At 65.2% G+C, this 114,189-nt stretch carries 94 protein-coding genes and 4 pseudogenes (1 of these 98 only partly in view); 44 read left to right on the top strand and 54 right to left on the bottom strand.

The genetic code is table 11. From position 1 onward, the window contains the following. From AC07PQ_RS21140 to AC07PQ_RS21130, 3 genes are all read right to left on the bottom strand, one after another. Positions 1–1,470, bottom strand: partial view of a tetratricopeptide repeat protein gene (locus AC07PQ_RS21140; RefSeq protein WP_493186306.1) — the 5' portion only. It extends 2,121 nt beyond the left edge of the window; 1,470 of the gene's 3,591 nt are visible here — the first part of the coding sequence; its start codon is at positions 1,468–1,470; its stop codon lies beyond the left edge, outside the window. After that, on the bottom strand, positions 1,448–4,258 hold the full coding sequence (locus AC07PQ_RS21135; protein ID WP_493186307.1) for a bifunctional glycoside hydrolase/polysaccharide deacetylase family protein: 2,811 nt from the start codon (positions 4,256–4,258) through the stop codon (positions 1,448–1,450). The genes AC07PQ_RS21140 and AC07PQ_RS21135 overlap by 23 nt, the downstream gene beginning before the upstream one ends. 77 nt (positions 4,259–4,335) lie before the next feature. After that, a complete protein-coding gene (locus AC07PQ_RS21130) occupies positions 4,336–5,268 on the bottom strand; it encodes an NAD-dependent epimerase/dehydratase family protein (protein WP_007925536.1) in 933 nt (310 codons plus the stop codon). A gap of 536 nt (positions 5,269–5,804) precedes the next feature. Between AC07PQ_RS21130 and AC07PQ_RS21125 the strand changes: the two genes are divergently transcribed. Further along, entirely contained in the window at positions 5,805–6,644 is an 840-nt protein-coding gene (locus AC07PQ_RS21125; protein WP_493186376.1) for a 5'-nucleotidase, lipoprotein e(P4) family, read from the top strand. Between the two features lie 116 nt (positions 6,645–6,760). On the opposite strand, the gene AC07PQ_RS21120 is transcribed toward AC07PQ_RS21125, so the two are convergent. Together AC07PQ_RS21120 and AC07PQ_RS21115 are read right to left on the bottom strand one after the other, a co-directional pair. Further along, positions 6,761–8,338: an alkaline phosphatase D family protein gene (locus AC07PQ_RS21120; protein ID WP_493186308.1), complete on the bottom strand. Its 1,578-nt coding sequence runs from the start codon at positions 8,336–8,338 to the stop codon at positions 6,761–6,763. A 35-nt stretch (positions 8,339–8,373) separates the two neighbouring features. Beyond that, positions 8,374–8,505: pseudogene (locus AC07PQ_RS21115) on the bottom strand (GNAT family N-acetyltransferase); the annotation flags it as partial. Between the two features lie 188 nt (positions 8,506–8,693). On the opposite strand from AC07PQ_RS21115, the gene AC07PQ_RS21110 reads away from it, so the two are divergent. Genes AC07PQ_RS21110 through AC07PQ_RS21090 form a run of 5 tightly spaced genes read left to right on the top strand, consistent with a single transcriptional unit; the run spans position 8,694 to position 14,125 of the window. Beyond that, positions 8,694–9,101 (top strand): ExbD/TolR family protein, encoded by a 408-nt coding sequence (locus AC07PQ_RS21110; RefSeq protein ID WP_007925526.1) that lies wholly within the window; start codon positions 8,694–8,696, stop codon positions 9,099–9,101. A 2-nt stretch (positions 9,102–9,103) separates the two neighbouring features. After that, positions 9,104–9,844 carry an energy transducer TonB family protein gene (locus AC07PQ_RS21105; RefSeq protein WP_493186309.1) on the top strand — a complete coding sequence of 247 codons (741 nt, stop codon included), beginning with the start codon at positions 9,104–9,106 and terminating at the stop codon, positions 9,842–9,844. Positions 9,845–9,868: 24 nt separating this feature from the next. After that, positions 9,869–12,148 carry a TonB-dependent receptor gene (locus AC07PQ_RS21100; protein WP_493186310.1) on the top strand — a complete coding sequence of 760 codons (2,280 nt, stop codon included), beginning with the start codon at positions 9,869–9,871 and terminating at the stop codon, positions 12,146–12,148. A 37-nt stretch (positions 12,149–12,185) separates the two neighbouring features. Beyond that, a complete protein-coding gene (locus AC07PQ_RS21095) occupies positions 12,186–12,833 on the top strand; it encodes a MotA/TolQ/ExbB proton channel family protein (RefSeq protein ID WP_493186311.1) in 648 nt (215 codons plus the stop codon). Positions 12,834–12,886: 53 nt separating this feature from the next. Then, positions 12,887–14,125, top strand: coding sequence for a phospholipase D-like domain-containing protein (locus AC07PQ_RS21090; protein ID WP_493186312.1), 1,239 nt, complete (start codon positions 12,887–12,889; stop codon positions 14,123–14,125). Between the two features lie 49 nt (positions 14,126–14,174). Here the strand turns inward: AC07PQ_RS21090 and AC07PQ_RS21085 are convergent, their stop codons facing one another. Continuing rightward, the gene (locus AC07PQ_RS21085; RefSeq protein WP_493186313.1) at positions 14,175–16,133 is read right to left on the bottom strand and encodes a GMC family oxidoreductase; all 1,959 of its coding nucleotides are present in this window, start codon (positions 16,131–16,133) and stop codon (positions 14,175–14,177) included. A gap of 10 nt (positions 16,134–16,143) precedes the next feature. Further along, a complete protein-coding gene (locus AC07PQ_RS21080) occupies positions 16,144–18,651 on the bottom strand; it encodes a hypothetical protein (protein ID WP_007925516.1) in 2,508 nt (835 codons plus the stop codon). Positions 18,652–18,994: 343 nt separating this feature from the next. On the opposite strand from AC07PQ_RS21080, the gene AC07PQ_RS21075 reads away from it, so the two are divergent. The 4 genes from AC07PQ_RS21075 to AC07PQ_RS21060 all read left to right on the top strand — a co-directional run bounded on the left by AC07PQ_RS21075 (position 18,995) and on the right by AC07PQ_RS21060 (position 22,105). Further along, entirely contained in the window at positions 18,995–19,261 is a 267-nt protein-coding gene (locus tag AC07PQ_RS21075) for a hypothetical protein (protein ID WP_493186314.1), read from the top strand. A gap of 68 nt (positions 19,262–19,329) precedes the next feature. Continuing rightward, complete coding sequence (locus AC07PQ_RS21070) at positions 19,330–19,878, top strand: hypothetical protein (RefSeq protein WP_493186315.1); 549 nt, start codon at positions 19,330–19,332, stop codon at positions 19,876–19,878. Continuing rightward, on the top strand, positions 19,869–20,864 hold the full coding sequence (locus tag AC07PQ_RS21065; RefSeq protein ID WP_493186316.1) for a DegT/DnrJ/EryC1/StrS family aminotransferase: 996 nt from the start codon (positions 19,869–19,871) through the stop codon (positions 20,862–20,864). Before AC07PQ_RS21070 ends, AC07PQ_RS21065 begins: the two co-directional genes overlap by 10 nt. Beyond that, positions 20,864–22,105: a hypothetical protein gene (locus AC07PQ_RS21060; protein ID WP_493186317.1), complete on the top strand. Its 1,242-nt coding sequence runs from the start codon at positions 20,864–20,866 to the stop codon at positions 22,103–22,105. The genes AC07PQ_RS21065 and AC07PQ_RS21060 overlap by 1 nt, the downstream gene beginning before the upstream one ends. Before the next feature lie 67 nt (positions 22,106–22,172). On the opposite strand, the gene AC07PQ_RS21055 is transcribed toward AC07PQ_RS21060, so the two are convergent. The 4 genes and pseudogenes from AC07PQ_RS21055 to AC07PQ_RS21040 form a co-directional block, all read right to left on the bottom strand. After that, a complete protein-coding gene (locus AC07PQ_RS21055; RefSeq protein WP_007925505.1) occupies positions 22,173–22,280 on the bottom strand; it encodes an NAD(P)-binding domain-containing protein in 108 nt (35 codons plus the stop codon). 48 nt (positions 22,281–22,328) lie between these two features. Continuing rightward, the gene (locus tag AC07PQ_RS21050) at positions 22,329–22,514 is read right to left on the bottom strand and encodes a hypothetical protein (RefSeq protein WP_493186318.1); all 186 of its coding nucleotides are present in this window, start codon (positions 22,512–22,514) and stop codon (positions 22,329–22,331) included. An 18-nt stretch (positions 22,515–22,532) separates the two neighbouring features. After that, positions 22,533–23,570 (bottom strand): NADPH-dependent curcumin/dihydrocurcumin reductase, encoded by a 1,038-nt coding sequence (gene curA, locus AC07PQ_RS21045; protein WP_493186319.1) that lies wholly within the window; start codon positions 23,568–23,570, stop codon positions 22,533–22,535. Positions 23,571–23,712: 142 nt separating this feature from the next. Continuing rightward, positions 23,713–24,045, bottom strand: a pseudogene (locus AC07PQ_RS21040) (TetR family transcriptional regulator C-terminal domain-containing protein); the annotation flags it as partial. 2 nt (positions 24,046–24,047) lie between these two features. Between AC07PQ_RS21040 and AC07PQ_RS21035 the strand changes: the two are divergent. From AC07PQ_RS21035 to AC07PQ_RS21020, 4 genes and pseudogenes are all read left to right on the top strand, one after another. Next, positions 24,048–24,341: pseudogene (locus AC07PQ_RS21035) on the top strand (TonB-dependent receptor plug domain-containing protein); the annotation flags it as partial. 10 nt (positions 24,342–24,351) lie between these two features. Next, on the top strand, positions 24,352–25,065 hold the full coding sequence (locus AC07PQ_RS21030) for an SGNH/GDSL hydrolase family protein (RefSeq protein WP_493186320.1): 714 nt from the start codon (positions 24,352–24,354) through the stop codon (positions 25,063–25,065). 180 nt (positions 25,066–25,245) lie between these two features. After that, entirely contained in the window at positions 25,246–26,475 is a 1,230-nt protein-coding gene (locus AC07PQ_RS21025) for an MFS transporter (protein WP_493186321.1), read from the top strand. A 297-nt stretch (positions 26,476–26,772) separates the two neighbouring features. Beyond that, the gene (locus AC07PQ_RS21020) at positions 26,773–27,186 is read left to right on the top strand and encodes a CBS domain-containing protein (RefSeq protein WP_007925499.1); all 414 of its coding nucleotides are present in this window, start codon (positions 26,773–26,775) and stop codon (positions 27,184–27,186) included. A 114-nt stretch (positions 27,187–27,300) separates the two neighbouring features. Here AC07PQ_RS21020 and AC07PQ_RS21015 read toward each other — a convergent pair whose 3' ends face one another. Both AC07PQ_RS21015 and AC07PQ_RS21010 read right to left on the bottom strand, forming a co-directional pair. Continuing rightward, the gene (locus AC07PQ_RS21015; RefSeq protein ID WP_492570427.1) at positions 27,301–28,608 is read right to left on the bottom strand and encodes an MFS transporter; all 1,308 of its coding nucleotides are present in this window, start codon (positions 28,606–28,608) and stop codon (positions 27,301–27,303) included. A 45-nt stretch (positions 28,609–28,653) separates the two neighbouring features. Beyond that, positions 28,654–29,427: an SDR family NAD(P)-dependent oxidoreductase gene (locus tag AC07PQ_RS21010; protein ID WP_493186322.1), complete on the bottom strand. Its 774-nt coding sequence runs from the start codon at positions 29,425–29,427 to the stop codon at positions 28,654–28,656. A 149-nt stretch (positions 29,428–29,576) separates the two neighbouring features. On the opposite strand from AC07PQ_RS21010, the gene AC07PQ_RS21005 reads away from it, so the two are divergent. Next, positions 29,577–30,470: a LysR family transcriptional regulator gene (locus AC07PQ_RS21005; protein WP_493186323.1), complete on the top strand. Its 894-nt coding sequence runs from the start codon at positions 29,577–29,579 to the stop codon at positions 30,468–30,470. 108 nt (positions 30,471–30,578) lie between these two features. Continuing rightward, on the top strand, positions 30,579–31,556 hold the full coding sequence (locus tag AC07PQ_RS21000) for an AraC family transcriptional regulator (RefSeq protein ID WP_493186324.1): 978 nt from the start codon (positions 30,579–30,581) through the stop codon (positions 31,554–31,556). Here the strand turns inward: AC07PQ_RS21000 and AC07PQ_RS20995 are convergent. After that, positions 31,553–32,302 (bottom strand): SDR family NAD(P)-dependent oxidoreductase, encoded by a 750-nt coding sequence (locus tag AC07PQ_RS20995; RefSeq protein ID WP_007925493.1) that lies wholly within the window; start codon positions 32,300–32,302, stop codon positions 31,553–31,555. The two genes, AC07PQ_RS21000 and AC07PQ_RS20995, sit on opposite strands and share 4 nt — an antisense overlap. 372 nt (positions 32,303–32,674) lie before the next feature. On the opposite strand from AC07PQ_RS20995, the gene AC07PQ_RS20990 reads away from it, so the two are divergent. Continuing rightward, complete coding sequence (locus AC07PQ_RS20990) at positions 32,675–34,018, top strand: erythromycin esterase family protein (RefSeq protein ID WP_493186325.1); 1,344 nt, start codon at positions 32,675–32,677, stop codon at positions 34,016–34,018. 42 nt (positions 34,019–34,060) lie between these two features. Then, positions 34,061–34,216, top strand: a complete 156-nt coding sequence (locus AC07PQ_RS20985; RefSeq protein ID WP_493186326.1) for a hypothetical protein — start codon at positions 34,061–34,063, stop codon at positions 34,214–34,216. An 83-nt stretch (positions 34,217–34,299) separates the two neighbouring features. Here the strand turns inward: AC07PQ_RS20985 and AC07PQ_RS20980 are convergent, their stop codons facing one another. After that, entirely contained in the window at positions 34,300–35,166 is an 867-nt protein-coding gene (locus AC07PQ_RS20980) for a phytanoyl-CoA dioxygenase family protein (RefSeq protein WP_097136182.1), read from the bottom strand. A gap of 78 nt (positions 35,167–35,244) precedes the next feature. On the opposite strand from AC07PQ_RS20980, the gene AC07PQ_RS20975 reads away from it, so the two are divergent. From AC07PQ_RS20975 to AC07PQ_RS20965, 3 genes are all read left to right on the top strand, one after another. Beyond that, positions 35,245–36,264: a helix-turn-helix domain-containing protein gene (locus tag AC07PQ_RS20975; RefSeq protein ID WP_007925486.1), complete on the top strand. Its 1,020-nt coding sequence runs from the start codon at positions 35,245–35,247 to the stop codon at positions 36,262–36,264. A 177-nt stretch (positions 36,265–36,441) separates the two neighbouring features. Further along, positions 36,442–38,859, top strand: coding sequence for a DUF3772 domain-containing protein (locus AC07PQ_RS20970; protein ID WP_007925483.1), 2,418 nt, complete (start codon positions 36,442–36,444; stop codon positions 38,857–38,859). 169 nt (positions 38,860–39,028) lie between these two features. Continuing rightward, complete coding sequence (locus tag AC07PQ_RS20965; RefSeq protein ID WP_493186327.1) at positions 39,029–40,552, top strand: sensor domain-containing diguanylate cyclase; 1,524 nt, start codon at positions 39,029–39,031, stop codon at positions 40,550–40,552. 64 nt (positions 40,553–40,616) lie between these two features. Here AC07PQ_RS20965 and ptrR read toward each other — a convergent pair whose 3' ends face one another. Further along, positions 40,617–41,480: a putrescine utilization regulator PtrR gene (gene ptrR / locus AC07PQ_RS20960; RefSeq protein ID WP_007925480.1), complete on the bottom strand. Its 864-nt coding sequence runs from the start codon at positions 41,478–41,480 to the stop codon at positions 40,617–40,619. A gap of 101 nt (positions 41,481–41,581) precedes the next feature. Here ptrR and AC07PQ_RS20955 point away from each other — a divergent pair, with 101 nt between their 5' ends. Then, the gene (locus AC07PQ_RS20955) at positions 41,582–42,973 is read left to right on the top strand and encodes an aldehyde dehydrogenase family protein (RefSeq protein ID WP_493186328.1); all 1,392 of its coding nucleotides are present in this window, start codon (positions 41,582–41,584) and stop codon (positions 42,971–42,973) included. 48 nt (positions 42,974–43,021) lie between these two features. Here the strand turns inward: AC07PQ_RS20955 and AC07PQ_RS20950 are convergent, their stop codons facing one another. After that, the gene (locus tag AC07PQ_RS20950; RefSeq protein ID WP_493186329.1) at positions 43,022–43,231 is read right to left on the bottom strand and encodes a hypothetical protein; all 210 of its coding nucleotides are present in this window, start codon (positions 43,229–43,231) and stop codon (positions 43,022–43,024) included. 197 nt (positions 43,232–43,428) lie between these two features. Between AC07PQ_RS20950 and AC07PQ_RS20945 the strand changes: the two genes are divergently transcribed. From AC07PQ_RS20945 to AC07PQ_RS20925, 5 genes are all read left to right on the top strand, one after another. Next, positions 43,429–43,986: an ATP-dependent Clp protease proteolytic subunit gene (locus AC07PQ_RS20945; protein WP_007925475.1), complete on the top strand. Its 558-nt coding sequence runs from the start codon at positions 43,429–43,431 to the stop codon at positions 43,984–43,986. A 251-nt stretch (positions 43,987–44,237) separates the two neighbouring features. Continuing rightward, entirely contained in the window at positions 44,238–44,420 is a 183-nt protein-coding gene (locus tag AC07PQ_RS20940; protein WP_007925473.1) for a hypothetical protein, read from the top strand. 157 nt (positions 44,421–44,577) lie between these two features. Then, a complete protein-coding gene (locus tag AC07PQ_RS20935; protein WP_493186330.1) occupies positions 44,578–45,036 on the top strand; it encodes a metallophosphoesterase family protein in 459 nt (152 codons plus the stop codon). A gap of 232 nt (positions 45,037–45,268) precedes the next feature. Further along, a complete protein-coding gene (locus AC07PQ_RS20930; protein WP_493186331.1) occupies positions 45,269–46,804 on the top strand; it encodes an FAD-dependent oxidoreductase in 1,536 nt (511 codons plus the stop codon). A 202-nt stretch (positions 46,805–47,006) separates the two neighbouring features. Further along, the gene (locus AC07PQ_RS20925) at positions 47,007–47,231 is read left to right on the top strand and encodes a hypothetical protein (protein WP_007925467.1); all 225 of its coding nucleotides are present in this window, start codon (positions 47,007–47,009) and stop codon (positions 47,229–47,231) included. Positions 47,232–47,503: 272 nt separating this feature from the next. Here AC07PQ_RS20925 and ydiJ read toward each other — a convergent pair whose 3' ends face one another. Continuing rightward, the gene (gene ydiJ, locus AC07PQ_RS20920; protein ID WP_493186332.1) at positions 47,504–50,560 is read right to left on the bottom strand and encodes a D-2-hydroxyglutarate dehydrogenase YdiJ; all 3,057 of its coding nucleotides are present in this window, start codon (positions 50,558–50,560) and stop codon (positions 47,504–47,506) included. A 160-nt stretch (positions 50,561–50,720) separates the two neighbouring features. On the opposite strand from ydiJ, the gene AC07PQ_RS20915 reads away from it, so the two are divergent. Then, positions 50,721–51,623 carry a LysR substrate-binding domain-containing protein gene (locus AC07PQ_RS20915; protein WP_087090897.1) on the top strand — a complete coding sequence of 301 codons (903 nt, stop codon included), beginning with the start codon at positions 50,721–50,723 and terminating at the stop codon, positions 51,621–51,623. A gap of 12 nt (positions 51,624–51,635) precedes the next feature. On the opposite strand, the gene AC07PQ_RS20910 is transcribed toward AC07PQ_RS20915, so the two are convergent. Further along, a complete protein-coding gene (locus AC07PQ_RS20910; RefSeq protein WP_493186333.1) occupies positions 51,636–52,397 on the bottom strand; it encodes a phytanoyl-CoA dioxygenase family protein in 762 nt (253 codons plus the stop codon). Positions 52,398–52,402: 5 nt separating this feature from the next. Then, complete coding sequence (locus AC07PQ_RS20905; protein WP_007925461.1) at positions 52,403–52,633, bottom strand: hypothetical protein; 231 nt, start codon at positions 52,631–52,633, stop codon at positions 52,403–52,405. A gap of 362 nt (positions 52,634–52,995) precedes the next feature. On the opposite strand from AC07PQ_RS20905, the gene AC07PQ_RS20900 reads away from it, so the two are divergent. The 3 genes and pseudogenes from AC07PQ_RS20900 to AC07PQ_RS20890 all read left to right on the top strand — a co-directional run bounded on the left by AC07PQ_RS20900 (position 52,996) and on the right by AC07PQ_RS20890 (position 55,272). Next, on the top strand, positions 52,996–54,312 hold the full coding sequence (locus AC07PQ_RS20900; RefSeq protein WP_493186334.1) for an S-type pyocin domain-containing protein: 1,317 nt from the start codon (positions 52,996–52,998) through the stop codon (positions 54,310–54,312). 1 nt (position 54,313) lies between these two features. Beyond that, on the top strand, positions 54,314–54,787 hold the full coding sequence (locus tag AC07PQ_RS20895; RefSeq protein ID WP_102679769.1) for a DUF6392 family protein: 474 nt from the start codon (positions 54,314–54,316) through the stop codon (positions 54,785–54,787). Next, positions 54,788–55,272 (top strand): annotated as a pseudogene (locus tag AC07PQ_RS20890) (DUF6392 family protein). A 112-nt stretch (positions 55,273–55,384) separates the two neighbouring features. On the opposite strand, the gene AC07PQ_RS20885 reads toward AC07PQ_RS20890, so the two are convergent. The 20 genes from AC07PQ_RS20885 to AC07PQ_RS20790 all read right to left on the bottom strand — a co-directional run bounded on the left by AC07PQ_RS20885 (position 55,385) and on the right by AC07PQ_RS20790 (position 81,650). Beyond that, a complete protein-coding gene (locus AC07PQ_RS20885; RefSeq protein WP_102679772.1) occupies positions 55,385–55,825 on the bottom strand; it encodes a CBS domain-containing protein in 441 nt (146 codons plus the stop codon). 94 nt (positions 55,826–55,919) lie between these two features. Continuing rightward, positions 55,920–56,309: a nitrite reductase small subunit NirD gene (nirD, locus tag AC07PQ_RS20880; protein WP_087090888.1), complete on the bottom strand. Its 390-nt coding sequence runs from the start codon at positions 56,307–56,309 to the stop codon at positions 55,920–55,922. After that, positions 56,309–58,870 (bottom strand): nitrite reductase large subunit NirB, encoded by a 2,562-nt coding sequence (nirB, locus tag AC07PQ_RS20875; protein ID WP_493186337.1) that lies wholly within the window; start codon positions 58,868–58,870, stop codon positions 56,309–56,311. Before nirB ends, nirD begins: the two co-directional genes overlap by 1 nt. A gap of 393 nt (positions 58,871–59,263) precedes the next feature. Beyond that, a complete protein-coding gene (locus AC07PQ_RS20870) occupies positions 59,264–59,878 on the bottom strand; it encodes an RraA family protein (RefSeq protein ID WP_493186338.1) in 615 nt (204 codons plus the stop codon). Next, entirely contained in the window at positions 59,875–60,654 is a 780-nt protein-coding gene (locus AC07PQ_RS20865; protein ID WP_493186339.1) for an IucA/IucC family C-terminal-domain containing protein, read from the bottom strand. The genes AC07PQ_RS20870 and AC07PQ_RS20865 overlap by 4 nt, the downstream gene beginning before the upstream one ends. Further along, positions 60,651–61,442, bottom strand: coding sequence for an ABC transporter ATP-binding protein (locus tag AC07PQ_RS20860; RefSeq protein ID WP_493186340.1), 792 nt, complete (start codon positions 61,440–61,442; stop codon positions 60,651–60,653). The genes AC07PQ_RS20865 and AC07PQ_RS20860 overlap by 4 nt, the downstream gene beginning before the upstream one ends. Before the next feature lie 10 nt (positions 61,443–61,452). Beyond that, positions 61,453–62,484, bottom strand: a complete 1,032-nt coding sequence (locus AC07PQ_RS20855; RefSeq protein WP_087090884.1) for a FecCD family ABC transporter permease — start codon at positions 62,482–62,484, stop codon at positions 61,453–61,455. Continuing rightward, a complete protein-coding gene (locus AC07PQ_RS20850; RefSeq protein ID WP_493186341.1) occupies positions 62,477–63,466 on the bottom strand; it encodes a FecCD family ABC transporter permease in 990 nt (329 codons plus the stop codon). Before AC07PQ_RS20850 ends, AC07PQ_RS20855 begins: the two co-directional genes overlap by 8 nt. Further along, positions 63,463–64,353: an ABC transporter substrate-binding protein gene (locus AC07PQ_RS20845; protein WP_274334402.1), complete on the bottom strand. Its 891-nt coding sequence runs from the start codon at positions 64,351–64,353 to the stop codon at positions 63,463–63,465. Before AC07PQ_RS20845 ends, AC07PQ_RS20850 begins: the two co-directional genes overlap by 4 nt. Beyond that, a complete protein-coding gene (locus AC07PQ_RS20840) occupies positions 64,346–66,229 on the bottom strand; it encodes an IucA/IucC family protein (RefSeq protein WP_493186342.1) in 1,884 nt (627 codons plus the stop codon). The genes AC07PQ_RS20845 and AC07PQ_RS20840 overlap by 8 nt, the downstream gene beginning before the upstream one ends. 4 nt (positions 66,230–66,233) lie before the next feature. Next, the gene (locus AC07PQ_RS20835) at positions 66,234–67,007 is read right to left on the bottom strand and encodes an HpcH/HpaI aldolase family protein (RefSeq protein ID WP_007925436.1); all 774 of its coding nucleotides are present in this window, start codon (positions 67,005–67,007) and stop codon (positions 66,234–66,236) included. Further along, a complete protein-coding gene (locus tag AC07PQ_RS20830; protein WP_493186343.1) occupies positions 67,001–68,890 on the bottom strand; it encodes an IucA/IucC family protein in 1,890 nt (629 codons plus the stop codon). Before AC07PQ_RS20830 ends, AC07PQ_RS20835 begins: the two co-directional genes overlap by 7 nt. Before the next feature lie 18 nt (positions 68,891–68,908). Next, complete coding sequence (locus AC07PQ_RS20825; RefSeq protein WP_493186344.1) at positions 68,909–70,324, bottom strand: DHA2 family efflux MFS transporter permease subunit; 1,416 nt, start codon at positions 70,322–70,324, stop codon at positions 68,909–68,911. Further along, the gene (locus AC07PQ_RS20820) at positions 70,321–71,541 is read right to left on the bottom strand and encodes a type III PLP-dependent enzyme (RefSeq protein ID WP_493186345.1); all 1,221 of its coding nucleotides are present in this window, start codon (positions 71,539–71,541) and stop codon (positions 70,321–70,323) included. The genes AC07PQ_RS20825 and AC07PQ_RS20820 overlap by 4 nt, the downstream gene beginning before the upstream one ends. Further along, on the bottom strand, positions 71,534–73,336 hold the full coding sequence (locus tag AC07PQ_RS20815) for an IucA/IucC family protein (RefSeq protein ID WP_007925427.1): 1,803 nt from the start codon (positions 73,334–73,336) through the stop codon (positions 71,534–71,536). The genes AC07PQ_RS20820 and AC07PQ_RS20815 overlap by 8 nt, the downstream gene beginning before the upstream one ends. Positions 73,337–73,571: 235 nt before the next feature. After that, positions 73,572–74,948: a diaminobutyrate--2-oxoglutarate transaminase gene (locus tag AC07PQ_RS20810; RefSeq protein WP_493186346.1), complete on the bottom strand. Its 1,377-nt coding sequence runs from the start codon at positions 74,946–74,948 to the stop codon at positions 73,572–73,574. 360 nt (positions 74,949–75,308) lie between these two features. Continuing rightward, positions 75,309–77,723: a TonB-dependent siderophore receptor gene (locus AC07PQ_RS20805; RefSeq protein WP_493186347.1), complete on the bottom strand. Its 2,415-nt coding sequence runs from the start codon at positions 77,721–77,723 to the stop codon at positions 75,309–75,311. Between the two features lie 69 nt (positions 77,724–77,792). Then, positions 77,793–78,770, bottom strand: a complete 978-nt coding sequence (locus AC07PQ_RS20800) for a FecR domain-containing protein (protein WP_493186348.1) — start codon at positions 78,768–78,770, stop codon at positions 77,793–77,795. Beyond that, positions 78,770–79,279 (bottom strand): sigma-70 family RNA polymerase sigma factor, encoded by a 510-nt coding sequence (locus AC07PQ_RS20795; protein ID WP_007925423.1) that lies wholly within the window; start codon positions 79,277–79,279, stop codon positions 78,770–78,772. The genes AC07PQ_RS20800 and AC07PQ_RS20795 overlap by 1 nt, the downstream gene beginning before the upstream one ends. A gap of 226 nt (positions 79,280–79,505) precedes the next feature. After that, positions 79,506–81,650 carry a phosphocholine-specific phospholipase C gene (locus AC07PQ_RS20790; protein WP_493186349.1) on the bottom strand — a complete coding sequence of 715 codons (2,145 nt, stop codon included), beginning with the start codon at positions 81,648–81,650 and terminating at the stop codon, positions 79,506–79,508. Positions 81,651–81,940: 290 nt separating this feature from the next. Here AC07PQ_RS20790 and AC07PQ_RS20785 point away from each other — a divergent pair, with 290 nt between their 5' ends. Next, complete coding sequence (locus AC07PQ_RS20785) at positions 81,941–84,655, top strand: patatin-like phospholipase domain-containing protein (RefSeq protein ID WP_493186350.1); 2,715 nt, start codon at positions 81,941–81,943, stop codon at positions 84,653–84,655. A 45-nt stretch (positions 84,656–84,700) separates the two neighbouring features. On the opposite strand, the gene AC07PQ_RS20780 is transcribed toward AC07PQ_RS20785, so the two are convergent. After that, positions 84,701–85,606, bottom strand: a complete 906-nt coding sequence (locus AC07PQ_RS20780) for a helix-turn-helix domain-containing protein (protein ID WP_007925420.1) — start codon at positions 85,604–85,606, stop codon at positions 84,701–84,703. Between the two features lie 162 nt (positions 85,607–85,768). Here AC07PQ_RS20780 and AC07PQ_RS20775 point away from each other — a divergent pair, with 162 nt between their 5' ends. From AC07PQ_RS20775 to AC07PQ_RS20760, 4 genes are all read left to right on the top strand, one after another. Beyond that, a complete protein-coding gene (locus AC07PQ_RS20775) occupies positions 85,769–87,127 on the top strand; it encodes a glutamine synthetase family protein (protein WP_053261308.1) in 1,359 nt (452 codons plus the stop codon). A gap of 242 nt (positions 87,128–87,369) precedes the next feature. Beyond that, positions 87,370–88,458 (top strand): polyamine ABC transporter substrate-binding protein, encoded by a 1,089-nt coding sequence (locus AC07PQ_RS20770; RefSeq protein WP_493186351.1) that lies wholly within the window; start codon positions 87,370–87,372, stop codon positions 88,456–88,458. Further along, entirely contained in the window at positions 88,455–89,756 is a 1,302-nt protein-coding gene (locus AC07PQ_RS20765; protein ID WP_493186352.1) for an NAD(P)/FAD-dependent oxidoreductase, read from the top strand. Before AC07PQ_RS20770 ends, AC07PQ_RS20765 begins: the two co-directional genes overlap by 4 nt. 238 nt (positions 89,757–89,994) lie before the next feature. After that, positions 89,995–90,294: a YceK/YidQ family lipoprotein gene (locus tag AC07PQ_RS20760; protein WP_493186353.1), complete on the top strand. Its 300-nt coding sequence runs from the start codon at positions 89,995–89,997 to the stop codon at positions 90,292–90,294. A gap of 79 nt (positions 90,295–90,373) precedes the next feature. Here the strand turns inward: AC07PQ_RS20760 and AC07PQ_RS20755 are convergent, their stop codons facing one another. Continuing rightward, entirely contained in the window at positions 90,374–91,141 is a 768-nt protein-coding gene (locus AC07PQ_RS20755; RefSeq protein ID WP_493186354.1) for an EAL domain-containing protein, read from the bottom strand. A gap of 250 nt (positions 91,142–91,391) precedes the next feature. On the opposite strand from AC07PQ_RS20755, the gene AC07PQ_RS20750 reads away from it, so the two are divergent. Then, positions 91,392–92,396, top strand: coding sequence for an AraC family transcriptional regulator (locus tag AC07PQ_RS20750; RefSeq protein ID WP_493186355.1), 1,005 nt, complete (start codon positions 91,392–91,394; stop codon positions 92,394–92,396). Positions 92,397–92,515: 119 nt separating this feature from the next. On the opposite strand, the gene AC07PQ_RS20745 is transcribed toward AC07PQ_RS20750, so the two are convergent. Further along, positions 92,516–93,040 carry an SgcJ/EcaC family oxidoreductase gene (locus AC07PQ_RS20745; protein WP_493186356.1) on the bottom strand — a complete coding sequence of 175 codons (525 nt, stop codon included), beginning with the start codon at positions 93,038–93,040 and terminating at the stop codon, positions 92,516–92,518. Positions 93,041–93,209: 169 nt separating this feature from the next. On the opposite strand from AC07PQ_RS20745, the gene AC07PQ_RS20740 reads away from it, so the two are divergent. The 4 genes from AC07PQ_RS20740 to AC07PQ_RS20725 are packed head-to-tail and all read left to right on the top strand — an operon-like array spanning position 93,210 to position 97,847. Then, the gene (locus tag AC07PQ_RS20740; protein WP_493186357.1) at positions 93,210–94,394 is read left to right on the top strand and encodes a sensor histidine kinase; all 1,185 of its coding nucleotides are present in this window, start codon (positions 93,210–93,212) and stop codon (positions 94,392–94,394) included. Beyond that, the gene (locus AC07PQ_RS20735; RefSeq protein ID WP_493186358.1) at positions 94,391–95,059 is read left to right on the top strand and encodes a response regulator; all 669 of its coding nucleotides are present in this window, start codon (positions 94,391–94,393) and stop codon (positions 95,057–95,059) included. Before AC07PQ_RS20740 ends, AC07PQ_RS20735 begins: the two co-directional genes overlap by 4 nt. Then, positions 95,056–97,398, top strand: coding sequence for an ATP-binding protein (locus AC07PQ_RS20730; RefSeq protein ID WP_493186359.1), 2,343 nt, complete (start codon positions 95,056–95,058; stop codon positions 97,396–97,398). Before AC07PQ_RS20735 ends, AC07PQ_RS20730 begins: the two co-directional genes overlap by 4 nt. Beyond that, positions 97,395–97,847 (top strand): response regulator, encoded by a 453-nt coding sequence (locus AC07PQ_RS20725; protein WP_009044010.1) that lies wholly within the window; start codon positions 97,395–97,397, stop codon positions 97,845–97,847. Before AC07PQ_RS20730 ends, AC07PQ_RS20725 begins: the two co-directional genes overlap by 4 nt. A 14-nt stretch (positions 97,848–97,861) precedes the next feature. Here the strand turns inward: AC07PQ_RS20725 and AC07PQ_RS20720 are convergent, their stop codons facing one another. The 11 genes from AC07PQ_RS20720 to AC07PQ_RS20670 all read right to left on the bottom strand — a co-directional run bounded on the left by AC07PQ_RS20720 (position 97,862) and on the right by AC07PQ_RS20670 (position 110,110). Beyond that, entirely contained in the window at positions 97,862–99,121 is a 1,260-nt protein-coding gene (locus AC07PQ_RS20720; protein WP_493186360.1) for a T6SS phospholipase effector Tle1-like catalytic domain-containing protein, read from the bottom strand. Between the two features lie 234 nt (positions 99,122–99,355). Continuing rightward, positions 99,356–100,711 (bottom strand): OprD family porin, encoded by a 1,356-nt coding sequence (locus AC07PQ_RS20715; protein WP_493186361.1) that lies wholly within the window; start codon positions 100,709–100,711, stop codon positions 99,356–99,358. Between the two features lie 80 nt (positions 100,712–100,791). Further along, on the bottom strand, positions 100,792–101,997 hold the full coding sequence (locus AC07PQ_RS20710) for an acetyltransferase domain-containing protein (RefSeq protein ID WP_493186362.1): 1,206 nt from the start codon (positions 101,995–101,997) through the stop codon (positions 100,792–100,794). Between the two features lie 670 nt (positions 101,998–102,667). Beyond that, the gene (locus tag AC07PQ_RS20705; RefSeq protein ID WP_493186363.1) at positions 102,668–103,567 is read right to left on the bottom strand and encodes a polysaccharide deacetylase family protein; all 900 of its coding nucleotides are present in this window, start codon (positions 103,565–103,567) and stop codon (positions 102,668–102,670) included. A gap of 157 nt (positions 103,568–103,724) precedes the next feature. Beyond that, a complete protein-coding gene (locus tag AC07PQ_RS20700; protein WP_493186364.1) occupies positions 103,725–104,411 on the bottom strand; it encodes a phosphoribosyltransferase in 687 nt (228 codons plus the stop codon). A 23-nt stretch (positions 104,412–104,434) separates the two neighbouring features. Continuing rightward, entirely contained in the window at positions 104,435–105,325 is an 891-nt protein-coding gene (locus AC07PQ_RS20695) for a universal stress protein (protein WP_007929034.1), read from the bottom strand. Between the two features lie 132 nt (positions 105,326–105,457). Beyond that, a complete protein-coding gene (locus AC07PQ_RS20690) occupies positions 105,458–106,225 on the bottom strand; it encodes an ABC transporter permease (RefSeq protein ID WP_493186365.1) in 768 nt (255 codons plus the stop codon). Next, positions 106,225–107,424, bottom strand: a complete 1,200-nt coding sequence (locus tag AC07PQ_RS20685) for an ABC transporter substrate-binding protein (RefSeq protein ID WP_493186366.1) — start codon at positions 107,422–107,424, stop codon at positions 106,225–106,227. The genes AC07PQ_RS20690 and AC07PQ_RS20685 overlap by 1 nt, the downstream gene beginning before the upstream one ends. Before the next feature lie 180 nt (positions 107,425–107,604). Continuing rightward, on the bottom strand, positions 107,605–108,420 hold the full coding sequence (locus tag AC07PQ_RS20680) for an ABC transporter ATP-binding protein (protein WP_493186367.1): 816 nt from the start codon (positions 108,418–108,420) through the stop codon (positions 107,605–107,607). Further along, positions 108,417–109,487, bottom strand: coding sequence for an acyl-CoA dehydrogenase family protein (locus AC07PQ_RS20675; RefSeq protein ID WP_007929039.1), 1,071 nt, complete (start codon positions 109,485–109,487; stop codon positions 108,417–108,419). The genes AC07PQ_RS20680 and AC07PQ_RS20675 overlap by 4 nt, the downstream gene beginning before the upstream one ends. Positions 109,488–109,549: 62 nt before the next feature. After that, entirely contained in the window at positions 109,550–110,110 is a 561-nt protein-coding gene (locus AC07PQ_RS20670; RefSeq protein WP_087090839.1) for a carboxymuconolactone decarboxylase family protein, read from the bottom strand. 104 nt (positions 110,111–110,214) lie between these two features. Between AC07PQ_RS20670 and AC07PQ_RS20665 the strand changes: the two genes are divergently transcribed. The 3 genes from AC07PQ_RS20665 (at position 110,215) to AC07PQ_RS20655 (ending at position 114,115) form a co-directional block, all read left to right on the top strand. After that, a complete protein-coding gene (locus AC07PQ_RS20665; RefSeq protein ID WP_493186368.1) occupies positions 110,215–111,138 on the top strand; it encodes a cupin domain-containing protein in 924 nt (307 codons plus the stop codon). Between the two features lie 1,946 nt (positions 111,139–113,084). Then, entirely contained in the window at positions 113,085–113,759 is a 675-nt protein-coding gene (locus AC07PQ_RS20660; RefSeq protein ID WP_037035394.1) for a hypothetical protein, read from the top strand. A gap of 11 nt (positions 113,760–113,770) precedes the next feature. Continuing rightward, positions 113,771–114,115: an N-acetylmuramidase domain-containing protein gene (locus AC07PQ_RS20655; protein WP_493186369.1), complete on the top strand. Its 345-nt coding sequence runs from the start codon at positions 113,771–113,773 to the stop codon at positions 114,113–114,115. The last annotated feature ends 74 nt before the right edge of the window (positions 114,116–114,189 follow it).

Raw genomic sequence — 114,189 nt, 5'->3', positions numbered from 1 at the left:
GGACTGCCAGTAGTCGAGGTCGTTGATTTTGTTGCCGTCGACCGCGGTGATCACCTTCCAGGCCGACTGGCTGTCAAACAGCTTGAGGTGGTTGTTGGCCCAGTCCACCCGCTCGGCGCTGGTCAACGGATAACGGCTGGCGAAGTTCTTCCAGACCGCCAGCCGCTGTGGGTACTGCTCGGTATTTTCCAGGTTCTGCAACAGGCGGACCCAGGCCAGGCGGTGCTTCGGGTATTTGGCGACATAGCGGCGCAACCACTTTTCCGCCTGCTCGGGCGTGCCCCGGGATTCTTCGGCGTACACCAGGGCATCGAGTTCGACATTGCTCAGGGCCCGGCTGTCCATGATCCCCGCCAGCAGCGGAATGCCCCGGTCGAAGTCGTAGCTCTGCATCGCCAGGCGCCAGGTGTGCTCGAACTCGGCCGGGTTGTCCCGCAGCTTGCTCAGGCTGATCCAGTAGCCCAGCGCCGAGGCCGAGTCGCCCCGCCATTCGGCGAGATGGGCCATCTGCTCCAGCAGCAACGGATCCTCCGGATGTTGCTCCAGCAGTTGCGAGCCCGCCGCATGAGCGCCCTTGAGGTCACCGAAGGCCAGTCGCTGCCTGAACTCCTTGGCCAGGACTTCCGGGTTGTCGGGCTGCGACTTGCGCCATGCGATGAAAAATGACTCGGCCAGGTCCGGACGCTTGTGCGCTACCGCCACATCGACGCCCCGGTCAAGCAGCGCAGCATCGAATTGCGCATCCGGCTGGGCGGCCAGTTCCCGGGCCAACAGCTCGGCCGCCTGAGCGCCGCGATCCGCCGCTACCAGGGTGTTGAAGGCTTCCTGCAGGAACTGGCGACGCGCTTCTGGCGTCTGGCTGGCATCGAGCAACTGCACATAAAGGTCGGCGGCGCGTCCGGGTTGCTCGCTGGCCTGGTACCACTTCGCCGCCTCGGGCAGCCAATGCTCACGCTGCCCTGGATCGCGACTCGCCAGTTCGGCATAGGCGTCCGCGGCCAGCCCCGGGGCCTGGACACTCAAGGCCAGCGTGGCCAGGCGCTCAAGCTGGGGGGATGGCAGCGTCTTGTAGTCAAAGGCCTTGAAACGTTCGGCCAGGGCCTGCAACGCTGGGCCGTCGGTGCTGTTGGTCAGCGCCAGGGCATCCAGTTGCAGGCGGTAGTAGGACTTCAGCGCGGGATCGGCCTGTGGCCATTCGGCCAGGTGTTTTTCCGCCCTCGGGTAATCGCCCAACTGAATCAGCAGGTCGAGCAGCTGGGTGCGCAATTCGTTGTTTTCCGGATGGGCCGCCAGCAGCACCTCGGCATAGCTGGCGGACACTTCGTCCGGGGGGCCGAGCGTGGGACGGAAGGTATCTTCGTTGCGATAGGTCGCCCACAGCAGCACGCCGACGACCATCGCCACCAGCAGCAATGCCCAGGGGTTGAGCAGCCGTGCGCGTGGTGCCTTAGTTGCAGAAGAGTTGGGCATCACTCACCTGCTTCATGGGAAGTTGGAAATGCCACAGGCCCTGCTCGGACTTGCCGGCATAACGTTGGCCCCGGACCTCGACCCGACAGGCGCCGGCCGAACGCACCGAGAACTCCAGGTTGAATTGGCCGGCAAAAGAGAAGCTCACCTGTCGGTCACTCACATAGCGCCAGTCACGCAAGGGAATATTCGCCAGCTCCAATGCCGGACGCGGGTCACGCTCGGGCCGCAGGGCCAGCAGCGCATGGTCGCCGCTCAAGGCCACATAACGGCCCTGGGGCAGATCGCGGACACCGGCCACGTTCCGCGAACGACCCAGATCCGGCCAGCCCAGCTCCGGGTCCAGGCGCAGGGTACGCAAGCCGTCCATGCCGCGGACCTGCCAGTCGCCATTGGCGGTGCGGGCCAGGCTGGCCTGGTACAGGCCATGGACCCGATCGAGGTAGTCGCTCATCCACAACGACAAGGGCTGCTGGCCGCGCATGAAGCGGTAGATATCGGTCATGGCCTTGATCGACGCCTGCTTGGTGCCCGAATAGAAGTGGTAGTACAGGTGAATCCCGCGCAGGCGCCGTGGGCTGTCGGTCAGCTCGAACGTATCGATGACGTCGCGAAAGCCGTAATACGGGCCTTTCCAGAGGTTGGTGTACATGTTCTCGTTGATCACCGGGGCGTAGTACTGCAAGCCGCCTTCGGTGGGACGCAACAAGGGGTACAGGCCGGTCAGCGACGAATTGGCTTTGGTCAGGATGGTCTGCCCGCCGTTGACGTTTTTCAGCCCGGCGTCGTAGGCCAGCTTGATGGTCTCGGCGCTGGGCAGCGCATCCCCCGGCCAGAAGAGCAACTTCACCGGCTTCTGCGCAGTGGTCAGGCGGCTGTTGATGTAGTCCCGCGATCCGACGATCTCGCGCTTGAAGTCCAGGGTCTTGTAGCCCTGGATGTTCAGGCGCAATCCGTATTCGGCGTGGAAGTCCTCGTCCTGCCTGGCCTTTTCCGGCTGCAGGTAGAACGGGTGGCTGTAGGTGTGGCTGGCAACCTCGACTTTGGGATCGGCAAAGATCTCCTGGGCGAGGGGCTCCAGCTCCCTGGCGAGGAACGGCGACATGCCCTTGGGCCCGACCTCCCCTTCGATGATCGAAACCGAGGTCAGGTACGGGTTGGGACGAATGTAGTCATCCAGCACCTGGCGCCCGGAATAAGGGGTGCCGCGCACTTCGGCATGGGATGGGAAGCCATCCCCGTCGATATGCACCGTGGCGATCCGCCGGCCGTTCTCGGTGGTGGTGTCCGGGCGCGGTTGCGCCGGCAGGCGCAGGGCTTTCTGGATAAAGGCAAAGGGGTCGAGAATCCAGCGGCTGCGCTCGACATTGGTCTCTACCACATAAGGCGCCAGGGCCATGCCCCCCCAGGTGCCGATGGCCACGGGGGCGTACTTGCCGCCCTGCTCATCCCCCAGCAACAGGGCCGGTTGCGGCCCGTCGGGCAGCAGCGTCACACGGGTCAGCTCTCGGGTGCGCGCCACTACCGGCGCCTCGAAGCCACCGATCAGGGCCTTGTCCTGGCTCAGCACTCGCAGTGCGCCGCGAGCCCCTGGCGCCGCGAGGTTCAGCCCCAGGCGCTTGAGCAATGCGCGATCCTCGATCGGCAGGCCGGCCATGATGGCCAGCGGCACCTGTTCGTCCAGACGTTGGCCAATCCAGCCATTAAAGGCACGGCTGTCCTGGGGTGGGCCGCTGGTCATCCACACCACCACCCCGGCGTACAGGCCGGCGAAGCTGTGGGACGGCAAACTGGCATCGGCCGGCAGATAGTCCACCCGATAGCCCAGGTATTCCAGCAGACCGCCAAGCATCCGGTGCCCGGCGTGATCGTAGAGTTCGCCTTCGCGCGGGTCGTAGAGCATGGCGATGCGCCGCGGCTGTACTTCCACGGTGCTCATGCCGATGGCGTTGAGGTCCGGGGTGGTGACCACCGGGATAAAGCCTTCCTGGCTCAATTGGCGAGCCAGCTTGCGCGCTTCTTCGCGACGGTCGGGCGGCAAGTAGTCGATGGCCACCAACGGCATGTTTTTCGCGCGAAGTGGCTTGAGCTCACCTTCAAGCCAGTTGCGGTCGGACTCGGAAACCGGGCGATAACGCTTGGCTGAGGCATCCCAGCCGGCATGGATCGATTCGACGGCCACGGCCGAGGCAACGCCATCGAGCTCGCCCAGCACTTCGAAGCCCCGGTTGAAGAACAGTTTGAGGTTCGGCTGGCGGCTGTGCAGTTCCCGCAGAAACGATGCCAGGGCTTTGCGTTGCGGTTCGCGATGAGCCTCGGGGAGCAATTGAAAGCTGTCGAGCGTATCGAGGAACAGACCGGCATAACCCTGCCCTTGCAACGCCTTGGCACGCTTGAACAGATGTTCGCGCCAGGCCGGCGTCGAAATATCCATGACCTGGCTGTTCCAGGCCTTGTTACGCGTAGTGCTTGCGCTGCGGGTCAGCGACGCTTTGTCCAGGGCGACGCGGTCGCCATCGAACTCACCCACCGACAGGTAAGCGAACGGCTGGCTGCCAAGTTCGCGCAAGGTGGCAACATTGGCGGTGCTCATATGGCCTGGCTCGACCACAACCCATTCGAACTGCGCCAACTCTTGAAGCGGTGGCCGATCGGCGTACCAGAACCCGACACTGGCGGGCGCCGCCGGCGAGGCTTGCACCACCGAGTGGGTCGCACACAACGCCAGCGCGGTAAACAGCCGCCGTACCCCTTTGCAAACACGCCCCCTGCGAAACTTGATGTCCATAAATCACTCTTGAGTAGATCAATCCGCGCGATACCGGACCCGCGAGCCCTCTGCAACCGGGCCCGCAAGGCGTGGCATTAAAGACTGTGGTAAAGCCGTGCCAGGCCTTCAGCCACGGTGGTTGGCGACCCCAGGCCAAAGCGTTCGCGCAAGCGGCGATTGTCGGCCTTGGAATGCCGGATATCGCCCGAGCGGGCAGCGGCATGACTCACGCTTAGCGGTTTGCCACTGATCCGTTCCAGGGCCGTAATCAGGTCATTGAGCGTGGTGACCCCGCCGAGACCGACATTGGTGGCATCAGCCGCGGGCTGGGGGTGTTCCAGGCCCTGGAGCAGGATCTTCACCAGGTCTTCGACATAGACGAAATCGCGGGTTTGCTCGCCATCGCCGAACACCACGATCGGCCGTCCGGTTTTCGCCCGCTCGCTGAAAATGCTGATCACCCCGGAGTACGGCGACAACGGGTCCTGGCGGGGCCCGAAGATATTGAAGAAGCGCAGGATCACTGGCTCCAGTCCATGCTGGCGACGATAGAAATTCAGGTAGTGCTCGCTGGAAAGCTTGTCCGCGGCATAAGGCGTCAGGGGGGACGTGGGCGTGTCTTCATCAATCGGGGTGCCCTCCCCGTTATTGCCGTAAACCGCGGCACTGGAGGCAAAGACCACTCGACGGATGCCCGCGGCGATCATCGCCTCGCATACCCGCAGCGTGCCGATGAAATTACTCCGATGAGTAGCTGCCGGGTGTTCGACCGAGGCGTGGACCGAAGCGACAGCCGCCAAGTGCACCACCGCGCTGCACCCCTGCATGGCTTCAGTGAGGGTCGCGGCATCGGCGACATCGCCGACCACCAGTTTCAAGGCCGCACAGTCCATCGGCAGGTTGCTGACCTTGCCGGTAGAGAGATCGTCCAGAACCCGGACGGCATAGCCTCTTGCCAGCAACGCATCCACTAAGTGGGAACCAATGAAGCCAGCCCCGCCGGTTACCAGTACTCGTTTGGCAGACATAGATCATCCCTAAAAAATATCGCAACCCCCATCGTCTAAAACCGGCACCCCCACGAAAATGAGCCATGGCTGTTGGCCTTATGGCTGATATTTCCGTGGATACCTGCTCTTTAACAAAGGCTGTATCGCCTTTTCCTGGAGGGCTTCAGAAGACTGGCGTCAAAAAAACATCAGTTAAATGACGCAAACAGAAGCGGATACTGGGAGACGAATGCCATCATGTCAATAATCCGTCTAAATTTTAAGATGAGGCTGTGAGCTTAAAAAAAGGTCAGTATATTGACGCGCACATTCCTGGGGCTCTGGGTTCCCCTTGCCCCTGGCAATGGAAAACTCATCTTCAAGGCGACGCGCTCGCCTTGAACCTCCGCATGCGAGACCTGAGTCGGAATCACGCCTCATTGATCTCAAAACACGACACCCGTATTGAGTGGGGCCCCCGACTGCTATAGAACCCCTTGGCGGTATTGGTCAGCGCGGCGCCATCTTTGCCCTGCTGCGTATTTACCCGCTCCGTTTCCATTCAGGTATCGAGTATGAAATCAAAAATAAACCAAGCCTTGATTACCCCTGCGCTCTTCTCGCTTCTGATGTTCCAGTGGACGCCTGTCTTTGCCGAAGAGGCTGCCAGTTCCCCCTCCAATCTCTTGACCGCGGCGGTTGCCTGGAAGCAGACGGCGGCTGAGTTCGAGGCGCTTTATTACCAAGGCTTCAACATCGCCAGGATGCGTCTGGACCAGGCCCTGCAAGCCCGCAAGGACGGCGACCGACCGTTGGCCGTCATCAGCGATGTCGACGATACCGTGCTGGGTAGCAACAGCTACTGGGGCTACATGATCAATTCGGGGAAAGAGTTTTTCGATGACGGCGCCTGGGACCAGTGGGTCGCCGACAATGGCCCGGTCGCCACGCCCGGGGCAGTGGAGTTCTTGAATTACGCCCAATCGAAGGGGGTCGAGGTGTTCTACGTCACCAGCCGCGACCAGGGCGAAAAAACCAAGGAATATGCCCTGGCCAACTTGCGCAAGAACAAGCTGCCGTTTGCCGATGAACAACACCTGACGGTCTATCGCGACAGCTCCAACAAAGAGCCACGGCAAACGGAAATCGCCAAGGACTACGAGGTGGTAGTCATGCTGGGCGACAACCTCAATGACTTCAAACGCAAGTACTACGTCGCAGACGTCAAGCAGCGCAACAGCCTGATGACGGAAGACAAAGAGCTGTTCGGCCGCAAGTTCGTCCTCTTCCCCAACCCTACCGACGGGCACTGGCTCAAGGCGATTTTCGGTGACTCGGAACCCCCGGCCACCCCGGAAAACCGCGCCAGGTTCAAGGCCGCGGCCGAATCGACAGCCTGGCAACCAAAGCAGTAATCCTGGGCCACCTGCCCTGCCCGCGCCGTTCGAAAACCGGCGTTTTTTCGCAACCTTCTGAACGCTGCATATCCACTCAAAATGATTGGCCCTGCCAGCATTTTGAGTGGAACTGACTAGACCGCAATCGCCCCCGCCCGCCCGGACTCCACCACAAAGGACTTGAGGGTCGAGACACTGGCATACGGGTCCCTGGGGTCGGAAATGATCCGTAAGTGGGTCAGCATCTTCCGTTCTTCCAGCTCCACCGCCACATATCCCCGCCAGCGGCTCTCGAAAAACCTTACATGGGGATTGAAGGGCAGGATGGCGTCGAACGACTGGCCGTCGGACGTGACCGAGGTGCCGACGAATTCAGTGGCGACGATCCGCGAGTCAGGGTCATGGGCGCGCGCATGCAGGTCCGTGACCCAGAACGAATGAATGTCGCCGCCCCAGAACACCGGGTTACTGGCTCGCCGGCGTTCGATGGAGGCCAGCACCCGTTCGCGAGTCGCCCTGTAGCCGTCCCAACCGTCGGTCCAGTGCCCCAGCGCCTGGCTCGCCGGGACGTGCTGGAGCAGCGGCGCCACCAGCAGGTCCTGGGCGATCACATTCCATTGCGCCCGGGACCGGGCCAGGCCCTGGTCCAGCCAGGCTTCCTGCTGCCAGCCCAGCATGGTGCGCCCGGGGTCGCGCAAATCCAGGCAACTGTCTTCGGCGATATGCCCCTGATGGCTGCCATTGGGCGCAATGCACGGTTGCTCGGAGCGGTACTGCCGGCCGTCCAATACATGGAATCGGGCCAGTCGCCCATAGTCCAGGTTCCGATAGATGCGCATGTCCGGCCCCCGCGGCAGGCTGGTGGCGCGCAATGGCATATGTTCGTAGAAGGCCTGATAGGCCGCCGCTCGCCGCTTGAGGAACGCGGCTACCGGAGTCCCCGGATCCTGGGACCAGCGATTGGCGTAGTCGTTCTGCACTTCGTGATCGTCCCAGGTCGCCACGCTGGGCGCGCTGGCATGCAGCGCCTGCAAGTCAGGATCGGTCTTGTACTGGGCATAGCGGTTGCGATAGCCCGCCAGGTCCAGCGCCTCGTCACTGCTGTGGGGGCGAATGATCTTGCCGGAGTCGGGCGCATAGGATTTTTCGTAAATGTAATCGCCGAGGAAGAACACCAGGTCAGGTTGCTCCGCGGCCAAGTGGCGGTAGGCACTGAAGTAGCCGCGCTCCCAGTGAGAACAGGAGACAAAGCCCAGCCGCGCCGACGCCATCGCGTGCACAGGCGGAGCCGTGCGCGACTGCCCTGTCGGACTCTGCGCCCCGAGGCTTTCAAACTGGTACCAATAGGGCCGCCCAGCCTCCAGCCCCGCGACCTCGACGTGGACGGAATGGGCGAAACGCAGAGTGGCCATGACTTCGCCTTGTTTCACGATCCGCCTCATCGCCGCGTCACTGGCCACCCGCCAGCGCACCGGCACCGAACGGTTCAAGCCACCACGCCCATCGGCCGCGTTGAACAACGGCGCCAGGCGGGTCCAGATGACAAAGCCATCCGGCAGCGGATCGCCCGAGGCCACGCCCAGGGTGAACGGGTAGTCGATGCCGGCACTACGGGCGAAGGGGCTGAGGATCGAAAAAGCCGTCGCCACCGCCAGGCCCGACAGCACCCGGCGACGGCCCGAATCCACCGGCTTGCGGATATCGTCGCTCATGATGCGGGCTGCCAATCGGCGCGCAACAGTTCGTACGATGGAATCGCTGCGGTGTTGTCAGCGATCCCGGGGCCGTTGGCCAGCTCGAACAGTGTCTCGGCCTGGTGTTTTTGCAGCGCTTTGAGCGCCAGTCGCGGGGTGAGTAACGAAGGAAGTGCAGCGCTCATGTCGGGGGGCTCGCCGGATAAATGCGCAAAAATGCGCCCCCGGCATGTCAATTTCATGACCGTCAAAAAATGACTGATGGTTCTTCTGAAATCCGCGTCCTAGACACCTAAAAGCTTAAATTAAAGTTAACCAATCGGTCATTTTCCGTTGCTAGCGTGGCGCCCCTAATCAATGACGGGGTAACGGAATGAGAACCTGGGACGAACCGAAAAAACGCAAGGCGCACATCGAACTGATCCCGATGATCGACGTGATGATGTTCCTCTTGGTGTTTTTCGTACTCGTGAGCCTGAACGTGATTCCGGCACTGGGCATGAAGACCCAGTTGCCCAGCGCCAGCAGTTCGCAACAGCTCAAGCCGCAGAACAAGTTCATCCTCACCCTGGGCCTGGAAGGCCAGTTGCAGCTCGATGGCAAGGACCTGAGCGTCGAAGCCCTGGTGCCGGCGCTCAAGGCCGCGCAAAAGCCTGACAGCAAGTCGACCATCATCGTCAACAGCGACAAGGGCGTGGAAGTCTCCCGCCTGGTCGAGGTCATGGACACCCTGCGCCTGGGTGGCTTTACCTCGGTCTCCATCGCCACGCGCAAGTCCTGATCATGTACGCCCTGTTTCGTGCGCGTCAGTTGCTGGGCAGTGTCCCGGCCCTGATCGCCCTGGTGCTGATTGCACTGGGTATCCAGTCGCAAACCCTGAAAGTGCAGCCGGTGTATGACGAGTCGGCGGTTGAAATCGCCCTGGTCGAACCAGAACCGGAGGCCGTCCCCGAGCCCGTGGTGGAACAGGAACCACCGCCGCCGGTCATCGAAGACGAAGACGCCGAGCCGGCCCCTCCTCCGCCGCCGGCCAAGTTACAACCACCGCCACAACCGAAACCTGAACCCAAGCCCAAGCCAAAACCGCTGCCCAAGCCAGCGCCCGTGGCCGCCAAGGCAACGCCGACACCCACACCGCCGGCCACCGCCAAACCCGTGCAGCCCGCCGTCGCCCCGACACCGACGCCTGCGCCACCTGCCCCGCCGAAAGTCGACGGCCAGGCCCTGGAAGGCAGCTATCTCAAAGGTTTGCGCAACGAGCTGGACACCTACAAGCAGTACCCCACCGGACGCCAGGCGTCCCTCGAACGCCCCAGTGGCGAGGTGGTGGTCTGGTTGCTGGTGGATCGCCAGGGCCGCGTCCTCGACTCCGGGATCCAGACCCAGGCGTCAAGCATGCTGCTGAACCGGGCCGCCACCAACAGCCTGCGCCGGATCAAGCAGGTCAAGCCGTTCCCCGAGCAAGCCTTCGGTGGGCGCAACGAGCAACGTTTCACCGCCACCTTCAACTACAGCGTGCAGTAAGCACCCAACAGCAGGACGACAGTGATGAAGTTCACCCGGATTCATCTGGCACTCGTTGCCGCGAGCATGGGCCATGGGATCGCCATGGCAGACACCAGCGACAGCGACGTCGGCACCATTGGCGTGCAAGGCAAGGCCACGGCGGGCGGTGGCTACATGGTCCAGGAGGAGAGTGTCAAGGCGCGTTCCACGGTGACCAAGGAGGCGCTGGATAAACAGACCGCCACCGGCAACGCCGTCGACAAACTCAAATACACCCCGGGCCTGAACATCTCCAGCGAAGATGCCACCGGGCTTTCGGGTTTCCGCTTCACCATGCGCGGGCTCAACTCCGACCAGGTGGGGATGTCGGTGGACGGCATGCCGATCAACGACTCCGGCAACTACGCGCTGTACTCCAACCTGCTGGGCGACCCGGAAAACATCGAGCAGATATTCGTCACCCAGGGTTCGGCCGAAGCCGATGGCCCGCACATCGGCTCCAGCGGCGGCAACATCGGCATCGTGACCATCCGCCCGACCAAGGAAACCGGGGCCTTCGTCAAGCAGGTGGCCGGCAGCAACGGCACCTTCAAGACCTTCGCTCGGCTCAATACCGGCGAAGTCAACGGCCTGAGCAACTGGCTTTCGCTGTCCCACACCGAAGGCGAGAAATGGCGCGGCGACGGCGCGGTGCGGGCGGACAAGGTGGAATGGAACAGCTTCTTCGACATGGGCGGCGGCAACACGGCCAACCTGATCCTCAAGTACCACGAGCAGGACAACAACAGTTACAGCCAGTTGACCAAGACCCAGTTCCAGCAGAACGGTCGCAAGTACGACCCCTACCCTTCGACGCCGGCCCTGGGCAGCAACGGCAAGGTCAGCAGCTACTACGCCCTGGCGCAGAACCCGTTCCAGACCTTTACCGCGGTGCTCAACACGCAATTCAAACTGGCCGACAACCTGGCCCTGTCGGTCATCCCGTATTACTACTGGGGTAATGGCAGCGGCGTGGGCGCCTCCAGCTATGCGCTGAACAGCGGTTCGAACCGGGGCGGCGTGTTCGACCTCAGCAACCTGCAGACCGCCGCCCAGTACAACGCCGACGGCTCCTCCACCAGCGGCGTCTATTACCGCCCTTCGCGGACCCAGACCTGGCGTCCGGGCATCACCACCAAGCTGAACTGGGACCTGGGCGACCACAGCCTGCAATTCGGCTACTGGTATGAGCGCGCGCGCCAGAGCCAGACCCAGCCGTTCATTCCGCTCAAGAGCAGCGGCAAGCCGGAGAGTACCTGGCCGGACTCGGATAACGTGGTGGACGCCAATGGCAACAAGGTTCAGGGCCGCGACCGCTTCACCATTACCCCGGCGCAGAAAGTCTGGGCCCAGGACACCTGGTATTTCGCCCCGGACTGGACCCTGGTGGCCGGCCTGGCCTACATGAACGTCAAGCGTGACGGCAGCAACCACGGCAGCCTCACCGAACAGCCGGAAAAGCGTCACCAGACCTATAACAAGTTGCTGCCCAACGTCGGCCTGAAATACCAGATCGACGAGCGCGACCAGGTGTTCTACAGCCTGTCGCGCAACATGCGTATCCCGCAGAACTACGTGCTCTACGACCAGGGTGTCGGCTCCATCGATTCCAAGCCGGAAACCAGCTGGAACCACGAGTTGGGCTGGCGCTACAGCGGCGACGACATGACCCTGGCCGCCACCTTGTTCTACATGCAGTTCAAGGACCGCCAGGTCTCGTCCAGGGACATCAACGGCGACTTCGCCGACATCAACGCCGGCGCCGTCGACAACAGCGGCCTGGAACTGGAATGGAGCGGCCTGCTGCCCCACCACTTCAACTACTACACCTCCTACACCTACACCCGCGCCGAGCAGCAGGACGACCTGACTGTCTACAACGCCGGCAAGGCCATTGTCCTGCCCACCAGCGGCAAGCAGTTCGCCAACGTGCCGAAGAACATGCTGGCGGCCAACGTCGGCTACGACGACGGGCGCTTCTACGGCACCTTCGGCGGCAAATACACCAGCAAGCTGTATGGCGACCTGACCAACGACGAAGCCATTTCCGGGCGCACCGTGTTCAACCTCGGCGCCGGTATCTACCTGCCGGTGGACAAGAAAGTGGTCAAGGACGCGACCCTGCGCCTGAACGTCGACAACCTGTTCGACAAGAAGTACCTGGACGGCGTGTACACCACCAAGACCAACGCCGCGCCCTACGGCGGTTTCCGTGACGGTGACCCGGCCTACATCGTGGGCCTGGAACGGACCGTGACCGTCTCCCTGGAAGCGAATTTCTGATCGTCATCCGCCATATCGAAGAATGAGGTAAAGCATCATGGACATGAACCTGCTTCACGACATCACCTTCTATGTGATGTATGCCGCGGTGGCCATCGCGATCTTCATCGCCATCGAGCGCGGTCTCTACTTCGCCTATGTGCGGCGCCAGGCCAGGGCGTTGATGGAGGCCCTGGGCGGTCACGTGCACAGCGAGCGGGATTTGCCGCAAGGCGCCACCCGCCGCGACAGCCTACCCTTGAGCATGGTCCTGCCGGTGCTGGCGCAAAAGGCTGCCCAGGGTTCGCGCAAGGACCTGGACGACGTGATCGAGAGCCAATACCTCTCGACCCGCGCGCCACTGGCCCGCAGCCTGTGGATCATCGAGACCATCACCACCGCCGCCCCCTTGCTAGGCTTGCTGGGAACCATCCTGGGGATCATCGACACCTTCAAGGCCCTGGCCAGCGCCGGGGTGTCCGACCCGGGCCAGATTTCCGGCGGTATCGGCACGGCGTTGTTCGCCACCGGCCTGGGGATCGCCATCGCCCTGTTCTGCGTGGTATTCCATAATTTTTTCCAGGACAGCCTGGAGCGCATCAACGATCAACTGAAGATGCTGTTGATCCGCGCGGCCACCGGTGCTCGCGTGCAGGATGAGGTGCCGTATCGGGCGCCGAGCCCGTTGCACAGCCGTACCGCGTAATTTCCCAGGGCGGGCGCAGGCCGCGCCCGCCTTTTTTTCGACATGAGACGCCTATGTCCGTATGCATGAAGTTTCCACGAGCGCTGCCCAGCGTTCGGATCGCAGGCCTGGCTGGCTTGCTGATCAGTCCGCTGGCCCAGGCGGACTTTGCCGTTGCGGGGTTCGAATTGGTGCATACGGTGCCGGTGGAGACCGAGCTTGGCACAGCGGATCTGCGGCAACCCGGCCCCGTGTGGATCGAGCTGTTCGATGGCGCGAAAAGCCGGATCGACATCGGCCAGTTTTATGCGGCGGACCATCCCGGGTCGGTGCTGGGCACGGTGATCGAACACCTTGAGGCAGCCGGCAAACGCGGCGTGAAGATTCGCTTCCTGCTGGAAGAAAAGGGCCTGAAGCTGTCAGACCCCGCCACCCTGGAGCGCCTGCGGGCGATTCCCAACCTGACCTTCCGGGTACTGCCCTATGCCCGGGTGAGCGGCGGGATCATCCATGCCAAATACATGGTGGTGGACGGCAAACAGGCGTTCATCGGCAGCCAGAACTTCGACTGGCGCTCGCTGGAACACATCCACGAAACCGGGTTGCGCATCAGCGATGAGGCCACCGTGGCCCAGGTGCAGGCGATCTTCGAACAGGATTGGCAGGCCCAGGCGGCCGTGGCGGCAAACCAGCCGGTGCCCCTGCCCGCCCCCGGCCAGTCGCCGCTACGCCGCGGCAATTACCTGGTGGCCAGCCCGCAACGCTACAACCCGCCCGGCGTGGGCGACTCGCAACAGGAGTTGCCGCGCCTGCTGGCCGAAGCGAAGAACGAAGTGCGGGTGCAACTGCTGGACTATGCGCCGCTGTCCTACGGGCCTGAGCGGACCCGGCCCTATTACGCGGTGATCGACAATGCTGTGCGGGCAGCCGCGGCGCGGGGCGTGTCGATCAAGTTGCTGGTGTCCAACTGGAACACCGACAAGCTGGAACTGCCCTACCTGAAAAGCCTGGCGGTGCTGCCCAATGTCCAGGTCAGGATTGTCACCCTGCCCCAGGCGTCCCAAGGGTTCATTCCCTATGCCCGGGTGATTCACAGCAAGACCATGGAGATCGATGGGCAGGTGGCCTGGGTCGGCACCAGCAACTGGCTCGGTGGCTACCTGGACAATTCGCGCAACCTGGAAGTGGTGATGCACGACAGCGCGATGGCCAGGCGCATTGGTGAGCTGCACGGGCAATTGTGGGATGGGCCTTATGCCAAGCCGCTCGAGGTGATGGCTGAGTATCCGGATCCGCATCCGGGCACGCCGTGAAGGCAAAAAAAGGCCGAGCCTTTCGACGGCTCGGCCTCCTGTCCAGCGTTCAGCGTTTTGACGCAACCATCGCCTCCACCGTGGTCGCTCTGTCCGCACTGGCTGTAGCCTGCCCTGCGCCGCGAACCGCCTGCGCCCGTGCTGCGACAGCATCCTGCAGGATCACCTGCGCCGCCTTCTCCGCCGCCACATAGATCGAGGTGACGATGAAGAAGCCGGGGATTTTCGGGAAGATCGAGGCGTCCACCACCCGCAGGTTGCCCACGCCGCGTACGCGGAAGGCGCTGTCGAGCACGGCCATCGGGTCGTCGTCGGCGCCGATCGGGCAGGTGCAGGAGGCGTGGTGGCCCCAGGCCTGGTTCATGACGAAGGTCCTGAGCTGTTCGTCGGTCTGTACCGCATCGCCGGGCAGTTCTTCGCTGGCGATCAGCCCGGCGTCTTTCAGCGGCTGGGCCAGGTTGCGCACGAACTTGATGCCCTCCACCACCGATTGCAGGTCTTCGCCCTGGGTGTCGCTGCCCTCCTCGAAGTAATGGAAGTTGATCAGCGGGGTGTCGGCCGGGTCTTTCGAACGCAGGGTGACGTAGCCGGCGTTGTTGTTGGTATGGGCCTTGAGTATGGCCCAGGTCAGGTAGTTCAGGTGCTCGACGATCAGCTTCGAGTAACCGGGGAAATAGCCGCGAAACAGCGCCAGCAGGGAGAAGCAGAACAGGTCCGGCAGCGGCCGTTGCTTCAGGGATTTCTTGATGATCGCCAGGACCGCGCCGTTGGTGCTGTAGACCCCGACCTTGCCCTTGGCCCACTCCTCGTACTGCGGATCGCCCTTGGCGTAGCGCGCGCCCTTGAGCACTTCCCAATTCTCGAAGTTCATCCGGTTGACCACCCCGACCTCGTAGCGGTCCTGCAGGTTGCGCCCGACGCCCGGCAATTCGACCCGCACCGGGATGTCCTTGGCTTCCAGGGTTTCGCGCGGGCCTATGCCTGAGAGCATCAGCAGTTGCGGGGTGTTGAAGGCGCCGCCGGCGAGTATCACTTCACGGCTGGCGTGCACCTGGCGCAGTTCACCGGTGGCATTGCGCGGCAAGGTGCAGGCCCGGTACAGCCGCGCGCCCTTGATGTACTCCACGCCATAGGCACGCTGCTGGTCATCGAGCAGCACTCGGGTCACCAGCGCATCCAGCTCGATGTGCAGGTTATCCGGGTGGCGCTTTTGCACATCCAGCAGGCGTTCGCGGGTGCCGTGGCGATGGTGGTGCCGGGTGGTCAGCGGCGGATAGCGCAGGCCGATGGCTTCCTCGCGCACCAGCCGCCAGTCGTTGGGGTCGCCCACGCCCTGTAATTGCCAGCCGATGCGCTTGAGGGTTTCGCCCAGGGTCTTGAATGCCTGCTCGGCGGACTTGACGATCGAGCGCACCAGCGACAGGTCGTCGATCACCGCTTCCGGCACGGCCTTTTCCACGTGCAGCCAGCCCTTGAAGCCGTGGCGCGACGGGTTGATGCCAAACCAGGAGAGAAACCGCTGGAACGGCCGGTGATGGCAGTTCTCCAGGTTCTGGAAGTGCTCGCGCATGGCACTGGCGTTCCACGACGGGTCACCGGTGATCTGCGCGATATGGTCCCAGTCCTGGTTGTGCGGGTAGACGGTGATCATCGCGTTGTGCGCGGTGCAGCCGCCCAGGCAACTGGCCCGCGGGTACAGCACCCCGTCGACGTTCTCGCCCTGGAAGGTCCGGGTGAACTTGGGGTCCTGCGACTGGCGGGCATCGTTGCTGTAGTGGCGGACGAAGAAGTCCCAGCGCATCGCATCGTTCTCGGTGGAGCGCGGGTGGAACGCCGGCACCTGGTACTCCTCCGGCAGCCGCGGGGCGGTGGTGTCTGCCGCCGCCGGGTCGCTGCCCGACTCCAGCACCAGCACCTTGCGGCCCTGTTCGGCCAGGCGGGCGGCGACGGTGCCGCCCCCGGCCCCGGAGCCGACCACGATGTACTCGTAATCCGTTTCGTTGTTCATCGCTGGCCACCTAGAAAGTTTTCAGCAGGGCGATCAAGGCCCGTTTGTCCGCATCACTCAGGGGCGCTTCCTCCTTGAGGAAGCTGGTGCCGAAGTAATGCCCCTTGTCCACCACGAAGTCCGGGCACTTGCTCACCTGCAGCAGCGGCTTGACCAGGCCGGCGAAGACCTTGCGGGCTTCCTCGTCGGAGGCACCAGGCGGCAGTTGCTTGAGGTCGTGCTTGATCTTCAGCAGCAGGTCCAGCACCTGGTCGCGTTTCTCCAGGTCGATGTTGGACAGCAGGCTCACCGGCGTACCTTGCGGGATCGGCCCGAGCTGGATGCCATCCTCGCCGAACAGCCACGGCAGCCAGTGGCTGAACAGGCCTTCGAGCTTTTGCAGGAAGGTCGGCAGATAGCCGCTGCTGACCCGCAGATAGCTGGTCTCACTGGTGACGTCGACGGTGCCCATATGGGTCTTGCCGGAGCGGGTCATGACCTGGAAGTCGCCGGTGCGGTTTTCCGGCCACAGCAGCATCTCGATCGAGCTGTCGAAGGACGCCATGCGGTCCTCCACCCCGCCCTTCCAGTGGAATTGACCCAGGCGGTTGTTCAGCAGCAGCGGCGCGGTGGACCACACACTGACCAGCGAGGCTGGCCGCGTATAACCACGTCCGCCCGCCGGCATCGCGTATTCCCAGGGTTCGCCGGTGTAGGGGTTCTGCACCAGCACCGAGCCTACCGCCGGCAACTGCTTGTACGACTCCGACGAGAAGTTGTCCCAGATATTGCCGCCCAGGGCGTTGGTCGCCAGCGGGCTGCAGGCGTTGGTTTCGGTCAGGGTGACCGGCACCCGCAGCTCGGTGGAGAGGAAGTTGTCGGTCAGGAACTTCTCATCCTTGACGATGGCGCGCATCGCCGTCTTGAACTCCGGCGTCTTGCTCCAGGTCCAGTAATTGTTCCAGCACTTGAGGTAACCGTCGTTCACGCAGCCATGGTCGGGAAAGAAGGTCCAGGCCTTTTCCGGCAGTTTGCTGGAGTGGCAACGGGCGCAGGTGTCGGCGAAGACTTCCTTGCCGCGCTCCAGTACCGCCGCCGGTTCGCTCAGGTGTGCCGCGCCACCGGGGGCGTTCTTCAGGTAGTCCGGGGTCGCCGAGGCCAGGAAGAACAACGCCAGGTCCGGGGTCTGCGCCTCGTTGGCGTTCCAGTAGGAGGAGTTCTTGCGCGCCACGTCGATGCGGAACGGGGTGATCGGCTTGCCGCCGATCAGCGGCCGGAAGTGGGTGGTCCACTCCTCGCTGTACAGGCCGATATTGATGAACACCCGGTTCAAGGCCCCGAGCGCGCCCACCGAGTCGGCGCCGTCCTTGAGCACCCGCGGGGTGAACACCGTGTCAGGCTTTTTGTAGAACTGCGCCAGCGGGCTGTCCGGCGGCACGCCGGGCACCTCGTTGAACTGGCGGTTGTTCAGCCCGCCGCCAGCGAGTTTTTCCTTGCCCAGGTTCGAGGCCAGCTCGATGCGCGCCTTGAGGTTGTAGACCGCGTTCATGGTGCGTGGGTTGTTGATGTAGTCGGTGGAGACGAACGAGGTGTCCAGCGCTCCCGGTTTCGAGGTGTGGAACAACTGGTACGGGAAGCTGCTCGGGTCCTGGTTCCACATGAAGATCCGGTCGACCCAGAAGTACTGCGCGCCGGGGTTGGAGTTGAGGTTGGACCAGGCCGGATGTTCAGGGTCGGCCGGCGGGTTGGTCGGGTTCGGCCCGACATGGCAGAAGCCGCAGGACATGCCGACCCGGTAAGGTTTCACCAGCTTGTTGTCGTTGTAATAGGCCGGGTCTTCGTAATAGCGCTTGGCGTCCCACTTTTTCTGCGCGTGCTCGTCGAAGTCCGGGTTGGGGAACAGCCGCAGGCCGACGATCCCGGTGCCGTAGCCGTAGTAGGAGCCCACCGGCAGGTTCTTGCCTCGGGCGCCGATCTTCACCCCGGGGTATTTGGTTTCGTCCTCGAAAGGGTCGGCGGCGCAGGACGGGTCGCGCTTGTCCAGCCACAGGCCGTAGCGATCGTCACGCGGCCCCTCGCCCTTGACGTAGCAGGGTTCGTTGACCACCCCCAGCACTTGCCAGCGTTTATCGCGGTTGTATTTCAGGCTCGGGTGGTTGGAGACGGTCTTGAGCAGGTCCAGGTTGCCGACGCTGTCACGCGAGAGCTTGTCCCACAGCGCATCGTTGCCGGCGGTCCAGACGATCCAGTTGTTGCGCCCGCGGGCGAAGGCCTGGAGCGCCTGCTGTTCGGTAATACCGGGGATGAAGGGCGACAGTCGCTCGACCAGCAGTTGCGGTTGCCTGGACACGCCGTAGTCCATGTCGGCGAAATAGTCCTCGTCGGCGCCTCTGAGGCTGCCGGCATCGCGGCCGACGCATTTGGCTTCGTCGAGTCGCTCGCCGGGCTTGTTGCCGCAGGGGTTTTTCGTATCGCTGCTACAGGCCTGTAACAGCACCAAAGGAAGGAAAATGCTCAACATCAGCTTCACGGGTGTCATGCGCTGCTCCTTGCATGTGCTGCAGACCGGTCCCTCTGTCCTTGGGGACACCTGTGTCGCGACCGGTTCTTTTTCTGATGGCCGAACAACCGACTGCCTGCGCACCGGGCCGGTTAACCTCGGTGCGCCAGCCGCTTTAAAACGCCCTACAGCCGCCATACTAGGCCATGGCAAGCGGCTCAATACTTCCATTTGGCGATGAAAAGCCAGGGGTAATTGCGATTGGCTATCGGGCGTCACACTCAGCTTTCCGGCTGTCGGAAACGCTACTGGCAACCTGCTGTTTTCCTGCTTTAACTTACTCGTGAGGGACGGATCACCCTCCCTTTCGCGAGGGCTGCACATGGACAGGAAAAAGCCCGCTTCTTCGGTTCTTCACGCCGAACATGCCCGTATCGACTCACGTCAGGCTCTGCCGGGCCTGGCGCGCAAAGGCGTTGGCCTGCTCTACGGCAGCATCGATTTCGCCTTCATCTCGGCCGCGGTCAACGTGCGCCGCATCAGCCCGCCGGCCTTCACCAGGGACTTCAGCCAGGCCATCGATCGCTTGAGCATCGACTCCCTTTGGGTATCCGCAAGCAAGGTTCCGTCGGAACAAGGAGGTGCATGAGGCAGAAACGTACCGCGCACTGTTGATGAAGATGACCGGTTTAAATCAAACATATTGGAGTACACCACATGAACGGACACACCAATCCTTCCTTTGACGAAGCCATGCCATTGGGGGCGTCTGATGCGCAATTCATCAATGACCTGCATGAGCTACTGGAGCGCCACGGCAACCTGGATCGCTTCGGACTCTGCCTGCTGCACGATCACTTCGCGATCGGCGAGGACGAGATCCTCCTCGAATGTAACGACCACGATTCCCGCACCCTGCATCTGGATGTGGTCAAGCGCGGCGCCCTGCCGGAAAGCAAGTTCACCAGCTGGCGCATCGGCGGCCCCCGGGCCGAGGCCCTGACCGCCTGTGCCATGGACAAGTGCAAGGTCGAAGCCCTGACCGCTTGTGCGATGGACAAGTGCAAGGTCGAAGCCCTGACCGCTTGTGCGATGGACAAGTGCAAGGTCGAAGCCCTGACCGCCTGTGCCATGGACAAATGCAAGGTCGAGGCCCTGACCGCCTGTGCCATGGACAAATGCAAGGTCGAGGCCCTGACCGCTTGTGCGATGGACAAATGCAAGGTCGAAGCCTTGACTGCCTGCGCCATGGACAAGTGCAAGTAATCGCGCTTCCCGCCGATGGCCAGTGGCGGGCACGGGAAGTCGATCGGCTGCCGTGCTCGTCCTGGCTCGCGCAGTTCTATGGGCGTCGCTACGGCGCCCTGCTGGGCTCCGGCACGGCGGCGTTGGAAGTGGCGCTGCGTCAATTGGGCGTCGCCGCGGGTTGGCGGGTCGCGGTTCCGGCCGCTACCTGCCATCAGGTGGTGGCGGCCGTGCTCAATGCCGGCGCGGTGCCGGTGATTATCGAAAACGCCGCCGAGCTGCTGCTCAGTCCTGCCGCCCTGGCGCCCCACATCAATGGCCTGGACGCGGTGATCGCGGTCCATCAATACGGCCTGCCCTGCGATATCCCCGCCTTGCGCCACCTGCTGGGGGAGCGCTTGCCGATCATCGAAGACAGCGCCGGCGCTTGGGGTCTGAGCGGCCCCGGAGCTTCGCTGGTGGTCACTTCCATGGGCCATGGCAAACCCCTGGATATCGGCGGTGGCGGCGCACTGTTTGGCGATAGCCCGTTGGATGGCGAGATCGATGTCTGGTCGCCAGGCCAGCGTTCGCGGGCACGGCCGGCGTCGAGCGCTCCCTTGTCGATCCAAGCCTTGCCGGCGCTGATAACCGCCGTCGCCGCGGTCCAGGCGCGCACCCACAGGCTCAGACAACAGGTGCCGGAGCTGCTGGCGCGGTTGCGCGATTACGGCCTGGAACCCTGGGCCGTCGAAGGCACGCTGGCGCCGAGCTGGCAATTCGTGCCGATCCGCATCCGCGAGCGGCCGCTGTTCGAGCGTCTGCGCTACAGCCCCCATGCCGAGGCCCTCGGGGTTTGCGCCCCGGCCCGCGGCGCGCTGCGGGACCTGCCCATGCTCGGGCGCCATGGCGAGGTGGCCCAGGGGCCGGAACCGACCCTGGACCTGCACCACAGCTGGATTCTGCTGGACCCGCTCGCCGCTCTCGACCACCCACGGCGCCTCGCCGCCTGGGCCGGAGGCCACTGATGAAACGTTTCGACTCGCTCGATGAACCGAACCATGACCTGGACCTGCCCTTCGCGGCCGGCCCACGGGTAAGGCAGTTGGCGGACTACGCCGGCAGCGGCCAGGCGCTGGTCGAAGAACAGCTGCTGGGGGTGGCCGGCGCCCGGGTGCTGTTCGCCAGCTACGGGGCGATCCGCGCCGACTTTGGCAGCCTCTGGGCGACGCCACACGGCACCGACGAGCAGGCCGCGATCGACCTCTGGCTGCTGCACAACGCCGCCTTTATCTCCACCAGCCAGGCGGCGGCACGGGGCATCAACACCCCTATCGCCCTCGACGGCCGCCGGGTGGCAGCCTGGCGCCCGCCTCGCTATGGCCGCGCCGCGGTGCTGTGCTCCCCGGAAAGCGCGCAGGTGCTGTTCGACATCAAGGGCATCGGCGTGCCGCCGGACGAAGCCCCGGTGTTGCCCCACTCCAACGGTTTGCTGACCCTGGCCGAAGCGGTGCACGAAGTGCTGATGGAGCATCTGGTATTCGCCGCCATGAGCCACGCCGGCGGCGCGATCACGCCGTTGCCAGCCTATGCCCTGATCGATCTGGGCTTCGACGCCTTGTGGCATGACGGGCGCCCGGCAGAACCGGCGGTGCTGCTGTTGCGCCGGCCCTGCACCCGCCCGCGCTGCCAGTGGCAACGCTACTGGCAAGGCGCCGAACTGGCCGGCGCCCTGATGCAGGCCGAACTGTTGCTGCGCCGTTATGGCCTGACCGCCAGCAGCTGTGGTGCGGTGCGCTTTCAGGTTGGCCGGGAGAATGGCGAACTGCGGGTACGGCGCGACGGCGAAGCGCTGCGGGTCAGTGCCGAGGTCGCCGAGACGCTGCAGCGCTTGCTGGCGGACAACCAGGGCGCGCCGTTGCTGATCGATGGGGTCAATGTGCAACTGGCCGGAACAGCCAGCGTCGAGCCGCTGCAATTGCAGGTGATGGACTTCGGCCGTTATCGGTTTGCCGAGGGTTTCGAGCATCACCTGTACGCCTGGATCGACGCTGACTACCAGAACCTCAACGGGTTGTACCTGGGGCCGGGCGATCCGCGCTACGTCCAGCCCGATCCGCGCGTGAGCCTGGCAAGGACTGCCGAGGGCCCGTGTTTCGTCGAACTGCAACGCCAAGTCAGCGGCTTTCGCCAGGGCGGCGAGCCGGATCGTCTGTGCCAGGCGTTGCGCGCCGCCCTGGAAGAAGCCTGCCGGCCGTTGCGCGGTTAGGCGTCAGTCCTGCCCCGAGCGCCGCAGCGGTACATGAAGTTGCCGGCGATCTTCACCACCGCGGCGCTCAGCTGTCGGCCGAACGGTTCCAGACACTCACCTGGTAACCAGCCTTGAGCAGGTTGCTGGCCATGGCCGCGCCCATGCCGCCCAGCCCGAGAAAACCGATGTTCATCTTCGCACTCCTTATTTCGTCAATAGGGGTTCAACAGGGCTCGCGGGCTCAGAGGGCCGGCGGGCTGTCCACGGCAATCGCGGAAAGCAGGCAGACCTGGCGCTCCAGCACATGCTCGAGCGCCGCGTTGATCATGGTCTGGTAGTGAGGCATCTGCCGGTGGATCTCTATCGCCGCCCGGTCGGCCCAGGTTGATAATCCGGGCTCGGCAAAGGAGGCTGGCCAGTCATCCATGGACGACTGGCCACGGGCTCAGTCGTCGGCGCCGACGCGAATCACCAGCTTGCCGAAGTTTTTCCCCTGCAGCAGGCCGATCAGCGCCTGGGGCGCGCTTTCCAGTTCATCCACCACTTCCTCGCGGTACTTGATGCGCCCTTCGGCGAACCACTGCGACATGTCGCGGTAGAACTCGTCGTAGCGCGAACCGTAGTCGTCGAAAATGATGAAGCCCTGGATCTTGATGCGCTTGCGCAGCACCAGGCTCATCAGCAGCGAAAGACGGTCCTTGCCCTCTGGCAAATCGGTGTCGTTGTAATGGGCGATCACCCCGCACACTGGCACCCGCGCCGAGGTGTTGAGCAGCGGCAGCACCGCATCGAAGACCTTGCCGCCGACGTTCTCGTAATAGATGTCGATGCCCTTGGGGCAGGCCTTGCCCAGTTGCTCGGCGAAGTCCGCGGCCTGGTGATCGACGCAGCTGTCGAAACCCAGTACCTCGACCGCGTAGCGGCATTTCTCCGCGCCGCCGGCCACGCCCACCACATGGCAGCCCTTGAGCTTGCCGATCTGGCCCACGGTCGCGCCCACCGGGCCGGTCGCGGCGGCCACCACCAGGGTTTCCCCGGCCTGGGGCCGGCCGATATCCAGCAGCCCCATGTAGGCGGTGAACCCGGGCATGCCCAGCACACCCAGGGCATAGGAAGGATGCTCCGGCGCCGGGCCAAGCCGGGTCAGGCCCGTGCCGTCGGACAGCCCATAGTCCTGCCAGCCGCTGTAGGCCAGCACCCAGTCGCCCACGGCGTAATCCGGGTGATTGGACACCTCCACCCGGCTCACGGTGGCGCCGACCATCACCTCGCCCAGGCCCACGGGTGGCGCGTAGGAAGGTGCGTCGCTCATGCGGCCACGCATGTAGGGGTCGAGGGACAGGTAGACGCTGCGCAGCAACACCTGCCCGGCACCGGGTCGGGGAACCGGCTGGTATTCGAGGCGGAAGTTGGCTTCGCTTGGTACGCCATGGGGGCGCGAGGCGAGGACGATGCTGCGATTGATCTGGTTCGACTGAGACATATTCAAACTCCTTCACAGGCAGAGACGCGTTTCAAGAAGCATTCGACGGGTCGCCAGGCTCGGCACTTATTAGACCAGTCGTCTAGTTACCAGGCCAAAAATACCCGCTGGTTAGCAGCGGGTATCAAAGGATCTGTTTAATTCAGCTTTCCAGCATCGCCCGGGTAGTGATCATGGCGTCTTCCAGGGGCCGGACATCACGGTGCAGCTTGCACAGCAGGCTCGCCCCCAGCCACAGCGGATAGAGGCCGGTGGCGGTCTGGCGGGCGGCGCTGGCCGGCAGGGAACCGTCGAGGTGGCCCTGCTCGATGCAGGCGGCCAGGCGGTCGATGATCTGCTCGGCGCCGTCGCGCAAGGTGATACGCATCATCTCGGAAAGGTCCGCCACTTCCGCGCTCAGCTTGACCACCAGGCATTTCTGCTCGTCGCCAGGCACGCAGTAGTTGTCCAGCCAGCTCTGCCAATAGCTCATCAAGCCGCGACTTCGACGTCAACCTGCGACTGACCCGCTACGGCACCTACACCGAGGTCAACAGTTCGAGCAACCCGGACCTGGACCGCGAATACTCGGCCAAGTGGATCACCGACCTGGACGTGGCCTATGCCTTCGACAAACAACTGACCGTGGCGGTGGGCGCGCAGAACCTGTTCGACAAGTACCCCGACCCTATCGGCGTCAGCAACTCGTCGTTCGGCGACAACTGGGGCAGCTACTCGCCCTTCGGCTTCACCGGCGGCTACTACTACACTCGTCTGCAATATGCCTTCTGAGTAGCTGCCCATGACTGACGTGTTCGCCAAGGTGGCCCTGGGGCCGCTGTTACTCGCCCAGGGCCTGTACACCCGCTGGGTCACCCCCAGGTTGCCGGAGGCCGAAGGCCCGCGCCAAGGCAGGCACGCCGACGCCAGCGGGCCGGCCCTGCGCCTGTTGATCCTTGGCGACTCCGCGGCGGCGGGCGTGGGCGCCCTTACCCAGGACGAGGCGATTGCCGGCCGGCTGGTGTCTGGCCTCGCCGGCGACTTCCAGCTGTCATGGCAGCTACGGGCACAGTCCGGACTGGACTCGCGACAGTTGTTCCAGCTGTTGGAGGACGGCCCGGCCGAGCCCTTCGATGTGGCCCTGGTGTCCATCGGCGTCAACGACGTCACCAGCCGCATCGCCGCGGCCGAATGGCAGGCGCGGATCTCGCGCCTGATCGCACTCTTGAGCGAGCGCTTCGAGGCCCGGCATATCGTCTTCCTGCCCGTGCCGCCCATGCACCTGTTCCCCGCCCTGCCCCAGCCGCTGCGCTGGTACCTGGGCCTCAGGGCCCGGCGCTTCAACAGCCTGCTGGTCGAACTGCTGGCCGGCCAGGATCGCTGCGCATTGCTGGCGACCCGCTTCCAGCCGGCCGCCAGCCTGATGGCCGGGGACGGCTTCCACCCTTCCCCGGCGCTCTACCAGATCCTCGCGGATGAAGCGGCGCGGGTCATTCGCCAGCGTTGCAGCCGCTAAGCCGCTCCCTCTCTCCCACACACCCGCACCCGCCCTGGACGCCGGCCAACAAACTCCGGGGTTTCGCGCATGGTGCCCGGCGGCGTGCCCGATATCATTTGCTGGCCGGTTCGCAGCAGCCTGCCGGCGCCGAACCGACGCCCTGACGTTCACCTCGATACTCAACGGACCCCATACCTTATGCCCGCATCCACGCTTGCCGGTGGACGGCGTTCGAGCAGCTTTTTGTTTTGCCTGGCGCTGTCCTTGACGGTGCCCCTGATGAACAGCAGTGCTCCGACGCCGCTCTACCCCTTCTACAAAGAGCAGTTCGACCTGAGCGCGCTGGACCTGACGCTGATTTTCGGCGCCTATGGCATCGGTGTGCTGATCGCCCTGGTGGCCATGGCGCGGGTCGCCGGCAGTGTCAGCGACCTGCGCCGCCTGTTCGTCCCCGCCAGCCTGCTGGTGCTGGTCGGTGCCGCGGCCTTTGCCCACGGCACCGCCCTGGGCCCGTTGTGCGCGGCGCGGTTGCTGGCCGGCCTCGGGTCGGGGGTGATGACCGCGGCGGTGAATGTGGCGCTGGTGCGTTTCAACCCGGGGCACAACGACAAGTTGCCGGCCCTGGTGGCGACCCTGGCGATGGTCTCGGGCCTGGCCCTGGGGCCGCTGGTCAGCGGCGCGGCGTTGCAGCTGGACCTGCGTCCCCTGGCAGCGCCCTTCTGGCTGATCGCCGCGCTCGGCCTGGCTTCGGCGGTCGCGACCCTGATCCTCTGGCCATCCCGGGCGGCCAGCGATGCGACAGCACCCACTCAGGAAAACACCCACCCGGCCAGCCTCAGGCAAGCCTTGCGCGGCATCGGCCTGCCCTTTCACCTGTGCGCCTGGAGTGTGTTCTTCAGCTGGTCCTTCGCCGCCTGCGTGTTCGTGATCGGCCCGCAGGTGGCGCAGCAGGTGTTCGGCCTGGAGGACCGCGGAATCTTTGGTTATGTGGTCTCGGCCTATCTGCTGATCGCCGGCATCAGCCAGCTCTGTTGCCAGCGCATGGACGCGCGCCAGGCGCTGCTCAGCGGTTGGCTGTGCCAATGCCTGGCATTGCTGGTCCTGCTCCTGGCCTGCTACAGCCAGGCCCTGTACCTCGCCCTGCCGGGGCTGGCGATCGGTGGCTATGCCTATGGCGCGCTGTTCGTCGGCAATGCCCGCCTGGTCAACCAGCTGGCGCCCCGGCACAGCCACGGCAAATTGATTGCGTATTTCTACGCCACCGTCTACCTGTTCAACGCCACGCCGGTGCCCATGGGCCTGCTGGTGGACGCCTGCGGCATCGTCACCGCCAGCAACCTCGCGCTCGGGTTGTTCCTGGTCATTGGCCTGGCCTTGTTCGCCTTGGCTCGCCGTACGCGTTTTGTCAGAGGCGCCGAGCATGCTTGAGCGGGGCTGGTGAGTGGCGTTCAGAAACCTTTGCCGAAGACGGACAGAACGCACCCCGAAGGCCCTGTCCCTAGCGGCTAACCACTCGTCGTACGCCGCCGAACAAATTTCAACTTTTGAAAAAAACCGGCACTCCCAATTAGTGCCGGCAGAAAGCATCGGACGCCAACAAGAAAGGCGGCCAGCCCGGCGGCGCCCGTGAAGGTCGTAGCTGATCGTTGAGCCTTACCTGCGAGGGCCTGGGCCCTTGCCTTTCATGCCGGGCCACAGCGGCCCGGCCTTTCGAGGAGAAGCATGATGAAGATCTCTGAAGTCATGACCCGTAACGTACAGACCGCACGCCCCGAACAGACGCTGCGGGAAGTCGCCAACATGATGGCCAGCATCGACAGCGGCGCGATCCTGGTGAACAACGAGGACCGGCTGGTCGGCATGATCACCGACCGCGATATCGTCATTCGTGCCGTGGCCAAAGGCCAAAGCTGCGATATGCCGATCAGCAGCGTCATGAGCAATGACATTCGCTATTGCTTCGACGACCAGGAGGTCGACGAAGTGGCCCGCAACATGGCCGATATCCAGCTGCGGCGCCTGCCGGTGGTCAATCGCCAGAAACGCCTGGTGGGCGTGGTGTCCCTGGGCAATATCGTCAAGGCCCACGATAGCCAGGCCAACAGCACGGTGCTGCAGGGCGTGGCCAAGGCCCATTGATAGCCTGGCCCCAGACGGCTGTGGCCGAGCGGCCACGGCCGGTATTTACCCGGTGGGCCGGCGCAATGGCGAGGCAGCCGTCGGCCCCGGGTTCTGTCGTCGCCCGGCGTGATCTCAACGCCGGACCTTCACCACGGCCATCAGCAGCGCCGAAGACAGCACGCCAAGGGTCATGAACACATAGGCCGCCCCGGGATTGCCGGTAAGGCCGATCAGATAGCCGACGATCCACGAACCGACAAAGGCCCCCAGCGCGCCGCAGGCGTTGATCAGGCCGATCGCCCCGCCGAACACATTGGCCGGGAGCACTTCCGGGATCAGCGCGAAAAACGGTCCGTAAGGCGCATAGAGCGCGGCGCCGGCGACGGTCAGCAAGGCGAACGACAGCCAGAAATGGGATGGCCCCAGCAAGTACGAGCAGAAGAACGCCAGCGCGCCCACCCCCAGCAGCGGCCAGACAAACGACTTGCGCCGCCCGGAGCGGTCCGATGCCCAGGACACCGCGAGCATGGCGGCGACGGCGGCGACATAAGGCACCGCGCTCAGCCAGCCGACCGTGACGATGTCCGTGGCGGCCGCCTGCTTGATGATGGTCGGCAGCCACATGATGAAACCGTAGACGCCGATACTCCATAAGGCATGCACCGCACAGAGCTGGATCACCAGCGGGCTGGTGAAGGCCTGGCGATAGTTGCGCACGGCCTTCAGGCCTTTCTGCTCTTCGGCGAGGATGGCGGCCAAGCGGTCTTTTTCCTGCCGGCTGAGCCAGTCGACCTGCTCGGGCTTGTCCCGCGCCAGGCGCCACCAGACAAACGCCCACAGCACCGCCGGCGCGCCTTCGATGACGAACATCTCGCGCCAGCCCCAGGCATGAATCAAGTAGCCCGAGACCACCGACATCCACAGCACCGTGATCGGGTTGCCCAGCACCAGGAAGGTATTGGCCCGCGAGCGCTCCTGGCGGGTGAACCAGTTGCTGATGAAGATCAGCATCGCCGGCATTACCGCGGCTTCGACTATGCCCAGCGACACCCTGATCACCATCAGCATCGGGATATTGGTCACCAGGCCGGTGGCCATCGCACACAGGCCCCACAGGATCAGGCTGCAGAACACCAGCTTGCGCACGCTGTAGCGCTGCGCGTAGATGGCGCCGGGCACCTGGAAGAAGAAGTAGCCGAGGAAGAACAAGGCGCCGATCAGTGACGAGGTGCTCTTGCTGATGCCCAGGTCCTGTTCGATGCCCGCCGCGCTGGCGAAGCCATAGTTGGCCCGGTCCAGATAGGCCAGGCTGTAGGTGATGAAGATCAGCGGAATCAGGTACAGCCAGCGCCTGGGCGCGAAGCCCGTGGCGGTGGTTGGCGCATGCCCGGCCTGGTCGCGGGTGTGCGGCGGCAGTGCCGGTTCGTTGAGATGGCTCATGGGTGTCCCCTGTTTGTTGTTGTTTTTCAGGTATGGGTGCGGGGTTCAAACGACGCTGGTCAATCCTCCGTCGACAAAGATCGTCTGGCCATTGATGAAGTCCGAGGCCGCCGAGGCCAGGAACACCGCCGTGCCGCACAGCTCCTCGACCCGGCCCCAGCGCCCGGCCGGCGTGCGTTTGCACAGCCATTGGGAAAAACCCTGGTCGTCGATCAGCGCCCGGTTCATTTCGGTCGCGAAATAGCCTGGGGCCAGGCCGTTGGCCTGGATGCCATGGCGCGCCCATTCGGCGCACATGCCTTGGGTGAGCATCTTCACCGCGCCCTTGGACGCCGCGTACGGGGCGATGCTCGGCCGGGCCAGCGCGCTCTGCACCGAGCAGATGTTGATGATCTTGCCGCGGCGCCGGCCGATCATGTGCCGCGCCACGGCCTGGGACACATGGAACACCCCGTCCAGGTTGACCCGCATCAGCGCGTGCCAGTCCTCGGCGGCGAACTCCTCCAGCGGTGCGCGCCGCTGGATGCCGGCGTTGTTCACCAGGATGTCGATGGCCCCGACCTGCGTCTCGAAGGTGTCTATGGCCTCGAACAGCCCGGCGCGATCGGTGACGTCGAACACCGCGATCTCCGCGCCGATGCCCTCGTCGCGCAACTGCCGGGCAGCGGCCTGGGCCTTGTCTCTATTACGATCGTTGATCACCACCTTGGCGCCGGCGGCGCCCAGGCCCCGGGCCAGTTCCAGGCCAATACCCTTGCCTGAACCGGTGATCAGGGCCCTTCTCCCATCCAGCTGGAAACAACCGGGATTGAATGACATGCTTTTCTCCGCAAGACGGCCGCTGTTTTTTAAAGGGGCCTTGCGGGCACTTCAACGCAGCTGGCGGGTGCTGTCCAATCGTCATTGGTGATCTGGTAATCAATCCTCGTGATCACTGCCTCGAATCGTTTTCAGCCTGGAGTCGCCCGATGGAAATCAAACACCTGCGCTCGTTCGTGACCCTGGCAGAAGAGCTGCATTTCGGCCGCGCGGCGCAACGGCTGGCCATCGTCCAGCCGGCCTTGAGCATGCAGATCAAGCTGCTGGAGGAGGAATTGGGCGTGCGCCTGTTCGAACGCAACCGCCACGCCGTGGCACTGACCGAGGTCGGGGCGATCTTCCTGCCCGAGGCCCGCGCGACCTTGCATCAGGCGGCTCATGCGATGGATGTGGCCAGGGCTTCGGGCCGTGGGGAAATCGGCCGCGTGCGCCTGGGGTTCGTTTCCTCGGTACTGCCGGAGTTCCTGCCGGCGCTGATTCGCGCCCTGCATCAGCGCTTCCCGCGCATCGAGCTGGAACTCAAGGACATGCCGGGGCCGGACCAGGCCGCGGCGCTGAAAAACGGCCAGCTGGACTTCGGCCTGATGCGCCTGCCGGCGATCATTCCCGGCATCCAGACCCGGGAGGTGTTGCAGGAGCGTTTCATGGTCGCGCTCCCCAGCGATCATCCGCTGGCCTCGTGCGCCACCCTGCAACCGGTGGCGCTGGCGCAACTGCCGGTGTTGATCCTGGCCAGGCGTTACGCCCCGGGCTTTCACGATCAACTGATGCAAGTGCTGAACAGCCATGGCCGGCAACTGGAAGTCGCCGCGGAACTGGGCGAGTTCACCACCATGCTCGCCCTGGTGTCCGCCGGGCTCGGCATTGGCTTGCTGCCCGCCCACGCCGGACGTGCATTACCCGCCAACGTCGTGGTCCGCCCCCTGGAACTGGGGGATTACCGGGCGAGCACCGGCCTGGCCTGGGTGGAACTGGACAATGCCCTGAAAAGCACCGTGTTCGGGGTGATCGGCGACGTGTTCTTTCGGGGCCGCGGGCAATGACTTTCGGCGACAGCCCTGGACCGAGGATTTCCTCCTGGCAGCCCCGTTCCAGGATTATCGGCATGCTAAAGTCGGTTCAATTTTGCCAATCGTCCAAAAAGGTGCCCCATGGATCCGCTTTCCGGTGTCCTTTCGCTGCTGAGAATCCGTAACTACCATTCGGCGGCCTTGAAGCTGGGCGGCGACTGGGCCTTCGACTTTCCCAGCCGGGCCGGCATCAAGTTCACGGCCGTGGTCAAGGGCAGCTGCTGGGTCAAGGTCAGTGGCGAACAAGCGCCGCAGCACCTCCAGCAAGGCGATTGTTTCCTGATGACCCGGGGCCTGCCCTTTACCTTGTCCAGCGATCTGTCTGTGCCGGCCATGGATTCCGCAGGGTTCTTTCAAACCCCGGCCCCGGACGAACTCACCCTCGATTACGGCGGCGACGATGTGCAACTGGTGGGCGGGCGTTTCGACTTCACCGGCATCCCCACCCGGTTCCTGCTCAGTACCCTGCCCTCGCTGGTGCATGTGCAGGGCCACTCGCCGCAGGCGTCGATCCTGCGCTGGGCGCTGGAACGCTTTACCGCCGAACTGCAACAGCAGCGGCCCGGCCGCTCGCTGATGAACGAGCACCTGGCGCACATCATGCTGGTCGAGGTGCTGCGGGCCCACCTCGCGGCCCTGGAACGCAACGGCCTGGACCGCGATGACATGGGCTGGTTTTTCGGCCTGGCGGACCGCAACCTCAGCACCGCTCTGAGCGCCCTGCACGCCGCTCCGGCGCGACGCTGGACAGTCGAGGAACTGGCGCGGCTGGCGGCCATGTCGCGCTCGGCCTTTGCCCTGCGCTTCAAACAGATCGTCGGCGCCGCGCCAATGGAATACCTGACCCACTGGCGCATGCTGCTGGCCGGCGATCGCCTGAGAAACTCCAGCGACTCGGTGGCGACCATCGCGTTTTCCCTGGGCTATGAATCGGAGAGCGCCTTCAGCACCGCGTTCAAGCGGGTCATGTCGCACTCGCCACGCCAGTACCAGCGCGAGCAGTCGGCCGCCGTCGAGGCTGATGTCGAGGCTGATTCCAAGGCTGATTCCAAGGTTTAGTGCAGACCGCCGCCGATCACCAGGATCTCGCCGGTGATCCACCCGGCGTCACTGGACGCGAGGAAGGCCACCGCGGGGGCGATGTCCTCGGGCTTGCCGATCCGCCCCAGGGGGGTGATGGCTTCGATCTTCTGCCGGAAGGCATCCTCGAAAAAGCCGCTGGCATGCACGCCTTCGGTGACCACCAGCCCGGGGTTGACCGAGTTGACCCGGATGTTCTTCGGCCCCAGTTCGTTGGCCAGGGTCCTGGTGATGGCGTCCACCGCGCCTTTGGAGGCGGTGTAGACCGTCGAATGGGCCGGGGTGAACGAAGTGACGCTGGAGCTGATGTTGACGATGCTGCCGCCGTCCGGGTTGAACACGCCGACCGCTTCGCGGGTGCACTGAATCAGGCCCAGGACGTTGAGGTTGAACTGGCGGTGGAACTCCTGTTCATCGATCTCGGCCAGGGGCGCGGTGGAATAGACGCCGGCGTTGTTCACCAGGATATCGAGATGGCCGTGCTCATGGACAATGGCCTTGAACAGCGCCTTCACTTCCAGGGCATTGGCGACATCCGCCTGGATGGCATGGGCGCGACCGCCCGCCTGCAGGACCTCTTCGACCACCCGCTCGGCCTCTTCGCGCCCGCGGCTGTAGTTGACGATCACCGTGGCGCCGTCCCTGGCCAGCTGCTTGGCGATGGCGGCGCCGATACCTTTGGACGAGCCGGTGACCAGGGCGATTTTCTTGTGCAGTCTTTTCATTCTCGTGTGCTTCTCTTGCAGGTTCAGAAACGCTGACCAGGCCTTGAACAACTGGCCTTTGGTCGACGAACCCAGCTTATGAGCGACGCCACGAACGGGTAATAGCCGGTCCTCCAGAATAGCTTCGCCATCGTCCAGAAACGCGGCGACCCTTTGCACCACCGCTTCTTCGATGGCCCGCTCATAAGCTGCAGGGCGTGGCCAAGGCCCATTGATATCCTGGCCACAGCCGGTGTTTACCGGTGGGCTGATGGCATCCAGGCGTTGACTGGCCGACCTTCGGTCCCCAGGCGGGAACACCCTCTCTTCGGCGACGTCTTCTCTGTATCGACCCTGGCAATTCAGATCCTCTGCCTGGAAGGAGGCTGCGCCATGAACCCACGCAAAGGCCGGCAGGAGATCTCCGGGCGTGGCAAGGAGCCCGTCAGTAGGCTCCAGGCGCTGCTGCGCCGCTACGCCGAACCCTTGCCCGCCCTCGAATCCGCGGCTTTCGGCGAGCTGTTCGACCGTTATGCCGACGCCAGGGTGGTGCTGATCGGCGAAGCCAGCCACGGCACCCGCGAGTTCTATCGAACCCGCGCGGCCATCAGCCAACGGCTGATCACCCACCACGGCTTCGGCATCGTCGCCATCGAGGCCGATTGGCCCGACGCCGGGCACATCGACCGGCATGTGCGCGACCTCGGCCCATCCACCGCCGGGCAGCAGGCGTTCAGCCGCTTTCCGAGCTGGATGTGGCGCAACGTCGAGGTGTGCAACTTCATCCGTTGGCTGCACCGCCACAATCGCCCCCTGCCCGCGCAGCAGCGCGTCGAGTTTCGTGGGCTGGATGTCTACAGCCTGCGCAATTCCATCAGCGAAGTACTGGCCTACCTCGATCGCACCAACGCCCGGCTGGCGCATGAAGCCCGTCACCGTTATGGCTGCCTGACGCCCTGGCAGGACGACCCGGCGCTGTATGGCCATTTCGTCGAGCGCGGGCACGAGGCTTCCTGCGAGGAGGCGGTGGTCCAGCAGTTGAACACCTTGTTGAGCGAACGCCTTGCCAGCAACCCTGAAGCGCTGTTCAGCGCCACTCAGAATGCCCGGGTCGTACGCTCTGCCGAACAGTACTACCGGGCCATGTACCGAAGCTCGGCCGCCTCCTGGAACCTGCGCGACAAACACATGTTCGATACCTTGCAAGCCTTGCTCGCGCACCGTGGCGCGGGCGCCAAGGCGGTGGTCTGGGCGCATAACTCGCACATCGGCAACGCAGCGGCGACCGACATGGGCTGGCGCGGCGAATTCAACATCGGCCAGCTGTGCCGCACGGCCTACGGCGACGCTGCGGTGCTGATCGGCATGAGCACCGACCGCGGCCAGGTGGTGGCCGCTGATAACTGGGACGGTGACATGGGGGTCAAGGAGGTGCGGCCTTCCCTTGCGGACAGCTGGGAGCAGCAGTTTCTCCAGGCGGGCATTCCCGCCTCGCTGACCGACTGGCGCGCCCCCGAGCGCGAAGACCTGCGCCAGGCGCTATCCGAGCCGCTGCTGGAGCGGGCGATCGGCGTCATCTACCGGCCCGCGACGGAGCGCCAGAGCCATTATTTCCAGGCGGTGCTGGGCGAGCAGTTCGATGCGCTGGTCTGGCATGAAACGACCGGTGCCGTTACCCCGCTGCCGGTGGCGAGCGGTCTCAGTCATGAAGAAGACACCTTTCCTTTCGGGGTATAGGCCTCCCCCTTGGCGATGAACAACCCCAGCGAGGGCCCCACCATGAACCCTGAATCGCACTATCCGAAAGCATCCACATCGGCCTCCGGGATCGCCCCCGAAGAACGCCCCGGGCAGCCGGACCCTGGCGACGAGGAAGAACAGAGCCGTGGCCTCGATGACGCCGCCACGCCTGGCCCTGCGCAAGGCAACGGGTAGGAGGCCGAGGACATCGCCAGGAAAATCGCCGAGATAGAAAGGAAGGTCGCCGACGGCAACTGAGCCCCTCGGCCTGGCAGCACTCAGCGCCCCTGCGGCTCTTCGAGCATGCGCTTGGGGTGCATGCCATTGACCATGCCCATGAACGGCGCGTGGATCGAGTAACCGAGCATGCGCTGGATGTGTTCGCTGCATTGCCGGGCGACGTGGCGCGGGGTCGACAGGATGAAGTTCTCCTGCTGGCGCGCCCAGGGTTCGCAGTACTGCGCCGTCAGCGCCAGGCGTGGCGCGCCGCTGCGATTGGCGCCGCCGCCGTGCCAGAGGGTGCCGAGGAAAAACACCACCGAGCCCTTGGGCATGACCACCGGCAGCACGGCGGCCTGTTCGGCGGCGGTGGGCAGGCGCCCGTCCCACAGATGGCTGCCGGGAATCACCACGGTGGCGCCGTTGTCGCCGGTGAAGTCGTCCAGGGCCATGATCGTCGCCGCGCCATAGGCCGGCCGCGGGCGGGCCATGGGATAGAAGGCATCGTCGTAATGCAGGTGCTGGGCGCACTCGCCCGGCAGGATATTGATCGCCTGCAGCTGCGACAGCAGGTAATTGGGCGCCAGGAGTCGGTCCAGCAGGCCCAGGATCAGCGGATGCTCCACCAGCCCATCGCAGACCCGCGTTTTCGCAATCACCGCATACAACCGCTGGGTGCGTGCGCCCTCGAACGAGTTGCGCCCGGTCTGGCAGAAACGTCCCAGCAGATCCTCGCGCATGCGACTAACCTGCTGCTCATCGAACAGCCGTTCGAGCACCACGAAGCCGTCGCGTTGCAGGCGGGCCATCAGCTCGTCGAGTTGCGCGGCGGGCACGGCGGGCTGGGTACCGGCGGTCGACCTATAGGTCCTGGCGCATCCGTTGCTCATGTAGTCGTGCCGCTCGGGCAAAGTTGTGGTTGTCATCGACTGGCTCCTGGGAGTGGGTCGCATCAATCTGCAGGACGCCGGAGTGGCCGCCAATGACGCTTTGCCTCAACTGACATGACCCGCCCTTACCCGCACTGGATCGTCGCCCCGACCATTCCCGCGCGTTTTGTGCGCGAGATGCTGGGGCAACTGCGTCTCGACGCCGACGCACGCGCCGCGCTGCTCGAACGCTGCGACTTGCCCAGGGAGGCCCTGCGCGACGGCTATCGCGTGGCGCCGCTCAACTACCGCGCCTTGAGTCGCCTGGCCGTGGGCGTCGGCGCCGACGAAGCCTTGGGTTTCTTCGCCCGCACCGTGCCTCCGGGCAGCTTCGAGCAATTGCTGCGGCTGCTGGTGCACCTGCCGACCCTGGCCGATGCCTTCGAAGAGGCCGCGCGCTTCTACAAGCTGTTCGACGATTCGCCGCCCTGGCGCCTGGAAAAACACGCCAGGATTGCCCGCCTGTTGCTGACGCCGCGCCCTGGGGCGCAAACCGACTCGGTGCTCTGGCCGCATATGCTGCTGTTGGCGCTCTGGCACACCGGCAGCTGGCTCACCGGCGAAACCCTGCCGCTGCGGCGGATCGTCCTGCCCGGGCACCTCGGCGCCTTCACCGCGCAAACGCGCTTTCTGTTCGGCCGCCAACCGGCTTTCGCCACGCAGGCATGGCTGGAGCTGCCGGCGGTAAACCTGCAGGCGCCGCTGATGCGCCGGCCGGCGGAGGCGGCGCGCTTCGCCCGCCACCTGTTGCCGGCGGTGATCGCCCCCGGCCCGCTGGCCAGCTTCGAAGCCCACCTGCGCGCCTTGCTGTGCGCCGCCGAGCCCTTTGCCGGACTGTCGGAACTCGAGGCGGCCAGGGCCCTGGGCATTTCGCGGCAGACCCTGGCCCGCCGCCTGGCGGCGCTCGGCGTGACCTTCCTCGGGGTGCGCGATGAATTGCGCCGGGACCTGGCCTGCACCCTGCTCGCCCGCGGCTCGGTGAGCGTCGCCAAATTGGCCGAACGCCTGGGCTACTCGGAACCCAGCGCCTTCCAGCGCGCCTTCAAACAATGGACCGGGCTGCCACCGGGGGCCTATCGCGGCGGCCGGCGCTGAGCGGCCTGGTTTCCCCTTAAGGATTTTTTCACCGCCCCCGTTCTCGAACACCGCATAAACCGGCATGCTGCGCCACCCTGATCGCCACGGCAGCGGGCCACCCACCGGGGAATTTATGCCGCGATGGCGCGGTCTATGCTCGTCAGGGCTGGTGAACAGCAAAAGAGGACATGACAGATGCGGCGAGTGAGACAGAACCGCTGGGGGATGGGGCTGTTGGCCCTGTTGCTGTGTATTGCGCTGCCGGCCTTCGCGGCCCCGGCGTCCGGGCCGCAGAGTGTTGCCCGCAATCAGCTGCCGCTGCTGGCCGAGGGCGCGGATCTTGAGCAGCTCAACGACCGGCTGGAGCTGATCCGCCAGAGCGTGTCGGCGAGCGGTAACGACGACCTGCTCTCGGACCTGCGCCAGGCCGCGCTGCAAGTGCAGAAGCAGGCCGACAGCCTGATCGCCCTGCGCGCCACCGATATCGAGCGCCTGGACGACCAACTCAAGGTCCTCGGCCCACCGTTGCCCGACGAAGCGCCCAGCCTGACCAGCCAGCGCCAGGTGCTGAGCGTGCAGAAGGACAACCTGCTCGACGAAGAGCGCCAGGCCAACCTGCTCAGCCAGTCCGGCCGCGACCTCGCCGCGCAGATCATCAACCTGCGGCGCAGCCTGTTCAATTCGCAGATCAGCACCCGCTCGGCGAGCCCCCTCAGCCCGGCCTTCTGGTCTACGCTGATCCGCCCGACCGAAGATGACCTCGCACGCCTGAACCGTCTCTCCGATGAAGCCTTGACCGCGTTCGATACGGCGCTGGCCCCTGGCAATCGCGGGCTGTTCATTACCACGCTGGTCATCGTGGCGCTGATCTGGGTGGTCGGCCGGCGCCTGCTGGAACGCCTGGCGATCTGGTCGATGATCCGCTGGCTGCCCGAAGGCCGCCTGCGCCGCAGCGCCCTGGCGCTGACCGTGGGGCTGGCGACCGTCGTCACCATCAATGCCGCCGCCTCGCTGCTGCGCTGGGGGCTGGTCAACAGCGCGACGCTGAGCGCCGATGTGCTCAACTTGATCGGCCAGTGGCTGAGCCTGCTGATTTTCTGCTCCTTCATCGTCGGCCTCGGCCGCGCCATGTTGATGTTGTCGCGGCCGTCCTGGCGCCTGCCGCCGATTCCCGATCAGATCGCCACGGCCCTGGGGCCGTTCCCGCTGATCCTCGCGCTGGCGCTGCTGCTCACCGCCGGCGAGGAGCGGATCAACAGCGTGATCGCCAGCAGCCTGGCCCTGACTGTGGCGGTCAACGGCCTGACGGCGCTGGTCATCGCGCTGATCTTTTTCTTCGCCCTGCTGCGCCATCGCCGTACCCGCCGACGCTTCGAGCTGGAGCGCCCCACCGGCATCGCCGGGCTGCTGCCCTTCATCGTGACGGTCTGGGTGGCGGTGATCCTGCTGTCGCTGCTCAGTGGCTACCTGAGCCTGGCGTACTTCCTCACCGTCAAGCTGCTGTGGATCAGCGTAGTGACCACCAGCGCCTACCTGCTGATCGCCTGCTTCGGCGACCTCTGCGAAACCCTGCTGTCGCCCAAGCAGCCCGGCGGCCTGGCGCTGGCGGCGGCCCTGGGCCTGTCGCCGCGCCACCAGGCCCAGGCCACCACTGTACTGGCGGGCATCGGCCGGACCCTGCTGCTGTTCACCGCGGCGCTGCTGGCGTTCATGCCGTCCGGGTCGAGCCCGGGGGAACTGCTGGAAGGCTTAGCCCAGCTGGATGTCAGCGGCCGGTCCCTGGGCAACCTCAACATCGTGCCCCAGGACCTGCTGCTGGCGGCGGCGTTCCTGGTCGGCGGGATGTTCGCCGTGCGTGTGTTCAAGCGCTGGCTGAGCGAGCGGCTGCTGCCGGAAACCAACATGGACGCCGGCATGCGCGCCTCGCTGGTGACCCTGGTCGGCTATATCGGCTTTGTCCTGCTGGCGATCGTGGTGATGTCGACCCTGCGGATCAACCTGACCAACCTGACCTGGGTGGTCAGCGCCCTGTCGGTGGGTATCGGTTTCGGCCTGCAGGCCATCGTGCAGAACTTCATTTCCGGGTTGATCCTGCTCACCGAGCGGCCGGTGAAGGTCGGCGACTGGGTCAGCCTGGCCGGGGTCGAGGGCGATATCCGGCGGATCAACGTGCGCGCCACGGAAATCCAGATGTCCGACCGCTCCACGGTGATCGTGCCGAACTCGCAGTTCATCTCGCAGAACGTGCGCAACGTAACCATGGACAACGCCCTGGGCGTGGTCGGCATCACCCTGACCCTGCCCCTGGAAACCGATGTGCTGCAGGTGCGCGAGCTGTTGCTGCAGGCCTATGCCGAGCACGAGGCGATTCTCAAGGCGCCGGCGACCTCGGTATCGTTCAAGGACCTGACCAGCAATGGCCTGATCATCAGCGTCAGCGGCTACGTCGGCAGCCCGCGCTCGGTGTCCGGTGCCCGCAGCGACCTGCTGTTCACCATCCTCGGGCGCCTGCGCGAAGTGGGCATCGCCCTGTCGTCGCCGCAGAACCTGATGCTGATCAGCGACAGCCAGGACAAGGCGGCTGGCGAGCCACCGGCCCAGCCTAGCGCATGAACCGGCCCCTGCAGGGCGCACCGCCGGCGAGCGCCCTGTTTTTTATCTTGCGGTGGGAAGCACTGAGCTATCGTGGCTAAGGCCCTGGCAACTTTTTTCAACGAGCCGCAGCTGTCATCAAGGAACCCGATGACAGCCCTGTTTCACTCCCGGCAAGACAAGGAACACCATGGACGGAAAACCCGGCATCAGCCCCGAAGATATTGCCCTGGAGTCGAAACGACTTCCCGCACTGGCGGTCACCATCGCCTTCCTGATGGTGGTCGCGGTGTCGATTCTCAGCATCTATGGCATCCAGGTCATCAACAGCAAGGCCCATGAACTGGCGCAAGCCCGGCTGATCTCCGGTAACCTGGCCCTGTCCATGGCACAACAGGCGACCGATACCTTCGACGAAGCCAACCTGATCCTCGAAGAGTTGATCGAGCGCCTCGACGACCTGTCGCCCCAGGCCCTGGAAAAAACCCAGAAGCTGCTGAAAAAGCGCGTGTTCACCACCGAACAGTTGCACGGCCTGTTCTTCTATGACCGGGAAGGCAACTGGGTGCTCACCTCGTTCGACTACAAGCCGCCAAAGGCGAACAACTCGGACCGCGACTACTTCAAGTTCCACCGCGAGAATGCAACCCTGTCCCCCAGGGTCGGCGCGGCCCTGCGCAGCAAGACCACGGGCGACTGGGTGATCCCGTTCTCGCGCCGGGTCAACGACGCCCAGGGCAACTTCAAGGGCGTGGTGCTGGCGACCATCAAGATGGAGTACTTCGACAAGTTCTTCGATCGTTTCAGCATCGACGACAAGGGCGCGATCTTTCTCGCCCTGCCCCAGGGCACGATCATCGCCAGGCGGCCATTCGACGAGAAGCTCATCGGTGCGTCCCTGGCCCGGGGCGAAATCTTCTCCGTGCACATACCCCGTGCCCCCGCGGACACGGTCATGGTCAAGTCGATCATCGACGGCGTCGACCGCCTGTTCGGCTATCGGGTGCTGTACAAGTACCCGCTGGTGGTGGCGGCGGCCAACTCCCAGGAGTCCATTCTCAGCAGCTGGCGTGCCGATACCTACCAGCTGACCGCAATGATCGCCGTTGTGCTGCTGATCAACCTGCTGGTCGGCATCCTGTTGTTCAAACAGGTGCGCAAGGGCCTGCGGGTGGAAAGCCATTTGAAGAAAGCCCGCTCGGTGCTGGAGACCCTGGTGTTGCAGGACGGCCTGACTGGCCTGGCCAACCGCCGGCACCTGGAGCGCAACCTGGAACTGGAGTGGCTGCGAGCGGCCCGGCAGCGCTCGTCGATCAGCCTGATCATGCTCGATATCGACCACTTCAAGAGCTTCAACGACCGCTATGGCCATGTGGCGGGCGACCATTGCATCTGCGCCGTCAGCCGGGCCATCAGCCAGTGCGTGCGGCGCCCCTCGGACCTGGCGGTGCGCTACGGCGGCGAAGAGTTCGCGGTGCTGCTGCCGGACACCGAGCCTGGCGGCGCCTACGTGCTGGCCGAGAGCATCCGCCTGGCGGTACAGGAACTGGCGATCGAGCATGTCGACAACCCCGGCGGCGTCGTGACCATCAGCCTCGGCGTCTACAGCTGCGTGCCCGCCACGCCCGAGTTCAAGACCCTCTTGATGCAGGCCGACTCGGCGCTGTACATGGCCAAGCACGCGGGGCGCAACCAGACCGTGCCGACCTTGTAAGCGGCTCTAAGCTCTAAGCTCTGAGCGGCAAGCTGCAAGAACTACAAGCTCTAAGCTTGCCGCTTCAGACCCCACGCTCCTCCAGCAGGCGCACGAAGTGGGTCAGGCTGCGCGATACTGTGCCGCGGCGCCAGATCAGCCAGGTCTGCAGGAAACGGAACGGCTGCGCCAGCTGCCAGATGCTCACCGTGCCGCAGCCCGGCATGCTTTCCAGCATGCTGCGCGGCATCAGCGCCAGGCCGGCGCCGGCACTGACGCAAGCCAGCATGCCGTGGTAGGACTCCATTTCGTGGATCTTGCCGGGCACCGCGCCATCCTCGCTGAACCAGCGCTCGAAGTGATGGCGGTACGAGCAGTTGGCGCGAAAGGCGTAGATGCTCTCGCCGTTGACGTCGCGCCCGCGGGTGATGGGCGCATGCCCCAGCGGCGCGATGATGAGCATTTCCTCGTCGAACACCGGCACGCCTTCCAGGCTCGGGTGCAGCACCGGGCCATCGACGAAGGCCGCGGTCAGGCGCCCGGACAGCACGCCATCGATCATGGTCCCGGAGGGGCCGGTGGACAGGTCCAGCTCGACCTTGACGTGCTTCTGGTTATAGGCCGCCAGCAAGGCCGGAATCCGCACCGCCGCCGTGCTCTCCAGGGAACCCAGGGAGAACGGGCCCTGGGGTTCTTCGCCGGCGACCGTCAGCCGCGCTTCCTGCACCAGGTCGAGAATCCGCCGGGCATAGTCGAGGAAACTCCAGCCGGCCGGCGACAGGCGCAGGCGGCTTTTCTCGCGGATAAACAGCTCCACCCCCAAATCCTGCTCCAGCTGCTTGATCCGCGTGGTCAGGTTGGATGGCACCCGATGGATGAGTTGCGCCGCGGCGCTGATGCTGCCCTGCTCGGCCACCGCCTTGAAGATTTCCAGCTGCACCAGGTCCATCTCATTCTCCAAACGTGAAAGATAGGCTCTTTATTATTCAGTTTTCATAAGCCCTGTACCAGCCTAACCTGCGGCCATTCCCCAGCCCACAGGACGCTGCCATGACCCCGGTTTCCAGCCAGACCCACGCCCTTTCGATCAACCCCGCCAACGGCGAGCAGATCGCCCACTACCCCTATGAATCCGCCGAGGCGCTGGACGCCGCCCTCGCCCGCGCCGCCGCGGCCGCCGCCCAGTGGCGCCGCAGCAGCCTGGAACAGCGCTCGGCCCTGTTGCTGGCCCTGGCCAAGGCCCTGCGCGACAACGGCGAAACCCTGGCCCGCAGCATCACCCTGGAAATGGGCAAGCCGATTACCCAGGCCCGCGGCGAGATCGAAAAATGCGCCCAGCTCTGCGAGTGGTACGCCACCGAAGGCCCGGCGATGCTCGCCCCCGAGCCGGCCCCGGTGCCGAGCGGCAAGGCGCGCATCGAGTACCGGCCGCTGGGCCCGATCCTTGCGGTGATGCCGTGGAACTTCCCGATCTGGCAGGTGCTGCGCGGCGCGGTACCGGCGCTGATCGCCGGCAATACCTACGTGCTCAAGCATGCGCCGAACGTCATGGGTAGCGCCTACCTGCTGCTGGAAGCCTTCCAGCGCGCCGGTTTCCCGCAAGGCGTGTTCGAGGTGATCAACGTCACCGCGGACGGCGTCTCCCGGGCGATTGCCGATCCGCGGATCGCCGCCGTGACCCTGACCGGCAGCGTGCGCGCCGGCATCGCCATCGGCGCCCAGGCCGGCGCGGCCCTGAAGAAGTGCGTGCTGGAACTCGGCGGTTCCGACCCCTTTATCGTGCTCAACGACGCCGATCTGGACGCCGCCGTGCAGGCCGCGGTCATCGGCCGCTACCAGAACACTGGGCAAGTCTGCGCCGCCGCCAAGCGCCTGATCGTCGAGCAAGGGGTGGTCGAGGCCTTCACCGAGAAGTTCGTCGCCGCCACTCGCCAGCTGATAGTCGGCGATCCGCTGGCCGACGCCACCTACATCGGTCCCATGGCGCGCTTCGACCTGCGCGACGAACTGGACGCGCAAGTACAGGCCACCTTGAGCGAAGGCGCGACCCTGCTGCTGGGCGGCGCCAAGGCCGAGGGCCCGGGCAATTTCTACCTGCCGACGGTGCTGGCCGGCGTCACCGACCGGATGACCTCGTTCAAGCAGGAACTGTTCGGCCCCGTGGCCTCGATCATCAGTGCCCGGGATGCCCGACACGCCCTGGAACTGGCCAACGACAGCGAATTCGGCCTGGCCTCGACTATTTACACCCGGGATGTCGCCCTGGCCGAACGCCTGACCGCCGAGCTGGAAACCGGCGGCGTGTTCATCAACGGCTATTGCGCCAGCGATCCGCGGGTGACCTTCGGCGGCGTGAAGAAAAGCGGCTTCGGCCGTGAGCTGTCGCACTTCGGCGTCCGCGAGTTCTGCAACGCACAGACGGTATGGCTGGACCGCAACTGATCCCCCACCCCCGATCTCCTGTTCCTTCAGCCACCCGTCGTGTCACGGTCAGCGGCGGTCATCGGACAGTGGCGTCGGTTCGTTCGGTGCCGGCAGATCGGGGATCATTGGCCGCTCCCTGTCATCGTCACGCCGCTTAGCGCGTTCGGCATCGCCGTTGACGTTGGGATCGATCACCGGGTCGTGCCGGCGAGCCGGTTGCAGAGGGTCGGGTTCAGGAGTGCGGGGCTCGCTGGGGTCATGCATCGACTGGGACATGGTGCACCTCACGGCAGGCCCGGTGAATCCGGGCCCTACTCCGTTAGGCACCGGGCCGGGCCAGGGGGTGCAGGGCAATGGATGAGCGGTCGCCCGGCCCTCCTGGCCAGACACCTGCTCAGCGAAACTTTCGCCGCCACCCGGGCTCAATCGTAGAGCCAGGTCACGCACCGTGGCCCGCACCGGGAGGCCGTCCGATGACCGAGCACATCGTGCATTTTCACTGCCAGATCGACCAGGGTACCACCGAACGCTTTCGCGACAGTTGCCTGGAAGCCATCGAACAAGGCGCCACCTCGCTGCTGCTGAATCTTTCCACCACCGGCGGCAGCACCAACTTCGGCTTCACCCTCTACACCTTTCTCAAATCGCTGCCGGTGCCGCTGTGCGCGATCAACGCCGGCAACATCGAGTCCATGGGCATCATCATGTTTCTCGCCGCCAACCGGCGCATCACCGCGCCGCATTCGCGCTTTCTGATCCACCCGATGAACTGGTACTTCAGCCAGAGCTCGGTGGATCATCAGCGCCTGCGCGAATACCTCTCCAGCCTGGACAACGACCTGGCGCGCTACGTGAAAATCTACGAGCTGGAAACCGCCGACGCGGCGACCCAGCTGGACATTTTCAAATGCCTGTCGGCCGAGGAAAAGGTCATCGCCGCCCATGAGTCGCTGGCCTACGGCATCGCCCACGAGGTGCGCCAGGTGGTCTTCGCCGACGACGTCAGGCACTGGAAAGTCTCGGGCGGCTGATCGCGCAGCCCCAAACACATGGCCCACGGCCCGAGCACCCAACCGATGCTCGCCCGCTACGAGCACCATAAAAAGCGCCGCCGAAGCGGACGGGCCATGGGCATGAACGCGCAGGCTGGAACCGGCATGTATACGCACCCTCGCGGCCAGTCCATTCGTCGTCCCGCAAGAAACTTTTTCAAACTTTCGTTTGCGGTTGTGTTTCCCAATCTTGCGAGGTGTCAAATCGCTCACTATCGAGGATTGAAAAAATGGCTACCAGCGGAAAAAACCCACTCATGGGCAACAAGGACACTCAAAAACCCTCCCCGGCCGGCAAGAAATCCGGCGGCCAGGGCTCGGGGGGCAACATCCCCGCCGATCGGCAAAAAGCCCCTGACGCAGGCAAGAAAGGCGGCACCCAAGGCTCTGGCGGCGGTACCCGCAAAGCCTGATCCACAACGCCGGAGTGTCGTCCCTGACGCACTCCGGCTTTTTTTGCCCGGACCGCCCATGCCACCGGCCTGCCCGCGCCGGTTGCCGTCGAGCGCGACCGGCTATGCTTGCACCACGGCGAAACCACGTTAGCCAGCCTTCGATGAAAAGCGACGCATGAAAATAGGCCTGATCTCCGACACCCATGGCTTGCTTCGTCCCGGCGCGCTGGCGGCGCTGCAGGGCTGCGCGCATATCCTGCATGCCGGTGATATCGGCGACCCGCAGATGCTCGCCACCCTCGGACACCTGGCGCCGGTGACCGCGGTATTCGGCAATGTCGATCAGCCCCATGACTGGGCCCGGGCATTGCCCCATCACGTCACCGTGCAGCTCGATGGCGTCGACCTGCTGCTCTGCCATGTCCTGGCCGAGGTGCCGAAGCCTCTGCCGCCGGGCGTGCGGGTGGTGGTCACCGGCCACTCCCACCGACCGCTGCAGTTCTGGCAGGACGATGTGCTCTACATCAACCCGGGCAGCGCCGGGCCAAGGCGCTTCAAGTTGCCGGTCAGCCTCGGCTGCCTGACCATCGAGGCCGGCCAGATCGAAGGCCGGTTGATCGAACTGGCTGTTTAGCGGCCTGGCCCGGGCCCGGGCATGACCGGCTATCGGAGCGCGCCCATCGGCCGGGCTTTGCAGGGTCCACACTTAATCCAGCGATTGGCGGCGTTCATGACGAAAGCCGTGCGAAGCCACTTGGCCGGGCCGCGTTGCGCCCTCGAGCAGAAGATTCCGTACCCGGCCCCGCGCCCCCGAGAAGGTGGCGCGCAAGGATGGCCGAGGGCGCGCAATGCGCAGGAGAAAAGCGATGACCTTTTATGTCGTGGCCCGCCTCGACCAGTTGCCCGAAGACCGCGGCACCCGGGTCCAGGTCGGCGCCGAAGCCGTGCTGCTGATTCGCACCGGCGATCAGGTCCGGGCCTACCAGGCCGATTGCCCCCACGCCGGGGCGCCGCTGGAACAGGGTGCGGTGTATCAGGGGCGGCTGATCTGCCCCTGGCACAAGGGCGCCTTTGCCTGCGACAGCGGGCTGGTCTGCGAGCCGCCTCCGCTGGCGAGCCTCAAGCGCTACAAAGTCGACATCCGCCATGACAACCGGGTCTGGGTTGCCGACCAGCCCATGGCCGAACCCGCCCCTCCACGGCAGGCCGACTCGCGCCGGCTGCTGGTGATCGGCGCCGGCGCTGCCGGGGCCGCGGCCGTGGCGACCCTGCGGGCCAAGGGTTACGCCCGGAACCTGACCTGGATCGACAAGGAGGCGCGACCCGCCTATGACCGCACCGCCTTGAGCAAATACGTGCTGGCCGGCGAAATGCCACCGGCGGAGGTTCCGCCCCTGCTCGAGCCGGAGTTCTATCGCAAGGCCGATCTACAGGTGCTGCAGGCCGAGGTCCTGCGCCTGGACCCACGTCGGCGGCAGATCCTGTTGGCCGACGGCCAGCGCCTGGACTACGACGCCGCGCTCCTGGCCACCGGCGCCGAGCCGCACCTGCCGGCCATCGAAGGCGCCGACCTGCCGGGGGTGTTCATGCTGCGCTCGCGGGAGGATGCCGCGCGCCTGCTGGAACAGGCCCGTCCCGGTAAACGCGTGGCGATCGTCGGCGACAGCTTTATCGGCCTGGAAGCCGCCTCGGCCCTGCGCAAACGCGGGCTGATGGTGCACCTGATCGGTCGCCACCCGGTACCGTTGCAACGCCAGTTGGGCGAACGCATCGGCAGCGCCATACGGGCCCTGCACGAACGGCACGGGGTGATCTACCACGCCGGTTGCGAAGCCCGGGCCCTGGTCGGCGAGGGCCAGGTGCAACAGGTGGTCCTCGACAACGACCAGCGCATCGCCGTCGATCTGGTGCTGTTCGGCATCGGCGTCAGCCCTGCCACGGCCTTCGTCGAAGGCCTCGACCGGGCCGAGGACGGTTCGCTCAAAGCCGATGCCGGCCTGGCCGTGGCCGATGGCCTGTGGGCGGCCGGTGATCTCGTGAGTTACCCCTGCGACGGCCGCTCGCAGCGCATCGAACACTGGCGCGTGGCCCAGCAACAAGGCCAGCTCGCCGCCTGCAATATGCTCGGCGAACAGCTGAGTTTCAGCGTGGTGCCGTTCTTCTGGACCTACTTCTACGACCAGACCTTCGAGGTGCTCGGCCATGCCCGCCGCTGGAACCAGATCGTCTTCGAGGGCGAGCCGGAGCAGTACCGCTTTATCGCCCTGCTGTGTTTCAACGAACAGGTGGAGTCGGTGGTCGCCTGCGAATACCCGCGGGCCATGGCCCTGTTGTCGCAGCGCATGCAGCGGCCGCTGTCGCGCAGCGAGGCCCTGGAGCTGATCCATGGCACGCCGGAATAGCCTTGACCCGCGCCCATCCGCGCGCTGCCGACAACCACTCGGCAGCGCCATGGAACCCCCGGTAAAAGGCGATTCTCCAAATTCAGGCAGGGTCTCGATAGCTCGGCCAGCGGCCGAGGCACCCGGTGCAAGGTGAATACCCATGGGCTCAGGTGTCTTGCCGTGGCCGGCCCTATGCAGGATTAAGGAGGACGATGCATCCATGAGCAGGACAGAACGAATCAACCGCGAGCTGGCGAACAACGCCCGGCTGTTTGCCGAAGCCGACCGCCTGGATGTCCAGGCCTATGAGCTGCTTAACACCGACCATGTCGACGACGACCGCCTGGCCCTGTTCAGCAGCGCCAAGCAGCGGGCCAACGAAAAATACCTGGAAGCGCGCAACGACTGGCTGCGCATCAAGCAGTTGATGGACGGCACCGACTGAAGCCCCCGCGCCGGCGGGAAGATCCGGGATGCTGGGTTTGCGGTCGCTGCGTCGGAATGCCGCCCAAACCGAGCGCAGCCTCGCAGGCTCGGCAGCGGCTACAGGAACCACGTTGCCTGTGTAGCCGCTGCCGCAGGCTGCGCACGACCGCGCAGCGGGCGCTGGACCGGACACCGCGTTTTTCCAGGCAGACCACGGACTCAGGCTTTGCAGCAACTGCGTTGCCGTACGTAGCCTCGCGGGCTCGGCAGCGGCTACATCGCCCCCTGTCGTCAGGTCGCTAGCGGGCGTTTGCGCAGTTGTTCCAGCAGAGCCTGGAGTGGATGCTGCAGGCCCTGCCCCTCCTGGCGCTTGACCTGGCTGCGGCAGGAATAACCGTCGGCCAGCAGTCGGCCGCCCTGGCCGTGGCGGGCCACCAGCGGCTGCCAGGACTGCTGGTAGATCACCTGCGAAGTGGCCAGGTTGCGGGTCTCGTGGCCGTAGGTACCGGACATGCCGCAGCAACCGCTGGCCAGCACTTGCAGCTTCAGGCCCATCCGCGCGAACACCTGTTGCCACAGGCCGATGCTGCCCGGCTCGTTGGTTTTCTCGGTGCAGTGCGCGAGGAACTGATAGGACTCGGCCTCGGCGGTCGGGCTCGCTTCAGCCGACAGCTCAGGCAGCACCCGGGCCAGCCATTCCTGCGGCAGCAGCACTTCGGGCGCCTGAGCCGCCCCCAGGGTCTTGCGGTATTCCTGGCGGTAGACCAGGGTCATCGCCGGATCGAGCCCGACCAGGGGCACGCCGCTGGCTTGCAGCTTCAGCAGCGATTGCGCGTTGTAGCGCGCGGCCCGGGCAAAGGCGCCGAGGAAGCCCTGGACCTGCAAAGGCTTGCCGTTTGGCGCGAACGGCGCGAGGTAGATCTGCAAGCCCAGGCGCTCGATCAGCTCCAGCCACTCGGCCGCCAGCGGCGTCTCGAAGAACCGGGTAAAGGCGTCCTGCACCAGAATCACGCTACGTTCGCGCTGTTCGGCAGACAGCGCCGCCAGTTGCGCGGCGTTGGCCATGCGCACGTTGCGCCGGCGGCACACCGCCTGGAAATCCAGGGTGCTGAGCAACGGACTGTCGACCATCCCCGCCAGGTGCTGGAGCGCCCGGCTCACCGGCGCCGCGCCGATCAACGCGTTGTACAGCCGCGGCAGGCGCGCCAGATAAGGAACGCTGAACTCCAGGGAGCCGATCAGGTAGTCCTTCAGCGGGCGCAGGTAACGGCCGTGGTACAGCTCGAGGAAGCGCGAGCGGAACTCCGGCACATTGACCTTGACCGGGCACTGCCCCGCGCAGGACTTGCACGCCAGGCAGCCGGCCATGGCGTCGTACACCTCATGGGAGAAGTCCTCGCGCCCGGCCAACCGCGCCGCGCTGTTATAGACGCGCCGGGCCAGGTTGGAAAGCCGCGCGCCACCGCCGTTCAGCACGTCCACCCCCTGCTCGCCCTGCAGGCGCAGCCACTCGCGGATCAGCGAGGCGCGGCCCTTGGGCGAATGAATGCGGTTGCGGGTGGCCTTCCACGACGGGCACATGGCGTCGTCCGGATCGAAGTTGTAACAGGCGCCGTTGCCGTTGCAATGCAGGGCGCTGTCATAGCTCTGCCAGACGCGCTCGTCGATGGTGCGGTCGAGCTCGCCGCGCAGCACCACTTCGTCGACCCGGGTCAGCCGTGCTTCCGGCACCGAGGCCGGGGTGGCGATCTTGCCGGGGTTGAGCTGGTTGAACGGGTCGAACGCGGCCTTCAGGGCCTGCAGCGACGGGTAGAGTTCGCCGAAATAGTCCGGCACGTACTGCGAGCGCAGGCCCTTGCCGTGCTCGCCCCACAGCAGGCCACCGTGCTTGTGGGTCAGCGCCGCCACCGCATCGGAGATCGGCCGGATCAACGCCGCCTGCTTGGGGTCCTTCATATCGAGGATCGGCCGCACGTGCAATACGCCGGCGTCGACATGGCCGAACATGCCGTATTGCAGGCCGTAGCCATCGAGCAGCGCACGGAACTCGAGGATGTAGTCGGCCAGGTTCTCCGGCGGCACCGCGGTGTCTTCGACAAAGGGCTGCGGCCGCGCCTCGCCCTGGACGTTGCCCAGCAGGCCGACCGCGCGCTTGCGCATGGCGTACACCTGGTTCACCGCCTGGGCGCCGATGGCCAGGGTATGGCCCAGGCGCAGCACCGAGCTGTCCTGTTGCAGGTGGCGGACGAAGGCGTCGACCCGCTGCTCCAGCTCTTCCTGGTCGTCGCCGCTGAACTCGATCAGGTTGATGCCCAGGGTCGGGGCGTCCGCCTGCTCGGGGAAATACCGCGCCACGCCATGCCAGACGATGTCCTGCATGGCCAGCATCAGCACCTTGGAATCCACCGTCTCGATCGACAGCGGCTTCAGCGCCATCAGCGCCTTGGCATCGCGCAGCGCATCCATGAAGCCGGCGTAGCGCACGTTGACCAAGATCGAGTGCCGGGGAATCGGCAGCACATTCAGCCGCGCCTCGACGATAAAGCCCAGGGAACCCTCGGAACCGCAGAGCACGCTGTTGAGGTTGAAGCGCTCCGGCGTCTCGCGCAGGTGCGCCAGGTCATAACCGGTCAGGCAGCGATTGAGCTTGGGAAAGATCGCCTCGATCAGCTCGGCCTGGTGGTCGGCGATGTCCTGGGCACAGCGGTAGACCTCGCCGATGCGCCCGGGCTGCGCGGCCTCTTCGGTCAACTGGCGGTTGTCGATCGACGCGCTGTCCAGGCGGCTGCCGCCCAGCAGCACGGTGCTCAGCGCCAGTACGTGGTCGCGGGTCTTGCCATAGGTGCAGCTGCCCTGGCCGCTGGCGTCGGTGTTGATCATGCCGCCGACGGTGGCACGGTTGGAGGTCGACAGCTCCGGGGCGAAGAACAGGCCGTGGGGCTTGAGGGCGGCGTTGAGCTGGTCCTTGACCACCCCGCTCTGCACCCGCACCCAGCGTTCCTCGACGTTGATCTCGAGGATCTGGTTCATGTGCCGCGACAGGTCGACCACGATGCCGTCGGTCAGCGACTGGCCGTTGGTGCCGGTGCCGCCGCCACGGGGAGTGAGCACCACCGCGCGGTGTTCCGGGCTCGCCGCCAGCCGCGCCAGGCGTTCCACGTCCGCGACATCCCGGGGGAAGACCGCGGCCTGCGGTAGCCGCTGGTAGATCGAGTTGTCGGTGGCCAGCACCGTGCGCAGGCCCAGGTCACGGGCGATCTCGCCACGAAAACCGTCGGCGGCCAGGGCGTCGAGGAAGCTTTGGTAGTGGGCCAGCGGGTCGCGTTCGGGGGCAAGCAGAGCAATCATTAAAAAGGTTTCCAGGCAGAGAAAAGGCGCAGCGGTGCATGCAAAACACGTATGCTTGCACGCAGCCCGAGGGGCGGCGGCCAGCCGAAAAAGCCTATTTTCCTAAAGCCTTGCACCGTGGGCAAATGTATTTCATGTGCTTTTTTCATGAGTTTTATGAATGAACCCAAGACGACTCACTCCGTCGATGTCAGTGCTGGTGGCTTTCGAGGCCGCGGCGCGGCATGGCAGCTTCACCAAGGCCGCCGAAGAACTGGCGCTGACCCAGAGCGCCGTCAGCCGCCAGGTCCAGGCCCTGGAGTCGCTGCTGGAAGTGCCGCTGTTCAGCCGTGACGGCCGGCATATCGAGCTGACCGCCGCCGGCGCCCTGTATCACCACGAACTGGCCGCGGCCCTGGCACGGATCCGCAACGCCACCTTGCAGACCATCGCCCACAAGGCCGGCGGCGGCCCGCTGCACCTGGCGGTGTTGCCGACCTTCGGCTCGAAATGGCTGCTGCCGCGCATGCATGACTTTTACGCCAGCCACCCGGGCACCCTGGTGCATATCCATTCGCGGATCGTCACCAGCGATCTGTCGAAGGACACCGCCGACATGCACGCGATCATCTGCGCTGGCACCGGCCACTGGCCCGGCTACGAGGCCCATCGGCTGCTCTCGGAAAAGCTCACGGTGGTGGCCAGCCCCAAGGCCCTGCCCGAGCACGCTTCGATGTCCGTCGCCGAGGTGACCGGGCAGTTGCTGCTGAACGTGGTGTCGCGTCCCGATGCCTGGCCCGAATGGTTCGAGCAGAACGGCCTGCATCCGCGGGCGATGCGCATGGGCCCAGGGTTCGAGTTGACCGCGCACCTGATCCAGGCGGTGGTCGCCGGCATCGGCATCGGCCTGGTGCCGCGCATCCTGGTGCAGGACGAGATCCACAGCGGCGAACTGGTGGCGCTGTTCGAGCCGGTGGACAGCGGCCGCGGCTATTACCTGGCCTACCCCAGCCGCTATCAGCACCTGCCATCGTTGCAGGCGTTCAGCCGCTGGCTGCTGTCGATTCCCTTTCCCGACAGCTGACGGTCCCTTCGCTCAGTCGTACTCGGCCTCCTCATGCTCACCCAGCAACCGCCGCTGGCGCGCCGAGGCCGCCGCCAGCACCTCGGGGTTGAAACGCCAGTGCAGGTACGGCGAAAACTTCTGCGCCACCATGCGCCGACCATAGTGCACCTGCAGCAGGTAGCGGATGCGTTCGACGCTGCTGTTCTCGCTGCCGGCATGCCACAGCTCGCTGCGAAACATCAGGGCGTCGCCGGCCTGGCACAGCACGGCCTGGGCAGTTTGGCCATGCCAATATTCCTCGCCGGCCCGTGGCGGCCGCCCGGCGCGATGGCTGCCCGGCACTACCCGGGTCGGGCACAGGTCCTGGTCGATATCGTCCAGGTACAGGTGGCAGGTGCAGATCTGCATCGGCAGCTCGAAGGCCGGATCGCTGAGCAGGCTGCGCGGCAACTGCATCGCCAGGTAATCCAGGTGCAGGCCCATCCCTTGAAAGCCCGGATGGCAGCGCCAGGCGGTCTGGCCGATGACATGGCAATCGTCGCCCAGCGCCGCTTCGGCCAGCTCGATCACCCCCGGCAGGTCGAGAAACGCCAGCCACAGCGGGTCGCGATTGAACACGCATTTGTAGTGTTCGAGCAAGCCGCTGTAGTCCCAATGCTGGGGCTTGAGGCCGTCGATGGCGTGGCGCAGCAAGTTGATCCGGTCCGCGTCGAGCACCCCGGGCAACAGCACGAAGCCTTCGCGGTGCAAGGCCCGCAGGCGTTCGGCGGTCAGTGCTGGCATGCAGGCCATGATGGCTAGTCGATGGGGCCGATATTGATCAGCCGGTCACTGCCCAGCCCCGGCACCCTGGCCAGCACCCCGACCGGCGTGGCGGCGGAAAACTCGATGACATAGCCCATGCCGCTGCCGTCCTCTTCCATGGCCACCACCCAGCGCGCCACTTCGTCGGGGTTCAGGCTCAGCGCCCGCGCCACTCGACGCTGACGGCGTTCCTCGAGCGTTTCGTCCAGGGAGTCGTCGTTCATCTGGCTCAACCTCCGGCGGATAGCAGCCCCTCCGGGCCTGGTGCGGTCCTTACAACGGCTGTGAAAATCATTGTGGGCAAAAGTTGAATCCCGCTCCGTGCGCCGTGACGAACGGCAGCTTTTAGCGCCAGAAACGGATCGCCGGTTTTATCGCCGGCCCACAAGCGAGTTTTCTTTCGAGCGTTTCAGAAAGGGCCTAAAGCGCCGCGCCAGGATGGCCCCCTAGCATGCGTGGCCTATCCAGAAGCCGGGGCCGCTCATGCATTTACTGATTTGCGCTTACTGACATGCGCTTATTGAAAGCCTCCGACCGGCAGGCATGGAACGCGCACGATCCGTATTTCGCCGAAACCCAGGTGCGCATGGCCCTGCAACGCAACAGGTCAAGCCTTGAAGGGTTGGACGAGCTGTTGCGCGAGCACTACAGCATCCACAGCGACCGGGAGATTCTGGCCGCCGTCAGAAACGGCGACTGGGTGCTGGTCACCGACAGTTCCGCCGCCACAGCCAGCGGCAGCCTGCTCTGCCCCGCGCCCGAACCGCAGCCGGTCTACCTTCGGCCAGACCCCTGGCCCGATCCCGTTCCTCGCACCGACCTGGTCTTCGCCAAGTCCATCAGCAGCGCGCCCTGGGGCACCACCCAGGCCGGCAGCGCCAGCGAGCCCGCGGGCAATTTCGGCAAGACCATGCTGATGGCATCCTCGGCGACCGAGGTCGGGCTCGGCAGGGTCGCCGGCGAGCTGCTCCTCAGGAGCTTCGCCTGGTCAGTGCAGATGGCCGGCACCACGGCCAGGACTGTCAGCGGCCCGGCTGGACAGGTGCTGCTCCTGGCCATGACCCCGACCTTGCTCGGCGACGACGCCTTCTACAGCGAAGAACAACTGCGCGAGCTGCGCGCCGCCACTACCCGGGTGCGCTTCCAGTTCCGCCGCGACAGCCAGGGCGCGCTGCACATCCACGGCATCCACACCAGCGCCCAGTCGGGCCAGGACAGCGTCCCGGTGATCAAGGCCCACTGGAACGCCGACAAAAACGCCATGCAGGCCCACCTCGGCACGCTCACCATCACCTGGACACCGCACAACGGCCCGGTGGTCACCGCCCCGACACCCTACCCGGGGGTGACCGACGAACTGGCCAACCTCATGGTCCACCCCATCGCCGAAGGCGGCGACAGCCAGCTCCAGGGCGCGCCCATCGACGAGCTCAAGGTCGAAGACTGCATCATCACCTTCCCGGCGGGCAGCGGCCTGCGCTCGTTGTACCTGGTCTTCGCCAAGCCCCTGGTCAACCCGCTGGAGGTCGGCCCGGCGAATGATCTTTCCAGTAGAAGCGCCAAGGATGGGTTGGATATTGATCACATACCGTCGCAGAAGGCGTTGGAGACTTTTTTGAAAGCAAACGATCCACATATACAAGGTGAAGATATTCAAGACAATTTACGCAAAGCCCCGAGCATCGCGATCCCGCGAAAAGTTCACCAAAAATACAGTGCAACGTATGGCGGTAGAAACACCAAGGCCCGGCAGGTCGAGGATGCCTCTGACCTGCGTGCAGCCGTAGATACTAATCTCGACGCTATGAAACCTTACCTGTTGGACGAAGGCTTTACCGAAGAACAGATCGAAACGGCACGCACCCATCTGCATAATCTCCACCGGGAACAGGGTTGGTATTGATATGAACGCAGCAACAATTGATGACTTGGTTAAAAGTCTCGGCCGTACCTATCCCGAAATGATTGCCTCCGGAATGTATCTTCCAGGTGGACCGCCTAAAGGTATTTTCGAGGACAGTGACACCTTGGCAATGTCACCTGAGCCTGGAATCGAATTAGGTTTTTGGGCTAAGAGTCAGCGCTTTGAAATGCTGTTCATCAGCTTGCTGGAAAGCTTCCAAGGGAAGTCCCTCTACAAGGGAAGCCTACCCTACCAACTTAAAAGTCAAATGAACCAGGGGTGGATAAGGTCTCGCTTTGGAGAGCCACTGGAGTCAAAAGCACCTTTCAAAATGCCCATACGGGGCATGACGGGAGGGTGGGACATTTATCGCTTTCCGAGCATTCCCAAAGGAACACAGGTGGTTTTTAAATACAGCGCCAGAATGGAAGTTGAAACGATAGTGTTCGAGCTGAACGAAAGATCACACGCTTAAATGATCGATGACTTGGTTAAATGCCTTGGCCGCACCTACCCCGAAATGATTGCCTCAGGAATGTATCTCCCAGGAGGACCACCAAAGGGCATCTTTGATGACAGCGACAGGGTGACAGTGTCGCCGGAGCCAGGGGTCGAATTGGTTTTTTGGGCCATCACTCAACGTTTTGAAACCTGTTCATTACCTTTCTTGAGGGTTTTGAAGGAGAACCCGTATACCGAGGGAGCCTTCCCCACCAGCTCAAAACGAAGATGAATCAGGCGTGGGTTAAATCTCAATATGGCGAGCCGCTGGAGTCAGAAGCGCCTTATAGAGTGCCTATCTCCGGCATGACGGGCGGCTGGGATAGCTATCGTTTTCTAGGCATGTCCAAGAGCGTCCATGTGTTGTTCAAGTACACCGTCGACATGGAAGTGGAAGGCATCGTCTTCAGGCTGAACGATAAATCCCACCCCAACCTTGACCCGCCTCACACCATGTAGGAGCTAACTGGCGATAGGAACTGCGCGGTTTGCCTGACAGGACGCCTCGCGAGCAAGCTTCGCTCCTACTAATTAATGAATCGCCTTGGCTTGAAGGGTCCCTATCCACGATTCAATGCCCCCGAATATAGTGCTCCAACTGCCGAATCAGGTCCGCCTGCTCGACAATCGCTTCCTTCACCAAATCACCAATCGACAGCAGCCCGATCAGTTGCTCGCCGTCCAGCACCGGCAGGTGGCGCAGGTGGCTGTCGGTCATCACGGCCATGCAGCGTTCGATGCTGTGCTGGCTGTCGGCGGTGACCACGGGGGCGCTCATGATGGCGCGGACCGGGGTGCCTACCGATGAGCGGCCTTGCAGCACCACCTTGCGTGCATAGTCGCGTTCGCTGATGACGCCGACCACCTGCCCGGCTTCCATCACCGGCAGCGCGCCGACGTTTTTCTGCGCCATCATCTGCAGTGCTTCGAGCACCATCTGGTCCGGGCCGATGCTGTGCACCTGGCGGTGTTCCACGGCCTTCAACTTCAGCAACTGAGCAGCGGTTTTCATGGGCGTCTCCGATACTTGAGCAACAGGGGTTCCGGCCCCGCGCCACGGGGCGCGCAGGCAAGCATGGATCTGGATCGAGTAAGGCGCGCGCGGCTTAGCGCACACCGATTTCCACCACGTCGCCGCGCAGCCGCGCCGGCCAGGTGCGCAGGCGTTGCTCCGGGTATTCCAGGCAGGTGCCGTCGGCCAGGCGGAAGTGCTGCTTGTACAGGGGCGAAGCGATCACCAGCTCATCCTTGATGCAGCCCACCAGGCCACGCCCGATCACATTGGCGCCGGACTGCGGGTCGTGGTTGTCGATGGCGTAGAGGGTCTGCTGCGCGGCATCCGGCAGGTAGATCAGCGCCACCTGGGCGCCGTCGTGCCAGACCACCACGCCGCTGTGGCTGACCAGGTCCTGGCGGCTGCACACCGCCTGCCACTGCACGCCGGGCTGCTCGACGAATCCACTTTCGATAGGTTGCAGGCTTGGCGACAGGCTCATCAGAGCACCTCCTCGGTGACAGGGATCAGGTTGAGTTCGGCGGCCATGATCGGCCGGCGCTGGCCGCGTTCCTCGACAAAATGAATGTCCGGGTCGGGGCGCTGGTCGTTGACGAAGGTGCGGAAGCGCTTGAGTTTTTCCGGGTCCTTGAGGGCGTTGGCCCATTCGCATTCGTAGCGGTCCACCACCAGCTGCATCTGCGCTTCCAGCTCGGCGCCCAGCCCCAGGCTGTCGTCGATCACCACCGCCTTGAGGTAATCCAGGCCGCCCTCCAGGCTTTCACGCCACACCGAGGTGCGTTGCAGGCGGTCGGCGGTACGGATGTAGAACATCAGGAAGCGGTCGATGTAGCGGATCAGCGTCTGGTCGTCGAGGTCGGTGGCGAACAGCTCGGCGTGGCGCGGGCGCATGCCGCCGTTGCCGCAGACATACAAGTTCCAGCCGTTCTCGGTGGCGATCACGCCGACGTCCTTGCTCTGCGCCTCGGCGCATTCGCGGGTGCAGCCGGACACCGCGAACTTCAGCTTGTGCGGCGAACGCAGGCCCTTGTAGCGGTCCTCGATCTCCAGGGCCATGCGCACGCTGTCCTGCACGCCGTAGCGGCACCAGGTACTGCCCACGCAGGACTTCACGGTGCGGGTCGACTTGCCGTAGGCATGCCCGGTCTCGAAACCGGCCGCGATCAGCTCGGCCCAGATATCCGGCAACTGGTGCAACTGGGCGCCGAACAGGTCGACGCGCTGGCCGCCGGTGATCTTGGTGTAGAGCTCGTATTTCTTCGCCACCTGGCCGATCACGATCAGCTTGTCGGCGGTGATCTCGCCACCGGCGATGCGCGGCACCACCGAGTAAGTGCCGTTCTTCTGCATGTTGGCCATGAAGGTGTCGTTGGTGTCCTGCAGCGGCACCAGGGAACGGTCCATGATCGGCTGGTTCCAGCACGAGGCGAGGATCGAGCCCACCGCCGGCTTGCAGATATCGCAGCCAACGTGGCCGCGGCCATGCTTGGCGAGCATCTCGTTGAAACTGAGGATGCCCTCGACCCGTACCAGCGCGTACAGCTCCTGGCGGGTGTAGGCGAAGTGTTCGCACAGGCTCTTGTCGACGCTGACGCCACGGGCGATCAGTTCGTGCTCGAACACCTGCTTGAGCAGCCCGGCGCAACCGCCGCAACCGGTGCAGGCCTTGGTCCGGGCCTTGAGCTGGCCGAGCTCGGAACAGCCGCCGTCGATGGCCGAGCAGATCGCGCCCTTGGTCACGTTGTGGCAGGAGCAGACCGTGGCCGACTCGGGCAAGGCGCCCGGACCGAGGGTCGGCGCGCCGGCGCTAGACGGCAGGATCAGGCCGGCCGGCTCGGCGGGCAAGGCGATGCCGTTCTGCATGTATTGCAGCAAGGTGTCGTAGTAGCTGTTGTCGCCCACCAGCACCGCGCCGAGCACCTGCTTGCCGCTGGCATCCACCACCAGGCGCCGGTAGCTGGCCGTGGCCTCGTCGATGAACTGGTAGCTGCGCGCGCCCGGGGTCAGGCCCTGGGCGTCGCCGATGGAACCGACATCGACCCCCAGCAGCTTGAGCTTGGTCGACATGTCCGCGCCCATGAAAGACTCGCCCGGCTCGCCGCACAGCTGCGCGGCGACGCTGCGGGCCATCTGGTAACCCGGGGCCACCAGGCCGAAGAGGCTGCCGTTCCAGCTGGCGCACTCGCCGATCGCGTAGATGTGCGGGTCGCCACTCAGGCACTGGTTGTCCACCACCACGCCGCCACGCGGGCCGATCTCCAGGGCGCAGTCGCGGGCCAGGGCATCCTGGGCACGAATCCCGGCGGAGAACACGATCAGGTCGGTTTCGAGGAAGTCGTCGCCGGCGAAGTTCATCCGGTAGCGGTACTGCTCGCCGGCGCTGATCAACTGGGTGCCCTTGCCCAGGTGCACGCCGACGCCCAGGGCTTCGATCCGCGCCTTCAACGCGCGACCGCCCTGCTCGTCCAGCTGCACCGGCATCAGCCGTGGGGCGAACTCCACCACATGGGCTTCCAGGCCCAGGCTCTTCAAGGCATTGGCCGCCTCCAGGCCAAGCAGCCCGCCGCCCACCACCACGCCGCGCCGGGCATTGGCGGCCGCGGCGCGGATGGCATCGAGGTCTTGCAGGGTGCGATAGACCAGGCGCGAATCGCCTGCGGCGCCCTCGATCGGCGGCACGAACGGGTAGGACCCGGTGGCCAGTACCAGCTTGTCGTAGTGCACCGGGCCGGCGGCGGTGATGACCTGGCGGTGCTCGCGGTCGATGCGCAGCACCGCCACCCCCAGGTGCAGGGTCAGGCCCGGGGCCTGGTACAGCGCGGCATCGCCCAGGGCCAGGGATTCGGCGTCGCAACCGCTGAAATACTCGGACAGGTGCACCCGGTCGTAGGCGCGCATCGGCTCTTCGCTGAAGACGTGCAGGCGGTACTGCTCAAGCGCGCCACGCGCCACCAGCTGTTCGACGCAATGATGTCCGACCATGCCGTTACCGATCACGATCAGGGTTTTGTGTGTGTTCAAAGGGGCAACAATGGCATTCATAAATAGCACCCGACCCAAGCCAATCACGGTTTTTTTAAAGCAAAAAAAAGCGCCTGAAACCTCACGGTTCCAGGCGCCTTTGCCTGTTATTTGCGGTGTGCGATCGGGCTGCTGTGCCTGACTCACCGAGTGCCCATGGCCGGTTGGCCGATCGATCTGCGTTGACCGAGGGGGCGGCCCGCCCGCGACATGCGCGGTGGGGCGTTAACGGCTGTCTTGCAGCCTTTGTGCCAGGCGGCGCCGCACGCCTTGAAAGGCCGTGCTGGCGGGGTTGCGCGGTCATTCTGCAAGGCTCCCGGATAGCCTACCCTGGGCCAGGAATCGCCTTAGCCTGGTGCAAGGCCGGAGCCGCGAGCCTTATAAAAGTGCAAACCCGGCCGGTTCGCCGACGCGTCAGCGGATGGCGGCCAGGCGCTGCAAGAATGCCGCGCGCCGCTCGCGGTCCTGCTCTTCCTTGGCCAGCAGCTGCGGCAACAGCGCCTCGGCCCGTTGCCGGTCGAGGATGAACACGCCGTCGTCGTCGCCGATGGCGATATCCCCCGGGTTGACCCGCACCCCGGCCACTTCGATGGGCAGGTTGACCTCCCCTTGCTCGCCGATGCCGCGGGTGGTGTAGGCGCTGACGCCACGGCTGAACACTGGCAGGCGATGCTCGCGCAAGGCGGCGACATCGGTGACCGCGCCCTCCACCACCACCCCGGAAAGGCCCTTGATCAACCCGGCCAGGGTGCGCAGTTCGCCCCAGCAGGCGCACTCCTGATCGCCCACGCACTGGATCACCAGCACATCCCCCGGTTCGCTGAGCAGCAGTGCGTCGCGCAGGATGGCGCCATCCGGGGCGAAGACCTTGACCGTGACCACATTGCCGAGCATGCGCAGGCCGTCGAACAGCGGGCGGATGCCGCGCAGGTAACCCTCGTCGCCAAAGTGGCCGAGGGTCGAAGGCGCGATGCCGCGGTAATGCTCGAGCAAGGCGGCGCTGGCGTGGTGTTGGCGGGGAGCGATCATCGGCATTTCCTCGGACGCAGCAGCGGGCAGGTCGAGCAGTATTCGGCGGGCTCGGTGGCCTCGTAATAGAAGCAGCAGGTGCGGCGAAAGCGGATGCTCTTGCCCTCCTCCAGCTGCGTCGGCGGCCGACGGAAGTGCCGCAGCGGGTTGTAGTCCAGGCCGAACAGCGCTGGCGCGGCCTCTTGCAGCAGCCAGTCGAAGTCCGCCTCATGGCGCAAGCGGATCAGCGGGTCCTCGACCTTGCCCATGCGTTTTTCGTACAGCGAATAGACCCGCACCGCAGTGTTTTCCCAAAGGATGCGCCGGGAAATGCCGCTGACCCGGTTGAAGGTCTGCCACAGCGGCGCCAGCAGCCCGGCGAACAGCGCCTCGACAATCGCCGAGCGCCAGGCGTCGCGTTCGCCCGCGGCATACGCCTGGGGCGGCCGGTCCGCCAGCGGCATCGACGACGTCCAGAGCCCGTCGTCGTGGCCGTACTCGATCACACAGTCGTCCAGGGACAGCAGCAGGCCCTGGTCGCACACCGACATGGCGTACAGGCAGGCGCCGGTGGCGAGGAAGGAAAAACGCTTGGCCAGCAGCGAGGCGGTGATCGCCCGGGTCGGCGAACCGATCACCGGCCCCAGCTGGTCGAGCAGCGCGATACAGGTGTCATCGTCGAGCAAGGCCCGGGCACTCAGGGAGCGCTGGCGGTCGCGTTGGGCCATGGGTTTCAGGCGCAACGGCCCGGATAGCACGCTCCAGTCTTGCGGGTTGAAGGCGGCTTGCAGGTTCATCGCGGCAGTTCCCGGCCAAAGGGAATGCACAGCGGCGTGCCGAAAAACGGATCGGCGATGATCCGGCAATTGAGGTCGAACACCTGCTTGACCAGTTCCTCGGTCAGGATCTCCTCGGGCCGGCCCTGGGCGAACGCGGTGCGCTGGTGCACCGCCACCATATGGTCGGCGTAGCGGCAGGCCAGGTTGAGGTCGTGCAGGACCATGACGATGGTCTTGTTCTCCTGGCGATTGAGTTCGCGCAGCAGGTCCAGCACTTCGATCTGGTGCGCCAGGTCGAGAAAGGTGGTGGGCTCGTCGAGCAGCACGATCTCGGTGTCCTGGGCCAGGGTCATGGCAATCCACACCCGCTGGCGCTGGCCGCCGGACAAGGCGTCCACCGGCCGCTCCGCCAGCGCCTGCACGCCGGTCTGCAACAGGGCGCGCTCGACCATGGCTTCGTCCTGGGCCGACCATTGCTGCATCCAGTTCTGGTAGGGATAACGCCCCAGGGCCACCAGCTGGCGCACGGTGATGCCTTCGGGGGCGCTGGGCATCTGCGGCAGGATCGCCAGTTCGCGCGCCACCGCCGCGGTGGATTTGTGCTGGATATCCTCGCCATTGAGGATCACCGAACCCTGCTGCGGCTTGAGCAGCCGCGCCAGGGATTTGAGCAGGGTGCTCTTGCCGCAGCCGTTGCTGCCGATCAGCACCGACACCTGGCCCGCCGGCAGTTGCAGGTCCAGCCCGTCGATAATCACCTGGCGCTGATAGCCCAGGGTCAGTTGCTGGGTTGCCATCGAGGACATCGGGAATTCCTTAGTGCCGCTGGTTGATCAAAAGATAAAGAAAGAACGGCGTGCCCAGCACCGCGACAAAGATCCCCGCCGGCAGGTCCAGCGGCAGGAACAGGGTGCGCCCGATCAGATCGGCGAGCATCACCAGGTTGGCGCCGACCAGCGCCGCCATCACCGCCTGCCCGGCGAACCCCGGGGCCACCAGGCGCTTGGCGATGTGCGGCGCGATCAGCCCGACAAAGGCAATCGCCCCGCCCCAGGCCACCGCCGCCCCGGCCAGGGCCACGCTGACCAGCAGCAGGCCGGCGCGCAGCCACTGTACCCGCACACCGATGCCCTGGGCCAAGGCATCGTCCAGTTGTTGCACCCGCACCTGGCGCGCCAGCCACACCAGCAACGGCAGGATCGCCAGCAACCAGCCGGCCAGGGCCCGCGGCTCCGGCCAGCTGGCGCCGTAGACGCTGCCGGTGAGCCAGACATAGGCCGACAAGGTGGTGGTCAGCGGGCTGAACACCAGGACAAAGGTGGTCACCGCCGCCAGCAGCGCCGACACGCCGACACCGATCAGCACCAGGCGCAGCGGCGAGGTGCCCTGCTTCCAGGCCAGCAGGTAAATGGCCAGGGCCGCCAGCCCGGCGCCGAGCATCGCCGCCAATGGCAAGAACTGCGGACCCAGCAGCAACGAAAAGAACGACAGGTACAGCACCGCCGCGGCACTGGCGCCGCTGGTGATGCCCAGCAGATCGGGGGATGCCAGCGGGTTGCGGATGATGCTCTGCAAAATCAGGCCGGACACCGCCAGCGCCGCGCCGACCAGGGCTGCCAGCAGCAGGCGCGGCAGGCGCAGTTGCTCGACGATGAACAGCAGGCGCTCGTCGCCGCCGCGCCACAGCAGCTCCAGCACGGTCAGCGGCGACAGGTTGAGCTTGCCCAGGGACAAGGCGCCGAGCATCACCAGTGCCGTCGCCAGCACGGCCAGCAACAGCCGCCACAGGGTCGCCAGGTCGATGCGCCGCGAAAAGCCGGCGGTGCGCAGGGTCAGGGTGTTATTCATAACGGCCTCCACGACGGGCCAGGAAAATAAAGAACGGCGCGCCGAACAACGCGGTCATCACCCCCACCGGCACCTCCTGCGGCAGGATCACCAGGCGCCCCAGGGTGTCGGCCAGCAACAGCAGGATCGCCCCCAGCACCGCGCACCCCGGCAGCAACCAGCGATGGTCGATGGACAGGCCCTTGCGCACCATGTGCGGCACCAGCAGGCCGATGAAACCAATGCTGCCCGCCAGCGCCACCGCGCTACCCGCCAGGCCGATGATCAGCACGCTCATCAGCCAGCGGATCAACCCGGTGCGCTGCCCCAGGCCGATGGCGATGGCTTCGCCGGCGTTGAGCACATTGACCTGCCCGGCCAGCAGCAACGATCCCAGCAAGGCTAGCAAGACGCCCACCAGCAGCGGCGCGGCCAGCCCCAGGTCACGCTCGGACAACGACCCGGCGAGCCAGAACAGCACGGTGTCCAGGCCCTCCTCGTTGACCACCAGCAACGCCTGGCTGAAGGCGGAAAACAACGCGGTGATCGCCGCCCCCGCCAGAACGATGCGCAGCGGGTTGAGGCTGCCCTGCCCGCGATTGCCGATCAGCCACACCAGGCTGCCGGCCAGCGCGGCGCCGATAAAGGCGCACCACAGCCACTGGCTCATGGACGACAGGGCAAACAGCGACGAGCACAGGATGATCGCGAAGGTCGCCCCGGCATTCACCCCGAACAACCCCGGCGATGCCAGCGGGTTGCGGGTCAGCGCCTGCATCAGCGCCCCCGCCACCGCCAGGCTCGCACCCACGGCGACGGCCATCAGGGTGCGCGCCAAGCGACTGTTGAAGATCAACTGCTGGCCGGCGCTGAGGCTGTCCGGTTGCAGCAGGCCCTTGAGCAACTGCGACGGTTCGATCCAGGTCGCCCCGGCCGCCAGGCTCAGGCCAGCGCACAGCAGCAGGACGACCAGCGCCAGGCCGAGTTTCAGCCCAGGGCTCATGAAGACGCCACCAGGCGGGCAATGTCGTCGAGCATCAGGTTGGCGCCGAGGATCCCTCCGGAGAAACTCCAGGCGATGCCATCGACCCGCCACACCTGCTGCTGTTGCACGGCGCGCAGCTGCTGCCAGAACGGGTAATGCACCAGCCGTTCATAGTTGTGCTGCACCGCCTGGCTGTCGCGCTGGAATACAAAAAACAGGTCGGCATCGACCACGGGCAAGTTCTCTTTGCTGGTGAGTTTGATATAGGTGCCCCGGGACTCGCGGGCGACCGGGTTCCAGGCGAAACCCAGCTCCGTGAGCACCGAGCCGGCGAAACTGCTCGGCAGGTAACTGCGAACATGGTCTTCACGCACATCCAGCACTGACACCGTGGGCGGCCAGCGCCCGGCGAAAGTCACCTGCAACTGCTCGCGCAAGCGCGCCACCCGCTGCTGCCATTGCCCCAGCAGGCTGCTGGCCTGCTGCTGGCGGTTCAGGGCCGCGCCCATTAACGCCAGGGTGCGCTTGAACTCGAAGACCTCCTCGAGCATCAGCACCGTGCCCATGCGTTCGAGCAGCGGCGCGATGCGCTGGTGGCGAAAACGCGAGGCGACAATCACGTCCGGCTCCAGCAGCACGATGTCCTCAAGGCTGGGCTGGGTTTCCAGGCCAACATGAGGAACATTCGCCAGCGCCGGGCGCAAATAACGGAAGGTCGGCTTTTCGCTCGAAGACTCCACCACGCCGCAGGGCGTCACGCCCAGCGCCACGGCGCTGTCGGTGGCGCCCTGGAACAGGGTGACCAGGCGCAGCGGTTCGGCGCGGGCGATCCGTGGCAAGGCCAGCAACCCCAGGGACAGGCGCAACAGCGTGCGCCTGCAAGGATGGATCAGCGGGTCAGGCATCGGGAGCCAGCCGCTGGAACGGGTTGACCACTTCGCCCTTGCCGAACGGCATGCTGCCCGGGCCACCGGCGCGTTCGATCATCGGCGTCAGCAGCAGCTTCTGCGGCCAGCGCGGCGCTTCGAACAGCTGGCGCCTGATCATCGCCCGGGCCTCATCGTCGAACTCGATGCTCTGCAACAGAGCGTCCAGCACCTGGCGCAAGGCGCTCCACAATGCAGTCGCCGGCACGGCGTAGACCTGGGCCAGGGTGTCGATGATCGCCCGCACGTTGACCTGGATCGCCAGGGTCTGCAGCCAGAACAGCAGGTCTTCGGGACGCTGGTGATACAGGGTGTTGGCGTGGCCCTTCTTGATCCGATATTCCGGGTCGGCCATACCGTTGCGCTCCAGCCACGGCACGAAGATGCGCAGCGAATCGTGGTCGCGCAGCAGCAGGCCCTGGGCCTGGCCGGCCTTCCACACCAGCACCGCGTTCTGCCCGTGCACCTCGCCGAGCATGCCCAGGCGGAACATCCGCAGGTTGACGTCGAAGAAGCGCTGGCACAGCTCGCTGAACAGGGTCAGCACCGAAGCCTGGGTCGCCGGCAGTTCGCGGTACTGCATCCACTCATCGAAGAAGTGCCGGTTGCTGCCGGGCAATGGCGTGCCCAGGGCGGCCATCGGCAGCAGGCGGCAGTCCGGGTCGTCGAGTAAGGCTTGCGGGTAACCGCGGACCATCGCCGACAGGTGCCGCGGCGCCTCGTCGAACAGGGTCGCCTGGGGCGGCATGAAGGACCACCACTTGCTCTCGTCGCACAGGTGCAGGCTCTGCTCCAGCACCGGATCGAGGCGCCGCACCTGATGCAGCAGCGCCTCGCTGAGGCCGCCGTTGATCATCTTCACCGCCGGAAGGTAGCGCGAGGCGCCCAGGGAATAGATGGCCATCGGCAGCTTGAGGTAGTCGGCGCTGGCGAAACAGGGGGTCATCGAGCGCAGCGACGAGGTGGCGAAGACCGTGGCCTCGCTGAAGTCCAGGCGCTGGCAGTCGCCACGGGCGAAGGCATCGCCCAGCTGCGTCGGCAATACGTGCTCGAACTGCCACGGGTGCACCGGCAAGGCCACATGGCTGTCGCCAATGCCGCGCTCGCGCAGCTCCCCGGCCAGGTGTTCCTGCAAGGTTTCGGGCAACAGGTAGCGCGCCGGGTAGATCTGTTCCAGGTCTGTCACGCCCGCGCCGCCTTGCAGCAGGTCCTTGCGCACCGCCACCCAGTTCAGCGCCACCGGCTGGGCGAACTCGGCCTGGTACTGCTGGTATTCGGCCTGCAGCAAGCCCTGCTTGGCCTTGGCCAGCGGGTGGTACGGACGATCGCGCAGCGAAGCCCACTGCTCCATGGTGCGGAAAAAGGTGGCGCCGTCCTGGGCCATCAGGCCCTGGTGGTCAACCCGGTGCTCCAGGGACAGGGCGGTCTGCCAGACGCTGATATGCAGCACTTCGAGAAACAGCGTCAGGCCCTTCTCGTTGTCCTGGAAACGCGGGCCCATGCCGGTGAACACCCGGCGCATGAAGTCCACCGGGCCCAGCGCCGTCCAGCGCTGCTCCTGGCGGGCCAGAACCTGCGTGCCCGGGACCTTCTCCCACTGCTGGGTGATGCCCGGGCGCAGGGCGATGCTGATAAAGCGCTGTTCCTGGGCGTCGCAGCACCACTCCCAGATCCGCTGCCGGGCATCCGCGCCTTCAAGGGTTGGGGCTTCGAGGGGTGGGGCTTCTGGATGGGCCTGGCGCCATTGGCTGGCAGTCAGCAACGGCAAGGGTTCGCGGCCAAAGAAGTCTTCGGCGAGCAGGCAATCGATCAGGTCCTGCATCACCAGCTCGGCGGCCATGGTTGTGAAGTTCATCGGATTATTTTCCTTCTAGAGAAAGGGTGGCCAACCTGGCCTGGAGAGCACGAAAGGCAATGCCGCGTTCGTCGCCGAGGACAAAGGCCCGGACCCCGCGCTCGCGCCAGCGTCCCAGGTCGCCCTGCTGTCGGGGAATCGCGCAATACGGCACGCCGGCATGGTCCGCCGCCTGCCAGCTGTCGAGCAGGGCCTGCTGGACCGCCGGCTGGTCGATCTGCCAGGGCATGCCGAGGGATTGCGAGAGATCGGCCGCGCCTTCGAGGATCATGTCCAGGCCCGGCACCGCAGCGATCTGCGCGGCGTTGCGCACGCCGGCGGCACTTTCGATCATCGCCACCAGCATGATCTGCTCGTTGGCCTGCCCCACGTACTGCGCCAGGCTGTGCTTGCCGAAACTGCCGGGGCGCCCGGCGTTGAGGCTGCGCTGGCCCAGCGGGTGGTATTTGCAGGCGGCAATCGCCGTCTGCAACTGCCCAGCGGACTCGATCATAGGCAGCACGATGCCCTGGGCGCCGCCGTCGAGCAGGCGCAGCATTGTCTTGGGGTTGAGGTCGGCGACCCGCACCAGCGGCGTCAGCTCGTAGGCTTCGGCGGTGCGGATCATGTGCTCGACGGTTTCCGGGTTGATCAGCACGTGTTCCATGTCGATGATCACGAAGTCGAACCCGGCCTCGGCGATCAGCTCGATGGCCGCCGGCGCCGGAATCGAGCTGATCAGCCCGTACACCGTTTGCCCGGCCGCCAGTTTGCGTTTCAGCTGGTTGCTTCTCAGCATGCTTGCGGCCTGTAGGCATGGAGTGGATTGGGCACCGACTTGAAGCGCCGCTCACCGTCGCCCAGCAGGCGGCGCTTGGTCAGCTCTTCGACCTCGTAGCTCGGCGCGAACACGTCGAACAGGCCGAAACGGTCGCGGTGCTGCGGATGGGCGTCCTGGTAGTCGAGGATTACCTCGGCGGTCATTTGCCAGAACTGGCCTTCGTCGAGCTGGTAGTGCTGGCGCAGGAAGATCGCCATCTCCGCCAGGCAGATAAAGAAGAAGCAGTCGCAGGAGAAATCCCGTACCGCGTTGACATCGTCGGTGAGGATGAAGGAGTTGCGATTGAGCTTGGCGTGGCTGGCCGGCAGCGGCACCAACTCCGGGCACAGCTCGGGGCGCGCCAGGTGCGCCGGCGAGTAGCGCACGCCGTCGTGGAAGTCCTTGAGGGCGATGCGCTGCGGCCAGCCCTGCTTGACGATCAGCACGATGTTCTGGCCGTGGGATTCCATGCCGATGCCTTCGGCGTAGAGCATGTGGATGATCGGCGGCACCGTCACCTGCAGCAGCTGGCGGGTCCAGGCCTGCAGGCCGTACTGGCGGATCCAGGCGTCGATGAACGGCTGCTGCGGCCCTGTGCCGTAGCGGTTCTCCACATGGCTCAGGCCGTTGAACGGCACCGCCTGCTCGTCGGCCTTGAGGTACTGATGGAGGCTTTCGCGCCAGATCGCCCCCAGGGTGCCGTAGGCCTGGGGGCTGCGGGACGGAGGGAGGTGCTGGTAGTCGAAGCTGACCCCGGCCACCTCGCCGAGGATCACGAAATCCAGCTGGCGCGCGGTGCTGTCGCTGGCGATCAGCTGTTGCAGCCAGTCGGTGATGATCGGCCCGTTCAGCACCGTGTGCCGCGCCAGGATGCGCGTGCTGGAGGTGTTGGTCATGCTCATGGCCAGCTTGACGTACGGCCGCTGCTTGGCCGTGGCGTTGGCCAGGGTGCGGATCGACTGCTGGGCCTTGTACTGGTCATCCGAGGTGCCGAGGTAGATCAGCTCGCCGCTGAGCAGCTCCGGGTAGAAGGTCGAGACAATCAGGTTTTCCCACTGCCATGGGTGCACCGGCAGCAGCTGGTAGTCGTCCAGCGCCCGGCCCTGGCTGGCCAGTTGCTGCTCGACCTGCCGCCAGCGCGCGGCGCCCAGCTCCTGGCGGATAAAGGTCGGGAAATCGAGTTTCTGCGAATGGTTGAGCGAGGCCCGGTTGCGCGCGACCGCCAGCCACACCACGGCGATCGGCGTGGCGAACTCCGGGCCGTAGGCCTGGTTGTCCGCCAGGGAAAAGCCGATGCGCGACTTGTAGCACGGGTGGTAGCTGTGGGCGTCCATGAAGTGCTGCTCCAGGGCGTCCACGTCCAGCTGGTGGGCCGGCTTTTCGGCCTGGTAGCCCTGGCTGCGCGCTTGCAGATCCTTGAGCTGGGTCTGCTCCAGTTCCTGGATGAAACGCCCCAGGTGCGGGCTGTCCTGGTAGTCGCCGAGCAGCTCGGCCAGGGCCTGGTGCAGGTCCGGCACGCTGCGCTGGCCGCGGCTGTCGAGGCGTTCCAGGCTGGCGGAATCGAGGCGGATCAAATCGAAGCTGGCGCTGAGCAGGCCGTTGCAGTGGTACTCCACCCGCTGCTGCTGGCCGTCGATGCCGAGCACCACGAAACGGCGCTGGCCGCTGTCATGGCCGTGCGGGCCGCCCTCCAGCGGCTGGCTGTCGAACGGCAGCACGCCTTCATACAGCAGGGTCTGCAACAGCTGGCCGACCACCCGCTGCTGGACTTTTTCGTCGATACGCCCATCCACCGTGGCCAGCCAGGCACCGGGACCGGAGGGCTGGCTTGAGGTTGTCGAGATTGCAGTCGCCATGTTCATACCTTGTGCGAAGAAGGGTTAACGGTGTTCGAGCGCGACGGGCACAGCCTCGGCGGTCTCGTCGGAAAGGGGAAAACGCCAGGCGCAGGGCAACGCCAGCAGGATCAGCAGGCCGGTGACCACGAACACCTCGCTGATGGCGGACGACATGCCCGCCTGGGCCTGCGCGCCGCCATCGACCAGGCGGAACTCCAGCCACAGCGAGGCGATGACAATGCCCAGGGACGACACCAGGCGCCGCGAGATGTTGTTCATCGCCGCGCCCTGGGTGACCATCGGCTCGGGCAAGGCATTCAGCCCGGCGGTGGTCACCGGCATGTAGGACAGGCCCAGGCCGGCGCCGCGCAGCATCATCAGCGCGAACACCAGGCCGATCGCCGCATTGGCCGGGAGCAGGCCCAGGGCCAGGGTCGACAGCCCGGTCAGCAGCAGGCCGATGGACACGACAAGACGCGGCCCGTGGCGATCCAGGGCGCTGCCGCCCATGCGCCCGAACAGACTGGCGAACACCGCCGTGCAGAGCAGCGCCAGGCCGGTCCAGATGGCGCTGTAGCCGAGCACCGTCTGCACCAGCAACGGCAGCAGCACCAGGCACTCGAACATGCCCACCGACTGCACCACGGCGATGATCACGCTCAGGCGGTAACCGCGCAGGGCGAAGATCCGCAGGTTGAGCAGCGGCGCCTCGCGGCGCAGCTCCAGGCGGACAAAGGCCACCAGGCACAGCACCGCCACCAGCAGCATCAGCAGGTTCAACGGGTCCAGCAGCCCGGCGGCGTGGTGCAGGCGGCTGATGGCAATCATCAGCAGGCCGATGCCCGAAGCGATCAGCAGGTAGCCGGCCAGGTCGAACGGCTTGCGCTCGGCCGGCTCGGAAGGCGGCAGTATCGCGAGGCCCATCAGCAGCGCAACGACGCCGATCGGCACGTTCATCAAAAACAGCGAGCGCCAGCTGAACCACTCCAGCAGCAGGCTGCCGCACAGCGGGCCCACCGCCGGCGCCAGCATCACCGCCGCGCCCCACAGGCCGGTGACCCGGCCGCGCTCGTCCTTGGCGTACACCGCGAAGATGATCGCCAGGGACAGCGGGATCATCAGCCCGCTGGCGATCCCCTGCACCACCCGCGCGGCGATCACCAGGGCGATGGAATCGGCCAGGGCACCGAGCAGCGAACCGCCGATAAACAGCGCCACGCCCCACAGGTACAGGCGTCGCCGGCCCAGGCGCTGGCTGAGGAAACTGGTCAGCGGCATGGTCATGCCCATGCTGGTCATGAAGGCCGCGACTATCCAGGTGGCCATCAACGGGCCGATGGCAAACGCCTGCATGAACGCCGGCAACGCCGGGTTCAGCGAGCTGTTGTTGAGGCTGACGGTCAGGGTGCCAAGCAGCACGTTGACCACCACCCAAGCGCGCGGTGCCTTGAAACTCACAGACCGGCTCCTTCGAGCAATTCACCCTGGCGCAGGAAGTGCTGCGCCGGCCGTGGATGACAGAGGAAGTCGGCGTGGGAAATGTTGTAGCCATAGGCCCCGGCCATCGGCAGCACCAGCAGGTCGCCGACGCTGACGCCCTTGAGCGGCTGGGCCCGGCTCAGCACATCCTTGGGCGTGCACAGCTGGCCGACCACGGTCCAGGCCTGCTCTGTGCTGTGCGCCGGCTGCGGCGTGCGTGGCAGGTGAATCAACGGGTGGCTGTGGCTCTGCGCCGCGGGCAGGCGGAACTGGTGGGTGCCGCCGCGGCACACCAGGAAGTGCTCGCCGTGGCTGGTCTTGGTGTCCAGCACCTCGATCACGTAGTAACCGCAAAAAGCACTGATAAACCGCCCGGGCTCGAAGCGCAGGATCGGCGCCTGATCGCCCTGCTCCGCCAGCCGGCGTTCCAGGTAGCGGCACAGGCGCTGCCAGTCGAACTGCTGGCCGCTGAGGTAGTCGACGCCGATGCCGCCGCCGACATTCAGGTGGGTCAGTTGCTCGGGGTGCGCCGCCAGGGCCTTCCACAGCGGCCAGCGTTGCAGATAGAAGTCCAGCAACTGCTCATGGCGCTCCACCGACTGCTGGTGGGACATGGCGTGCACATGGAAACCCTTGAGGCGCAGATGGCTGGCCCGGTCGACCCTTTGCACGGCCTCGGCCAGTTCCGCCTCGTCGATGCCGAACGGCGTGGCGGTGCCGGCCATGGCCAGCCGGCTCGACTGGTTCTGCGGCAACTGCGGGTTGATGCGGATGAATACCGGCTGCACCCGCCCGGCTTCTTCGGCCAGGCGTTGCAGGCGCTCGATCTCGTTGAGGCTTTCCAGGTGCACCGCTTCCACCTGATGGGCCAGGGCCGCGCGCAGGTCGGAATCGAGCTTGCCCGGGCCGGAAAACACATAGGGCTTGCGGGTCGGACAGGCCACCACCCGCTCGATCTCGCCACCCGAGGAAATCTCGAAACCACTGACCAGCGGGGCCAGCGCCGCCAGCACTGGCGCCTCGCTGTTGGCCTTGATCGCGTAATACAGCTCGACCCCGGCCGGCAACGCCGCCATCACCTGGCGCACATGGGCCTGCAAGGCGTCCAGGTCGTAGATAAAGGCCGCCAGCGGGTCGGCACTGCCGGCCCGGGCCTGGTCGATGGCGCGCAGGACCGCCTGGGACAACTCAGCCATAACGGGCCTCCTCGCTCCACGGCGAACTCAGGCTGACGTAGCCGGCCTGACGGTCGGCCTTGGCGGCCAGGCGCACCTTGAGGTTGGTCTTGCAGGCGATCGGCTGGCCGGCGATCAGCGCGTCCAGCTCCGGCGCCGGGCGTACCAGTTCGTCACGGATGCGCCGCAGCTGCTGCTCGACCCGTTGCCACATCAGCGGTGCCAGGTGCGGGCGTTCCCAACTCAGGGCCAGCACCGCTTCCGACAGGTTGTTGATCAGCAGGCAGTAAGTAATGCGGCTCCAGCCCTGCTCGCGGGAATACAGCAATGACTGGCGCACCCGCGGGTGCAGGCCGACCTCGATCTGCGCCATGCCCAGCTCATCGGTGAGCTTGACCCCCTCGAAGTCCCGCAGCAGCAACTGTCGCGGCTGGCCCTGGTCGTGGATCAGCACAGTGTTCTGCAGGTGCGGCTCCATCACCACGCCGTGGTTGAAGAACAGCGCCAGCACCGGCCGCAGCAGCAACGCCTGATACTGGTCGAACCAGTCCACCAGTTGCTCGTCCGCCAGTTCGCTGGCGTTGAAGCCTTGCAGGAAGTCATGCACCAGCGGCCGCGAATGGATGTCGCGGGCAAACAGGGTGCCGGCCATCACGCTGCGCTCGGCGCCGGCGCGGCGGCAGAAGTTCTCCCGCAGGATCGCCCCGGTCTGTTCGCGAAACCAGTGGGCGTCGGCTTCGCTGGCCTGGGCCGGGGCCCAGCTCATGGAACCCGGCTCGGCCACCGCCGACAGCCCGCCGAGGGTTTCGGCCTGGGTCCGCTGCAGGCGCTGGAACAACTGGTCGATGATCAGCGTGCTTTCCAGCTCGTACCAGGCGTTCTTGCGCACGCAATTGGTGATGCGCACGTTCAGCGAGCCCTTGATGAAAAAGTCGTGGTCCTCGATGTACCAGGTGCGCATCGAGGCCGTCGGGCTGGCGAGCGGCCCAGTCGGCCCGTGGTCGATCACCTCGCCCAGCTCCAGCAGGCGCTGCACGCGGCGGTCCTGCATGAACAGCTCGGCCTGCACCGGGTGCATGCAGATCATCGCGTGCCCCGGGCGCGCCCGGCCCTGGTCGGCGAAACCGGCCATCACCTGCTCTTCGCTGAGGCCGCTGGCGGTCACCCGCAGGCCCTGGCGCGGCACCTCGAACAGATGCAGCGCGGTCTCGGCCTGGAATTCCGGGGCGTAGGTTTCCTGGGCCAGGTGCGCCGGCCACAGCCGCGCCTTGGGCGCCGGATGGTTGGGGTGGCCGAACCACAGGCCCTGCTCGCTGGCCAGGTAGCCGCTCAGCGGCGCCGGGCCCTGGCCGTCCATGTTGTGGGCGACGATGGCGGCGGTCAGCGACTGGCTTTGCAGCACCTGGTCCAGCAACTCGTCGTTGCTGGCCCGGGTCATGTGTTCGCAGGCGCCGAGCAGTTGCTCGACGAACTCGGCAAAGGCCAGGCAACGCCAGGTCTCGCCTGCTTCGCGCCGGGCATACACGTCCGACAGGTAACGGTGGCTGCCCAGGTGGTCGCGGCGGTCGACCATGACGAAGAACTGCTGCCGGTTGGGCAGGTCGATGGTCAGCGGAATGCCCTTCCATTCCAGGCCGTCCAGGTAACTGCCGGGGGCGATGCCCTGCATCTGTGTCGGCCAGCTGTAACTGAGGCAGTTTTCCGGCAAGGCGAACTCTTTGATCAGGCAATTGAGCAAGGCGCGAGTGGTCGCCAGCTCACTGACCATCTTCGATAAAACATGCTTTGATAAAACATCGCGATCTGAATAATTCATACATGCTCCACAGTAGCCCGTGCGGTCACTGGCTGCGTACTGTCGCGGCAAATAGTTAGTTGCTCTTCGGCCGTACCGAAAGCCGACAGATACCCGTCGAACGAACTCGTCCGCTTGCACTTTCCTGCAACCTTGAACAAGAAAAACCTGTCGCCTGACAGTTATTCAATCAAGACTTAAAAGTGTGAAAAACGACACACTTTCATCGAATACGCTTCATTTCAAAAACAGCACTTCAAGCACGTACCTGCAATAAGGCGTCCGCCATTGCGCGAGTAAATCGCTGGATAACTTGCTGGCACTGTTCGTCGTCGATGACCAGCGGCGGCAACAGGCGGATCACATTGCCGCGGCGTCCGCCGCGCTCCAGCAGCAGGCCCTGTTTGAAGCAGTGCTGCTGGATGGCCACGGCCAGGCCCGGGTCCGAGGGGAAATGCCCGTGGCGGTCGGCCGGCTGGCGTTCGTCGACGATCTCGATGCCCAGCATCAGGCCACGCCCGCGCACCTGGCCCAGGGCCGGATAGCTCGGCTGCAAGGCCGTCAATTGCTCCTTGAGCCACTGCCCGCGGCGCTCGGCCAGGGCCGCGATGTTCTGCTCGCGCAACACCTGCAGGGTCGCCAGGCCCGCGGCCATGGCCATCTGGTTGCCGCGGAAGGTGCCGGCGTGGTTGCCCGGCTCCCAGGCATCGAATTCGCGCTTGATGCCCAGCACCGCCATCGGCAGGCCGCCGCCCACCGCCTTGGACATGACGATCATGTCCGGCTCGATGCCGGCGTGCTCGAAGGCGAACATCTTGCCGGTGCGGGCAAAGCCGGCCTGCACCTCATCGAGGATCAGCACGATGCCGTGCTGGCGGGTCACTTCGCGGATCGCCCGCAGCCAGCTGGCCGGCGCGCAGTTGACCCCGCCCTCGCCCTGCACCGCCTCGAGAATCACCGCCGCCGGCAGCGACACGCCGCTTTCCACGTCTTCGATGAACTGGGTGAAGTAATGGGTCAGCGCCTCGACCCCGGCCTCGCCGCCGATCCCCAGCGGGCAGCGGTATTCGTGGGGGTACGGCATGAACTGCACGCCCGGCATCAGGCCGGCGATGGCGTGCTTGGGCGCGGTATTGCCGGTCAGCGCCAGGGCGCCGTGGGTCATGCCGTGGTAGGCCCCGGAGAAACTGATGACGTTGTGCCGCCCGGTATGGGTCTTGGCCAGCTTCAGCGCCGCTTCCACCGCGTCCGCCCCGGACGGCCCGCAGAATTGCAGGCAGTAGTCGCGGCCCTGGCCCGGCAGCAGGCTGAGCAGGGTTTCGCTGAAAGCGTCCTTGACCACGGTGGTCAGGTCCAGGGTGTGCATGGGCAGGCCCGAGGCCAGGAAACTGTCGAGACTGGCCATGATCGCCGGGTGGTTGTGCCCCAGGGCCAGGGTGCCGGCGCCGGCCAGGCAGTCCAGGTAGGTCTTGCCTTCGACGTCGGTGACCCAGACCCCATGCGCCTTGGCGATGGCCAGCGGCAACTTGCGCGGGTAACTGCGCACATTGGATTCGAACTTGCCTTGCCGGGCCAGATAGTCGGCATTGGTCTTTTGCAGAGGACTAGTGCGCAATATGCCATCATTCAACATCTGTTCACCCTCGTTAAATTCGACATGCAAATTATTATCATTAATAAAAACGCGCAACTACTTATTCAAACTTATTTGGAATAGTCGCATGACACTTGCGGATATAAGCTAACTATCGCGCCCACGCCAAAAACCAAGTTGATAAACTTGGTAAAACGTCATTTATGACGTATGAAACTGCCATGTTATTGCCATCTTTCCGACAACTTCATTAGTTGCCATTAAATGGCCAACACCTCATTCAAGAGGCGAGCAAGTTGATCAACTTATAACGGACATACTTTCTTCCTCGACCAAAGGAACCGGTCATGACCAACACGGCGGTGCGCCCTTCCCTGTGGCGCCAGTCCGCATCGCTTCTTAGAAACCCACGGTTGCCGAGAGCAACAGGGTCCGTGGCGTCGCCAGGGTCAAGCCCGGCTCGCTGTCGTCCGAGGCCCCGGCCGAACTCCAGTAACGCTTGTCCAGCACGTTCTCGACATTGGCGCGCAAGGTGATGTCCTTGTCGTCGAGCTTGAAGGCGTAGCGCGCGCCCAGGTCGAAACGTTCCCAGGAGTCGATTTCCTTGCTGTTGGCCTGGTCCAGGTACTGCGAGCTGGAGTAGATGCCGCGTGCGGTCAGGGTCAGGCCCTGGACCTTCGGCACGTCCCACTCGGCCCCCAGGTTGACGTTGTACTTCGGCGTGGCCGGCGCGCGGTTGCCGTCGAAGGTGCCGTTGGTGGTGTCCTTCAGTTCGCTGTCGATGTACATCACCCCGCCCAGCAGGCGGAAGCCCTTGAGCGGTTCGCCGAACACGCTGAGCTCGACGCCGTCGTTCTGGCGCTTGCCGTTCGGGCCGAAGACCCGGGTGGTGGCGTTGGTCTCGTAGGCCGGCTGCTTGATGCGGAACACCGCGGCGGTCAGGGCGAAGGCCCCGGCGTCATACTTAGCGCCGGCCTCGACCTGGCGGCTGATGAACGGCGGGAAGATTTCGTCTTCGTTGATCGAGGTCGACGGCGCGATCTTGCCCTGGCTCAGGCCTTCCATGTAGTTGACGTACAGCGACAACTGATCGGTGGCCTTGAACAGCAGGCCACCCGAAGGCGAGACCTTTTCCTCGTCGTAGGCGGTGTCGCCTTTGACGCCGTCGCTCCAGTCGTCGACCTTGACCCGCTGCCAGCGCGCGCCGAGGGTCAGCAGCAGGCGGTCATCGAAGAAGCCCAGGGTGTCGGACAGCGCCACACCGCTGAAGCGGTTCTCGGTGTAGACCTTGGGGTCGAAGCGCGTCGGCCGCGACGGGGTCGGCGTCGGCCGCGGGTTGTAGAGGTTGCTGGGGGACGCGGCATAGCGCGCGCCGCCGTTTTCGAAATCCATGTAGAAGTAGCTGGCCGCCAGGTTGACCTCATGGCTCACCGGGCCGGTGTGGAACCAGCTGCGCACGCCCGCCGTGGTGGTGCGCACGTTTTCGTCGCGGGTGAAGTCGCGCGGCTGCACGCTGAAGTCGCCGGCGTCGTTGGTGATCGACACGGCATGCCGGAGGAAGTCGTGGTTGCTTTTGCGCGCGCCGACGCCGCCGTACAGCATGATCGAGTCGTTGACGTCGTATTCGGCATTGACCGTGCCGAAGGTGTCCTTGGTGCGTGCCTTGCTCCAGGACTGCGCATAGTTGTGCCGCACATCGTCCGCGTCCGGCACCTTGGCGTTGGCGCCTATCTGCACCCGCTCCTGGGGCGCGTCGGTGTCGCGCTCGGTGTGGCCGATGTCGGTCGACAGGCGCAGGCGTTCGCCACGGAAGTCCAGGCCCAGCACGGCCATTTCACGATCGACGCTCTGGTGATCCCATTCGGTGTCGCCAGACTGCTTGACCGCGTTCAGGCGCACGCCGAACTTGTTGTCCTCGCCGAAGCGCCGGCCAATGTCCACCGCGCCGCCGAGCTGGCTGTCGGAGGCGTAGCTGCCGGTGAATTCGGTGATGGGCTTGTCGGTGGCGCGCTTGGGCACCACGTTGATCCCGCCGCCGACGCTGCCCCGCGGCGAGATGCCGTTGATCAACTGGGTCGGGCCCTTGAGGATGTCCACCCGGTCGGCCATTTCCATGTCGATGGTGTAGGTCGGCAGCACGCCGTACAGGCCGTTGTAGGCAACATCGCTGTTGAACAGGCTGAAGCCGCGGATGGTGAACTGCTCGTAACGGCCGCCCGCCGGGTTGGTGGCGCGCACCGAGGGGTCGCTGGCGATCAGGTCGCCGAGGGTCCGCGCCTGCTGGTTCTTCACCACGTCGCTGGTGTAGGTGGTCATGCTGAACGGCGTTTCCATGAAGTCCTTCGAGCCCAGCAGGCCTTGCGAGCCACGGCGTGCGACCTGGCCGCCGGCGAAGACGTCGCTGTCGGTCGCGCCGCTGGCGCCGAGAATCGAAGTCGGCGCCAGTTGCAGGCTACTGCCTTGCGGCGCCGGGGTCAGGATATACGCCTGCTCGCCCACCGGTTGCAGTTGCAGGCCGGAGCCTTGCAGCAAGCGGGCAAAGCCCTCCTCCACCCCGTACTCGCCGGACAGGCCGCTGCTGTTGCGGCCGCTGACCAGCTGCGGGTCCACCGACAGGTTTACCCCGGCAAGGCCGGCGAAACGGGTCAGCGCGGCGCTCAGCGGACCGGCCGGCACCTGGTAGCTGCGCCGCGCAGCGTCGTCGGCCCAACTGGCCTGGATGAATAACGGGCTGGAACTGAGTGTCAGGATGAGGCCCAACTGCAACAGTCCGGGGGAAACCGGACGCAAACGGTATGGCAATACTACGGGCATGGGAGGAAGCTCTCGTTTTTTTGTTCACTTACCTGGAATGACCGGCGAGGCGAAAAAAAGGGACAGGCTTCAGCCAATATTTTTTTGCGGGGTGTTTGTCGGCGGGGTTTCTTTTGCCGAAGTCAGGGTGACCCAATAACGGGTGCGCGAATGCACCTCCAGCGGCAGGCTGGCGGCCAGCAGCGACAGCACGCGGTCGGTGTTGTCGAGACGGAAGCTGCCGGTGACGCGCAGGGCTTCCAGTTCCGGTTCCCAACGCAGCAGGCCCGGGCGATAACGACCGAGCTCGCGCAGGAAATCCCCCAGGGGCTGGTTCTGCGCCATCAGCACGCCGTCGCGCCAGCCCGGCAACTGCGCGTCGAAGGCATCGATCTGCCCGGCGCCATCCACCTGCAGCCGCACCCGCTGGCCTTCGCGCAACTGCAGTTGCGGGCCGAACAAGGGTTGCAACTGCACCGAGCCGCTGACCACCGACACCCGGCAATCGTGTTCATTGAGGCGCACGCAGACTTCGCTGCGGCTGACGACGATGCGGCCATAAGGCGCCTGGATGGTCAGCGGCGCGCTGCCGATGACCTTGAGCGCCATCTCGCCGCGCACCAGGGTCACCTGCCGGGCGCCCAGGTCGACGTTGACCGCGCTGGCGGTGTTCAACTGCAAGGCGCTGCCATCGGCCAGGGACAATTTGCGATGTTCGCCAGTGCCGGTCTGCAGGTCGGCGCGCCATACGTCCAGGGGCAGCTGGCGCCCCAGCAGCCAGGCGGTCGGCACCAGCGCGGCGACGCCGAGGGCGCGCTTGAGTACCGCGCGCCGCGACGGCTCGGGACGATCCAGGGTGGCCAGCGCCAGGGCCGAGGGTAGCGCGGAGAAACGCTGGCGCAGCAGCTGCGCTTTCTGCCAGGCGCTTTCGTGACGGCTGTTGCTGTTGCGCCAGTGCTGCAGGCGCGCGTGATCGTCGGCGTTGGCCGCGCCGGACTCCAGCAGCGCCAGCCACTGGGCCGCCGCGCGGGCCACCTCGCGGGTTTCGCTGGACGGCGCCGAGCGCATCACAGCTCCACCAGCAGGCAGTGTTCGTAGGCCTGGGCCATGTAGCGCTTGACCGTGCGCTCCGAGACGTCGAGGCGTTCGGCGATCTCGCGGTAGCCCAACCCTTCCAGCTGGCTCCAGAGAAACGCCCGGCGCACCAGGGGCGGCAGGCCGTCGAGCAGTTCGTCGAGGGCTTGCAGGGTTTCCAGCAGCACCCAGCGCTGTTCCGGGGACGGCACGCTGTCTTCGGGCAGGCTGGCCAGCGCGTCCAGGTAGGCCTGCTCCAGTTTGCGCCGGGTGTAGAAGTTGCTCAGCAGACGCTTGCCCACAGTCACCAGGTAGGCCCGCGGTTCGCGCAGGTCGACCAGCTGCTGGGAGCTGGTGAGCACGCGCAGGAAGGTGTCCTGGCTCAGGTCCGCCGCATCCCAGGCGTTGCCCATGCGCTGGCGCAACCAGCTCTCGAGCCAGCTGCGATGGTCGCGGTACAGGGCATGTAGGCTTTGCTCCGGTGGCGTCGCTGCTTCAATCATGTCAAGAGCCCTGCGCGAAGGATTATTCAAATGAGACTGATTCTAATTAATATTCATAAGGCAAACCAAGTCCTTTCGTGTGATTGGGTTCTGGTTTTCGTCTGCTGGGGAACATCGGCGGGTGCTCTGGAACCATGGTCCCAGGGACTGAAGAGATCCAGGTGAAGCACCCGGTCGGCTGCTGAAACAGCGCCCGGCCCCTTGCGGGCCGGGCGCGGGTGCGCGCTTACACGCCCATCAGCGGGTCGCTGATGCTGTGCGCACCGGTTTCCAGGCGCCCGGCCAGGCGCCGCAGCCAGCCGCCCTCGCCGCGCAGGGTCAGGTCGTACCAGCCGCCGCTGGCCTGGCAGGCGAACATCTGGTGGACCTCGCTGCGCCCGGGCACGTCGAAACGCCATGGCCCCTGATGGGTGTAGGGGCAACGCTCGATGGTGATCGATACCGGCTCCTTGCCCGGGTTGCTCAGGGTCAGCTGCAGGTTGTTGCCGCGGCTGAACATCGACACCTCGGGCTGGCGCTCCAGCAGGTTGCCGTGGAAGCTGCGGTGGAAGCCGTTAGGCCCCAGCAGCCACAGTTTGTAGCGGCCCGCGGTCTGCCAGCTGTCCTTGAGCTGCTTGCCCGCCTCCACCGTATAGCGACGGGGAATGTCCAGCAGGTGCAGGCGATCGTAGACATGGAACACCGCACCCTGCTCGCCGCTGTTCTGCAGGCTCAGGGTCAGGCTCAACGCCTTGCGCTTGGCCTTGGCCTCGACATTCAGCCGATATGGCAAGGCCCGCGATGGCCGGGCCACGCGTTGCTGCTGCGGCAGTTGCTGGCGGCTGGGGTCCGGCAGCGGCACCTGGGCCAGTTGCTCCTGGCGCTGGCGCAAAAGGTCCGCGGCCTGGCGGGTGGTGGTGTGCAGCGGCGGGAGGATTTCGCTGTTGGGATTGACGAAGTTGAAGGCCGAAGTCAGGTCGCCGCACACGGCACGGCGCCAGGCGCTGATGTTCGGCTCGCGCACGCCGAAGCGCTTCTCGAGAAATTGCAGGACCGAGGTGTGGTCGAACGCCTGGGAGTTGACCCAGCCGCCACGGCTCCAGGGCGACAGCACCAGCATCGGCACCCGCGGGCCGGGGCCGTAGATGCCGCCGTCCGGACGCGGTTGCTGGGTGGTCCCCGGTGGCGCCGGGTGGGTGAACACCTCACTGTCGAAATCCACCGTGGACTTGCCGGCGAAGCTGCCGTCCAGGCGCCGTGAAGGTGCCGAGGGCGACGGCAGATGGTCGAAGAAACCGTCGTTCTCGTCGTAGTTGACCAGCAGCACGGTCTTGCTCCAGACCTCGGGGTTGTCGGTCAGCGCCTTGAGGATTTCCTGGGTGAACCAGCCACCCTGCACCGGGCTCGACGGCCCCGGGTGCTCGGAATAGGTGGCCGGGGCGACGATCCAGCTGACCTTGGGCAGCTTGCCCTGCTGCACATCGTTGCGGAACCCGGCGATCATGCCCTCCAGGTCGCTGCCGCTGCGCGCCGGCAAGGTGTTGCCGTTGCCCTTGTACAGCGGCACCCGGGCATTCAGCGCATCGCTGTACGGCACGAAGGCGGTGAAGTCTTCCGGCGGCTGCGCCGGGTTGCCGGCCGCCACGCTGGCGCGGCGGTACTGGCGGAAACCGGCCAGCGGGTTGTCGCCGAAGTTGTCCGGCAGGTACTGGTAGATCTTCCAGCTGACGCCCCGCTCTTCCAGGCGCTCGGGGTAGGTTTTCCAGGTGTAGCCGACGTCCACCGCGCCCGGGCCGTCCCATTCGTTGACCACCGCCGCCACGTTGGCGCCGGTCGGGCCGTTGGTGCCGGTCCAGTGGAACAGGCGGTTGGGGTTGGTCCCGGCGTGCACCGAACAGTGGTAGGCATCGCACAGGGTGAAGGTGTTGGCCAGGGCGAACTGGAACGGCAGCTCCTGCTCGCTGTAGTAGCCCATGGACGTGTTGGTCTTGAAAGTCGGCCAGGCGCTCATGCGCCCGCTGCCCCAGGCCGCGTGCTCGTCGATCCACGAATGCGGCGTGCCGTTGACCCGCTGCGCGTTGCCCCGCGAGCTGTCCAGGTGATATGGCAACACCACTCGCCCAATGCCCTGCTGCTCCCACACCGAACGCTTGCCGGGCAGCGGGATGGTGAAGCGGTCGCTGAAACCGCGGACCCCGGGCAAGGTGCCGAAGTAATGGTCGAAGGAGCGGTTTTCCTGCATCAGGATCACCACGTGCTCGACGTCACGGATAGTGCCGGTGCGGTTGTTGGCGGGGATCGCCAGGGCCTGACGGATGGAGTCTGGCAGTAAGGTAAAGGCCGAGCCGATGGCGGCGGCCTGCATGAGCTTCCTGCGAGTGAGAGTAGGCATACGCGGTTGAATTCCTTGAAGTTACAGGGCGGGAAATAGCGACCCACGCAAAGTAGTGACCTCAAGTAACAAGCAAGTTACACGGCGGTTGCAGGCTGCGGTCAAGGCATTCACAGATCTTGATACAGCCGCATTAACTCTCTAAACCGATGATTTTTAATTACATTTCTAAATAAAGAATATTTCGTGAACTTCATCCCGAGTTGCTCCTTGTATTCGGAAAAATGTGACGGCGTTCTGCTTTAATCCTATTTGCACAATGCCACTACTTCAGTTTGCAAGGAGCAATCATGGACTCGACCCAGCACTACGAGGGGGAAAGGAAGCGCATCGAGAACCGCCGTACTGCATTGGGTCTCAAATACCTTGCCGCGCCGGCCGGCCAGCCTCCCAGGATCTGGGGGCTGGCGCTGTCCGGGGGCGGCATCCGCAGCGCCACCTTTTGCCTGGGGGTGCTGCAGGCGATGGCCCGGGCCAATGCGCCGGAACAGGCCAACCCACGACCGTCGAAGACACCGCAAGACAACCTCACCACCACCCTGCTGCCGCGTTTCGACTACCTCTGCACGGTCAGCGGCGGCGGTTATATCGGCAGTTTCTTCTCCAGCCTGTTCATCCCCAATCGCCTGCGCCGGGAGCAGGCCCAGGAGCGCGCCGAAGCCTCGCCCCTGTCGCCCGCCCAGCAAGCGGCCAGGACCGCGGCGGTCAACGCCTATGAGGTCCTGCACTACGAGCCGCCGGGACGTATCAGCACCCACACCGACTACGCCAGCGTCAGCGACAAAGACATCGGCAAGGGACCCACGGCCTGGCTCCGGGAGAACGGCCGCTACCTGACCCCGACCGGCTCGGGGGACGCGCTCTACGCCCTGGCGATCACCTGGCGCAACTGGCTGTCGCTGCACTTCGTCATCGGCATGCCGATCGTCCTGATCCTGTCGTTGCTGATGCTGTTGCAAGTGAAGTACCTGCCCAATCTGTTCCTGCTGCCCGGCGCGGTGTTCCTCCTCGGCTTGCTGCCCTGCTGCCTGGCCTACTGGCTGGTGCTGCCGAAAAACAGCCTGAGCAATCCTCCGGCCCTGAGCAACCTGGCGGCCGTGGCTTGCACGGTGATGGCACTGGTCTTCATCGGCATCTGGGCCGTGCTGCAACAGCCGGACGACAGGCCCAACGTGCGCCACCTGTTCCTCGGGTTCGCGGCCATCGCGCTGCTGGGCATCGCCTACGCCTGGCTGCTGATCTGGCGCCTGAAATACCGCACCCGCAAGGCCAACGACGAAGACGGGATCTTTACCGTGCGCAACTACCGGGTCGAGGTCACCCGGGTGCTGTCGCAGATCATCATGGCTCTCGGGGTACTGCTGTTCGCCGCGTTCCTGGTGTCGCTCTCCGAAACAATCTACCTGCACCTGCAGACCCTGACCCAGGGCTCCATCGGCATTCTTCCGCTGCTGATCTGGCTGGTGCGCCGCCTGGCGCTGTTGCGGGACGAGAAGAGCCTGCCGGACTGGCTGCGCCTGCTACCCCTGGAGGTCATGAGCCTGGTCGGTGGCCTGCTGTTGCTGGCGGCGGTCTGCCTGGCGTGGATGCTGTTCGTGGTGTGGTTCGCTGCCGATGGCAGCTTCAACCTGCTGGAAAACGGGCATGTGCTGCGGCTGGCCCTGCTGGCCGGGGTGGCGGCGGCCCTGACCTGGGTCAGCAGCCGCTTCGTCGGTTTCCTCAATACCTCGTCGTTGCAGTCCTACTACAGCGCGCGCCTGGTCCGCGCCTACATGGGCGCCACCAACGGCAAGCGCTTCGACGGCACGCCCGAGCAACGGCGCAAGCACATGAGCGTGGCCGAGCCACTGAGCAACGACGACATCAGCGTCGAGCACTACTACGGCACGCCGAACGCCGGCCCGCTGCACCTGATCAACGTGACCATGAACCTCACGGTCGACCCCGCCGAACAACTGGTGCAGCGCGACCGCAAGGGCAAGCCGCTGTGCCTGGCCCCGGGCAGCGTCAAGGGCGAAGGGGCCTTCATCCTCGATGGCAAGGTCTATCAGCGCGACCTGGAGAATATCCCCGCTTCGGAAATCGCCTACCCGCTGACCATCGGCCAGTGGATCGGCGTTTCCGGCGCGGCCTTCACCACCGGCCTGGGGCGCGCCACCAGCCTGGGCATGTCGCTGCTGCTGGGCCTGGCCAACGTGCGCCTGGGCAACTGGTGGCCCAGCCGCTTTATCGACGCTAAACCGGAAAAGCCCAGGCAATCCCTGGGCCTGAAGCTGTCGCGCTGGCTACCGACCCAGACCTACCTGTTCTACGAACTGACCGCGCACTTCCATGGCCATCGGCGCGCCTATCAGTACCTCTCGGACGGCGGCCACTTCGAGAACACGGCGGCCTATGAACTGCTGCGCCAGGAGCGCCAGGTCGAGCTGATCGTGATGTGCGACTGTGGCTGCGATCCCGATTACCGGTTCGACGACCTGAGCAATCTCATCCGCCTGGCGCGTATCGACCACGGCCTGGAGATCAGGGAAGACGCAGAGATCACCGGGGACGATGTACTGGGCAAGGTGTTCGGGCGCATGGAGGACTTCAAGATCGCGCCGTCGCCGGCGGACCCGCATTGCGCGCTGCTGCTCAACGTCTACGCCTGCACCGAGCCGGACACCCTGGTCAGTCGCATCCTGGTGCTCAAGCCCCGGCTGATCCCCTCGGTATCGCCGGACGTGCAGAACTACGCGCTGATCAACACGTCCTTCCCCAACCAGCCCACCGTCGACCAGTTCTTCGACGAGGCGCAGTTCGAAAGCTACCGCCAGCTCGGCTTGAGCATCGGCCAGCAGGTCTTCGGCAAGGGGGTCAACGGCGATGCCATCGCCCAGGCGCTGTGGCGCTACCTGCGCGAACACCCTGCGGGAAGCGCGCATGAGGATGACCAGCCCAAGCCGCCGCGGCCGAGCCGCAATGGCCAGCGCCGCCCTTCGGCAGACAGGCATCCCCGCGCATGACACTGGAAATGGCGCCGACCCTGCGGGCCCGCGGTCAGGAACAGCTCAACGCTGGCCGCGGCGCAGGGTCTCGCTCGGCAGTTCCTTGAACAGCGCGCGGTAGCTGCTGGAAAACCGCCCGAGGTGCCAGAACGACCAGCGCATGGCCACCTCGGCCACGGTGGTTTCGTCCGGACCGCGGCGCAGCAGTTCGCGGTGCGCACTGTTCAGCCGGCGCAGGCGCAACCACTGGGTCGGCGCCATGCCGGCGAAGGCCTTGAACGCGCCTTGCAACTGGCGCAGGGAAACCCCGGCCACCTGCGCCAACTCCAGCAGGTTGAGGCTGTCTTCCGGGCCGTCCGCCGCCCACTGCGCCACCCGCTGCATGATCGCCCGCTCCTCGGCGCGCCGGCGCAGGCCGCCACCGTCCAGGCGTACGCAGGCGTTGTCGAGGATAAACAGGCAGTCCTCGAGCAACTGCTGGGTCAGGGCTTCGCGGCTGGGTGGGTCGAGGGTCTGCGACAGTCGGGTCAGGGTCGTGCTGAGCCAGCGGCTGAACAAGGCGTTCTGCCCGCAGTTGAGCGGCGCCAGGAACAGGCCGTCGAGGCGCTGCGCGTCGAGGCCATGGCCGCGGACGAATTCCGGGCCGAACACCACGGCGATTTCCTGGTAGTTCTCCGGGGTGATCCAGATGTTGCGGCTCTCGCCGTTGAGCAGGTACAGGGCGTTGTCGCTGCGATCGAAACAGAACGCCAGGGAGTCCTGCGGCGCGCTGAAATTCTGCTCGACCCGGGTGTTCATGCACTCCTCGTAGATCTGCACCCCTTGCAGGTCCAGATAACGCACCTGCCCGGCGAAATGCCCGGGCGACATCTGCTGGTAATGCTGCACCCAACCCGGGGTGGCACGGATCTGATCGGCCACATCGAAGGTGTTGAAGGCCTGGACCTGGAGAGCTGTCGACGCTGTCATGAAGGGACCTTGCGCACTCTTTTGGTGCGCTTTGGTGCTGCTTAAAGTGGATAGATGGAACCGCGAGGCTTGCCCAAGATAGTCGTCAACGCGCCACAGGGGAAGCCTTGATGGGCGACTCCAAGTGCTGGCGCGTCACCGACAATCATTGACGAGGTCCTTATGAATGCCCCTTTCGATCAGCTGTCTACCTGGCTGAAAGAACACAAGATTACCGAAGTGGAGTGTGTGGTCAGCGACCTGACCGGCATCGCCCGCGGCAAGATAGCGCCCACCAACAAGTTCCTGCATGAGCGAGGCATGCGCCTGCCGGAAAGTGTGCTGTTGCAAACGGTAACCGGGGACTTCGTCGACGACGACATCTACTACGACCTGCTGGACCCGGCGGACATCGACATGGTCTGCCGCCCCGACGCCTCGGGCATTTACCTGGTGCCCTGGGCCATCGAGCCGACCGCCATCGTCATCCACGACACCTTCGACAAGTTCGGCAACCCCATCGAGCTGTCGCCGCGCAACGTGCTGAAGAAAGTCCTGCAGCTGTACGCCGACAAGGGCTGGCAGCCGATCGTCGCGCCGGAGATGGAGTTCTACCTGACCCAGCGCTGCGAAGACCCGGACCTGCCGCTGAAGGCGCCGCTGGGCCGCTCCGGCCGGGCCGAAAGCGGACGCCAGTCGTTCTCCATCGACGCCGCCAACGAATTCGACCCGCTGTTCGAGGATGTCTACGACTGGTGCGAAGCCCAGGGCCTGGACCTCGACACGCTGATCCACGAAGACGGCCCGGCGCAGATGGAAATCAACTTCCGCCACGGCGACGCCCTCGACCTGGCCGACCAGATCACCGTGTTCAAGCGCACCCTGCGCGAGGCCGCGCTCAAGCACAACGTCACCGCCACCTTCATGGCCAAGCCGGTGGCCGACGAACCTGGCAGCGCCATGCACCTGCACCAGAGCGTGGTCGACAGCGCCACCGGCAAGCCGATCTTCGCCGACGCCGAGGGCCGCATGAGCGAGCTGTTCCGCCACCATATCGGCGGGTTGCAGAAGTACATCCCCCAGGTGCTGCCGATGTTCGCGCCCAACGTCAATTCGTTCCGCCGCTTCCTGCCGGACACCTCGGCGCCGGTCAACGTCGAATGGGGCGAAGAGAACCGCACCGTCGGCCTGCGGGTGCCGACCTCCGGCCCGGAAGCCATGCGCGTGGAAAACCGCCTGCCCGGCGCCGACGCCAACCCTTACCTGGCCATCGCCGCCAGCCTGCTGTGCGGCTACCTGGGCATGGTCGAGGGCATCGAGCCGAGCGCCGCGGTGGAAGGCCGAGCCTATGAGCGGCGCAACCTGCGCCTGCCGATCACCATCGAAGACGCCCTGACCCGCATGGAAGAGTGCCCGACCATCGAGCGCTACCTGGGCAGCAAGTTCGTGCGCGGCTACGTCGCGGTGAAACGCGCCGAGCACGAGAACTTCAAGCGCGTGATCAGTTCCTGGGAGCGCGAGTTCCTGTTGCTCAGCGTCTGAGGCCTGCGCGATTCGGGCGCTGCCGCGCACACCGTTGTAGCCGCTGCCGAGCCTGCGAGGCTGCGATCGATGGCGCAGCCATCGCCAGACCGTCGCACGCGGTGTACCTGATGCAAGGCGGTTGCCGGGTTTACGACGGCTGCGCCGCCGATCGCAGCCTCGCGTTGCTCGGCAGCGGCTACAGGGCTACAGGGCTTCATGAATTTGGCAAACCAATAACAACCGCAAAAAGGGGTATCGCTATGCGTCTATGGAAACCAGTGGTTCCGCTGGCCCTGACGGTGCTGTTCGGCGCCACGGCCCAGGCCGAATCGACAGTCAGCGTGTACAACTGGACCGACTATATCGGCGAGACCACCCTCGCCGACTTCCAGGCCAAGACCGGGACCCGGGTCATCTACGACGTCTTCGACTCCAACGAAACCCTGGAGGGCAAGCTGCTGGCCGGGCGCACCGGCTATGACCTGGTGGTGCCGTCCAACCACTTCCTGGCGCGGCAGGTCAAGGCCGGGGCCTTTCTCAAGCTGGACCGCGCGCAGCTGCCGAACTGGCGGAACCTCGACCCGAAACTGCTGGCCCTGCTGGAGCAGAACGACCCCGGCAACCAGTACTCGGTGCCTTACCTGTGGGGCACCAACGGCATCGGCTACAACGTCGACAAGGTCAAGCAGGTGCTGGGCATCGACAGCATCGATTCCTGGGCGGTGTTCTTCGAACCGGAGAATCTGAAAAAACTCAGCCAGTGCGGGGTGTCGATGATGGACTCGCCGGACGAAGTGTTCCCGGCGGTGCTCAACTATATGGGCCTGGACCCGCGCAGCGAAAACCCCGCGGACTACAAGAAAGCCGAAGCCAAGCTGCTGGCGATCCGTCCCTACATCACCTACTTCCACTCCTCCAAGTACGTCTCGGACCTGGCCAACGGCAACATCTGCCTGGCCTTCGGTTATTCCGGCGACGTGTTCCAGGCCGCCAACCGCGCCAAGGAAGCCAAGAACGGGGTGAAGATCGCCTATTCGATTCCCAAGGAAGGCAGCAACCTGTGGTTCGACCTGCTGGCGATCCCGGCGGACGCCAGCAATCCCAAGCAAGCCCATGCCTTCATCAACAACCTGCTGGACCCGCAGGTGATCGCCAAGGTCAGCGCCTATGTCGGCTACGCCAACCCCAACCCGGCATCGCAGCAATACATGGACCCCGAGCTGGTGAACAACCCCGAGGTCTACCCACCCCAGGCGGTGCTCGACAAGCTGTACATCTCCAGCACCCAGAGCCCGCAGACCATGCGCCTGATGACCCGCGCCTGGAGCAAAGTGAAGTCCAACCAATGAACCAGCACAGCCCTGCACAACACACCCGCTCCTACTACGCCGCCTCGGCCAACACGCTGCCGGACTACCCGCCGCTGAATGCCGACCTCAGCGCCGATGTCTGCGTGATCGGCGGTGGTTTCACCGGGGTCAACACCGCCATCGAACTGGCGCAGCGCGGCCTCTCGGTGATTCTCCTGGAAGCCCGGCGCATCGGCTGGGGCGCCAGCGGGCGCAACGGCGGGCAACTGATCCGCGGCATCGGCCACGACGTCAGCGGCTTTGCCCGCTACGTCGGCGCCGAGGGCGTGCGTTACCTGGAGCAGGCCGGCATCGACTCGGTGGCGCTGGTCGGCCAGCGCGTGCGCGAGCACGGCATCGACTGCGACCTGCGCTGGGGCTTCTGCGAGCTGGCCAACACCCCGGCCCAGTTCGCCGCGTTCCAGGCCGAGCAGGAACACCTCGCGGCCCTGGGCTACGTGCATGAAACCCACCTTGTCGCCCCGCAGGACATGGCCCGGGTGGTGGCGTCCTCGGCCTATGCCGGGGGCCTGGTGGACATGGGTTCCGGGCACCTGCACCCGCTCAACCTGGTGCTCGGCGAAGCCGCCCTGGCACGGACGCTGGGGGTGCGGATCTTCGAGCAGAGCCCGGTGCTGGAGCTGATCCACGGCGACAGCGTGCGGGTGCGTTGCGCCAGCGGCACGGTGCGCGCCGCAAGCCTGGTGCTGGCCTGCAACGCCCACCTGGATGACCTGGAGCCGCGCCTTGCCGGCAAGGTGCTGCCGGCGGGCAGCTACATCATCGCCACCGAGCCCCTGGCGCCCGCCCTGGCCGCCGAACTGATCCCGCAGAACCTGGCGCTGTGCGACCAGAAGGTCGGCCTCGACTACTACCGGCTCTCGGCGGACCGGCGCCTGCTGTTCGGCGGCGCCTGCCACTACTCCGGGCGCGACCCGGCGGACATCGGCGCCTATATGCGGCCGAAGCTGCTCAAGGTGTTCCCGCAGCTGGCGAATGTGCGCATCGACTACCAATGGGGCGGCAAGATCGGCATCACCGCCAACCGTTTTCCCCAGGTCGGGCGCCTGCGCCAGTACCCCAATGTGTATTACGCCCAGGGTTACTCCGGGCATGGGCTCAACGTCAGCCACTGGACCGCGCGCCTGCTGGCCGAGGCCATCCACGCCGGGCACAGCCAGGGCCTGGACATCTTCAGCGCAGTGCCGCACATGACCTTCCCTGGCGGCCCCGCCCTGCGCGCGCCGCTGCTGGCGCTGGGCATGCTGTGGCATCGGTTGCGTGAGGTGCTGGGCTGAAAGCTCAACGGCTTTGCCCGCGGTTTCTCGGCTGAGGCGCCCGACGCCTTCGCCGGCAAGCCTGGCTCCTACGCAAGCGCGTGCCAGCCGCACATTAGCAAACGCCCTCCGACCCCGTAGGAGCCAGGCTTGCCGGCGATGGCGATTGCAAAGACGCCGCCGACAGCTCACTGCGAAGATTGCCATTCAAGCTGGCCTGATACCTCGCGCGATGCGAAGATGCGCGCCGCAAATCGGCTTGCTAAGGAATGGCATCATCAAAGCGCTCACTGCTCTCGTCCTGCTCGGCACACTCGTCCTCTCGGGCTGCGGCACCCTGATAGCCCGCAGTCAGTACAGCTCCTACGACCTCTACAAAGGCACCCAGGAAAATATCCAGCTGCTGACCATGCGTGGCGCCAGCGGCTATGACGGCTACACCACGATGTTCTGCTGGGTGAGCATCGTCTGCCCGCTGGTGGCGGTGGTAAGCCTGCCGGTGGATGCGGCGGTCGATACCGTGCTGCTGCCCTACGACGCCAAGGGCGTTTATTACTGAAGCCGCGGCCGGTCGCTGGCGGCATGGGTGAATGGACTGCCGCTGTCATCTCTGACAAGCACCGGCAAACCGCCCCCGCTCAGTCCGCCACCACTCGCTCGGCCACCCCCCCACGCAACCGGCACGGCGCGCCCAGGCGGTCGAGCCGTGGCCGGCCGAACAGGTAGCCCTGGCCCCATTCGCCACCGCAGGCCGTGGCCAGGGCGCGGTCGGCTTCGCTCTCGATGCCTTCGATGATCACGCAGGGCGCCAGGGTCTTGCACAGCTGCACCAGGTGTTTCAGGGTCTGCACGCTGTTGGGTTCGCTGCGGGCGCGTTGCAGGTAACCCTGGTCGATCTTGACCATGTCGGGGCAGGTCCGGCGGATGAACTCCAGGGTGCCGAGGCCGGCGCCAAAGTCGTCCACCGCCACCCGGCAACCCAGCTCGCGCAGGCACAGGACAAACTCGATGGCCGCCTCGGTGCTCGGCGGCGTGGCGCTTTCGGTGATTTCGATCACCAGCCGCGCGGCCACTGAAGGCGCGTCGCGCAACTGCGCGAGGGTGGCGGACCAGAACGGATCGACGATCGCGCTCTGCGCCGAGATGTTGCAGCCCAGGCGCAGGTGCTCGTCCTCCAGCAGGCGCTCGATCACGCCCCCCACCACGCTGCGGTCCAGCTCGCGCATCCGCTGATGGCGTTCGAGCATGGCGAACGGGTAGACGCCATTGCCGGGCTGTTCGACATGGCGCAGCAAACCTTCCAGGTACAGCACCCGGCTAGTGTCGGGCAGCCGCACCACCGGCTGGAAGGCCAGCGCCAGTCGCCCCTGCGCCAGTTCCCGATAGAAGTCTTTGACGCTTTGCATGACAGATCCGTAGTCGAAGCGGCGACAGCGCGCCGGGTGGGCTTGGCCAGGATGCGTCGGCGCGCCCGACGTGATAATGGCTCATTGCTATTTATGATCCCCCCTGCCCGGACGGCTCGAAAGTGTTCCCGGATACCTTTCGTTTGTCCTTGGAAACACCGCACCGCCCTTTCTCGACTGTGGCCCGAGGTTTATTGCGATCATGCGCCAGCGCCAATGACATCAATTAGCCACCAGTCCAGGAAGTACTATGCACAGAATGACCGGCACCAGTTTCCGGGTGCTTGCCGATGTCCTGAGCGACGCCGGAGTCAAGGTCGAGGCCTTGCTCAAGCGCCACGGCAGCAGCCACCAGGAGGCCTGTGAAAACCCCATGGGCGTCAGGCTGGAGCTGGTCTACGCGGTGCTGCAAGACGCCGTGCACCTGTGCGGCAACCCGGACCTCGGCCTGCTGGCGTACACCAAGGCCCACCCGGCCAACCTGGAAGTGCTCGGCTACGCGCTGATGTCCGGCGCCACCCTGGGCACCGCGCTGCAACGCCTGGTGGACTATCACTCGCTGGTCAGCAACGGCTTCTACCTGTGCCTGGAGCGCAGCCCCCAGGCCGTCACCCTGATCGGCTTCGACATCGCCCTCGAACCGGGCCTGGTGCCGCGGGCCTTCATCGATGCCGGCGCGGCGCAGACCCTGGGCCTGGTGCACTGGCTGCTGCCCGGGCACAAGCCGCAACCGCTGGCGGCGAGCTTCACCTACCCGCGCCCGCCCGACACCCGCGCCCTGGAGCGTCTGCTGGGCGCCAACCTGCTGTTCGACGCGCCCTACAACAGCCTGAGCTTCAGCCCGCGCGATTGCGCCATGGCCCTGCCCAGCGCCGACCCGGCCCTGGATGTGCTGCACATGGAATACGCGCGAACCCGCCTCAAGCTGCTGCTCGACGGCTCGATGACCGCGCGGGTAAGGCGGGTGTTGTCCGAGCGCCTGGCCCAGGGCGGGCCCAGCGACCTGCGGCACATCGCGCAGTTGGTGGGGGTCAGCAGCCGCAGCCTGCAGCGACGCCTGGGCAACGAAGACATGCACTTCTCGGCGCTGCTCGACGAGGCGCGGTTGATGCTGGCCCACAGTTTCCTGCGCAACTCGGCGCGCAGCGTCAAGTACATCGGCGCCCTGCTCGGCTTTCGCGACCAGAGCAGCTTTCACAAGGCCTGCCGCCGCTGGTTCGGCATGACCCCGGGGCGTTATCGCCAGGAAGGCTGAAGCCGCCTGAACCTTGTAGGAGCGAGCTTGCTCGCGATAGCGGTGGATCAGTCAACGGATTGCGTGACTGTCGGGACGCCATCGCGAGCAAGCTCGCTCCTACAGAAGGGGTCGCCTTTTCAGCGATGGCTGGCCTGCAATGGCGGCTGCGCCTGGGGCATGGCCGAGGAATGGTGGTTGAGGATCTTCCACTGGCCGTCGATGCGCTCGTAGAGGAAGGTGTAGCGCGCCTGGACCTGGCGGGTCGCGCCACCGGCCTCGTGCAGGGTGAAGGTGTAGACGCCGCTGTCCATGGCCGCATCCGTGCCCAGGTGGCGGATTTCCCGGTAGTTGATCTGGCCCACCGGCTTGCCCGCGAGGAAGTGCTCGAAGTAGTCCTGGATCTGCGCCGGGGTGGTGCGCACCTGGTTCGACACGGTCGGCTGAAGGATCGCGTCGGCGGCGTAAAGACTGGTTACGTTTTTTGCGCTGCCGGTTTGCAGGGCCGCGTTCCAGCGATCGAACAGGCCGGCGATCTCCCGGTCGCCCTGGCTTTGCGGCTGCGCGGCGACGGTGCGGTACACATAAGGCGTGGCGTCCAGGGCCTGGGCCAGGGGCGCGGTCAGCGCCAGTAACAGGGCGATGGCGGTGGTTGGCAGTTTCATCGGAAGGCTCCAGTGGGTTTCAATGCGCCCACTTTGCCCACCTGCTGCTGCCTCGCCATCGGCCAACCGGTGCCGGCGGCCTATGCCATTCGGCAGATAGGCCCACAGCCGGCAACCGGGTCTAATGCCTGCTCGCGAGCGCACGCCCTTCACGCTGGAGCCTGTTTTCATGCAAAGCCCGACCCACGACCCCGGCAGCGCCCTGGCCATTCGCAGCCAGTATCGCCAGGCACAAAGCCGCGCAGCGCGCCTGCGCCTGCTGGTGGACACCGGCCAGGAACTGACCCAGTTGCCGCCCGCGGCCATGCGCCAGCGCGCCCTGCAACGGGCCTGTGCCTTTATGGCCATGGACCACGGCCTGCTGCTGGAATGGCACCCCGCCCAGCCGCCCCAGGCCACCGCCCAGCACGGCGGCAGCGAACGCCTGGCCGCCCTGCATGAGTTGGCCAAGTCTGCGACCCTGCACCCCGAATGGCTGCCGCAGACCGATGCCGCCCTGCCCCAGGTGCTGCGCATTCCCCTGCCCGGCGCCGACGGCCAGGCCTTCGGCGCCTTGCTGCTGGCCAACAGCGTGGCCCTGGCCGCGCCCGACAGCGAGGACCTGGAATCCCTGCAACTGCTCGCCACCTTGCTGGCGGCGCACCTGGAAAACCAGCGCTTGCTCCAGGCCCTGCAAGCCCGGGAACGCACCATGTCGGAACTGGTGCACCGGCTGTTCAGCGCCCAGGAAGACGAACGCAAGCGCGTGGCCTACGACCTGCACGACGGCCTGGCGCAAACCCTGGCCGGGCTGCACCAGCGCCTGCAGGGGTTTGCCGGACGCTGCCCGACATTGCCACAGGAGCTGCACAACGAGCTGCAAACCATCCTGACCCTGGCCCAGGGCTGCGTCGGCGAGGGCCGGCAGTTGATCGGCGGCCTGCGCCCCAACGTGCTGGACGACTTTGGCCTGTACAAGGCCATCGACAAGGAAGCCGACCGCCTGCGCGACGCCGGTCTCGAGGTGCACTGGCGGCAACAGTCCAGCGTGCGCCTGCCGGGTGCTAGCGAAATCGCCCTGTTCCGCATTGCCCAGGAAGGCATCAACAACATCCTCAAGCATGCCCGCGCCAGCCGCGTCGAACTGAGCCTGCAACTGGCCGACGGCCAGGCCGCGCTGGCGCTGGCAGACAACGGCGTCGGCTTTGCCCTGGACACCCCGCTGTCCAGCTGCGGCGGCCAGCACCTGGGGCTGGCGGCGATGCAGGAGCGCGCCAACCTGCTGGACGGCGAACTGTCCTGGCACAGCGCCCCCGGCCACGGCACCCGCCTGCTGGCCCGGGTGCCGCTGCCCGCTGCTGGAGAACAGCCATGAACCCTGCCCTGCGCCTGGTGCTGGCGGACGACCATGAAGTCACCCGCACCGGCTTTGTCGCCCTGCTGGCCGGCCACCCGGAGTTCGAGGTGGTCGGCCAGGCCCGGGATGGCCAGGAAGCCCTCGACCTGTGCGAGCGCCTGCAACCGGACATCGCCATCCTCGACATCCGCATGCCGCTGCTCAACGGCCTGGGCGCCGCGCGCCTGCTGCAACAGCGGCAACCGGCGATCAAGGTGGTGATCTTCACCATGGACGACAGCCCCGACCACCTGGAAGCGGCGATTGCCGCCGGCGCCGTCGGCTACCTGCTCAAGGACGCCAGCCGTGGCGAAGTGCTCGGCGCCCTGCAGCGGGTGGCCCAGGGCGAGGAAGCCCTCAACAGCAGCGTCAGCGCCCGGCTGCTGCGGCGCATGGCCGAGCGCAACGCCGGCGGCAGCGCCCAGGCCGCGACCCTGACCGCCCGCGAACGCCAAGTGCTGGGGTTGGTGGCCGGCGGTTTCAGCAACCGCGAGATCGGCGAAAAGCTCGGCATCACCACCGGCACCGCCAAGGCCCATGTGGAACGGGTGATCGGCAAGCTCGGCGCGGCGGACCGCACCCAGGCCGCGGTGCGCGGCATCGCCCTGGGGCTGGTGGCGCAGCCCACGGGAGACTGGCCATGAGGCTGCTGGCGAGCCGGCACTGGCTCGACCTGCCCCTGCGCGGCAAGGCGCTGGTGGTGATCTCCCTGCCGCTGGTGATCCTGCTGCTGTCGCTGGTGCTGATCTACATCACCGAACGCCAGACCGCCCGCGCCGAGGAAGACGTGCGCCGGGTGCTGCTGGTGCAGGGCGACATCCAGACCGTGCATACCCTGCTGGCCGAAGCGGCGGCCAGCGTGCGCGGCTACCTGCTGACCCGCCGCGAAGACTTCCTGCCCAGCTACGAACGTGCCCAGCCGCTGATCCAGGCCGCCCTGCAACGGCTGGACAGCAACATTCGCGATGCACGCATGCGCGACCACCTCAAGGCCATCGCCCCGCTGATCGGCCACAAGCTCGACGGCCTGGTGGCCCTGCGCAACGGCCGGCCCGACGACAGCGCCAGCATCACCGCGATCCTGATCGAGAACAAACAGGTGCTGGACGTGCTGCGCGAGCAGATCAGCGCCATGCGCATCCGCGAAGACGGCTTGCTCGCCGAACGCAGCGCCGCGGCCTCGGCAACCCGCATGCGCCTGCTGCTGGCCACGCTGCTGGCGGCGCTCTGCGGTCTGTTCGGAGCGATTGTCGCGGTGCTGTTCTTGTCCAAGGGCATAGTCGCGCGGGTGCAGCAGGTGCAAGGCAACGCCCAGCGCCTGGCCCTCGGCCAACCGTTGCGCCCGCAAGCCCCGGAACAGGACGAAATCGGCCAGCTCGGTACCCGCCTGGTGGAAGCCGGGCAACTGCTGGCCGAGCGCGAGCGCGCCCTGCGCGACAACGAAGAACGCCTGCGGCTGATCATCGACGGGGTCAAGGACTACGGGATCTTCGCCCTCGACACCCAGGGCCGGGTCACCACCTGGAACGCCGGCGCCGAGCGGATCAAGGGCTACAGCGAACAGGAAATCCTCGGCCGGCACTTCTCGCTGTTCTACCTGGCGGAAGAATGCCCGGCGCACCCGGACATGGCCCTGCGCGAAGCCACCCGCGACGGCCATTACATGGAAGAGGCCTGGCGCTGCCGCAAGGACGGCAGCCGCTTCTGGGCCAGCGTGGTGATCACCGCGCAGTACGATGCCAGCGGCGCGTTGCGTGGCTTCTCCAAGATCACCCGCGACATCACCGACCGCCGCGCCGCGGAAATCGCCCTGCGCACCGCCCGCGAGGAAGCCGAAAGCGCCAGCCGCGCCAAGAGCGAATTCCTCTCGCGCATGAGCCACGAACTGCGCACCCCGCTCAATGCCATCCTCGGTTTCGCGCAACTGCTGGACATGGACTCGCCGAGCGGCCAGCGGCCCCAGGTCGGCCATATCCTGCGCGCCGGCCAGCATCTGCTGACCCTGATCAACGAGGTGCTGGACATCGCCCGCATCGAGGCCGGGCACCTGGCGCTGAATGTCGAGCCGATCTCCCTGGCCGCGGTGCTGCACGAGGCCCTGACCCTGGTCTCGCCGATGGCCACCGACGCCGGCATCCAGCTGGCCGCCCTGCCCGCGCTGAGCGAGCACAGCGGGGTGATCGCCGACCGCCAGCGGCTGATCCAGGTGCTGCTCAACCTGCTGTCCAACGCCATCAAGTACAACCGGCCCCAGGGCCAGGTGCGGATCGCGGTCAAGGTCCTGGGTACCCGGTTCGAGGTGGCGGTCAGCGACACCGGCGCCGGCATTCCCCTGGAGCGCCTGGACCAGTTGTTCCGCCCCTTCGAACGCCTGGGCGCCGACCCGCGGGTGGAAGGCACCGGCCTGGGCCTGGCCCTGAGCAAGAGCCTGCTGGAAATGATGGACGGCAGCCTGCGGGTGCACAGCACGCCGGGCCAGGGCTGCTGCTTTACCTTGCAACTGCCCTTTGTCCAGGTGGCCGCGACCGGCGCGCGCCTGGCCCTGGAGCAACAGCTATTGGAACAACCGACGGCGGTACTGCCGGCCCGGGTCGAGGCCGTGGCATACCGGGGCCAGGTGCTGTGCATCGAAGACAACCTGTCGAGCCTGGCGCTGATCGAAACCCTGCTGCAACGCCGCCCGGGCATTCGCCTGCTGTCGAGCATGCAGGGCCAGATGGGCCTGGACCTGGCGCGCCAGCATGCACCGCAACTGATCCTGCTGGACGTCAGCCTGCCGGACCTTGCAGGCCTGGAAGTGCTGCGCCGGCTGCGGGAATCGCCGACCACCGCCAGCACCCCGGTCGTGATGATCACCGCCGACGCCAGCGCCCTGACCCACCGCGCCCTGTTGCAGGCCGGGGCCACGGCGATCCTGACCAAGCCCATTCATATCCCGGCGTTTCTCGCCCACCTTGAGCAACATTTACCGGAGCCCGCATGAACCACGATTTGCGCATCCTGATCATCGACGACCAGCGCCCCAACCTCGAGCTGATGGAGCAGTTGCTGGCCCGCGAAGGCCTGCACAACGTGCTGAGCAGCACCCAGCCGCTGCGCACCCTGGAGCTGTTCAACAGCTTCGAGCCGGACCTGGTGATCCTCGACCTGCACATGCCCGAATTCGACGGCTTCGCCGTGCTCGAACAGCTCAACCGGCGGATCCCGGCCCACGATTACCTGCCGATCCTGGTGCTGACCGCCGACGCCACCCGCGACACCCGCCTGCGCGCCCTGGCCCTGGGCGCCCGCGACTTCATCAGCAAGCCGCTGGACGCCCTGGAAACCCTGCTGCGGATCTGGAACCTGCTGGAAACCCGCGCCCTGTACAAAGCCCTGCGCCAGCAGGTGCCGGCGCAGCAGATCGAGCTGCTGCGCCGGCATCGGCAGTGAGTGGGCGAGCGACCCTAGAGGTTGTACTCATCCAGCCTCGGCGAGTCGCCCACCTGCTCGATCAGCGCGGCATCGATGCGCAGCAGGTTTTCCGGCTGGTACGTCAGTTGGCTGCCCCAGGGCTGGTCGTCGGCCAGGGAACCTTTCAGGCGAACGGCCACGGAGTCATGCACCCGGACTTTCTGCCCGGCCCCAGGCGTGGGAATCTCCCGCGACCTGGGTTTGCCGAACGGCGGCATCGAACCGTACTCACGGACTCGCTTGTGGGTCTTCGGGTTCCAGACCAGGCGTGGCACCCACTCGGCGATCAGCCAGTTGCGGGTCAGGGAATCGTGGGCCTGGGCCAGCGGATCCTGTAGCACAGAGGGTGGATAGAGTTCTGCGCGACAGGCTTCGGCATCGATGCTCAACCCGGCCTCCAGGCACTCGCCGACCATCCAGCGCAAGGCAATCAACGCCAGCTGCGATTCGCCGGCGGGGTAACCGCCGCCCACATCCGAATGCACGCCGGCGAACCAGACCTGCTTGAGGTTCACGCCCTCGTCCTCTGTCCAGAGGTTCTGGCGGAAAAAGCTGCGGCGTTCGTCCAGGGACACCGCATGGCGGATGATCTTCACGTCCTTGTTCCGGCGGGTGTAGGGAACGATCAGCGGGTCGTACACCCAGCCCACCGAACTCACGGTGTCGAACAGCCCGAGAAAGTGAATGCTCACCGGCCGGGCAAAGCTGCCCTTGAACGCCCCCATCAACTTGAAGTCCGGCTTTTTGTCCGCGCTCATGCGCCACCAGGCGTAACTCATGGCGCGCTGGCGATTCGGTCTTGAACTGTTTCCATCGGGTTGCAGGCGCGTGGTCAGCAGCGACCAGGCAAAGTCCATCAGCTGGACCTGATGGGCCGGCAACAGGCCGATGGTATGCAGCAGCGCCGCCAGCACCCGCACCGCGTAGGAGCCGCGGGAGAAACCGAAGAGGAAGATCTGGTCGCCGTCCCTGTAGTTCTCCATCAGGAAGCGGTAGGCATTGAGCACGTTGCGCTTGATGCCCCAGCCGAACATCAGCCCGGCGATGCGCGACGGCACCTTCTGCCATTCGAACAGGGTTTCGCTGAGCCCGAAGGTGCCCACGCCCTGGTCGTAATAGGCCAGCAGCGTTTCGCTGTTCTTGGGTAGCGAGCGAAACAGCCGGACCACGTTGGTCGGTTCGTCACTGAAACGGTTGTTGGTGCCATCGATGCAGACGATCAGCTGGCGCGCCTTGATCCTTGTGTTCTCCACGACCTGGTTACCCCATGGCAGTCAAGTGAGGTTCCCGCGCGGCCAATCGGCCAGGCGAGGACCGGTGTCACCCTACGTCCGTGTCATGACAACTGCTGCGGTAAAGCCTGAAGGGCTCTCCAAGGCATAGCAGCATTAACGGCGCCCGGCCATAAAGCCCCGGGCAATAAATGTCCGGACCATGAGAACCCCTCCGCAAGGAGGGGCCGGGCGCTGACGGGCCGTGCCTGGGCCCTAGAACCTGCCGCCCAATGGATACTCGATCGCCAGCCGCAGCTGGTCGGCATCCAGCTCCGCCTGGGCTTTATTGCCGCGATGCACGGCGTGGCGCAGGGTGACGGCGAAGTTTTTCGCCGGCCCGGACTGCACCACGTACTTGGCCTGCAGGTCGCGTTCCCAGTGCTTGCCGCCTTCGCCGTAGCCCAGCCAGGCGTAGCCGCCGCGCGGGTCCATATGGCTGCCGTCGATGCCGCTGCCGCGCACGTACAGGGCGCTGAAGGTCAGGCCGGGCACGCTGTAGCCGGCCATGTTGAGGTCGTAGCGGGCCTGCCAGGAGGCTTCCTCAGGGGCGTTGAAGTCCGACAGGGCCACGGCGTTGCTCAGCAGGATCGCGCCGCGGGTGACGTAGTCGTAAGGCGTGTCGCCGTCGACCTTCTGGTAGCCCAGGCCAAAACTGTGGGCGCCGCTCTTGTAGGTCGACATCAGGCTCCAGGTGGTGGTGTCGATGCGCCCGGACAGGGCCTTGCCGGTGTCCTGGGTGCGGTACAGGTTGAAGTCGAACGTCAGGTCCTGGCCCGGGCTCAACGGCAGGTTGTAGAGCGCGCCGAGGTACTGCTGGCGCCAGGTGTCTTCGTACAGGGCGCTGAACAGGCTGGCGTTGAGGCCCTTGATTGCAGTACTGCGCACACCGATCAGGTCGAAGCTGTCGCCCTGCTGGCCATTGGAGTAATTGACCACGAAACCCTGGTCGTGGCTGGTGGCGTTGCGGTCGGTGCTTTCGTTGAAGTGGCCGCCGTACAGGGTGGTGTCGCTCAGCTCGCGGCTGGTGAGGAACCAGCCGGTGGCGGTCTCGGGCAGCAGGCGGCTGTCGGAGGAACCGAACACCGGGGTCTTGACCCGCTGCTCGCCGTAGCGCAGTTCGGTGGAAGAAAAACGCAGCTTGGCCACCGCGCCGCCGCGGCTGAACTCGTCCTTGGGATGACCGTCGTTGTCCACCCCCAGCAACCGCGCCTTGCCGGCCCGGCCACCGCCGCTGTCGAGTTTCCAGCCGGAATACACATGGGCGTCCAGGCCGAAGCCGAGCGTGCCCTGGGTGAAACCGGAGCTGTAGTCGGCCATCAGGCCATAGGCCCACTCCTCGGCCAGGTCGCTGCGTTCGGCGCGGGGCTTGTAGGCGTTGCGCGCGCCGTTGCTCAAGGAGCCGTGACGATAGTCGCGACGGTCGTAGAGGCTGCGGTTGAACAGGCTCCACTGGCTGTCTTCGATAAAGCCCTTGGCATTGTCCTGCTCCGCGGCCAGCGCGAGCAGGCTCTGGCCTCCCCAATGCCCAAAAAATGCCAACAATAGGGTGTGTCGGGTCAAGGTCTTCACTGTGGAACTCCCGAAAATCGATAAATGGCGGGCGATAAGAGGCAGTGCGCCGCTATACGGGCGCACCACCGGGATCCCACTCAGAGGTATTTGAGGATCGCGATATCGCGGCGACGTTGCTTGAGGCCGGCGAACCAGCGTGTCGGGAAGAACAGCAGCACGCCGAGGACCAGGCTCCACAGCCAGACGCCGGACAGGTTGTCGAAGCCGTAGTAAGTGCCCTGGTTGGCGCCCCAAATGGCCACGGCCACCAGGTACATGGCCTTGAGTACGTACAGGTGCAGCAGGTAGAAGAACATCGGCGCGCCGCCGTAGATCGCCAGTTGCGCGGTCGACCAGCGCTCCTGGACCTTCTCGAAGTACGCCAGGAGGATCAGCCCCAGGCTCAGGGTGGGCATCAGGAACATCAGCGACGGCGGGTACTTCTTGGCGCTCATGAAGCTCATGAAGGTGCGCAGCGCATCGCCGGTCTGCACCCAGGGTTTCTCGCCGTAGACGTTCAGGTAGCGGATGAACACGAAGGCCACCAGCAGGCCGACGCCGACCTTGAGCAGCCGCGAAATGCGCGCCGCCGGCTGCACGTCCTTGCCGAACCACGGGCCGATGGCCCAGCCCAGCAGGATCACACCGATCCACGGCAATACCGGGTAGGTGGTGCGGGCGCGGGTGAACTCGGTGATGTCGATGAACACCCGCTGGTGCAGGATCGACCAGGGCACGAAGAACGGCGACTCGGGGCCCACCACCACGTCATCCAGCAGGTTGTGCCCGGCGACGATGGCCACCCCCAGCACGATCAGCCAGCTGCGCTTGAAGTGCAGCAGGCCGGCCAGCACGATCATGCAGATGCCGATGCACCAGATCACCTGCAGCCACAGGGTCTTGGGCGGGAACTCGGCGTTCCAGGCAAAACACACGAAGGTCAGTTCGAGGAACACCAGGAACAGGCCGCGCTTGAGCAGGAACACCGAGGTTTCCCCGAGGCTGTGTTTCTGGCTGTAGAGCCAGGCCGACAGGCCGGTGAGGAAAATGAACACCGGCGCGCAGATCTCGCTGAGCATGCGGGTGAAGTACAGGTCCGGGGTCACGCTCAGGGCGTCGATCGGGTCGGTGACCTGGCGATGCAGGAGGAAGGTCTCGCGCACGTGGTCCACCAGCATGCACAGCATGACGAAGCCACGCAGGGCGTCGATCGCCAGCATCCGCGTATTGGCCTTGGCCACGCTGCCCGCCAGCGCAGGGGACGCAACGCCCGCCTGCCCTGCCAATCCAGTAGAAAGAGTCATATCGCTCACTTGTGTGGAAGGTCGTTAAACCTGGGCAGGACGGTCGCGGCGGGACGCGGGCTCGGGATGGTTCTTCGGGGTACAGGGGCTGGCCCAGTGGGGGTGTTTGCCATGCTCATTGGCATTGTCGTGTGCTCCTTTGGACTCTCATTCAACGAATCGCCTCCCCACGCTCTGATGGCGTTGCAATTGCTCGGGGAAAGGCTGCGCGCCTGCCTCTGGCGGGCATTGCCGCGCGGTGCTTGGGTTGTCTGCTGGGGGCTGTCGTGCACAGGGCTTTGCCTTGCGCGCGCAACCCGCTGTCGGTCGAAGCTTCGTGGGCCGTTATCGCCCGGGTCTGGCAAATGGCCGGCCCAGACGCAAGCGCGCCCTTTTGAGGCGCGCGCGGGAGTGAACGATCAGACGACGAAATGTTATCAGATAACATTTCATATTGAGAGTGGAACGAGTGAGCGGCGTGACTATTTACGTCGGGGAGGATGCGGTCTTTGGGGATCGACGAGCAGATTGCGCCCTTTCCAGCCCGGCAACGCAGCGGGCCCTGTGCGAACCGGCGGCGCCGGCGCCTGCAACCACCCATGTGACTGTAAAACCAGCGTTTTATTCGATCCTGGCGAGGCACTGGCGGACCGACGGTCATGTCGTGTCCAACGCGAACGGTCACGCCTGCTCAGTGGGAATTCCTGTCCCACAGCCAGTTCCACAGCCCCGGCAACCGCACCGGCTGTTCGCTGTTGGTGACGGTACGGGTCATGACCGCCCGTTGCAGCGCCGCGGTATCGTCGTAGAACGGCTTGGGTGCGGTCGCAAGGCCAGTGGCCTGGGCGCTGTCGAGCAGGATCTGCAGGTATTCCCGGGTGTGGCGGGCGGTGTAGCGATTGAGGTCGTGGAAGGTCACCACCACCGGGATCACTCCGTCCACCGTCGGCAACTGGCCCAGGGCAATGCGTTCGCGCACCTGCGACAGCTGGCGCAGCATGTTGGCCCGGCGCCGTGGGCTGGCGTTGAAGCCCCAGACCTTGCCGTCGTTGGCGCTGAGGTCGGTGAGCAACACATGCAGGCCATGCCGTTGATAGGCGGCGAAGGTGCGCTTGTCGTAGTTCCAGAATGGCGGGCGCACCAGGTTCGGCGGCACCCCGGTGATCAGCGCGATATCGGCGCTGCCGTCGTTCAGGGACGCCTCCAGTTCCGGTGGGTCGAGCGAGCGATGGTTGGTGTGCCTCGGCGTGGCGGTATGAAAGCCCAGCACATGGCCCTCGGCGTGCTCGCGGGCCATGATCCGCCGCCCTATGTCGCTGCCGCCGGCCCGCGAGGCCCGGGTCTGGACGAAGAACACCGCTTTGATCGCCGGTTGCAGTGGATTGTCGAGCAGGTCGTCGAGCACCCGTTCGGTCGGGTTGTAGAAACTGGAAGCGCTGGGGCCGTCGTCGAAGGTCAACAGAAAGCGGATCGGCGCCTGGGCGCGCAGGCGTTGCTCGGTCTGCGCGGTCATTTCGATGGGGGCAGCGATGCAACCGCCCAGACCAGCGGCGAGCAACACTGCGCAGAGAAGCTTGAAGCCTTGTTTCATGTTTTGCCCTGTGCCGGACCGTTGCGGTCGTCACCTCAATGGCAAAAATCCCTCGCCCATGGATCCCTCGCCCGGCCTGCACGCAGCGCCGGGCACAGCTTGGAGGGGCAACGGCGGTTTTGGTTCCGGAGCGCCCGGCTTCAGGCAGCCCGGGCCTTCATGCCGAACCGCCTTCGCAGGGGCGCTGCCAGGCGCGCTGCAACAGGTCGATCACCTCCTCGTCCGAGGTCTGGGCAAAGTCCGCGTAACCATTGCCGATCGACACGAACCACAGGGGCGTGATCGGGCAGATCAGCTCGTCGACCTCGAAACTCAGGGTGTCGACGGTTTCCTGCGGCGCCAGGGGCACGGCCACCACGATCCGCGCCGGGTGCTGCAGGCGCGTCGCCTGTACCGCGGCGTGCATCGAGGCGCCGGTGGCCAGCCCGTCGTCCACCAGGATCACCACCTGGTCACGCAGGTCGGGCGCGGGCCGGGCGCCACGGTAGACCCGCTCGCGGCGCTGCAACTCCTGGGTTTCCCGTACGGTCACCGCTTGCAGCGCGGCATCACCGAGGTGATGGCTGCTCAGGACGTCCTGATTGAGGATGCGGATACCGCCGCCGGCGATGGCGCCCATCGCCAGTTCTTCATGGCCGGGCACGCCAAGCTTGCGCACCAGCATCAGGTCCAGCCGCACCTCCAGGGCCCGGGCGATTTCCCAGGCCACCGGCACCCCGCCCCGGGGCAACGCCAGCACGATCACCTCGGGCCGGCGGCTGTATTTCTGCAACGGCGCGACCAGCCCTTGCCCGGCGGCCTGACGGTTGCGCAGGGTCATCTGCAATGACGGATATTCGCTCATGTCTCACCTCCCAAGGCGCCCGGCTATAGCGCCAGCAGGCTGCAGGGCAGCTGATACAGCGCGTGCTCGGTGGTGCTGCCCACCAGTTTCTCCAGGCCCTGGCGATGCACGCGGCCCATGACCAGCACATCGGCCTGGTTCTCGGTGACGAAGTTGGCCAGCACGGTGACCGGTTGTCCGAGGATGAAATGCCGGCGTTCCTCGGGCACGCCATAACGCTCGGCCAGTTCCAGGAAGGCTTTTTCCAGGGTCACCCGCAGTTCCCGGGTCAGGTCCGCCAGCACCAGGCCGCCGCCCCCGGCATCGCCCAGGTAGACCGACGACACGTCATAGGCGTGCAGCAGGTGCAGCTCGGCATCGCATTGCAGGGCCAGGCTGTTGGCTTCGTGGATGATCCGGTCGTTGAGTCCGTTGTGCTGGTACTCCGGCCGCGACGGATCGACCGCCGCGACCACCATTTGCGGCAACGTATGGCCGTGGCGGCCCATGAGATACAGCGGTACCGGGCACTGGCGCAGCAGATGCCAGTCCATCGGCGTGAGAAAGGCGCGTTTGAGCGCCGGTTCGTGCTGCACGTCCTTGATCAGCAGGTCGGGCTGGATTTCCGCGACGTGCTGCAGGATTTCCTCCAGCAGGTCGTCGGCCCAGGTCACCTCGCCGTTGACCGTGACACCATGGCCACGCAGGCGATGCACCTCCTCCTGCAACCATTCCTGGTGCCCCAGGCGGTAACGTTCGCGCGCCTCATTGCGCACGTTGTGCTCGAACAGGGAAAGAATCGACGCCGGTTTCAGCAAGGCCGCGATATGCAGGCTCGCCCCGCTGGCCTTGGCCAGGGCAGCGGCACGCGGAATCGCGGGGGACTGGCGCATTGCCGGGTCGATGACCAGCAACAAACGTTGATACTGGCTCATGGCGCACCTCCAGATAGGCTGGACGCCCACGCCGGCCACCGGCGCCCGCTTCTCTATACGCCAGTGCGTCAACGCCGGATCGAACGCCAGCATGACTTCAGACTTCCCACTGACAATGCGCCCGTCGCGGCGTTACGGCAAGTGCGTCCAGCGCCGGTGCAGACCACGGGCCAGGCTGTCCAGGGCAAAGCCCAGGGCGCCGATCAGCAGCACCATGGCCATCAGTTCCGAATAGGCCAGGCGGTCGCGGGTATCGAGGATGAAATAGCCCAGGCCGGCGCTGACGCCAAGCATTTCGCAGGGCACCAGGACGATCCACAGAATGCCGATGGCCAGGCGCACGCCGGTCAGTACATGGCCCAGCACCCCGGGCAGGATCACCTTGCGCAGGGTTTCCCAGCGGGTGGCGCTGAGGCTGCGGCTCAGTTGTAGCCAGCGCGGGTCGAGCTGGCGCACCCCGGCCGCGGTGTTGAGCAGGATCGGCCAGACTGCGGCGAAGGCCAGCAGGAAGTAGATCGGCTGGTCCCCTACCCCCATCAGCATCACCACCACCGGCATCCACGACAGCGGCGAGATCATCCGCAGGAACTGGAACGCCGGGGTGGTGGCCGCCTCCAGATGGCGGTAGCTGCCGATCAGCAGGCCCAGGGGCACGCCGACCAGCAAGGCCAGGGCCAGGCCGACCAGGATGCGCTTGAGGCTGACCAGCACATGCTCGTACAGCTCGGCGCGGCCCAGCAGTTCCAGCAGGCTGGCCAGGGTCGCCGCCGGCGAAAAACGCACCGCGAGCCCGTCGGCGCTGCCAAACAGGCGCACCCCCAACCACCACAACAGCAGCAGGCACAACAGCCCCGCCACGCCCAGCAGCCCATGCAGGCTCGATGCGGATCGCTTGGCCATCAGAGGCTGAACTCCTCGCTGCGTTCGAAGCTGTCGGGCAAGCCGAATGCCTTGAGCCCGCCAACCGACGCGATGGCGTTGCGCACGAAGCGGTCGTCCACCAGGTCCCGGGCGGTGTGCTGCGGGTCGAGGCTGGCCAAGAAGCCCTTGTCGCCTTCGACCAGGGTGTCCTTGAGGCGCTTGACCAGTTCCTCGGTGTAGCTGGGGAACGGGTACGGCTGGAAATCGATGCGCTGCTCGTCCCACTGCGCGTGCTGGATCGCGCCGTCGGCCAGGTACTGCTGGCGTTCGCTGACACTCGGCGCCAGGACCCGGCTCAGCACCTGGGGCGCATGCGGGGTGTAGCGGTTGGCGCCGTCGCGGGACAGCAGACTGGCGGCCTCGGCGCGGTGGTCGCGGGTCCACAGCTGCGCCTTGACGATGGCGTTGACCACCTTCTGCGACCATTCGGGGCGGTTATTCAAATCCTGCTCGTGCATGAACACCACGCAGCAGGCGTGGTTGCGCCAGATATCCCCGGTAAAGCGCTGCACCCGGCCGACCTTGAGCTCCTCGGCCAGGGCATTGAAAGGCTCGGCGACTATGTAGCCGGCGATGCGCTTGCTGGCCAGGGCCGGCGGCATGTCCGACGGCGGCAGCACCAGCAGGTTGACCTCGTTGGCCGCCAGCGGACTGTTGGCTGGCCGGCTCACCGGGGTCAGGCCGTTGTCGCGCAACAGTTGCTGCACCACCACATTATGGATCGAGTACCAGAACGGAATCGCCAGCGCCTGCCCGCCCAGTTGCCGGACCTCGGTGATGCCCGGCGCCACGGTCAGGCCGGAGCCGCCGACGTGGTTCCAGGCCACCACCTTGGCCGGCACCTGACTGCCATAGCGAGCCCAGACGGTCATCGGCGACAGCAGGTGGATCACATTGACCTGCCCGGAAATAAAGGCCTCGATCACCTGCGCCCAACTGCGCAGCAGCACCGGGCGCTCGGAGCGGATGCCCTCGGCCTCGAACAGACCGTTGTTATGGGCCACTAGCAAAGGCGTGGCGTCGGTGATCGGCAGGTAGCCGATGCGCACCGGCGCGTCCGGCTCCGCGGCGGCGCGGGCCTGCAGGCTATTGAGCAACGGCAAGGCGCCGCCGGCGGTGAGCAAGGCGCTGAACTTGAGGAAGTCGCGACGGCTGTGGGTGAAGTCATCCAGGCACATGGTGTATCTCCGATCATTCGGGCAAGGGGTTGAACCCGGCCATTTACCGCCTCTTGCGGCTCATCCGGCTCGTCCGGCTCGTCTGTAGTAGCGAAGCTTGCTCGCGAATGACCTCAACGCTGACGGGGTGTCTGGGACCCTGCGCCGCACTGACGTTTTTATCGCGAGCAAGCTTCGCTCCTACAGAGCCAGAGGTGCAGGTTGAGGCAGCAAGGCTTGGGGTTGTGCAGCGCGGCTCGCCCGCCGAAGGGTTTTGAGAATCTCGATACGCAGGGCGCCCAGTTCTTCCACCCGCTCGGCGCGCGGCTGAGACAGGTCGATGCGCCACTCGCCGAGGGTCCGCGCCGGGCTGTTACCCAGTAGCAGGATCCGCTCGGAAAGCAGCAGGGCTTCGTCGATGTCGTGGGTGATCAGCAGCGCCGCGGTGCGGTGCTCGGCAATCACCTTGAGCAGCAGTTGCTGCATGTCGGCACGGGTCACTTCGTCCAGCGCGCCGAAGGGTTCGTCGAGCAACAGCACCTGCGGCTGGCGCGCCAGGCAACGGGCCAGCGCGGTGCGCTGGGCCATGCCGCCGGACAGCTGCGCCGGGTAATGCCCGCGGGCATGCTGCAGGCCGACCTCGACGATTGCCTGGTCGACCCGCGCCTGGCGCTGCCGGGCGTCCAGCGCCGGCTGGCGGGCGAAATCGAGGCCGAAGGCGACGTTGTGTTCCAGGTTCAGCCAGGGCAGCAGGCTGGGGTCCTGGAACGCCACGGCCACCCGTGGATGCGGCCCGTCCAGCGCCTGGCCCAGCAGGCTGACGCTACCACTGTGGGGCGCCTGCAAGCCAGCCAGGACCCGCAACAGGCTGGACTTGCCGACGCCGCTGGGGCCGAGGATCGACACCACCTCCCCCGGCTGCAAGCGCAAGTCGAAGCCTTCCAGCACCGCTTGCCAGCCTGCTTCACCGGGGTAGCCGAGGCTGATCTGCCGGGCTTCGAGCAAGGCCGCACTCATGCCGCCGCGTCCCGGGCCTGGCGCTGCAACTCGGCGCGCAACTGCACCAGGCTCGGCGTGACGATCGGCACGAAGGCCGACTCGCGCCAGCGCCGGGCAAAACCGCCGCCATGCTCGCTCAGGTAGGCCTTGCCGCCACTGGCCTGCAACTCCAGCTGAACGGCGTTGGCGGCAGCTTCGGCCAGGGCGATGCGCAGCCGGAACAGCGCCGCTGGCTGGGTCAGGAAACGCCCCTCCAACAGGCCGCGCTTGAGCTCGGCGACGCTCTCCTCCAACTGCTGGCGTTGCTCCTGCAACGGCTCGCGAAGAATCGAACGCCCGCTGTGCAGGTGCGTCTGCACTTCATCCAGCGCGCGCCGCGCCAGGCCAATGGCCATTCCGCATTGCAGGCCGAGAAATGCCGGGCGCACCGCTGGCAGAAAGGCCTTGGCGTCCTCGTGCAGCAACCAGTCGTGGCCGACCTCGACCTGTTGCAACTCCAGCGCCGCGGTGTTGCTCGACTGCAAGCCCATCAGTTGCAAATCCTCGGAACGTTGCAAGCCAGCCAGGCCCGCGGGGATTGCCAGGATAAAGGGCGCGCCGCCCTGCTCGTGCTCGATGGCCGCGGCCACCACAAAACCGCTTTTGCGCAGATTGGTCACCCAGTGCAGGCGCCCGTTCAGATTCCAACCACCCGCCCGTGGCTGCGCGCGGACTTGCAGGGCCTCGATGCCGGAGAGGAACTTCATGGCGTTCGACAGCCCGGTGGCCCCCGCCAGTTCGCCGCTGAGCAGGTCCGGCAACAGACGCTCGCGCAAGGCCGCGTTGGGGCTGTGCAGCAGGTATTCGATAAAGGCCCGCTGGCCCCAGAACACAAAGGCCGCCGCCAGGGAACGGCTGGCCACCGCGGCCACCGCCTCCACGGCGTCGCCCAGGTCGCCGTCGCTACCGCCCTGCCCGGCCGGAATGCCGATGCGCAGCACCTGCGCCTCGGCCAGTCGCGCCAGCACCTGCTGTGGGTCGCAGTGGCCCAGATCCAGGGCCTGGGCCTCGGCGTCCAGCCATTGACTGAATGCGGGGTTGAGCATGTGGTTTTCTCCTTTTTACGCGGCACCGACCAAACGGCCGTGCCTTGAATCCAGCCGCTGCATCATTGCTGCGGCGCTTGCCAGCGGTACTTGGCCAGTTCCGGGTTCAGCGGCGTGCGGGCGAACACGTTGGCGAAATTGCACAGGGTCGCCAGGCTCACCCCGAGTATCACTTCCAGGGCATTGCCCTCGCTGTAGCCGGCGGCCTTGAACGCCGCGAACGTCGGCTCGCTGACGTTGCCGCGGGTGGCGATCACCTCGGCGGCGAAGGCAGCCAATGCCTGCAGTTTTTCCTCCGGCACCGGGCTTTGCTCACGCAACGCGCTGATCACTTCGTCCGGCAGCTTGGCCTTGTTCTGCGCCACCGCAGTGTGCCCGGCCACACAGAAATCGCAACCGTGGGTGGTGGCGGCCACCAGTTGCACCACCTCCCGTTCGGCCAGGCTCAGCTCGGCCTTGCCATTGAGCGCCGATACCGTAACGTAGGTCTCCAGCGCCGCCGGGGCATTGGCCAGGATGCCCAGCAGATTGGGGATGAACCCCGAGTTGTTCTGGGCGTTCTGTAGAAACGGCCGAGCCGCTTCGGGGGCGCTTTGCAGGCTGTGCAGAGTGATGCGCGACATGGGGTGAACTCCTGTTGTAGAGGTGTCCGGCCAGTCTGTTGGTTATAAGAATTTCGATCCATATTCTAAAGTAGCGATTACTTGCTCCTGAGTGTTTCCCTTAGATGATTTCGTCCAGCCCACTGGTTGATTGGTTATTAGAAAGCCTCGAACTCGATGCCAGCCTGTTCCATGTCGGCCGCTACTGCGGCGGCTGGCACGCCAGCACCCACGGCCTGGCCCGGGCCAGCTTCCACCTGATCGTGCAGGGCCATTGCTGGCTGCATATCGAGGGCCATGAGCCGGCCCAGCGCCTGAATGCCGGGGATGCGCTGTTCCTGCTGCGCGACCTGGACTATCGCCTGTCCAGCGCCCAAGCGCATGGCGCCGCTCTTGAACTGCCACGCAGGGCCATGCAGGCGCTCGACGCTCACGCACAAGATCAGGCCGAGGATGGCGTGGGCCTGGTCTGCGGCTTCTTTCATTTCAAGTCCGGGTTGTCGTCGCTGATCATCGACGGCCTGCCGGACTGGATCGTCCTGCGCGCCGGCGATCCGTCCCTGAGCGCCGCCCGGGCCCTGTTCGAGCTGATCCTGGACGAGTGCCAGCGCACGCCCGCGCCCTCCTCGACGCTGCTGGAGCGCCTGAGCCACCTGCTGTTCCTCTATGTCTTGCGCCAGCAGGTGGCCGACAACCAGGGCCTGGGCGGGCTAGTGGCACTGGCCCGGCACCCGGCGTTCGCGGCGCTGCTGGAACAGCTGATCGAGCGCCCGGAACAACCCTGGCCCCTGGAAAGCATGGCGGCCTGCACCGGGTTGTCGCGCTCGGCGTTCTTCAAGCGCTTCAACGAACTGGCCGGGCAATCCCCGGGCCAGGTCCTGCTGGCGCTGCGCATGCGCCATGCCTGCCAGTTGCTCAAGGCCAACCACACCGTGGAGCAGGTCGGCGCGGCGGTGGGCTATCAATCGGTCGCGGCCTTCACCCGGGCCTTCGCCAAGACGGTGGGCGTGCAGCCGGGGGCTTACCGGCGCCAGCACGAAGGGCGGTGAGGGCTAGCGCTTCGCTGGCTCAGGGCCTGGGTAGACGAAGTGGTGTGCCGGCGAGTACCTGATCTACCGCCTCGCGGTTGAAGGATTCGGGAAACGTCTTCTGGTCTGGGTCATGAACGCTCTTTGCGGTGGACATTATCCACTGTGAGTCAGTCTCCACTCAGCCCGGGACATACCACCCTAGCTCTTGCAATTACCGAGGCCGGCGATTATCGGAAGAGCTTCTTACCCCCATCTTTTTCTGCCTGCGTGGTCATCGCATACAACTGGTCACGGTCAATATCAGCAACAACTTTGCGCTTACTGGACTCGCACAGATTGCGACGTCCACATCCAACACATTGGTACTGGCAAGGTTCCAAAACCTCTAACTAGCGTCCTCACCGTCGGACCAGTTCCTCCGGGGAGTTCACCAGGCGAGAGGCCTGAAATCACTCTTTTGGGATTCACATTCATTGCTCTCAGCACGATCTCCATACACGTCCCTGAGCGGGTTGCCTACGGGGTAACCGACTTCGTCTAGCGCTCGAGAAGGGACCTATCGAACGCGATGGTGAGTGCGCCCGGCAGGACGACATCCGAGTCGCTGTGACTTCTATGGAGAGGACTATGGACGGTCGTACTTTACTGTGCTGCATGGGTCAAAACAGTTCGGAATGGAGCGTAATTCAGAGAGGCTATTCAGAGTTATCCTCACGAGAGGTATCAGCTGCATTGAGGATGATCAACGATGAATTCTCTCGAGAATTGTTCTGCTACGTTTGGTGGCCGGATAGTGCATCCCACAACAAACGAGACATAGAGCGAATGCTGTTGCGGCAAGTTCTGGACCAATGCAAGGTACGTGCAATTCAGGCTCTAACTACCCAGCTGACTCATGACATAGCGGAGCTTGAGCTGACCGCGTTTAGGCATCGCTCGCAAAGCCCGGCAAGTAGCCTTACTTCCTATCGAAGCGCGATGGAAGTGGCTAAAGAACAACGATGGCCCTCTCCCAGCCCCGTCTATCAACGCCTTACTCGTGGCGTGTTGGTCGAGTTGAGTACCGCGGTGATTTGCTCGATATGTCGGGGAGCCAGGTATCAGCTTGCTCATGGACGCTCCGGGCCCTGTCAAAAGTGCCTGGGCAGTGGTCGTCGCCCTTGTTCAGATTTGGCTCGCGCTCATACCCTGGGGATTACTTGGCATGCCTATGCCAAGGCGTGGAAAGCCCCGTTCGAATGGGCATTGAAGCTATGTGAGCAGGCGATCCAGTTGGCCAGTGATGTCCTGTGCGCAATCTTGGCATCGCAGGTGAACTGCACAAGGCGGCGGAAGTCTTGAGCTAGTGCCCGGGCACTGAATCCTGCACCCTGCCACATCGAGTCGACCCATCGCTGGTTCTCGTTCTACCGCTCCTTGAACCGAGCAATCAGCGACGACTCAATCCCGTTGAATCTGTTGCACCACTTGTTGAACGCCGCTGAACTGACTCGGTGTCTGTAGCTGTGTTCTGGTGTCAGCGTCTGGGCCTCGCCCTCCCCCCTTGAGTACCGCGGTGATTCAGCGACCGACAATGCGGGACTCTGCAAGTCGGACGGTAAGAAAGTCCCCCCGCCGAGCCAAAGGCTTTCCCAACTTGTTCGCCCCGTCAACATCCCAGCGCACTGTTTTGCAGTGTTGGCGCCGACGTCGATGTCTGCGGTTCAGGATACGAGAGCAGTGGAAACGTCATTGGTACTAGCGAGGTTCCAAACGCTCGAACTAGCCTCCTGATCGTCGAACCAAATCCTCTGGCGAGCTCATTACCGCCCCGCGGTATGCCGTCATCCACTGGCTTCAGGTGAAGGGAAAAGGCGGCTGAAAGTCGATAGCAACGGAGCTGATGCTACAGCTGGCTATCTGCATGACACCACGCCGAGAGGTTCGCAGTGCAACGTCTCAATTGCGAGGAGAGAACACGGACCATGAACGCTCCCATCGAAACACTGCCGGCGACCAACGACCAATGGCAATTGATGGTCCTCCCCTTTATGACTCGAGCCATTGCTGTGATGGGGCTTCTGTTCTTTCTGAGTAGCTTTATCCAGATACACCTGATGCGCGTCGAGCTGCAAACTGCCCCTGAAGTCGAGGAAGCATCAGCGTCCTTTGACAACTTAGAAAGCACAGCCAAGGCCGAGCTGATGCGATGGAACGCCCTGGTGACTCTCGAGCGTGAAACGCTTCGAGCAAGAGAGCAGGCCACCAACGCGGTGATTCTGCGTCAGGCCTCGTTGCTGAACCACGGCTTCTTGACCGGAATGGTGCTGTGTCTGGTCGGTGCGGTCTTCGTGCTGGGTCGATTACAAGAACCAGCCACCTCCCTCAGCGGAGAAACACCGCAATTGAAGGTAGCGCTGAACACGTCCTCTCCCGGCATCGTTCTGGTTGTGCTTGGAGCAGGACTGATCTGCGCCACGCTCTTCCATCACTTTCAGTTCAACCTGCCCGACAAGACCGTGTACCTGCCGCCGGCCCAGTACACGCTGTCAATACCCTCGGGTACCCCACAGACGTCAACCGCCATCCATCTGCCAGTTGCCACTGCGCCGAGGGAATCTACCGGCAACAACACAAGTTCACCTGCACCACTACCTTAGAGGAAACAAGCATGAGTCTAATTATCTCGGATCAGGCATGGACCGCATCGGCACAAAATCTTGGCGTGGAAGTCGCATGCCTGCAGGCCGTCGCCAGCGTTGAGTCGGCTGGCACCGGCTTCCTTCCACCGCCGTCCAATGAACCGAAGGTGCTCTTCGAGGGGCACATCTTTCACCGACTTACGAGCGGGCGCTTCGATGCCACTGCTCCCGACCTGAGTTATCCGCACTGGGACAAGTCCAAGTATGCCGGTTCGCTGGAAGGAGAATGGGCCAGGCTTAATGCCGCTATGGCCCTGGACCACGACGCTGCATTGAAGTCCGCCAGTTGGGGGACGTTCCAGTTAATGGGCTGAATCGCCCCGGATTCTCTAGACACCTTGCAAGCTCATTGCGTAACGCTTTTCAAACTCTGCCGGTGACAGCTGAT

It is taken from the genome of Pseudomonas sp. GW821-FHT09E12 (genome assembly GCF_059416085.1).
The sequence above is the reverse complement of the archived record's forward strand: the minus strand, read 5'-3'. Positions and strand labels throughout refer to the sequence as shown.

Bases quoted from the DNA above. Each gene is read 5' to 3' on its own strand.
- AC07PQ_RS20800 (WP_493186348.1), bottom strand. From the start codon at position 78,770: ATGCGCTCGGCGCCGTCCAGCGAAACCCGCGAGGTGGCCCGCGCGGCG.
- curA (WP_493186319.1), bottom strand. From the start codon at position 23,570: ATGTCTCAGTCGAACCAGATCAATCGCAGCATCGTCCTCGCCTCGCGC.
- AC07PQ_RS21085 (WP_493186313.1), bottom strand. From the start codon at position 16,133: ATGAACAACGAAACGGATTACGAGTACATCGTGGTCGGCTCCGGGGCC.
- AC07PQ_RS21020 (WP_007925499.1), top strand. From the start codon at position 26,773: ATGAAGATCTCTGAAGTCATGACCCGTAACGTACAGACCGCACGCCCC.
- AC07PQ_RS21110 (WP_007925526.1), top strand. From the start codon at position 8,694: ATGAGAACCTGGGACGAACCGAAAAAACGCAAGGCGCACATCGAACTG.
- AC07PQ_RS20950 (WP_493186329.1), bottom strand. From the start codon at position 43,231: ATGTCCCAGTCGATGCATGACCCCAGCGAGCCCCGCACTCCTGAACCC.
- AC07PQ_RS21120 (WP_493186308.1), bottom strand. From the start codon at position 8,338: ATGAGCGACGATATCCGCAAGCCGGTGGATTCGGGCCGTCGCCGGGTG.
- AC07PQ_RS20705 (WP_493186363.1), bottom strand. From the start codon at position 103,567: ATGAAACAAGGCTTCAAGCTTCTCTGCGCAGTGTTGCTCGCCGCTGGT.
- AC07PQ_RS20660 (WP_037035394.1), top strand. From the start codon at position 113,085: ATGAACGCTCCCATCGAAACACTGCCGGCGACCAACGACCAATGGCAA.
- AC07PQ_RS20965 (WP_493186327.1), top strand. From the start codon at position 39,029: ATGGACGGAAAACCCGGCATCAGCCCCGAAGATATTGCCCTGGAGTCG.
- AC07PQ_RS20655 (WP_493186369.1), top strand. From the start codon at position 113,771: ATGAGTCTAATTATCTCGGATCAGGCATGGACCGCATCGGCACAAAAT.
- AC07PQ_RS20955 (WP_493186328.1), top strand. From the start codon at position 41,582: ATGACCCCGGTTTCCAGCCAGACCCACGCCCTTTCGATCAACCCCGCC.
- AC07PQ_RS21070 (WP_493186315.1), top strand. From the start codon at position 19,330: ATGAACGGACACACCAATCCTTCCTTTGACGAAGCCATGCCATTGGGG.
- AC07PQ_RS21095 (WP_493186311.1), top strand. From the start codon at position 12,186: ATGGACATGAACCTGCTTCACGACATCACCTTCTATGTGATGTATGCC.
- AC07PQ_RS20870 (WP_493186338.1), bottom strand. From the start codon at position 59,878: ATGATCGCTCCCCGCCAACACCACGCCAGCGCCGCCTTGCTCGAGCAT.
- AC07PQ_RS21130 (WP_007925536.1), bottom strand. From the start codon at position 5,268: ATGTCTGCCAAACGAGTACTGGTAACCGGCGGGGCTGGCTTCATTGGT.
- AC07PQ_RS20795 (WP_007925423.1), bottom strand. From the start codon at position 79,279: ATGATTGAAGCAGCGACGCCACCGGAGCAAAGCCTACATGCCCTGTAC.
- AC07PQ_RS20910 (WP_493186333.1), bottom strand. From the start codon at position 52,397: ATGGCCTGCATGCCAGCACTGACCGCCGAACGCCTGCGGGCCTTGCAC.
- AC07PQ_RS20930 (WP_493186331.1), top strand. From the start codon at position 45,269: ATGACCTTTTATGTCGTGGCCCGCCTCGACCAGTTGCCCGAAGACCGC.
- AC07PQ_RS20855 (WP_087090884.1), bottom strand. From the start codon at position 62,484: ATGAATAACACCCTGACCCTGCGCACCGCCGGCTTTTCGCGGCGCATC.
- AC07PQ_RS21125 (WP_493186376.1), top strand. From the start codon at position 5,805: ATGAAATCAAAAATAAACCAAGCCTTGATTACCCCTGCGCTCTTCTCG.
- AC07PQ_RS21080 (WP_007925516.1), bottom strand. From the start codon at position 18,651: ATGACACCCGTGAAGCTGATGTTGAGCATTTTCCTTCCTTTGGTGCTG.
- AC07PQ_RS20750 (WP_493186355.1), top strand. From the start codon at position 91,392: ATGCACAGAATGACCGGCACCAGTTTCCGGGTGCTTGCCGATGTCCTG.
- nirB (WP_493186337.1), bottom strand. From the start codon at position 58,870: ATGAATGCCATTGTTGCCCCTTTGAACACACACAAAACCCTGATCGTG.
- AC07PQ_RS20895 (WP_102679769.1), top strand. From the start codon at position 54,314: ATGAACGCAGCAACAATTGATGACTTGGTTAAAAGTCTCGGCCGTACC.
- AC07PQ_RS21135 (WP_493186307.1), bottom strand. From the start codon at position 4,258: ATGGACATCAAGTTTCGCAGGGGGCGTGTTTGCAAAGGGGTACGGCGG.
- AC07PQ_RS20900 (WP_493186334.1), top strand. From the start codon at position 52,996: ATGGCCCTGCAACGCAACAGGTCAAGCCTTGAAGGGTTGGACGAGCTG.
- AC07PQ_RS20980 (WP_097136182.1), bottom strand. From the start codon at position 35,166: ATGACAACCACAACTTTGCCCGAGCGGCACGACTACATGAGCAACGGA.
- AC07PQ_RS21105 (WP_493186309.1), top strand. From the start codon at position 9,104: ATGTACGCCCTGTTTCGTGCGCGTCAGTTGCTGGGCAGTGTCCCGGCC.
- AC07PQ_RS20995 (WP_007925493.1), bottom strand. From the start codon at position 32,302: ATGAAAAGACTGCACAAGAAAATCGCCCTGGTCACCGGCTCGTCCAAA.
- AC07PQ_RS20830 (WP_493186343.1), bottom strand. From the start codon at position 68,890: ATGAACATGGCGACTGCAATCTCGACAACCTCAAGCCAGCCCTCCGGT.
- AC07PQ_RS20775 (WP_053261308.1), top strand. From the start codon at position 85,769: ATGAATGCCCCTTTCGATCAGCTGTCTACCTGGCTGAAAGAACACAAG.
- AC07PQ_RS20805 (WP_493186347.1), bottom strand. From the start codon at position 77,723: ATGCCCGTAGTATTGCCATACCGTTTGCGTCCGGTTTCCCCCGGACTG.
- AC07PQ_RS21000 (WP_493186324.1), top strand. From the start codon at position 30,579: ATGGATCCGCTTTCCGGTGTCCTTTCGCTGCTGAGAATCCGTAACTAC.
- AC07PQ_RS20730 (WP_493186359.1), top strand. From the start codon at position 95,056: ATGAGGCTGCTGGCGAGCCGGCACTGGCTCGACCTGCCCCTGCGCGGC.
- AC07PQ_RS21060 (WP_493186317.1), top strand. From the start codon at position 20,864: ATGAAACGTTTCGACTCGCTCGATGAACCGAACCATGACCTGGACCTG.
- AC07PQ_RS20885 (WP_102679772.1), bottom strand. From the start codon at position 55,825: ATGAAAACCGCTGCTCAGTTGCTGAAGTTGAAGGCCGTGGAACACCGC.
- AC07PQ_RS20860 (WP_493186340.1), bottom strand. From the start codon at position 61,442: ATGTCCTCGATGGCAACCCAGCAACTGACCCTGGGCTATCAGCGCCAG.
- AC07PQ_RS20865 (WP_493186339.1), bottom strand. From the start codon at position 60,654: ATGAACCTGCAAGCCGCCTTCAACCCGCAAGACTGGAGCGTGCTATCC.
- AC07PQ_RS20780 (WP_007925420.1), bottom strand. From the start codon at position 85,606: ATGACAGCGTCGACAGCTCTCCAGGTCCAGGCCTTCAACACCTTCGAT.
- AC07PQ_RS20985 (WP_493186326.1), top strand. From the start codon at position 34,061: ATGAACCCTGAATCGCACTATCCGAAAGCATCCACATCGGCCTCCGGG.
- AC07PQ_RS21010 (WP_493186322.1), bottom strand. From the start codon at position 29,427: ATGTCATTCAATCCCGGTTGTTTCCAGCTGGATGGGAGAAGGGCCCTG.
- ydiJ (WP_493186332.1), bottom strand. From the start codon at position 50,560: ATGATTGCTCTGCTTGCCCCCGAACGCGACCCGCTGGCCCACTACCAA.
- AC07PQ_RS20710 (WP_493186362.1), bottom strand. From the start codon at position 101,997: ATGACTCTTTCTACTGGATTGGCAGGGCAGGCGGGCGTTGCGTCCCCT.
- AC07PQ_RS20785 (WP_493186350.1), top strand. From the start codon at position 81,941: ATGGACTCGACCCAGCACTACGAGGGGGAAAGGAAGCGCATCGAGAAC.
- AC07PQ_RS20665 (WP_493186368.1), top strand. From the start codon at position 110,215: ATGATTTCGTCCAGCCCACTGGTTGATTGGTTATTAGAAAGCCTCGAA.
- AC07PQ_RS20685 (WP_493186366.1), bottom strand. From the start codon at position 107,424: ATGTGCCTGGATGACTTCACCCACAGCCGTCGCGACTTCCTCAAGTTC.
- ptrR (WP_007925480.1), bottom strand. From the start codon at position 41,480: ATGGACCTGGTGCAGCTGGAAATCTTCAAGGCGGTGGCCGAGCAGGGC.
- AC07PQ_RS21050 (WP_493186318.1), bottom strand. From the start codon at position 22,514: ATGGATGACTGGCCAGCCTCCTTTGCCGAGCCCGGATTATCAACCTGG.
- nirD (WP_087090888.1), bottom strand. From the start codon at position 56,309: ATGAGCCTGTCGCCAAGCCTGCAACCTATCGAAAGTGGATTCGTCGAG.
- AC07PQ_RS20945 (WP_007925475.1), top strand. From the start codon at position 43,429: ATGACCGAGCACATCGTGCATTTTCACTGCCAGATCGACCAGGGTACC.
- AC07PQ_RS20675 (WP_007929039.1), bottom strand. From the start codon at position 109,487: ATGCTCAACCCCGCATTCAGTCAATGGCTGGACGCCGAGGCCCAGGCC.
- AC07PQ_RS20940 (WP_007925473.1), top strand. From the start codon at position 44,238: ATGGCTACCAGCGGAAAAAACCCACTCATGGGCAACAAGGACACTCAA.
- AC07PQ_RS20725 (WP_009044010.1), top strand. From the start codon at position 97,395: ATGAACCACGATTTGCGCATCCTGATCATCGACGACCAGCGCCCCAAC.
- AC07PQ_RS20745 (WP_493186356.1), bottom strand. From the start codon at position 93,040: ATGAAACTGCCAACCACCGCCATCGCCCTGTTACTGGCGCTGACCGCG.
- AC07PQ_RS20770 (WP_493186351.1), top strand. From the start codon at position 87,370: ATGCGTCTATGGAAACCAGTGGTTCCGCTGGCCCTGACGGTGCTGTTC.
- AC07PQ_RS20820 (WP_493186345.1), bottom strand. From the start codon at position 71,541: ATGGCTGAGTTGTCCCAGGCGGTCCTGCGCGCCATCGACCAGGCCCGG.
- AC07PQ_RS20695 (WP_007929034.1), bottom strand. From the start codon at position 105,325: ATGAGCCAGTATCAACGTTTGTTGCTGGTCATCGACCCGGCAATGCGC.
- AC07PQ_RS20935 (WP_493186330.1), top strand. From the start codon at position 44,578: ATGAAAATAGGCCTGATCTCCGACACCCATGGCTTGCTTCGTCCCGGC.
- AC07PQ_RS21015 (WP_492570427.1), bottom strand. From the start codon at position 28,608: ATGAGCCATCTCAACGAACCGGCACTGCCGCCGCACACCCGCGACCAG.
- AC07PQ_RS20810 (WP_493186346.1), bottom strand. From the start codon at position 74,948: ATGTTGAATGATGGCATATTGCGCACTAGTCCTCTGCAAAAGACCAAT.
- AC07PQ_RS20970 (WP_007925483.1), top strand. From the start codon at position 36,442: ATGCGGCGAGTGAGACAGAACCGCTGGGGGATGGGGCTGTTGGCCCTG.
- AC07PQ_RS20975 (WP_007925486.1), top strand. From the start codon at position 35,245: ATGACCCGCCCTTACCCGCACTGGATCGTCGCCCCGACCATTCCCGCG.
- AC07PQ_RS20815 (WP_007925427.1), bottom strand. From the start codon at position 73,336: ATGAATTATTCAGATCGCGATGTTTTATCAAAGCATGTTTTATCGAAG.
- AC07PQ_RS20680 (WP_493186367.1), bottom strand. From the start codon at position 108,420: ATGAGTGCGGCCTTGCTCGAAGCCCGGCAGATCAGCCTCGGCTACCCC.
- AC07PQ_RS21005 (WP_493186323.1), top strand. From the start codon at position 29,577: ATGGAAATCAAACACCTGCGCTCGTTCGTGACCCTGGCAGAAGAGCTG.
- AC07PQ_RS20835 (WP_007925436.1), bottom strand. From the start codon at position 67,007: ATGCTGAGAAGCAACCAGCTGAAACGCAAACTGGCGGCCGGGCAAACG.
- AC07PQ_RS20915 (WP_087090897.1), top strand. From the start codon at position 50,721: ATGAACCCAAGACGACTCACTCCGTCGATGTCAGTGCTGGTGGCTTTC.
- AC07PQ_RS21055 (WP_007925505.1), bottom strand. From the start codon at position 22,280: ATGAACATCGGTTTTCTCGGGCTGGGCGGCATGGGCGCGGCCATGGCC.
- AC07PQ_RS21025 (WP_493186321.1), top strand. From the start codon at position 25,246: ATGCCCGCATCCACGCTTGCCGGTGGACGGCGTTCGAGCAGCTTTTTG.
- AC07PQ_RS21075 (WP_493186314.1), top strand. From the start codon at position 18,995: ATGGACAGGAAAAAGCCCGCTTCTTCGGTTCTTCACGCCGAACATGCC.
- AC07PQ_RS20790 (WP_493186349.1), bottom strand. From the start codon at position 81,650: ATGCCTACTCTCACTCGCAGGAAGCTCATGCAGGCCGCCGCCATCGGC.
- AC07PQ_RS20925 (WP_007925467.1), top strand. From the start codon at position 47,007: ATGAGCAGGACAGAACGAATCAACCGCGAGCTGGCGAACAACGCCCGG.
- AC07PQ_RS21030 (WP_493186320.1), top strand. From the start codon at position 24,352: ATGACTGACGTGTTCGCCAAGGTGGCCCTGGGGCCGCTGTTACTCGCC.
- AC07PQ_RS20755 (WP_493186354.1), bottom strand. From the start codon at position 91,141: ATGCAAAGCGTCAAAGACTTCTATCGGGAACTGGCGCAGGGGCGACTG.
- AC07PQ_RS21100 (WP_493186310.1), top strand. From the start codon at position 9,869: ATGAAGTTCACCCGGATTCATCTGGCACTCGTTGCCGCGAGCATGGGC.
- AC07PQ_RS20700 (WP_493186364.1), bottom strand. From the start codon at position 104,411: ATGAGCGAATATCCGTCATTGCAGATGACCCTGCGCAACCGTCAGGCC.
- AC07PQ_RS20765 (WP_493186352.1), top strand. From the start codon at position 88,455: ATGAACCAGCACAGCCCTGCACAACACACCCGCTCCTACTACGCCGCC.
- AC07PQ_RS20690 (WP_493186365.1), bottom strand. From the start codon at position 106,225: ATGGCCAAGCGATCCGCATCGAGCCTGCATGGGCTGCTGGGCGTGGCG.
- AC07PQ_RS20670 (WP_087090839.1), bottom strand. From the start codon at position 110,110: ATGTCGCGCATCACTCTGCACAGCCTGCAAAGCGCCCCCGAAGCGGCT.
- AC07PQ_RS20845 (WP_274334402.1), bottom strand. From the start codon at position 64,353: ATGCCTGACCCGCTGATCCATCCTTGCAGGCGCACGCTGTTGCGCCTG.
- AC07PQ_RS20990 (WP_493186325.1), top strand. From the start codon at position 32,675: ATGAACCCACGCAAAGGCCGGCAGGAGATCTCCGGGCGTGGCAAGGAG.
- AC07PQ_RS21090 (WP_493186312.1), top strand. From the start codon at position 12,887: ATGTCCGTATGCATGAAGTTTCCACGAGCGCTGCCCAGCGTTCGGATC.
- AC07PQ_RS20735 (WP_493186358.1), top strand. From the start codon at position 94,391: ATGAACCCTGCCCTGCGCCTGGTGCTGGCGGACGACCATGAAGTCACC.
- AC07PQ_RS20905 (WP_007925461.1), bottom strand. From the start codon at position 52,633: ATGAACGACGACTCCCTGGACGAAACGCTCGAGGAACGCCGTCAGCGT.
- AC07PQ_RS20840 (WP_493186342.1), bottom strand. From the start codon at position 66,229: ATGAACTTCACAACCATGGCCGCCGAGCTGGTGATGCAGGACCTGATC.
- AC07PQ_RS20740 (WP_493186357.1), top strand. From the start codon at position 93,210: ATGCAAAGCCCGACCCACGACCCCGGCAGCGCCCTGGCCATTCGCAGC.
- AC07PQ_RS20850 (WP_493186341.1), bottom strand. From the start codon at position 63,466: ATGAGCCCTGGGCTGAAACTCGGCCTGGCGCTGGTCGTCCTGCTGCTG.